Source organism: Intrasporangium mesophilum (genome assembly GCF_054783095.1).
Genome location: NZ_BAAGRF010000002.1, coordinates 1 through 113,880, shown reverse-complemented (window position 1 = coordinate 113,880; position 113,880 = coordinate 1). Strand labels below are relative to the sequence as shown.

At 70.6% G+C, this 113,880-nt stretch carries 99 protein-coding genes, 2 tRNA genes and 1 pseudogene (1 of these 102 only partly in view); 41 read left to right on the top strand and 61 right to left on the bottom strand.

Annotated features, from left to right (window positions below; translation table 11 throughout):
* The 4 genes from ACYVLP_RS01250 to ACYVLP_RS01235 form a co-directional block, all read left to right on the top strand.
* Positions 1-1,313, top strand: partial view of an aminotransferase class I/II-fold pyridoxal phosphate-dependent enzyme gene (locus ACYVLP_RS01250; protein WP_460625527.1) — the 3' portion only. Its footprint begins 40 nt before the window's first position; 1,313 of the gene's 1,353 nt are visible here — the last part of the coding sequence; the start codon falls outside the window, past its left edge; the stop codon is at positions 1,311-1,313.
* Complete coding sequence (locus tag ACYVLP_RS01245) at positions 1,310-1,831, top strand: DUF5709 domain-containing protein (protein WP_460625526.1); 522 nt, start codon at positions 1,310-1,312, stop codon at positions 1,829-1,831. The genes ACYVLP_RS01250 and ACYVLP_RS01245 overlap by 4 nt, the downstream gene beginning before the upstream one ends.
* A 105-nt stretch (positions 1,832-1,936) precedes the next feature.
* Positions 1,937-3,004 carry an adenosine deaminase gene (locus tag ACYVLP_RS01240; protein WP_460625525.1) on the top strand — a complete coding sequence of 356 codons (1,068 nt, stop codon included), beginning with the start codon at positions 1,937-1,939 and terminating at the stop codon, positions 3,002-3,004.
* An 86-nt stretch (positions 3,005-3,090) separates the two neighbouring features.
* Positions 3,091-3,783, top strand: coding sequence for a hypothetical protein (locus ACYVLP_RS01235; protein WP_460625524.1), 693 nt, complete (start codon positions 3,091-3,093; stop codon positions 3,781-3,783).
* Between the two features lie 59 nt (positions 3,784-3,842).
* Here the strand turns inward: ACYVLP_RS01235 and ACYVLP_RS01230 are convergent, their stop codons facing one another.
* The 6 genes from ACYVLP_RS01230 to ACYVLP_RS01205 all read right to left on the bottom strand — a co-directional run bounded on the left by ACYVLP_RS01230 (position 3,843) and on the right by ACYVLP_RS01205 (position 6,548).
* Entirely contained in the window at positions 3,843-4,916 is a 1,074-nt protein-coding gene (locus ACYVLP_RS01230) for a UDP-N-acetylmuramate dehydrogenase (protein WP_460625523.1), read from the bottom strand.
* Between the two features lie 16 nt (positions 4,917-4,932).
* Entirely contained in the window at positions 4,933-5,391 is a 459-nt protein-coding gene (locus ACYVLP_RS01225; protein ID WP_460625522.1) for a MaoC/PaaZ C-terminal domain-containing protein, read from the bottom strand.
* Positions 5,391-5,837, bottom strand: coding sequence for an FAS1-like dehydratase domain-containing protein (locus tag ACYVLP_RS01220; RefSeq protein ID WP_460625521.1), 447 nt, complete (start codon positions 5,835-5,837; stop codon positions 5,391-5,393). Before ACYVLP_RS01220 ends, ACYVLP_RS01225 begins: the two co-directional genes overlap by 1 nt.
* 175 nt (positions 5,838-6,012) lie before the next feature.
* Positions 6,013-6,183: a 50S ribosomal protein L33 gene (gene rpmG / locus ACYVLP_RS01215; RefSeq protein WP_452271913.1), complete on the bottom strand. Its 171-nt coding sequence runs from the start codon at positions 6,181-6,183 to the stop codon at positions 6,013-6,015.
* Between the two features lie 157 nt (positions 6,184-6,340).
* A tRNA-Met gene (locus ACYVLP_RS01210) sits at positions 6,341-6,417 on the bottom strand.
* 58 nt (positions 6,418-6,475) lie between these two features.
* A tRNA-Thr gene (locus ACYVLP_RS01205) sits at positions 6,476-6,548 on the bottom strand.
* A 139-nt stretch (positions 6,549-6,687) separates the two neighbouring features.
* Between ACYVLP_RS01205 and ACYVLP_RS01200 the strand changes: the two genes are divergently transcribed.
* Positions 6,688-8,130 carry an AI-2E family transporter gene (locus ACYVLP_RS01200; protein ID WP_460625520.1) on the top strand — a complete coding sequence of 481 codons (1,443 nt, stop codon included), beginning with the start codon at positions 6,688-6,690 and terminating at the stop codon, positions 8,128-8,130.
* Between the two features lie 85 nt (positions 8,131-8,215).
* Here ACYVLP_RS01200 and ACYVLP_RS01195 read toward each other — a convergent pair whose 3' ends face one another.
* On the bottom strand, positions 8,216-9,091 hold the full coding sequence (locus ACYVLP_RS01195; RefSeq protein WP_460625519.1) for a hypothetical protein: 876 nt from the start codon (positions 9,089-9,091) through the stop codon (positions 8,216-8,218).
* A gap of 59 nt (positions 9,092-9,150) precedes the next feature.
* Here ACYVLP_RS01195 and ACYVLP_RS01190 point away from each other — a divergent pair, with 59 nt between their 5' ends.
* The 3 genes from ACYVLP_RS01190 to ACYVLP_RS01180 all read left to right on the top strand — a co-directional run bounded on the left by ACYVLP_RS01190 (position 9,151) and on the right by ACYVLP_RS01180 (position 11,559).
* Positions 9,151-9,972, top strand: a complete 822-nt coding sequence (locus ACYVLP_RS01190; RefSeq protein ID WP_460625518.1) for an MBL fold metallo-hydrolase — start codon at positions 9,151-9,153, stop codon at positions 9,970-9,972.
* 106 nt (positions 9,973-10,078) lie between these two features.
* Positions 10,079-10,315, top strand: a complete 237-nt coding sequence (locus ACYVLP_RS01185; protein ID WP_460625517.1) for a hypothetical protein — start codon at positions 10,079-10,081, stop codon at positions 10,313-10,315.
* Positions 10,315-11,559 (top strand): cupin domain-containing protein, encoded by a 1,245-nt coding sequence (locus ACYVLP_RS01180; protein ID WP_460625516.1) that lies wholly within the window; start codon positions 10,315-10,317, stop codon positions 11,557-11,559. The genes ACYVLP_RS01185 and ACYVLP_RS01180 overlap by 1 nt, the downstream gene beginning before the upstream one ends.
* 5 nt (positions 11,560-11,564) lie before the next feature.
* Here the strand turns inward: ACYVLP_RS01180 and ACYVLP_RS01175 are convergent, their stop codons facing one another.
* Positions 11,565-12,338, bottom strand: a complete 774-nt coding sequence (locus ACYVLP_RS01175; protein ID WP_460625515.1) for a helical backbone metal receptor — start codon at positions 12,336-12,338, stop codon at positions 11,565-11,567.
* 56 nt (positions 12,339-12,394) lie between these two features.
* Positions 12,395-15,637 carry a fused isobutyryl-CoA mutase/GTPase IcmF gene (icmF, locus tag ACYVLP_RS01170; protein ID WP_460625514.1) on the bottom strand — a complete coding sequence of 1,081 codons (3,243 nt, stop codon included), beginning with the start codon at positions 15,635-15,637 and terminating at the stop codon, positions 12,395-12,397.
* 61 nt (positions 15,638-15,698) lie between these two features.
* Between icmF and ACYVLP_RS01165 the strand changes: the two genes are divergently transcribed.
* Positions 15,699-16,211, top strand: coding sequence for a MarR family winged helix-turn-helix transcriptional regulator (locus ACYVLP_RS01165; protein WP_460625513.1), 513 nt, complete (start codon positions 15,699-15,701; stop codon positions 16,209-16,211).
* A 199-nt stretch (positions 16,212-16,410) separates the two neighbouring features.
* Here ACYVLP_RS01165 and ACYVLP_RS01160 read toward each other — a convergent pair whose 3' ends face one another.
* On the bottom strand, positions 16,411-17,649 hold the full coding sequence (locus ACYVLP_RS01160) for a D-arabinono-1,4-lactone oxidase (protein WP_460625512.1): 1,239 nt from the start codon (positions 17,647-17,649) through the stop codon (positions 16,411-16,413).
* A 38-nt stretch (positions 17,650-17,687) separates the two neighbouring features.
* Positions 17,688-18,803 carry a LacI family DNA-binding transcriptional regulator gene (locus tag ACYVLP_RS01155; RefSeq protein WP_460625511.1) on the bottom strand — a complete coding sequence of 372 codons (1,116 nt, stop codon included), beginning with the start codon at positions 18,801-18,803 and terminating at the stop codon, positions 17,688-17,690.
* A 195-nt stretch (positions 18,804-18,998) separates the two neighbouring features.
* Here ACYVLP_RS01155 and ACYVLP_RS01150 point away from each other — a divergent pair, with 195 nt between their 5' ends.
* Positions 18,999-20,036, top strand: a complete 1,038-nt coding sequence (locus ACYVLP_RS01150) for an aldose epimerase family protein (RefSeq protein WP_460625510.1) — start codon at positions 18,999-19,001, stop codon at positions 20,034-20,036.
* A gap of 128 nt (positions 20,037-20,164) precedes the next feature.
* On the opposite strand, the gene ACYVLP_RS01145 is transcribed toward ACYVLP_RS01150, so the two are convergent.
* Together ACYVLP_RS01145 and ACYVLP_RS01140 are read right to left on the bottom strand one after the other, a co-directional pair.
* Complete coding sequence (locus tag ACYVLP_RS01145) at positions 20,165-20,491, bottom strand: hypothetical protein (protein ID WP_452271901.1); 327 nt, start codon at positions 20,489-20,491, stop codon at positions 20,165-20,167.
* Positions 20,492-20,576: 85 nt separating this feature from the next.
* The gene (locus ACYVLP_RS01140) at positions 20,577-21,020 is read right to left on the bottom strand and encodes a MarR family winged helix-turn-helix transcriptional regulator (RefSeq protein ID WP_460625549.1); all 444 of its coding nucleotides are present in this window, start codon (positions 21,018-21,020) and stop codon (positions 20,577-20,579) included.
* A 223-nt stretch (positions 21,021-21,243) separates the two neighbouring features.
* On the opposite strand from ACYVLP_RS01140, the gene ACYVLP_RS01135 reads away from it, so the two are divergent.
* From ACYVLP_RS01135 to ACYVLP_RS01120, 4 genes are all read left to right on the top strand, one after another.
* On the top strand, positions 21,244-21,453 hold the full coding sequence (locus ACYVLP_RS01135) for a hypothetical protein (protein WP_460625509.1): 210 nt from the start codon (positions 21,244-21,246) through the stop codon (positions 21,451-21,453).
* Positions 21,454-21,637: 184 nt separating this feature from the next.
* A complete protein-coding gene (locus ACYVLP_RS01130; protein ID WP_452271899.1) occupies positions 21,638-22,228 on the top strand; it encodes a TetR/AcrR family transcriptional regulator in 591 nt (196 codons plus the stop codon).
* Positions 22,229-22,336: 108 nt separating this feature from the next.
* A complete protein-coding gene (locus ACYVLP_RS01125; protein ID WP_460625508.1) occupies positions 22,337-23,287 on the top strand; it encodes a D-2-hydroxyacid dehydrogenase family protein in 951 nt (316 codons plus the stop codon).
* A gap of 131 nt (positions 23,288-23,418) precedes the next feature.
* Positions 23,419-24,009, top strand: coding sequence for a dienelactone hydrolase family protein (locus ACYVLP_RS01120; protein ID WP_460625507.1), 591 nt, complete (start codon positions 23,419-23,421; stop codon positions 24,007-24,009).
* On the opposite strand, the gene ACYVLP_RS01115 is transcribed toward ACYVLP_RS01120, so the two are convergent.
* From ACYVLP_RS01115 to ACYVLP_RS01105, 3 genes are all read right to left on the bottom strand, one after another.
* On the bottom strand, positions 24,010-24,132 hold the full coding sequence (locus tag ACYVLP_RS01115; protein WP_460625506.1) for a hypothetical protein: 123 nt from the start codon (positions 24,130-24,132) through the stop codon (positions 24,010-24,012).
* A gap of 254 nt (positions 24,133-24,386) precedes the next feature.
* Positions 24,387-26,627 carry a maltose alpha-D-glucosyltransferase gene (gene treS / locus ACYVLP_RS01110; protein ID WP_460625548.1) on the bottom strand — a complete coding sequence of 747 codons (2,241 nt, stop codon included), beginning with the start codon at positions 26,625-26,627 and terminating at the stop codon, positions 24,387-24,389.
* Positions 26,628-26,809: 182 nt separating this feature from the next.
* Entirely contained in the window at positions 26,810-29,416 is a 2,607-nt protein-coding gene (locus ACYVLP_RS01105) for an alkaline phosphatase family protein (RefSeq protein ID WP_460625505.1), read from the bottom strand.
* Positions 29,417-29,799: 383 nt separating this feature from the next.
* Between ACYVLP_RS01105 and ACYVLP_RS01100 the strand changes: the two genes are divergently transcribed.
* The 4 genes from ACYVLP_RS01100 (at position 29,800) to ACYVLP_RS01085 (ending at position 34,882) form a co-directional block, all read left to right on the top strand.
* Complete coding sequence (locus ACYVLP_RS01100) at positions 29,800-31,482, top strand: alpha-amylase family protein (RefSeq protein WP_460625504.1); 1,683 nt, start codon at positions 29,800-29,802, stop codon at positions 31,480-31,482.
* 214 nt (positions 31,483-31,696) lie between these two features.
* Positions 31,697-32,002 (top strand): Sec-independent protein translocase subunit TatA, encoded by a 306-nt coding sequence (gene tatA, locus ACYVLP_RS01095; protein ID WP_460625503.1) that lies wholly within the window; start codon positions 31,697-31,699, stop codon positions 32,000-32,002.
* Between the two features lie 29 nt (positions 32,003-32,031).
* The gene (gene tatC / locus ACYVLP_RS01090) at positions 32,032-32,835 is read left to right on the top strand and encodes a twin-arginine translocase subunit TatC (RefSeq protein ID WP_460625502.1); all 804 of its coding nucleotides are present in this window, start codon (positions 32,032-32,034) and stop codon (positions 32,833-32,835) included.
* 172 nt (positions 32,836-33,007) lie between these two features.
* A complete protein-coding gene (locus ACYVLP_RS01085) occupies positions 33,008-34,882 on the top strand; it encodes a DUF222 domain-containing protein (RefSeq protein ID WP_460625501.1) in 1,875 nt (624 codons plus the stop codon).
* Between the two features lie 155 nt (positions 34,883-35,037).
* Here the strand turns inward: ACYVLP_RS01085 and ACYVLP_RS01080 are convergent, their stop codons facing one another.
* Entirely contained in the window at positions 35,038-35,421 is a 384-nt protein-coding gene (locus ACYVLP_RS01080; RefSeq protein WP_460625500.1) for an SHOCT domain-containing protein, read from the bottom strand.
* 184 nt (positions 35,422-35,605) lie between these two features.
* Between ACYVLP_RS01080 and ACYVLP_RS01075 the strand changes: the two genes are divergently transcribed.
* Together ACYVLP_RS01075 and ACYVLP_RS01070 are read left to right on the top strand one after the other, a co-directional pair.
* On the top strand, positions 35,606-36,154 hold the full coding sequence (locus tag ACYVLP_RS01075; protein ID WP_460625499.1) for a copper chaperone PCu(A)C: 549 nt from the start codon (positions 35,606-35,608) through the stop codon (positions 36,152-36,154).
* 123 nt (positions 36,155-36,277) lie between these two features.
* The gene (locus tag ACYVLP_RS01070; RefSeq protein ID WP_460625498.1) at positions 36,278-36,781 is read left to right on the top strand and encodes a hypothetical protein; all 504 of its coding nucleotides are present in this window, start codon (positions 36,278-36,280) and stop codon (positions 36,779-36,781) included.
* Positions 36,782-36,845: 64 nt separating this feature from the next.
* Here the strand turns inward: ACYVLP_RS01070 and ACYVLP_RS01065 are convergent, their stop codons facing one another.
* The 3 genes from ACYVLP_RS01065 to ACYVLP_RS01055 form a co-directional block, all read right to left on the bottom strand.
* Positions 36,846-38,531 (bottom strand): AbgT family transporter, encoded by a 1,686-nt coding sequence (locus ACYVLP_RS01065; RefSeq protein ID WP_460625497.1) that lies wholly within the window; start codon positions 38,529-38,531, stop codon positions 36,846-36,848.
* Entirely contained in the window at positions 38,528-40,192 is a 1,665-nt protein-coding gene (locus ACYVLP_RS01060; RefSeq protein ID WP_460625496.1) for a leucyl aminopeptidase family protein, read from the bottom strand. Before ACYVLP_RS01060 ends, ACYVLP_RS01065 begins: the two co-directional genes overlap by 4 nt.
* 298 nt (positions 40,193-40,490) lie before the next feature.
* Positions 40,491-41,165 carry a TetR/AcrR family transcriptional regulator gene (locus ACYVLP_RS01055; RefSeq protein WP_460625495.1) on the bottom strand — a complete coding sequence of 225 codons (675 nt, stop codon included), beginning with the start codon at positions 41,163-41,165 and terminating at the stop codon, positions 40,491-40,493.
* A gap of 208 nt (positions 41,166-41,373) precedes the next feature.
* Between ACYVLP_RS01055 and ACYVLP_RS01050 the strand changes: the two genes are divergently transcribed.
* Genes ACYVLP_RS01050 through ACYVLP_RS01040 form a run of 3 tightly spaced genes read left to right on the top strand, consistent with a single transcriptional unit; the run spans position 41,374 to position 44,921 of the window.
* Positions 41,374-42,165: an SDR family NAD(P)-dependent oxidoreductase gene (locus ACYVLP_RS01050; RefSeq protein WP_460625494.1), complete on the top strand. Its 792-nt coding sequence runs from the start codon at positions 41,374-41,376 to the stop codon at positions 42,163-42,165.
* A gap of 5 nt (positions 42,166-42,170) precedes the next feature.
* On the top strand, positions 42,171-43,298 hold the full coding sequence (locus tag ACYVLP_RS01045) for a DUF5938 domain-containing protein (protein ID WP_460625493.1): 1,128 nt from the start codon (positions 42,171-42,173) through the stop codon (positions 43,296-43,298).
* A 3-nt stretch (positions 43,299-43,301) separates the two neighbouring features.
* Positions 43,302-44,921 carry an acyl-CoA synthetase gene (locus tag ACYVLP_RS01040; protein ID WP_460625492.1) on the top strand — a complete coding sequence of 540 codons (1,620 nt, stop codon included), beginning with the start codon at positions 43,302-43,304 and terminating at the stop codon, positions 44,919-44,921.
* A gap of 147 nt (positions 44,922-45,068) precedes the next feature.
* On the opposite strand, the gene ACYVLP_RS01035 is transcribed toward ACYVLP_RS01040, so the two are convergent.
* On the bottom strand, positions 45,069-46,559 hold the full coding sequence (locus tag ACYVLP_RS01035) for a hypothetical protein (protein ID WP_460625491.1): 1,491 nt from the start codon (positions 46,557-46,559) through the stop codon (positions 45,069-45,071).
* A 391-nt stretch (positions 46,560-46,950) separates the two neighbouring features.
* Between ACYVLP_RS01035 and ACYVLP_RS01030 the strand changes: the two genes are divergently transcribed.
* Positions 46,951-47,364, top strand: a complete 414-nt coding sequence (locus ACYVLP_RS01030; RefSeq protein ID WP_460625490.1) for a helix-turn-helix domain-containing protein — start codon at positions 46,951-46,953, stop codon at positions 47,362-47,364.
* Between the two features lie 77 nt (positions 47,365-47,441).
* Here the strand turns inward: ACYVLP_RS01030 and ACYVLP_RS01025 are convergent, their stop codons facing one another.
* Together ACYVLP_RS01025 and ACYVLP_RS01020 are read right to left on the bottom strand one after the other, a co-directional pair.
* Positions 47,442-47,915, bottom strand: a complete 474-nt coding sequence (locus ACYVLP_RS01025) for a hypothetical protein (RefSeq protein ID WP_460625489.1) — start codon at positions 47,913-47,915, stop codon at positions 47,442-47,444.
* 171 nt (positions 47,916-48,086) lie between these two features.
* Positions 48,087-48,821: a helix-turn-helix transcriptional regulator gene (locus ACYVLP_RS01020; protein WP_460625488.1), complete on the bottom strand. Its 735-nt coding sequence runs from the start codon at positions 48,819-48,821 to the stop codon at positions 48,087-48,089.
* An 87-nt stretch (positions 48,822-48,908) separates the two neighbouring features.
* Between ACYVLP_RS01020 and folE the strand changes: the two genes are divergently transcribed.
* Complete coding sequence (folE, locus tag ACYVLP_RS01015; protein ID WP_460625487.1) at positions 48,909-49,652, top strand: GTP cyclohydrolase I FolE; 744 nt, start codon at positions 48,909-48,911, stop codon at positions 49,650-49,652.
* A gap of 318 nt (positions 49,653-49,970) precedes the next feature.
* Here folE and ACYVLP_RS01010 read toward each other — a convergent pair whose 3' ends face one another.
* The 4 genes from ACYVLP_RS01010 to ACYVLP_RS00995 all read right to left on the bottom strand — a co-directional run bounded on the left by ACYVLP_RS01010 (position 49,971) and on the right by ACYVLP_RS00995 (position 54,835).
* The gene (locus ACYVLP_RS01010) at positions 49,971-51,038 is read right to left on the bottom strand and encodes an ABC transporter ATP-binding protein (RefSeq protein WP_460625486.1); all 1,068 of its coding nucleotides are present in this window, start codon (positions 51,036-51,038) and stop codon (positions 49,971-49,973) included.
* The gene (locus ACYVLP_RS01005; RefSeq protein WP_460625485.1) at positions 51,035-52,645 is read right to left on the bottom strand and encodes an ABC transporter permease; all 1,611 of its coding nucleotides are present in this window, start codon (positions 52,643-52,645) and stop codon (positions 51,035-51,037) included. Before ACYVLP_RS01005 ends, ACYVLP_RS01010 begins: the two co-directional genes overlap by 4 nt.
* Complete coding sequence (locus ACYVLP_RS01000; RefSeq protein WP_460625484.1) at positions 52,646-53,680, bottom strand: extracellular solute-binding protein; 1,035 nt, start codon at positions 53,678-53,680, stop codon at positions 52,646-52,648.
* Positions 53,681-53,812: 132 nt separating this feature from the next.
* Positions 53,813-54,835, bottom strand: coding sequence for a sigma-70 family RNA polymerase sigma factor (locus tag ACYVLP_RS00995; protein WP_460625483.1), 1,023 nt, complete (start codon positions 54,833-54,835; stop codon positions 53,813-53,815).
* Between the two features lie 147 nt (positions 54,836-54,982).
* On the opposite strand from ACYVLP_RS00995, the gene ACYVLP_RS00990 reads away from it, so the two are divergent.
* The 8 genes from ACYVLP_RS00990 to ACYVLP_RS00955 all read left to right on the top strand — a co-directional run bounded on the left by ACYVLP_RS00990 (position 54,983) and on the right by ACYVLP_RS00955 (position 64,676).
* The gene (locus ACYVLP_RS00990) at positions 54,983-55,771 is read left to right on the top strand and encodes an SDR family NAD(P)-dependent oxidoreductase (protein ID WP_460625482.1); all 789 of its coding nucleotides are present in this window, start codon (positions 54,983-54,985) and stop codon (positions 55,769-55,771) included.
* Between the two features lie 101 nt (positions 55,772-55,872).
* Positions 55,873-57,771 (top strand): potassium transporter Kup, encoded by a 1,899-nt coding sequence (locus ACYVLP_RS00985; RefSeq protein WP_460625481.1) that lies wholly within the window; start codon positions 55,873-55,875, stop codon positions 57,769-57,771.
* Positions 57,772-57,873: 102 nt separating this feature from the next.
* On the top strand, positions 57,874-59,130 hold the full coding sequence (locus tag ACYVLP_RS00980) for an ROK family transcriptional regulator (protein WP_460625480.1): 1,257 nt from the start codon (positions 57,874-57,876) through the stop codon (positions 59,128-59,130).
* 69 nt (positions 59,131-59,199) lie between these two features.
* On the top strand, positions 59,200-60,543 hold the full coding sequence (locus ACYVLP_RS00975; RefSeq protein ID WP_460625479.1) for an ABC transporter substrate-binding protein: 1,344 nt from the start codon (positions 59,200-59,202) through the stop codon (positions 60,541-60,543).
* An 8-nt stretch (positions 60,544-60,551) separates the two neighbouring features.
* Positions 60,552-61,562 (top strand): carbohydrate ABC transporter permease, encoded by a 1,011-nt coding sequence (locus tag ACYVLP_RS00970; RefSeq protein WP_460625478.1) that lies wholly within the window; start codon positions 60,552-60,554, stop codon positions 61,560-61,562.
* Positions 61,562-62,401 carry a carbohydrate ABC transporter permease gene (locus ACYVLP_RS00965; protein ID WP_460625477.1) on the top strand — a complete coding sequence of 280 codons (840 nt, stop codon included), beginning with the start codon at positions 61,562-61,564 and terminating at the stop codon, positions 62,399-62,401. Before ACYVLP_RS00970 ends, ACYVLP_RS00965 begins: the two co-directional genes overlap by 1 nt.
* Positions 62,398-63,672 carry a 6-phospho-beta-glucosidase gene (locus ACYVLP_RS00960; protein ID WP_460625476.1) on the top strand — a complete coding sequence of 425 codons (1,275 nt, stop codon included), beginning with the start codon at positions 62,398-62,400 and terminating at the stop codon, positions 63,670-63,672. Before ACYVLP_RS00965 ends, ACYVLP_RS00960 begins: the two co-directional genes overlap by 4 nt.
* Complete coding sequence (locus tag ACYVLP_RS00955) at positions 63,672-64,676, top strand: N-acetylglucosamine kinase (protein WP_460625547.1); 1,005 nt, start codon at positions 63,672-63,674, stop codon at positions 64,674-64,676. The genes ACYVLP_RS00960 and ACYVLP_RS00955 overlap by 1 nt, the downstream gene beginning before the upstream one ends.
* Positions 64,677-64,680: 4 nt before the next feature.
* On the opposite strand, the gene ACYVLP_RS00950 is transcribed toward ACYVLP_RS00955, so the two are convergent.
* The 15 genes from ACYVLP_RS00950 to ACYVLP_RS00880 all read right to left on the bottom strand — a co-directional run bounded on the left by ACYVLP_RS00950 (position 64,681) and on the right by ACYVLP_RS00880 (position 81,624).
* Positions 64,681-65,577 (bottom strand): Dyp-type peroxidase, encoded by an 897-nt coding sequence (locus ACYVLP_RS00950; protein ID WP_460625475.1) that lies wholly within the window; start codon positions 65,575-65,577, stop codon positions 64,681-64,683.
* Between the two features lie 4 nt (positions 65,578-65,581).
* Complete coding sequence (locus ACYVLP_RS00945) at positions 65,582-66,124, bottom strand: DUF6328 family protein (RefSeq protein WP_460625474.1); 543 nt, start codon at positions 66,122-66,124, stop codon at positions 65,582-65,584.
* 21 nt (positions 66,125-66,145) lie between these two features.
* Entirely contained in the window at positions 66,146-67,951 is a 1,806-nt protein-coding gene (glsA, locus tag ACYVLP_RS00940) for a glutaminase A (RefSeq protein ID WP_460625473.1), read from the bottom strand.
* 233 nt (positions 67,952-68,184) lie between these two features.
* Positions 68,185-68,760 (bottom strand): polysaccharide deacetylase family protein, encoded by a 576-nt coding sequence (locus ACYVLP_RS00935; protein ID WP_460625472.1) that lies wholly within the window; start codon positions 68,758-68,760, stop codon positions 68,185-68,187.
* 45 nt (positions 68,761-68,805) lie between these two features.
* Positions 68,806-69,414 (bottom strand): LutC/YkgG family protein, encoded by a 609-nt coding sequence (locus ACYVLP_RS00930; protein WP_460625471.1) that lies wholly within the window; start codon positions 69,412-69,414, stop codon positions 68,806-68,808.
* Positions 69,411-70,925: a lactate utilization protein B gene (locus tag ACYVLP_RS00925; RefSeq protein WP_460625470.1), complete on the bottom strand. Its 1,515-nt coding sequence runs from the start codon at positions 70,923-70,925 to the stop codon at positions 69,411-69,413. Before ACYVLP_RS00925 ends, ACYVLP_RS00930 begins: the two co-directional genes overlap by 4 nt.
* Positions 70,922-71,722 (bottom strand): (Fe-S)-binding protein, encoded by an 801-nt coding sequence (locus ACYVLP_RS00920; RefSeq protein WP_460625469.1) that lies wholly within the window; start codon positions 71,720-71,722, stop codon positions 70,922-70,924. The genes ACYVLP_RS00925 and ACYVLP_RS00920 overlap by 4 nt, the downstream gene beginning before the upstream one ends.
* Positions 71,723-71,753: 31 nt before the next feature.
* On the bottom strand, positions 71,754-73,184 hold the full coding sequence (locus tag ACYVLP_RS00915; protein ID WP_460625468.1) for a rhamnulokinase: 1,431 nt from the start codon (positions 73,182-73,184) through the stop codon (positions 71,754-71,756).
* 13 nt (positions 73,185-73,197) lie between these two features.
* Complete coding sequence (locus ACYVLP_RS00910; protein WP_460625467.1) at positions 73,198-75,237, bottom strand: bifunctional aldolase/short-chain dehydrogenase; 2,040 nt, start codon at positions 75,235-75,237, stop codon at positions 73,198-73,200.
* A 4-nt stretch (positions 75,238-75,241) separates the two neighbouring features.
* On the bottom strand, positions 75,242-76,405 hold the full coding sequence (rhaI, locus tag ACYVLP_RS00905) for an L-rhamnose isomerase (RefSeq protein WP_460625466.1): 1,164 nt from the start codon (positions 76,403-76,405) through the stop codon (positions 75,242-75,244).
* Between the two features lie 9 nt (positions 76,406-76,414).
* Positions 76,415-76,798 carry an L-rhamnose mutarotase gene (locus ACYVLP_RS00900; protein ID WP_460625465.1) on the bottom strand — a complete coding sequence of 128 codons (384 nt, stop codon included), beginning with the start codon at positions 76,796-76,798 and terminating at the stop codon, positions 76,415-76,417.
* Positions 76,799-76,888: 90 nt separating this feature from the next.
* Positions 76,889-77,932 (bottom strand): rhamnose ABC transporter substrate-binding protein, encoded by a 1,044-nt coding sequence (gene rhaS, locus ACYVLP_RS00895; RefSeq protein WP_460625464.1) that lies wholly within the window; start codon positions 77,930-77,932, stop codon positions 76,889-76,891.
* 16 nt (positions 77,933-77,948) lie between these two features.
* Positions 77,949-78,995, bottom strand: a complete 1,047-nt coding sequence (locus tag ACYVLP_RS00890; protein ID WP_460625463.1) for an ABC transporter permease — start codon at positions 78,993-78,995, stop codon at positions 77,949-77,951.
* Positions 78,992-80,107, bottom strand: a complete 1,116-nt coding sequence (locus ACYVLP_RS00885; RefSeq protein WP_460625462.1) for an ABC transporter permease — start codon at positions 80,105-80,107, stop codon at positions 78,992-78,994. Before ACYVLP_RS00885 ends, ACYVLP_RS00890 begins: the two co-directional genes overlap by 4 nt.
* On the bottom strand, positions 80,104-81,624 hold the full coding sequence (locus ACYVLP_RS00880) for a sugar ABC transporter ATP-binding protein (RefSeq protein ID WP_460625461.1): 1,521 nt from the start codon (positions 81,622-81,624) through the stop codon (positions 80,104-80,106). The genes ACYVLP_RS00885 and ACYVLP_RS00880 overlap by 4 nt, the downstream gene beginning before the upstream one ends.
* Positions 81,625-81,799: 175 nt before the next feature.
* Here ACYVLP_RS00880 and ACYVLP_RS00875 point away from each other — a divergent pair, with 175 nt between their 5' ends.
* Complete coding sequence (locus ACYVLP_RS00875; RefSeq protein WP_460625460.1) at positions 81,800-82,807, top strand: LacI family DNA-binding transcriptional regulator; 1,008 nt, start codon at positions 81,800-81,802, stop codon at positions 82,805-82,807.
* Between the two features lie 194 nt (positions 82,808-83,001).
* Here the strand turns inward: ACYVLP_RS00875 and ACYVLP_RS00870 are convergent, their stop codons facing one another.
* The 3 genes from ACYVLP_RS00870 to ACYVLP_RS00860 form a co-directional block, all read right to left on the bottom strand.
* Positions 83,002-86,814 carry a glycoside hydrolase family 78 protein gene (locus ACYVLP_RS00870; protein ID WP_460625459.1) on the bottom strand — a complete coding sequence of 1,271 codons (3,813 nt, stop codon included), beginning with the start codon at positions 86,812-86,814 and terminating at the stop codon, positions 83,002-83,004.
* Between the two features lie 320 nt (positions 86,815-87,134).
* Positions 87,135-87,464 (bottom strand): branched-chain amino acid transporter permease, encoded by a 330-nt coding sequence (locus ACYVLP_RS00865; protein ID WP_460625458.1) that lies wholly within the window; start codon positions 87,462-87,464, stop codon positions 87,135-87,137.
* Positions 87,457-88,242 (bottom strand): AzlC family ABC transporter permease, encoded by a 786-nt coding sequence (locus ACYVLP_RS00860; RefSeq protein ID WP_460625457.1) that lies wholly within the window; start codon positions 88,240-88,242, stop codon positions 87,457-87,459. Before ACYVLP_RS00860 ends, ACYVLP_RS00865 begins: the two co-directional genes overlap by 8 nt.
* Here ACYVLP_RS00860 and ACYVLP_RS00855 point away from each other — a divergent pair.
* Positions 88,241-88,597, top strand: coding sequence for an Lrp/AsnC family transcriptional regulator (locus ACYVLP_RS00855; RefSeq protein WP_460625456.1), 357 nt, complete (start codon positions 88,241-88,243; stop codon positions 88,595-88,597). The two genes, ACYVLP_RS00860 and ACYVLP_RS00855, sit on opposite strands and share 2 nt — an antisense overlap.
* 38 nt (positions 88,598-88,635) lie before the next feature.
* On the opposite strand, the gene ACYVLP_RS00850 is transcribed toward ACYVLP_RS00855, so the two are convergent.
* Positions 88,636-89,625, bottom strand: coding sequence for an alpha/beta hydrolase (locus tag ACYVLP_RS00850; RefSeq protein ID WP_460625455.1), 990 nt, complete (start codon positions 89,623-89,625; stop codon positions 88,636-88,638).
* Positions 89,626-89,893: 268 nt separating this feature from the next.
* Between ACYVLP_RS00850 and ACYVLP_RS00845 the strand changes: the two genes are divergently transcribed.
* Together ACYVLP_RS00845 and ACYVLP_RS00840 are read left to right on the top strand one after the other, a co-directional pair.
* Positions 89,894-90,814: a dioxygenase family protein gene (locus tag ACYVLP_RS00845; RefSeq protein WP_460625454.1), complete on the top strand. Its 921-nt coding sequence runs from the start codon at positions 89,894-89,896 to the stop codon at positions 90,812-90,814.
* A 221-nt stretch (positions 90,815-91,035) separates the two neighbouring features.
* Positions 91,036-92,178: an IPT/TIG domain-containing protein gene (locus tag ACYVLP_RS00840; RefSeq protein ID WP_460625453.1), complete on the top strand. Its 1,143-nt coding sequence runs from the start codon at positions 91,036-91,038 to the stop codon at positions 92,176-92,178.
* Positions 92,179-92,277: 99 nt separating this feature from the next.
* Here ACYVLP_RS00840 and ACYVLP_RS00835 read toward each other — a convergent pair whose 3' ends face one another.
* Positions 92,278-93,189: a hypothetical protein gene (locus ACYVLP_RS00835; protein ID WP_460625452.1), complete on the bottom strand. Its 912-nt coding sequence runs from the start codon at positions 93,187-93,189 to the stop codon at positions 92,278-92,280.
* A gap of 292 nt (positions 93,190-93,481) precedes the next feature.
* Between ACYVLP_RS00835 and ACYVLP_RS00830 the strand changes: the two genes are divergently transcribed.
* The gene (locus ACYVLP_RS00830) at positions 93,482-94,111 is read left to right on the top strand and encodes a PASTA domain-containing protein (RefSeq protein WP_460625451.1); all 630 of its coding nucleotides are present in this window, start codon (positions 93,482-93,484) and stop codon (positions 94,109-94,111) included.
* A 21-nt stretch (positions 94,112-94,132) separates the two neighbouring features.
* Here ACYVLP_RS00830 and ACYVLP_RS00825 read toward each other — a convergent pair whose 3' ends face one another.
* Positions 94,133-95,686 (bottom strand): PAS domain S-box protein, encoded by a 1,554-nt coding sequence (locus ACYVLP_RS00825; protein ID WP_460625450.1) that lies wholly within the window; start codon positions 95,684-95,686, stop codon positions 94,133-94,135.
* Between the two features lie 65 nt (positions 95,687-95,751).
* On the opposite strand from ACYVLP_RS00825, the gene ACYVLP_RS00820 reads away from it, so the two are divergent.
* A complete protein-coding gene (locus ACYVLP_RS00820; protein WP_460625449.1) occupies positions 95,752-96,408 on the top strand; it encodes a response regulator transcription factor in 657 nt (218 codons plus the stop codon).
* Between the two features lie 178 nt (positions 96,409-96,586).
* Entirely contained in the window at positions 96,587-97,012 is a 426-nt protein-coding gene (locus tag ACYVLP_RS00815; RefSeq protein WP_460625448.1) for a globin domain-containing protein, read from the top strand.
* 124 nt (positions 97,013-97,136) lie between these two features.
* Here ACYVLP_RS00815 and ACYVLP_RS00810 read toward each other — a convergent pair whose 3' ends face one another.
* The 12 genes from ACYVLP_RS00810 to ACYVLP_RS00755 all read right to left on the bottom strand — a co-directional run bounded on the left by ACYVLP_RS00810 (position 97,137) and on the right by ACYVLP_RS00755 (position 112,118).
* Complete coding sequence (locus tag ACYVLP_RS00810; protein ID WP_460625447.1) at positions 97,137-97,517, bottom strand: DUF2255 family protein; 381 nt, start codon at positions 97,515-97,517, stop codon at positions 97,137-97,139.
* A gap of 54 nt (positions 97,518-97,571) precedes the next feature.
* Positions 97,572-98,786 carry a S1C family serine protease gene (locus ACYVLP_RS00805; RefSeq protein WP_460625446.1) on the bottom strand — a complete coding sequence of 405 codons (1,215 nt, stop codon included), beginning with the start codon at positions 98,784-98,786 and terminating at the stop codon, positions 97,572-97,574.
* Between the two features lie 180 nt (positions 98,787-98,966).
* Positions 98,967-100,379 (bottom strand): aspartate aminotransferase family protein, encoded by a 1,413-nt coding sequence (locus ACYVLP_RS00800; protein ID WP_460625445.1) that lies wholly within the window; start codon positions 100,377-100,379, stop codon positions 98,967-98,969.
* A 252-nt stretch (positions 100,380-100,631) separates the two neighbouring features.
* Positions 100,632-102,182: a flotillin family protein gene (locus ACYVLP_RS00795; RefSeq protein WP_460625444.1), complete on the bottom strand. Its 1,551-nt coding sequence runs from the start codon at positions 102,180-102,182 to the stop codon at positions 100,632-100,634.
* A gap of 49 nt (positions 102,183-102,231) precedes the next feature.
* Positions 102,232-102,735, bottom strand: a complete 504-nt coding sequence (locus ACYVLP_RS00790; protein ID WP_460625443.1) for an NfeD family protein — start codon at positions 102,733-102,735, stop codon at positions 102,232-102,234.
* Between the two features lie 147 nt (positions 102,736-102,882).
* Positions 102,883-103,833: an ABC transporter ATP-binding protein gene (locus ACYVLP_RS00785; protein ID WP_460625442.1), complete on the bottom strand. Its 951-nt coding sequence runs from the start codon at positions 103,831-103,833 to the stop codon at positions 102,883-102,885.
* Entirely contained in the window at positions 103,830-107,216 is a 3,387-nt protein-coding gene (locus ACYVLP_RS00780; RefSeq protein WP_460625441.1) for an FtsX-like permease family protein, read from the bottom strand. Before ACYVLP_RS00780 ends, ACYVLP_RS00785 begins: the two co-directional genes overlap by 4 nt.
* Positions 107,204-107,956 (bottom strand): ABC transporter ATP-binding protein, encoded by a 753-nt coding sequence (locus tag ACYVLP_RS00775; RefSeq protein ID WP_460625440.1) that lies wholly within the window; start codon positions 107,954-107,956, stop codon positions 107,204-107,206. The genes ACYVLP_RS00780 and ACYVLP_RS00775 overlap by 13 nt, the downstream gene beginning before the upstream one ends.
* A 202-nt stretch (positions 107,957-108,158) precedes the next feature.
* Complete coding sequence (locus ACYVLP_RS00770; RefSeq protein ID WP_460625439.1) at positions 108,159-109,040, bottom strand: ABC transporter permease subunit; 882 nt, start codon at positions 109,038-109,040, stop codon at positions 108,159-108,161.
* Positions 109,037-109,951 (bottom strand): ABC transporter ATP-binding protein, encoded by a 915-nt coding sequence (locus ACYVLP_RS00765; protein WP_460625438.1) that lies wholly within the window; start codon positions 109,949-109,951, stop codon positions 109,037-109,039. Before ACYVLP_RS00765 ends, ACYVLP_RS00770 begins: the two co-directional genes overlap by 4 nt.
* On the bottom strand, positions 109,948-110,343 hold the full coding sequence (locus tag ACYVLP_RS00760) for a GntR family transcriptional regulator (protein WP_452271281.1): 396 nt from the start codon (positions 110,341-110,343) through the stop codon (positions 109,948-109,950). Before ACYVLP_RS00760 ends, ACYVLP_RS00765 begins: the two co-directional genes overlap by 4 nt.
* Positions 110,344-110,528: 185 nt before the next feature.
* Positions 110,529-112,118, bottom strand: a complete 1,590-nt coding sequence (locus ACYVLP_RS00755) for a DEAD/DEAH box helicase (RefSeq protein WP_460625437.1) — start codon at positions 112,116-112,118, stop codon at positions 110,529-110,531.
* A 396-nt stretch (positions 112,119-112,514) separates the two neighbouring features.
* On the opposite strand from ACYVLP_RS00755, the gene ACYVLP_RS00750 reads away from it, so the two are divergent.
* The gene (locus tag ACYVLP_RS00750; RefSeq protein WP_460625436.1) at positions 112,515-113,762 is read left to right on the top strand and encodes a low temperature requirement protein A; all 1,248 of its coding nucleotides are present in this window, start codon (positions 112,515-112,517) and stop codon (positions 113,760-113,762) included.
* A 31-nt stretch (positions 113,763-113,793) separates the two neighbouring features.
* On the opposite strand, the pseudogene ACYVLP_RS00745 reads toward ACYVLP_RS00750, so the two are convergent.
* Positions 113,794-113,880 (bottom strand): annotated as a pseudogene (locus ACYVLP_RS00745) (carbohydrate ABC transporter permease); the annotation flags it as partial.

Genomic DNA, 113,880 nt, shown 5'->3' with positions numbered 1-113,880 from the left:
ACGACCTGGCCGGCTTCCTCGCCGAGCAGCAGGAGGCCTACGCGGCCCTCAAGGGCCGCGGCCTGAAGCTGGACCTCACGCGGGGCAAGCCGTCGGCGCAGCAGCTGGACCTCTCGGACGACCTGCTGCGGCTGCCGACGACGACCAGGGACCGTGCGGGCGTCGACGTGCGCAACTACGGCGGCCTCGAGGGCCTGGCCGAGCTGCGCGAGATCTTCGCCGAGCTGCTCTGGGTGGAGCCCTCGCAGGTGGTCGTCGGGGGCAACTCGAGCCTGACGATGATGCACACGACGATCGTGGACTTCCTGCTCCATGGCGGGGTCGACTCACCCCGGCCGTGGGCGCAGGAGGAGAAGGTCACCTTCATCTGCCCGGTCCCGGGCTACGACCGGCACTTCTCTATGCTCGCGGCGCTCGGCATCGAGATGGTCACCGTGGACATGCACGACGACGGCCCCGACATGGCCGCGGTCGAGGCGCTCGCCAAGGACGACCCGAGCGTCAAGGGCATCTGGATCGTGCCGACCTACGCCAACCCCACCGGCGCGGTCGTCTCCCGGGAGATCGCCGCCCGGCTGGCCGCGATGCCCGCGGCCGCGCCCGACTTCACGATCTTCTGGGACAACGCCTACGCCTTCCACCATCTGACCGAGGAAGAGGCCAAGAGCGCCGACATCCTGACGCTCGCCACGGCCTCCGGCCATCCGAACCGCCCGATCATGTTCGCCTCGACCTCGAAGATCACCTTCGCGGGCGCCGGCGTCGCCGTCCTCGCGGCGAGCGAGGCCAACGTGGCGTGGTATCTCAAGCACCTCTCGATGGCCTCCATCGGCCCGGACAAGGTCAACCACCTGCGACACGTCGAGTTCTTCGGCAGCGCCCAGGGCGTGCGCGAGCACATGCGGCGACACCGCGAGATCATCGCGCCGAAGTTCGCGGCGGTCGACGAGGCCCTGACGACCGGGCTCGACGGCCTGGGGATCGCCGAGTGGAGCCACCCGAGCGGTGGGTACTTCGTGAACCTCGACGTCCTCGACGGGACCGCATCGCGCGTCGTGCAGCTCGCCAAGGAGGCGGGCATCGCCCTCACTCCTGCCGGCGCGTCCTTCCCGCACGGCCAGGACCCGCGCGACCACAACATCCGCCTCGCGCCGACCTTCCCGGTGCTCGACGAGGTCCGCACCGCGATGGCCGGGGTGGCCACCTGCGTGTCGCTCGCGGCGGCGGAGAAGCTGTCCGCCGACCGGGCGAGCGGGGTACGCCCCATTTCTCAGACGACCGATGCCCCCGCGCCGGAAGGAGCCACCCGATGAGCGACCTCGATCCCAACGAGAACATCGACGACGACCTCACCAGCTACAGCGTCGACGACGAGGACCAGCTGCAGCCCGAGGACACCCTCGAGGACGGCGACCTCGAGGACGTGCTCGACCGGGGCTACTCCCCCGCCGACTCCCCGCGCGGGTCCCGCTCGTTCGGCACGACGGCATACGAGCAGTCGCTCGGCGAGACGATCGACCAGCGGATCGAGCAGGAGGAGGCCGACCCCGACTCCGCGTACGGCCGGCCCGACAACGAGAGCGGCCTCGACGACGAGCGGATCGGCGGCGACGACCCCGACTCCATCGACGCCGAGGACGACTGGCTCGGCGACAACGAGGTCGGTGACCTTCGCGCCGGGCGTCTGGTGGCCGACGACGAGGGCGCCCACGACGACGACGAGAAGCAGGCATGGGCCAGCGACGTCGGCGTCGACGGCGCCGGCGCGTCCGCTGAGGAGGCGGCGATGCACCTCGTCGACGAGATCCGGGACGAGCCCGACGAGGACTGACCGGTCGAGCGACAGGACGTCGCGCGATCTCGTGGGGTCCGGCCGCCATGGTGGCCGTGGAGCGTCCTGCCACCCGACCCCGGCCGGCCTGTCACACTGGCCCGCATGACGCGCGAGGTGCGGGACCTGCCCAAGGCCCACCTGCACCTGCACTTCACCGGCTCGATGCGGATCGGCACGGTCCGCGACCTCGCCCGGCAGCACGGCATACGGCTGCCGGAGGCCCTCGTCAGCGCGTGGCCGCCACGGCTTGCGCGCGCCACCGACGAGCGCGGGTGGTTCCGCTTCCAGCGGCTCTACGACGCGGCGCGATCGTGTGTGCGCGGTGAGGCCGACATGCGGCGGATCGTGCGCGAGGCCGCCGAGGACGATGCCGAGGAGGGCTCGCACTGGCTCGAGCTGCAGGTGGACCCGACCTCCTATGCGCCGTTCGTCGGCGGCATCACCCCCGCGCTCGAGATCGTGCTGGACGAGGCGCGGACGGTGTCCCGTGCAGGGCCCGTCGGGGTGGGCGTCATCGTCGCCGCCAGCCGGATGCGGCATCCGCTCGAGGCCCGCACCCTGGCCCGCCTGGCCGCTCGGTATGCCGGTGACGACGCGGGCGACGTCGTGGGCTTCGGGCTGTCCAACGACGAGCGACGCGGTCTCGTGGCCGACTTCGCACCCGCGTTCGCGATCGCCAGGCGGGCGGGGCTGCTGCTCGTGCCGCACGGCGGCGAGCTGCTCGGCGCGCAGTCGGTGATGGAGACCCTCGAGCACCTCGACCCCGACCGGATCGGCCACGGGGTCCGCTCCGTGGAGGATCCGCAGGTGCTCGACGCGGTCGCCGAGGCCGGGGTCACGCTCGAGGTGTGCCCCGGAAGCAACGTCGCCCTGGGCGTCTACACGGACCCGGACGACGTGCCGTTGCGGCGCATCCTCGAGGCCGGGATCCCCGTCGCGCTGGGCGCGGACGACCCGCTGCTGTTCGGCTCGCGGCTGGCCGAGCAGTATGCCGCCGCCCGTGACCTCGGGCTCGACGACGCCGGCCTCGCCCGGCTCGCGCGGATGTCGCTGGAGAGCAGCCGGGCCCCGGTGCGCGTGCGCAAGGCGGCCCTCGACGAGGTGGACCGCTGGCTGGCTGCGCCGGCTGTGAGTCACGCCACACCGCATAACCCCCGTAAGGGGTCATAACCGGCAGCCGCCAGGGTCCATGGTCACGCTCGCCCGCCGAGGCGAGTTTGCTCGACGTCGGCCCGCCCGGTCATGCTGTCCGGGACATGAAGACTTCGACGACCGCCCCTCCACGCCCTCGCACCACCCTCCGGCTCCGTCTGCGCCACCTCACCGCGGTCGCCGTGGTTGCCCCCGCCATCGCCCTGGCAGCGTGCAGCGGCGAGCCGGCCGTGACCGCCGACCCCACCGCCCCCGCGGGCGCAACGACGCCGGCGGCGACCGCGACGACGTCCACGGACGCAGCGACGACGAGCGACGTGCCGACCACCGCCGCGTCCACGACGCTGGCGCCGGTGAAGTACTCCAGCACGACGATCAACGCGGTCATCAAGGACCCGGTGCTCGGCCACACGATCACGGCTCTCAAGCTGGTCCGTGGGCTGCCCTTCCCGGCCAACCAGCCCGTCGGGGCCGAGGCCTTCGAGATCGTCGGCGTCAAGGTGCAGCTGCAGGCGGGGTCACGCTACTCCGCGGACATCGAGCCGGCGATGCTGTCCCTCATCGCCGCCGACCCGCAGCAGAACATCCAGCCGACGGCCGAGTTCGGCAAGGCGTTCAAGGCTGCGCCGCTCGCGGCCGCCAAGCGGGACAGCTCCTCGAAGGGCTGGATCTACTTCAAGGTCAACCGTGGCACCACCACGGCCCTGCGCCTGGCGTTCAACCGCCCGTCCTACCAGGTCAGCACGACCGACAAGAACATCCCGTCCAAGACCTTCTCGGTCGTCCTGTCGAAGTAAGGCGCGCGCTCGGGCTCGCGCGCCAGCGCACAGAGCGTCTCAGAGCGTCCCAGAGCGCCTCAGAGCGTCTCGCCGACGAGCACCGGCTCGTTGACGAGCGCGACCCCGAACGTGTCGCGCACGCCGTCGCGCACCTGCCGGGCCAGGGCCAGCACGTCCGAGGCCGTGGCGCCGCCGCGGTTGGTCACCGCGAGCGTGTGCTTGGTCGACAGAGCCGCCGGGGCCGGAAGCCCGAAGCCCTTGGCGAAACCGGCGTGGTCGATGAGCCAGGCCGCGCTCGTCTTGACCCGGCCGTCGGCATCGGGAAAGCGCGGCGGCATCGGCCCGTCATAGCCGAACCGGTCGCCGACCCGCTCGACGAGGTCGTCGAACTGCTGTCGGCTCAGGATCGGGTTGGTGAAGAACGAGCCACACGACCACGTGTCATGGTCGTCGGGGTCGAGCACCATGCCCCGCTGGCGCCGCTGCTCGAGAACGGCCGCCCTGGCGTCCTCGATGGGCACCCGGGTGCCGAGCTCCACGTCGAGCGCACCGGCGACGGCGGCATACGCGAGCGGGCGGCTGAGGTCGGCGATCTCGAACTGGAAGAGCACGTCGAGCACGACGTACCGGTCGGACGCCTTGAACCGCGAGTGTCGATAGGTGAACTGGCAGTCGTCGTTCATGAAGGTGCGCACGGCCTGCTGCTGCCGGTCCCACGTGCGCACCTGCGCGACCGTCTGAGACACCTCCTGGCCGTAGGCGCCGACGTTCTGGATCGGCGTCGCTCCCGCGAGCCCCGGTATGCCGCTCAGCGCCTCGATCCCGGCCCACCGCTCCGCGACGGCGCGGGCCACGACGTCGTCCCACACCTCGCCGGCCGCGACGCGGACCATGGCGCCCCCGCAGTAGTCGGCCGACTCGGGCGTGATGCCCGACGTCGCCACCCGCACCACGGTGCCGTCGAAGCCGTCGTCGGACACGACGAGGTTGGACCCGCCCGAGATGACGAGCAGCGGCTCGTCCGCGTCGTCGACCTCGCGGACGGCGTCGACCAGCTCGTCGGGGGTCGTCACCGTGACCAGCCGCGCCGCGGGGCCGCCCACCCGCATGGTCGTCAACGTCGACAGCGCGACGCCGTGCTCCTCCTTCACGACTGCCGCACCCCGGTCAGTCGAGCTGAGCGACCGCGAGCGCCCGGCCGAGGACCTTCTCGCCGTTGCACGTCGCCGTCAGCTCGACCGTGGCGCGACGGGTCTCCGCGTCCACGGCCTTGACGACCCCGGAGACCTCGACGTCGGCACCGGTGTCGTACGGCACGACGACCATGTTCGTGAAGCGCACGCCGTACTCCACGATCCGGCCGGCGTCACCGACCCAGTCCGAGACCAGCGTGACTGCCGAGCCCATCGTCAGCATGCCGTGGGCGATGACGTCGGGGAGGCCGACCTGCTTGGCGAACCGCTCGTCCCAGTGGATCCGGTTGCGGTCCAAGGACGCCCCGGCATACTCGACCAGGCGGGCGCGGTCGAGGTGCACCGTGATCGCAGGGAGCGCGTCACCGACGCTCACGGTGTCGGCGGAGCGCACGGGGGCCAAGGTGGTCTCGCTCGCGGGCTGGGTGCTCATCACTCGGCTCCTCGGATGACGATCGTGGACGTCGCGGTGCAGACGGGCTCGCCCGCCTCGGTGGTCAGCTCCGACCGGGTCGTCACCATCGCGTGGCCGCCGGCCTCGCGGACCGTGTCGACGTGCAGCGTTCCGAGGATCGCGTCGCCGGCCGTGAGCGGCCGGTGGTGGCGGAACCGCTGCTCGCCGTGCACCACGCGAGAGAAGTCGATGCCCGCCTCGGGGTCGCGGATCAGCTGGGAGTCGCACTTCTGCGCGATGAGCACCGCGAACGTCGGCGGCGCGATGACGTCGGCGTAGCCACGGGCACGCGCGGCCTCGGCATCGACGTGAACGGGGTCGGACGAGCCGACCGCCTCAGCGAACTCGCGGATCTTGGCCGCACTCACGCGGTAGGTCTCGGTCGGGGGGTAGACCCGCCCCTGGAAGTCAGCGTTCACCGGCATACGGGGCAGCCTATCGACCGGGCGCCATGCTCACGTCGAGTGGCCGCGTCGTCCCACACAGCCCAGGCCAGCCTCAGCTCACGAAGGTGACCAGGGGGACGACGCGGCCACTCGACGAACGAAACCGCTCCCCCGGCCGGTGGCCGAGGGAGCGGTGAAGAGCGAAACGCTGGGGTCAGCGGGTCTCGCGGTGCTCCGTGTGCTTGCCGCACTTCGGGCAGAACTTGTTCATCGAGAGACGGTCGGGGTTGTTCCGACGGTTCTTCTTGGTGATGTAGTTGCGGTCCTTGCAGTCCACGCACGCCATCGTGATCTTGGGACGGACGTCAGTGCTCTTGCTGGCCACGGCAACCTGCTCTTTCGGGAACGTGCTACTTGAAACGATGTTGGGTCAGTGAGCGCACGGCATCTCACAGCGACGCGCACACGCAACACACAAGGTTACGCGACGCCGGGCTGATCGAGAAATCGTCTCGAGGCCACGACGTCGCGCCGACCGGACGTGGTAGCGGGAGCGGGGCTCGATCCCGCGACCTCACGATTATGAGTCGTGCGCTCTAACCAGCTGAGCTACCCCGCCATGGGCTGCCGGCCCCCAGCCCGTCGCGAAGCGACCGGGCCGAAGATCGACCGACCAGAGCCCCAATAGGGAATCGAACCCTAGACCTTTTCCTTACCATGGAAACGCTCTGCCGACTGAGCTATTGGGGCACGGCCAGCATCCGAGAACCGCCGCTGGCGACGGGTCCTGCTGACCTGTTGTGCGACGGTGAGACTACACGGTCGGACGCGCAGATACGAAATCGAGCAGATCCTCTGCAGGAGGCCCCCGGACTGAGAGGATCGGGCCATGAGCGGTCCCCTGGATGGCCGTCCGCAGCCGGCCACGAACGGCACGGACGGCGCGGCCGAGCCCTCCGCCGAGCCCACCGCCGAGCCCAGCGCCGAGCCCACCGCCGAGCCCGCCGCCGAGCCCAGCGCCGGGACGCCTACGGTCGCCGCCGAGGCCTCGGCCGGGCCGGCGGCCGGAGCGCAGGCGTTGGACGTCGAGGTGCGCTTCAACCGCGACAGCATCTGGCGCGCCGGCTGGCTCCTCGTCGCCATCGCTGCGTGCGCCGCCTTCATCAAGTTCGTCATCGACGACGGCGGATCGGTGATCTTCACGCTCCTCATGGCGCTGATCGCCTCGATCGCCATGGAGCCTGCGGTCGCCAAGCTCTCGAACCGGATGCGGCGCGGCGTCGCGACGATGGTCGTGATGCTCGGCGTGCTCGTGTTCTGCGTCGTCTTCCTGCTCGCCTTCGGCAACCTGCTGGCCGACCAGCTCGGGACCTTCGTCACGTCGATCCCGTCGCTCATCCAGACCGCGACGACCTGGGCCAACGAGACCTTCGGGGTCGACCTGAGCTACCAGAACCTCGTGGCCCAGTTCACGGACGGCAGCAGCGGCCTGAGCACCCTGGCGGCCGACCTCGCAGGCGGGCTCATCGGCGTCATCGGCGCAGTGCTCGGCGCGTTCTTCTCCTCGATCACCTTCTTCTTCTTCACCTTCTACTTCTCGGCCGACAGCCCGAGGCTGCGCCGCTGGATCGCCCGGCTGTTCCCGCCCCGCCAGCAGGAGATCTTCGACGTGGCGTCGGGGCTCGCCGTCAAGAAGACCGGCGGGTACGTGTCGGCACGGCTCGTCCTCGCGGCGATCTGCGGCAGCCTCTCGAGCCTGTTCATGCTCATCATCGGAATGGACTACTGGCTGGCCCTCGGCATCTGGACCGGCCTGGTCGCGCAGTTCGTGCCCACCATCGGCACGTACATCGCCATCGCGCTGCCGGTCTTCGTCGGCCTCGTCGGCCCCGAGCCGTGGCAGGGGCTGGCCCTGCTCGCCTTCGCCCTCGTCTACCAGCAGATCGAGAACGTCACGATCGAGCCGAAGATCTCGGCGGACGCCGTCGACGTGCACCCCGCGGTGTCCTTCGCCGCGGTGATGTTCGGCGCCGCACTCTTCGGCGTCGCGGGCGCGTTCGTGGCGGTGCCGATCGCCGCGCTCGTCCTCGCCCTGTTCGAGATCTACTCGCGCAAGTACGAGCTGCTGCCCGAGCTCGCCGTGAAGCAGCCGGGCGAGCGCGAGCACCAGCACGAGGGGCGTGACGCCCGGATCATCGCCCGCCTGCAGGGGGCCGGGACCGTGGCCGAGCCGCGAGCGGAGCCGGTCGCGGAACCCGTCGCGGAACCGGTCGCAGAGCCGGTCGCCGAGCCGAACCCCGCAACACACCCGGAAACCGCAGGCTCGGGATAGTTGCAACCGTACGGAGTTCGCGGTTTCCGGGTGTGTTGCAGCGCTTCGGAGGTCGGCGAGCGGGGACGCGGCGGTATGCCGTGGGTCAGTCCGAGTCGTCGTGGTCGTCGAGCGCCTGCTGGGCGGCGCTCTCCTCACGCTCCCGCGTGTCCCGTATGCCGGTCGCCTCGTCGAGCTCGGCCGTGACCTTGGCGAGCCGTTCCTGTGCCGTGGCCAGGCGCCGCTCGAGGTCCGCGATGCCTTCGGTGACCTCCTCGTGACGGGCCGTCAGCACCGCCACCTGACGGTCGGCCGTGCGCATCGCGGTGCGTGCGGACTCCAGGGTCGCCTGGAGCTTGGCCCGCTCCGCGGTGCGGCGGGCGCGACGGCGCTCCTCGAGGTCGACCGGGTCGCCCCCACCCCCCGGCAGCACCGACAGCGCCGGCCGACCCTCGGAGTCGGGCTCACCGAGGTCGTCGATGGCCACGACGTCCCCGATCTCGACGGAGCCGAACCCGGAGTAGCTGAGGGCGCGCACCAGCGACCCGGTGAGGACTGAGGTCTCTGCGTCCTCGTCGGCGATGAGGGCCGTCAGCGTCTCCCGGACCTCCAGCGCGACCGACGCGCCGACGGACTGGCCCTGCTCTTGCGACGCCACGGCGATCTGGTCGGCCAGGGCATCGACCCGCTTGGCCCGCTCGCGGCCCAGGACGCGCAGCTGCTCGGCATCGAGCGTGCGCTGGGCCTCTCGCAACAGCTCGGCGAAGGCGCGGAACTCGGCCAGGTCCTCGGGGTGGTCGCGGACGAAGTGGTTGACCGCCCACGCGGCCACGGTCGGCTTGCGCAGGGCGCCGATCGCCTTGGCCAGGTCGGCGTCGCCGGCGGCCTTCGCCTGCCCGGCCAGCTCGGAACGCAGCGGGGTGAACCGGGCCGGCGGAACAGCATACAGCTGCTCGACGGCGGCGCGCAGGTGCAGGATCACTCGTGCATCCTCCCGCAAACCTGGTGGTGTCGTGGGGCCCGACGGGGCAGGGTGGTGACGTGATCTGGATCTGTGCGACGTGTGCCGGAGAGACCGCCGACCTGCCCGAGCCGCCCGGCGCCTGCGCCGTGTGCGAGGACGAGCGCCAGTGGGTGCCCGCCGACGGCCAGCAGTGGACGACCCTGGAGAAGCTGCGCGCGGACGGCACGCGCATCGTGATGAGCGAGGTCGAGCCGGAGCTGTGGGGACTGCGCGCCGAGCCTCAGGTCGGCATCGGCCAGCAGACCATGGTCGTGCAGACGCCCGAGGGCACGCTGCTGTTCGACTGCATCGGGTACATCGACGACGAGGCGGTCGAGCAGGTCCGCTCCCTGGGGCCGACCCTCGCCGTCGCCGCGAGCCATCCCCACATGTACGGCGTCCAGACCGAATGGGCGAAGGCGCTCGGCGACGTGCCCGTGCTCATCGCCGAGCGGGACCGCGAGTGGGTGCGCCGCGCCGACCCCCTCGTCGAGCTGTATGACGAGAGGCGCGAGGTCGCCCCGGGCCTGACGCTGCACCGCGTGGGTGGACACTTCCGCGGCCAGGCCGTCGTCGAGTGGGCGACCGGCAACGACGGCCTGGGTGTGCTGCTCGCCGCCGACGCGGTCTTCCCCAACCCCGACCGCAGGACGGTCAGCTTCCTGCGCAGCTACCCGAACCGGCTCCCCTTGTCCGGCAACGTCGTTCAGCGGATCGCGACCCAGCTGGAGGGTCTGCACTTCGACCGGCTCTATAACAACTTCGGTGCCCTCGTCCCGGTCGACGCCAAGCGGGTCCTGCGCGACTCCGCTGACCGCCACGCCGCCTGGACGCGCGGCGACTACGACCACCTGACCTGACCGGTAGGTGCCCGCAGGGCGAGGAGTGCGTGGCGGGCGAGATGGGGGTAGGAAGAGGGTGGCGGCGCCGTCCCGGTGCCGTGTCACGGACAGGCCAGGAGGAACGATGAGCGAGACCCCGATGGACCCCATGAGTGACGACGCCGAAGGCCCTGCTGACGGCGGCGCGGACACCGGAGCCCACGACGGCGGCGCTGACGGCGGAGCCGGCGAAGGACCCGCTGACGGCGGCGCGGACACCGGAGCCCACGACGGCGGCGCTGACGGCGGAGCCGGTGAAGGACCCGCTGACGGCGGCGCGGACACGGGGTCCCACGACGGCGGCGCTGACGGCGGAGCCTGATGACCGCTGGCACGACGAGCCGGGCGTCCACGGCGGAGCGTGGACGCCCGGCGCTCTCACGCCTCGTGCCGCTGTCGCCGGAGCGGTTCGCCGCGGAGCACTGGGGCCGGGCGCCGCTCGTCACGATGGCTGCAGACCTGCCCAAGCCCATCGATGACCTCTTCAGCGAGAGCGCCGTCGACGAGCTGGTCAGCCGGCGCGGTCTACGAGCGCCGTTCCTGCGCGTCGCGCAGGACGGCCGGACCCTCGGGGACCGCGAGTTCACGCAGTCCGGCGGGGTGGGGGCGGCGATCGGCGACCAGGTCAGCGACGACAAGCTGCTCAGGCTCTTCGCGGGCGGGGCGACGATCGTGCTGCAGGGCCTGCACCGCACGTGGGCTCCGCTCATCGACTTCACCCAGACCCTCGCGGCCGAGCTGGGTCACCCGGTGCAGGCCAACGCCTATGTGACGCCGAGCCAGAACACGGGGTTCAGCGACCACTACGACGTCCATGACGTCTTCGTCCTGCAGGTCGCCGGCGAGAAGAGGTGGCGCCTGCGCCCGCCGGTGCGCGAGGCGCCCTTGCGCGACGACCCGTGGACCGGCCACCGGGACCTGGTCGAGGCCGCCGCCGCGCGGGCCCCGGCCCAGGAGCTCACCCTCCGGGCGGGCGACGTGCTCTACCTCCCCCGTGGCTGGCTGCACTCGGCCACGGCCCTCGGGGTCGTCAGTACCCACCTGACGCTGGGCGTCCACGTGTGGACTCGGCGACACGTCGCCGACGAGCTCCTCGCCTTGGCCCAGGCCCGGATCAGCGAGGACCAGCGGATCCGGGCCTCGCTGCCACCGCGGGCTGACCTCACGACGGTCGACGCCCTTGGCGCGGACATCGAGGCGGTCCGCGAGGCCCTCGCGCAGGCCGTCCGGTCGGTGCCCGCGAACGACATCGCTCGCGCCCTCGACCGGCGCGCCCGCTCGACCCAGCGCGCCGCCCCGATCGGGCCGCTCCAGCAGGTGGCGGCGGCGCACGGCCTCGCACCCGCGACGGTCGTCCAGCTGCGACCGCACGTCGCCGCCCGCCTCGTGCCGGCCGCCGACGGGTCGGCGTCGCTCGAGAGCCGTGCCGGTGCGACGCCGATCGGTGCGGCGGAGGTCGGCGCCGTCGTGGCGCTGCTCGACGGCGGGTTGATGCGCGCCGACATGGTCGGGCTCGACCTCGCGCGCCGGCTCATCCTCGCCGGCCTGGTCGTCCTCGCCGACTGAGCCTCCTATCCGAGACCGACCGCGGCGTCCACAGCCGCGGTCAGGGCGGCCTTGGCGCCGACGAGAGAGGGGCCGTACCAGGTGAGGAGCCGTCCGCTGACCAGGGCGGTGCGGGTGCGGCCGAACGCCTCCGGGCCGTCGTCGGCCGTGAAGACGTAGGGCTCGTCCGGCAGCAGCACGACGTCGACGTCGTCGCGGTCCAGGTCTGCAAGCGCGACGTGCGGGTACCGCTCAGGGTGGTCGGCGAAGAGGTTCCGCCAGCCGAGCCGCGCTACGACGTCCCCGGTGAACGTGTCGCGCCCGACGACCATCCAGGGGTCGCGCCAGATCGCCACGGCCACATCTGCCGTCGGTGCCGGGACCGGACCCTCCCATTCGCGCCGCGCGACGGAGAGCCAGTCCGGAGCAGGCACGTCCATCGCCTCGGTGAAGAGCCGCTCCAGGGAGTCGAGCGCCCCCGGCACCGTCTCGATGTCGGTCACCCACACGGGTATGCCGTCCGCCCGGAGACGACGCACGTCGAGCTCGCGGTTCTCCTCCTTGTTCGCGATGACAAGGTCTGGCTGCAGGGCCGCGACCGCCGCACGGTCTGGGTTCTTGGTGCCCCGAACCCGTTGCACCGCAAGGTCTTTCGGGTAGGTGCACCAGTCCGTGGCGCCGACCAGGACGTCAGGAACGGTGGCCGCCAGAGCCTCGGTGATCGACGGCACCAGCGACACGACGCGCCGTGGCGCGGCACCCAGCGGGACGGCATACGACAGGTCGTCGACGAGCGTCATCGCACCCGGCTCCGGACCCCCCGACGACACGCGAGCGGCATACTCGCCTCTCTCCGTCAGACGTTGCGGCGGTACTGGCCGCCGACCTCGAAGAACGCCTCGGTCACCTGCTGGAGCGAGCAGACCCGGGCCGCCCGCATGAGCACGTCGAAGACGTTGCCACCCTCGATGGCGACCTTCCGCAGCTCCTCCAGAGCGGCCTTGGCCTCCACCTCGTGGTCAGCGCGGAAGGCACGAACCCGCGAGAGCTGGCTCTGCTTCTCCTCCTCCGTGCCGCGCGCGAGCACCACCGTGCGGGGCACGTCACCCTCGTGCGGGTTGCGGAACGTGTTGACGCCGACGATCGGCAGGCTGCCGTCGTGCTTGCGGTGCTCGTACAGCATCGACTCGTCCTGGATCCGGCCCCGCTGGTACCCGGTCTCCATGGCACCGAGGACGCCGCCGCGCTCGGTGATCTTGTCGAACTCCTTGAGCACCGCGGCCTCGACGAGGTCGGTGAGCTCGTCGATGATGAACGCGCCCTGGAGCGGGTTCTCGTTCATCGCCAGGCCCCACTCGCGGTTGATGATGAGCTGGATCGCGAGGGCGCGACGCACCGACTCCTCCGACGGCGTCGTGACGGCCTCGTCGAAGGCGTTCGTGTGCAGCGAGTTGGCGTTGTCGTAGATCGCGATGAGCGCCTGAAGCGTGGTGCGGATGTCGTTGAAGTCCATCTCCTGCGCGTGCAGCGAGCGACCCGAGGTCTGGACGTGGTACTTCAGCTTCTGCGACCGGTCGTTCGCGCCGTACTTCTCCTTCATCGCCACAGCCCAGATGCGCCGGGCGACACGGCCCAGCACCGAGTACTCCGGGTCCATGCCGTTGCTGAAGAAGAAGGACAGGTTCGGGGCGAAGTCATCGACCTTCATGCCGCGCGCGAGGTAGCTCTCGACGTAGGTGAAGCCGTTGGCGAGGGTGAACGCGAGCTGGCTGATCGGGTTCGCCCCGGCTTCGGCGATGTGGTAGCCGCTGATGCTGACCGAGTAGAAGTTGCGGACCTTGTGCTCGATGAACCACTGCTGGATGTCCGCCATCATCTTCAGGCTGAACTCGGTGCTGAAGATGCAGGTGTTCTGGCCCTGGTCCTCCTTGAGGATGTCGGCCTGGACCGTGCCACGGACGTTCCCGAGGGCGTATGCCGTGAGCTCTGCACGCTCGCCCTCGCCGGGCTCCCGTCCCTCCCGGGCCACGAAGGCGTCGACCTGCTGGTCGATCGCGGTGTTGAGGAAGAAGGCGAGGATCGTGGGCGCCGGGCCGTTGATCGTCATCGACACCGACGTCGTCGGCGACACGAGGTCGAAGCCGTCGTACAGGGCCTTCATGTCGTCGAGCGTGGCGATCGAGACGCCCGAGGTGCCGACCTTGCCGTAGACGTCAGGTCGTGGGTCGGGGTCGCGGCCGTAGAGCGTCACCGAGTCGAAGGCGGTGGACAGCCGGGTCGCGGGCTGGTCCTTGGACAGCAGCTTGAACCGGCGGTTGGTGCGGAATGGGTCACCCTCGCCGGCGAACATGCGGGCCGGGTCCTCGCCCTCGCGCTTGAAGGGGAACACGCCGGCGGTGTAGGGGAAGTAGCCGGGGAGACTCTCGCGGCGCAGGAACGAGACGAGCTCGCCGTGGTCGGTGTAGCGCGGAAGTGCGACGCGCGGAATCTTGTTGCCCGACAGGGACTCTCGGGTCAGGTGGTTGACGATCTGCTTGTCCCGGATCGTCACGATCTGCTCGTCGCCGGAGTAGGACTCGACGATGGTCGGCCACTCGGCGACAAGGTCGCCGACCTCCTTCGGGAGGGACTCGCGCGCGTCGTCCAAGAGCGCGTCGACCCCGGAGGCGTCGGAGCCGGCACCGGAGAGCTCGTCACGCACGGACTCGAGCCGCTGCACCCGGCTGGCCTGGGCGGCATACTCCCGCGTCTTGCCGTGGTAGCCGCGGACGGTCTCGCTGATCTCGGCGAGGTAGCGCACGCGCGACGAGGGCACGACGGTCGCGATCTTGGTCGACTGCTTCGTCGCGACTGCGGGAAGCACGCCGTCCTCGACCTGCATCCCCTTCTCGGACAGCAGCTTTCGCAGCTCCTGGTAGAGGGCGGTGACGCCGTCGTCGTTGAAGGTCGCGGCGCTGGTCCCGAAGACGGGCATATCGCCCGGGCCCTTGCCGAAGGCCTCGCGGTTGCGGACCATCTGGCGTCCGACGTCACGGAGTGCGTCCTCCGCCCCCCGCCGCTCGAACTTGTTGATCGCGACCACGTCGGCCTGGTCGAGCATGTCGATCTTCTCGAGCTGGCTGCTCGCACCGAACTCGGGGGTCATGACGTAGAGCGAGACGTCGGCGTACTCGACGATGGCGGCGTCGCCCTGGCCGATGCCCGGTGTCTCGAGGATGACGAGGTCGAAGCCGGCGGCCTTGACGATGGCCAGCACGTCCTCGAGGTTGGCCGGCACCTGGCTGTGGCCTCGAGTGGCGAGGCTGCGGAAGAAGACGCGGTCGCCGTCGAGCGAGCTCATGCGGATGCGGTCGCCGAGCAGCGCGCCGCCGCCGCGGCTGCGCGTCGGATCGACGGCGAGGACCGCGACCCGCAGCTTGTCCTGCTGGTCGAGGCGCAGCCGACGGATCAGCTCGTCGGTGAGGCTCGACTTGCCCGAGCCACCGGTGCCGGTGATGCCGAGGACGGGCACCTGGCGACGGGCCGCCGCCTCGCGGATGCCGGCGAGGGTCGCGTCGTCGAGGTCGGCCTCCTGGGCGCCGGTGATCGCCCGCGCCACAGCAGCACGCTCGCCCGCGAGCACGGCCTCGAGGCCGGCAGGGCGCACGTCCCACGGGTCGAAGTCGCACGCCTCGACGACGGTGTTGATCATGCCGGCAAGACCGAGGCGCTGGCCGTCCTCCGGGCTGAAGATCGTCACGCCGGAGTCGCGCAACCGGGAGATCTCCTCGGGGACGATGACGCCACCGCCGCCGCCGACGACCTGGATGTGGCCGGCGCCGTTCTCCTTGAGCAGCTGGACGAGGTACTCGAAGTACTCGACGTGGCCGCCCTGGTACGAGCTGACGGCGACGCCCTGGACGTCCTCCTCGATCGCCGCGTCGACGACCTCCTGGACGGAACGGTTGTGGCCGAGGTGGATCACCTCGGCGCCCTGGGTCTGCATGATGCGCCGCATGATGTTGATCGACGCGTCATGGCCGTCGAACAGGCTCGAGGCGGTGACGATGCGGACGTGGTGCTCCGGGTGGTGGAGGGCGGGCTTCGCTGCGTCGGGCATGCCGAAATACTAGGACTTCCTAATAATGGACGTCAACGCGTCGCCGCTCTAGGATGTGCGCATGGCAACGGGCGAGCACGCAGGGCTGGGGTTCGACCCGATCACTCAGGCCCGCCAGCAGTGGGTCGAGCAAGGCTGGGCGGAGGCCGCCGACGGCATGGCCGCGATCACCTCCCTCATGCGCGCACACCAGATCGTCCTGGCCCGCGTGGAGGCGACGCTGCGCCCGCTCGGCGTCACGTTCGCCCGCTACGAGGTGCTCATGCTGCTGTGGTTCAGCAAGCGTGGCTCCCTGCCGATGAAGATCATCGGCAGCCGCCTGCAAGTCCACCCGACGAGCGTGACGAATGCCGTCGACCGCCTCGAGGACGCCGGCCTGGTCACGCGCAGCACCCACCCGGACGACCGGCGTGCGGTGCTCGTCGCCCTGACGCCCGCCGGGCGGGAGCTCGCCGAGCGCGCCACGAAGGCGCTCAACGCCGAGGTCTTCGAACAGCCCGACCTGTCGGGCCGAGACGTGCGCTCACTCGTCGACGTGCTGACGCGGCTGCGCCGCACCGCCGGCGACTTCTGAGCCCCCGCTCTCTCCCCGTCGAGCTAGCGCGTCGTCACAGGCGTCCCACGGATCCGCACCCACGGATCCGTGTGGCCCGTGGGACGAAGCGCTCGCTCGACCCGGGGCGGGGTGGTATACCGCGGCGCACGCTCCGTGGGGCCCGTGGGACGGAGCGCCCACTCGACCAGAGCGGTGGGTGCAGGTGGGGCTGGGCGGGTCAGCCGAGGACGCGGTCGAGGAAGGTGTTGCCGAAGGTGCGCTCCGGGTCGACGCGGTCGCGCAGCGCCCGGAAGTCCGCGAACCTCGGATAGAGCGGGGCGAGCTCTGCCGCCCCGGCCACGAAGCACTTGCCCCAGTGCGGTCGCGCTCCGAGCGGCAGGAGGGCCTCCTCCATCGCCGGCAGGACGGCATACAGGGCCGGTTCGTCCTGAAGCCACGTGAAATGGATGCCGACGACGTCGCGCCCGTAGGCGCTGCTCAGCCACTGGTCGTCGGCCGCGACGGTGCGCAGCTCGCAGGTCTGGAGCAGCGGGGCCATCCGCTCCCGGAGGCCGCGCAGGGCGTCGACCGCCTCGAGCGCGCGGCCACGGGGCACGAGGTACTCGCTCTGCAGCTCCTCGCCCCGGCTCGGCGTGAACTCCATCCGGAAGTGCGGCAGCCGGTCGAGCCAGCGCCCCACCACGCCACCCTGCTGCGTCACCGACTCGGCCGGCCCACCTTCGAGCATGTGCAGCGTCGAGGTCGCCGGTGGCGCACCGAAGAAGTCGGCCGGCGCCTCGCTCCCCCGCGACTTGCGCCAGACCTGGTAGATCCCGTCGTCCTCGAACCGGGTGAAGAGGCTGACGCTGTAGGCGTCCGAGACGACCGCGTCGAAGCTGTCGGCCAGGGTCGCCCACGGCAGCCCGGTGTAGAGGTCCTGCCGGACGGCATACGTCGGCTCGATGTCGAGGGTCAGCGCGGTGACGACACCGAGCGCACCGAGCGCGACGACGCTGCCGTCGAAGTCCGCGTCTGCGCGGGCGAGCGTGCGCAGCTCGCCGTCCGGACCGACGATGTCGAGCGCGGCGACGGCCGTTGCGAGAGAGCCGTTCCCGACGCCGGAACCGTGCGTGGCCGTAGCCACCGCGCCCGCCACGGAGATGTGCGGGAGCGAGGCGAGGTTGCCCAGGGCCCACCCCGTCGCCTCCAGCTGGGTCGCGACCTCGCCGTATGCCGCCCGGCCCGTCACCCGGGCGGTGTGGTTCCGCTCGTCGACGTCCACCGCGGTCGGGAGGCCGGCGAGGGAGACGAGGACGCCGGAGGTGTCGGTGATGTCCGTGAACGAGTGGCGCGAGCCCAGGGCCCGGACCTTGGGCTCGCGGGCGACGAGCTCCTGGAGCTCCTCCACGGATCGGGGTCGCTCGACCGTCGCCTGGTAGGTGTGGTTCCCGGCCCAGTTCTTCTCCACGGTCTGCATGGGCCCAGTCTGCCGAAGTGTCGTCGCGGGCGGGCCGGTCAGGCGGTCGCGCTCGTGCTGCGGCCCGGCGGCGAGGTGCTCGCCCGCACGACGAGCTCGGGGTCGATGAGGCTCGGGACCTGGTCGGTCTCGCCCGCGATGGCGGCGGTCAGCATGTCGATCGCCGCGCGACCGATCTCGGAGAAGTTCTGGCGGACGGTCGTCAGCGGTGGGATGAGGTATGCCGCTTCGGGCACGTCGTCGAAGCCGACGACGCTCACGTCCCCCGGCACCGAGCGGCCTGCCTCGTGCAGCGCGCGGAGCACGCCGACCGCCATCTGGTCGTTCGCGGAGAAGACAGCGGTCACTCCGGTCGACTCGGCCAGGCGCAGCCCTGCCTCGTAGCCGCTCTGGGATCGCCAGTCCCCCGCGACCGGCTCCATCGGGTGCAACCCGGCCCCGACCAGCTCGGCCCGCCAGCCCTCGGCACGGGCCCGGGCCTCGGCCCAGTCGAGCGGCCCGGTCACGTGGGCGATCTCGGTGTGCCCGAGCTCGAGCAGGTGCCGCGTGGCCAACCGCGCGCCGGCCACGTTGTCGACGCCGACGGTGCGCCGGGCCCGGGTGAGGTCACCCTCGACGATGACGAACGGAATCCTGCCGCCGCGCGAGCGAGCCCCTTCGAGCGCCTCGTCGTGACCGGCGATGACCACGATCCCCTCTACCGCCAGCCGGTCGAGGTGGTCCACCGCGGCATCGAAACCCTCGCGCGTCATCTCTGCAAGCGACACCGAGCTGGCGAAGAAGCCGGCCTCACGGGCTGCCCCGTTGACGGTTGCGTGGATGCTCGTCGGACCGAACAGGGTCGTGGACGTGGTGATGATCCCGATCGTTCCCGACCGCCCCCGGACCAGCGTGCGGGCCGCGGTGTTCGGCCGGTAGCCGAGCTGCTCGATGGCCTGGAGCACCCGCTCACGCGTCTCGGGCCGGATGCTCGCGGCACCGTTGATGACGCGCGACACGGTCTGGTGCGAGACGCCGGCCAACCGCGCGACGTCCTGCATCACGGGTGGGCGGGACGTTACGGACACGGTGTCGGTCACGTGGTCCCCCGGACCGGGCGCGGACCCACGATGAGCGGAAGCAGCGGCGGCCGGATCGCGATCTTTGTCGACCATGAACTCAGCGTGCCCTGGAAGGAGATCGGTGTCTGGACGACGCCCAGAACAGCCATTCCAGCCGCGAGCCGGGCGCACAGCGGCCTGCCGGGGGGAGGGGCGCCTCGCGGTCAGACTCGCGTCCACGGACAGAACTGCACCGGCTGGCGGCCGACCTGCATGCTGTGCCCACCGACACTGCGAGGAGCACCATCAATGGACCGTCCGCCCACCACTCCGGATGCCCTCGAGGCTGCCCCCGACGCCGCGGGCGGAGTGGTCCTCGAGGCCGACGGCCTCCTGCTCGAAGTGGTCCCCGCGGGAGCGTCGGTGCGCCGGCTCGTCGTCACCGGCCCTGACGGCGACCGGACGAATGTCGTCCTCGGACATGCGGACCCGACGACGTATGCCGTCGACGGCGGGTATCTCGGCGCCACGATCGGCCGCTTCGGCAACCGTCTGTCTCGAGGTCGTTTCGAGCTCGACGGCACCATCCGCGAGGTGGTGACCAACGAGGGACCGAACACGTTGCACGGCGGGCTGGTCGGCTTCGACAAGCACGAGTGGAGCGTGGCGCGCGTCGAACCCGATCTGGTCGAGCTCACTCTGCACAGTCCGGACGGCGACCAGGGTTTCCCCGGCGCCGTCGACGTGACGGTCACCTACTCGGTCGCACCCGGTGCGGTGCGCATCGACTACCACGCGACGACGGACCGGGCCACGGTCGTCAACCTGACGAACCACGCCTACTTCAACCTCGAAGGCGAGGGCAGCGGCCCGGTCGACGACCACGTGCTCGCTGTCGAAGCCGACGCGTTCACCCCCACCGACGCCGAGCTGATCCCGACCGGTGAGATCCGTGACGTCGCGGGGACGGCCTTCGACTGGCGCTCGCCCCGGCCGATCGGACCGGGTCTGCTCGCCGCGGACGCGCAGCTCGCCTTCGGTCAGGGCCTCGACCACAACTTCGTCGTGCGTGGCGCCGGCCTGCGCCGGGTCGCCACCCTGCGCGCGCCGGGCGGGCTCACCCTCACGGTGGCCAGCGACCAGCCCGGCGTGCAGGTCTACACGGGCGCCCACTTCGACGGCACTGTCGTCGGGACCTCCGGGACGGCATACGGCCCGCGGGCGGGGATCGCCCTGGAGACACAGGGTTTCCCGGACGCACCCAACCACCCGGGCTTCCCGAGCACTGTGCTGCGGGCGGGCGAGGTCCTCAGGTCGACGACGACGTGGACGTTCTCCTTCGGCTGACCGGATGGAGTGACGGGTCCGACTGACGCGTGCGGAGAGCGCAACTGATGGCGCGTGCGGAGAGCGCAACGGATGGCGCGTCCGATGACGCGCTGGAGCAACGCGTGGCGTGCGGTAGCGGCTGTGCGTCAGTGACGCCGGCGGTGCCGGTCGCTGTCGTGCAGGTCCGGGTGCACGTCCTCGGGAAGGTCTTCCATCATCGCGCCCTCACCGGGCATGGCGACTCCCCAGCCTTCGGGGGTGATGGTGTCGATGGGTGGGTTGCCGACGAGGTGCGACCGCTCGGCGCCCTCAGGGTGGTCCTCGCGCTTGTGGACCGTGTCGTCCTGGTGGCTGTTCAGCGAGTCGCTGTCGTCCCCGCCTCGCCTGGAGCGGCGCGGCTCGACCATGATGAAGCCGATCACGAGGATGACGATGACTGCGAACAGGACGATGAGTCCGACTTGATCACCCATGGCACCTCCCGGGGCTGGACCGTCATTCTCGACGGTACGCCGGTTGCGGGCCGGGCGGTGCGAAGCGCGCGATGAATGCCGCGCGCTACGACGTCGCCGCGATGACCCGGCTCAGGGCGTGGTGCAGCGCCTCGAGCTCCTCGATCCTCATGCCGAGGCGCTCGATGATCTGGGGCGGCACGCCAAGTGCCTTCTCCCGCAGGCGGATTCCCTTGTCGGTCAGGGTGATCGCGAGCGCCCTGTCGTCTCGGGGATGCCGCTCCCGGGTGACCAGTCCGGCAGACTCGAGCCGCTTGAGCAGCGGCGACAGAGTGGCGGGCTCGAGGCGCAGGAGCAAGCCGATCTCGCGCACGGTCCGGGGCGAACGCTCCCAGAGGGCGAGCATGACGAGGTACTGCGGATGGGTGAGACCGAGTGGCTCCAGGACCGGCCGGTAGAGACCGATGACATTGCGAGCGGCCACGGCGAGGGCGAAGCAGACCTGCTGGTCGAGACGGAGCAGGTCGTCCGGCGCGAGCGTGAGGCCCAGGCCGTCGGTCAGGTCGCCGGTGGCGGTGGAGACGGCGTTGGTGCTGGCGTTGGCGATGTCGCTGCTGACGTGGGCGACGTCGGTGGCATCGCGGCGGGCGGTGACATCGGAGGTCATGGCGGGCTCACTCTCGGCGGGTCGTGTGGCCGTGCGCTGGTGCAGTCGTGCACACGTTGATGTGTACACTAACAGTTAGTCCACTAACTATCTGGGAGCTGTCATCGTGTCGCGATCGTCCAACGAGGGTCTGTCCATCCCCTACCGCATCGGCTACCAGCTGCGCATGCTCGGCCTGAGCCTCTTCGGCCCGGCTCAGCTCAGCGAGCAGAACGACCCGAAGACGAGGCTGTTCAAGGAGCGCGAGGCCAAGGTCGCGGCGGCACGTGCCCGGCGCGAGGCGCGCGAAGGCACCGCCGGCTCCACCTCGAGGTGACGCGCCACCGCGTGCTGCAGTGCGACCCGGCCCCAGCCGAGGGGTCATTTCGGCACGCTCGACCTCGGTCGAGTGGTCACTTCGACGCGCAATGTCCCCTATGGAACACGCCGCTCAACCGGCCGGCTCAGGCGGTCGACCGATAGGGAGCCGGGTCCGGCCCGGCACGCCTAGGATCACCGCAATGTCCCACGAGCCGATGCTGGTCGACCTGAGCCGGCGCCCCGAGCGCCGCGATGCCGCACGCAACCGCGAGCTGCTCCTCGAGGCCGCGCAGCGGCTCGTCGAGTCCTGCGGCGTCGACGGGGTCACCATGGACGCGGTCGCCGCCGAGGCTGGGGTCGGAAAGGGCACGGTCTTTCGGCGGTTCGGCAGCCGTGCCGGGCTGATGACCGCACTGCTCGACCACAGCGAGGCGCGCTGGCAGGGCCAGGTCATCTCCGGCCCGGCGCCACTCGGCCCCGGCGCGCCGCCGCTGGACCGCCTGCTCGCGTTCGGCGAGTCGCGCCTCGACCGCAACCTGCTCAATGCGGACCTCATGGTCGCCGCGGTCGGCCGGTACGGGCGGTCCCTGCCAGCGGTGGCGTTCTGGACCGCGCACGTGCGGCTCCTGCTGGGCCAGCTCGGGGTCACGGGCGACCTGCCGATGCTCGCCGTGTCGCTGCTCGCGCCGCTCGAGGTCACCATCCTGCGCCAGCACCAGGCGGCCGGCGCCGACCGCGAACGCATTCTCGCTGCGTGGGTCGACCTCGCGCATCGGGTCGTTCGACCCTGACGCGGCGGCCGCACTGTCGCGGTTGGGGTATCCGGTCGCCCGATGCGCCGCCCGATTCCGCGACCAGATACCTCGAACGGGAGGAGCGTCCGGTCCTAGGCTCGGGGAGTGCCGACCGTGACGATCCTGGACGACTACCAGCGCGTGGCCCTCTCCAGCGCGGACTGGTCTGCTGTGCTCGCCAGCCACGACATCGCCGTGATCGACCATCACCTGGCGACCGACGACGACGTTGCGCGCGCCCTCGCGGCGTCAGAGGTCGTCGTCGCGATGCGGGAGCGAACTCCCTTGCAGGCCAGTCTGATCGAGCGCCTCCCCGGGCTGCGGCTCATCGTGACGACCGGCATGCGCAACGCGGCGATCGATGTCGACGCCGCCCGGGACCACGGCATCACGGTGTGCGGCACGCAGGGCAGCGCGAGCTCGGTGCCCGAGCTGACGATCGGCATGATGATCGCGCTCATGCGCGGCTTCGTCGTCGAGGACGCCGCCATGCGGTCCGGCGGCTGGCAGCACACGATCGGCCCCGGGCTCGCCGGTAACACTCTCGGGGTGATCGGGCTGGGCCGCCTCGGCGGGCCCGTGGCCACTCTGGCCCAGGCGTTCGGCATGAAGGTCGTCGCGTGGTCGCCGAACCTCACACCGGAGCGAGCCGAGCCGTATGCCGTCACGGCGGTCAGCAAGGAGCACCTCCTCAGCGAGTCCGACGTCATCACCATCCACATGCCGCTGTCCGAGCGGAGCCGCGGGCTGCTGGGAGCGGGCGACCTTGCGCTCATGAAGCACACGGCATACCTCGTGAACACCTCTCGAGGCCCGATCGTCGACGAGGACGCGCTCGTCGACGCGCTCCGAGAGGGACGGATCGCCGGGGCCGCACTCGATGTCTACGACGTCGAGCCGCTGCCTGCCGACCACCCGCTCCGGTCGCTGCCGAACACGCTGCTCCTGCCGCACATCGGCTACGTCACGACGGAGAACTACCGCCAGTGGTTCGCCCAGGTCGTCGAGGACATCGTCGCCTGGCGCGACGGTGCACCGGTGCGCGTGCTCGGCTGACGCCCACCGCCTCGGCGACGCCGGCGAAGCACCCGAGGATCCGGACGCGCAGTGTCCGGATTGCGGCCTACAGTCGAGCCGAGCGCCGACGACGACAGGCCGGCGCGCACCGTCACACGACAGGAGCACCCATGGCAGACGTCCTTCTTCTCCACCACGTCCAAGGCCTCACCGACGGGGTCCTGGCCTTCGCGGACGAGCTGAGGTCCAACGGCCACACCGTGCACACGCCCGACCTCTTCGACGGCACGAAGGCCGCGACGATCGAGGAGGGCATCGCCTTCGCGCAGTCCATCCCGGACGACGTCGTCGACCAACGGCTCGGCGCGGTCCTGTCCGAGCTGCCGGTGGACCTCGTCTACGCCGGGTTCTCATGGGGAGGCGCGCACGCACAACAGCTCGCCCAGACGCGGGAGGGGGCGCGTGGCGCGCTGCTCTACGAGTCGTGCCTGCCGGTCACGGGTGAGTGGGCCGTCGGGCCGTGGCCTGTCGGCGTGCCGGTGCAGATCCACGGGATGGACCGCGACCCGTTCTTCGGGCTCGAAGGGGACATCGACTCCGCGCGAGACCTGGTCGCCAGCGTCGGGCCAGAGGTGGGCCAGTTGTTCGTCTACCCCGGCGACCAGCACCTGTTCACCGACCGGTCGCTGCCTTCGTACGACGCCGATGCGGCCGCTCTCGTGGTCAAGCGGTCCCTGGAGCTGCTCGACCGGGTGTCGTGATCAGCGGTCGAGGTTCTCGCGCAGCATGAGGAACCAGTGCCGCGAGAAGCACCGCACCTTCACGTGCTCCACCGAGCCGGACGTGCTCTGGGCGACATCGGCCCACTCCACCCACGCGGGCATGCCGCACTCGGGGCAGTAGACCCAGTCCGTCGCCGGCTGGAGGCCTGAGCCAGCCGGCGCCGGCGCCGGGGTCCGCGCCGCTGCACCAGTCGTTGCACCACTATTTGCGCCGGTCGGTGCGCTCGTCCGTCGCTGCTCCGTGCACGCGGCCGTCTCGACGTGCGGTTCTCGCCACATGGTGCCTCCCCTGTCCCCCATCGCCGTCCGCGGTCGGGACACCAGACAGAGAGGCCCGGCGGCGGACTGATACGGCCTCAGGCGGAGCAGAGCATGAGGAACAGCCCGCCATGGCCCGGCACCTCGACCTCGACGGCTCGCAGGTCGTCGACGACTCCCGCCTTCGTGTCGGTGAGCAGGTCGGTCGCGACGGCGCCGGGCTCGAAGTGGCCGCTCGACACGCGGGCCGTGACCGCGTCCGCCGTGAAGTTGAGGACCGTCGCCTGGACGTCGCAGCCCTTCACGCCCTCGTGCACCATGACGAGGATGCCGGGGTGGGACGGCTGCGGCACGTCGACCTGCGTGGCCGTGGCGATCCCCGAGCGCTCTCGCACGTCGAGCATCCGCCCGAGCCTGCGGGCGAACGACGTGTCGTCGGCGAGCTGGGACTTCAGCGAGCCGTACAGCGACCGGCCACGCGGCATACCCGACGAGGAGTGCTGCGTCTCCGGCTGGTGGTCGAGCAGGTCGTAGGCGCCGCGGTGGACCCAGCGGGTGTCGCCGGTCGCGAGGAGGTGACCGATCAGCTCGCGGTCGAGCGTGAGCATGCCGGTCAGATCCCACCCGGAGAGCGCGAAGACCCCCGGCTGGAGGGCGTTGAACATCGCGAGAAGCAGGTGCGCGTCCTTGATCGACTCGACGTCGTCGTCGGTGAGCGACTCGAGATCGCTGTGTCCGAGGGCGGCGGCGATGATCGTGGCCGTCGTCGACGCGATGCCGTTGGTGGTGAAGATCGCGTTGTACGGCCCTGCCTCGCCGGTGAGCTTGCTGATCAGCTCGCCGCGCACGTGCTCGGCAAGCGCTCCCCCGGTCACCTCGACGCCGTGGTACTCGAACAGGTCGTCGCGGTGGACCATCTCGAAGTGGACCAGCTCGTAGGTCAGCTCGTCGTGGTTCTGGAGCGCGTGGACGAGGCTCGTCGGCGAGACGCCCGACTGGAGCGAGATGTTGAGGGTGAGCCGCAGGAAGTCGGTCGTCCCGGTAGCGAGGGCGTGGTGGTAGGCCGGCCGGTTGACGAAGTCGTACGACAGGTCGGCGCCCGCCTCCGAGGTCACGCGGATGTCGTCGACGCTGAGGTTGAGCTCCTGGAAGGTGAAGCCTCCGACCTTGCGCACCATGCTTCCGATGAGCTGGTTCGCGGCCTCCGACAGGGGGTGCCCCTCGGACCAGGCAGGCAGCCCGTCGGCGCTCTTCTCGACGCCGAGGAAGCCGTTCGCGTCGAGCCGGAGGCCACCGGAGCCGAGGTCGCCCAGAGAGTGCAGCGCGTCACCGATGACGAGGCGCATGCCGGCGAAGGTCGGGTCCAGCCAGTTGATCGAGGGCTGGCCCTCCTTGAAGTAGTGCAAGTAGACCCAGCGGCGCTTGACCCCGTCGACGCCCACGACCTCGTCGGTCGCGCTCCAGTTGGTCTCCTTGATGCCAGGCGCGTGGAAGATGACCCGCTGGAGCTTGCCGATGATGTAGCCCGCACTCGCGAGCGCGTCCTCGGCGGCGACGTCGAGGTTGGCCGAGTCGCGCCCCGTCTTCACCTCCGGAAGCAGGTGCCAGTCCTCGGGCCGGATCTCGACCATGTGGTAGACGCCGGGGTAGTCGTCGACGTTCAGCTCGGCCAGCCGGAAGTCGGGGCCCTTGCCGGTGTGGCCCGGCACGATGTCGTCGATGATCGTGCCGTCGTGCTCCGCGGCGATCTCGCACATCCGGCGGTACTCGTCCTCCGTGCCGAACGCCGAGTCGATCTGGGTGCTGATGCGGTCGAAGTGACCGTCGACGCTCGGCGTCGGGTCCCAGCCGAGCACGCCGCCGGCGCGCTTGACGGGGCCCGTGTGGACCGCGCGGATCCCGATGTCCGCGAACGCGTTCCACAGGTCCGGGTCAGCGAGCGTGCCCAGGAACGACTGGCCGGGCTTCGTGATCATCGAGATGGGATATGCCGTGAACCACACGGGTGCCGCCGTGACCGCTGAGACGGCGTCGGGCCGGGCGAACGGGTTCTGCCACATGCTGCCCTGCCCCATGAACTGCGCGGCGATCACCTTGGCGTCCTGCAGCATCGACTCCTTGCGCAGCCAGGCAACGTAGGCCGCGTTGGTCCCGACCGGGTCACCCGTGCGCTCGTCGGTGGCTGGCGCGCCCTGGTGGCGCAGCCTGGCACGAGGGCGCAGCGACCTGGGCCGAGCGGCATAGAACTGCTCGGAATAGGTGATCTCGCTGGGCTGGTGCTCGGTCGGCTGCTCCGCGGGGACCTCCTGGTCCGCCGTTGCGGTCTCGCTCGACGTCATGACGGGGGCTGCTGCATCGATCGACTCCACCGGACCATCCAAGCAGTGCAGGCCAGTGGCGCGTCAACGCCTTCCACAGGATCCACTCCGCGTGTCCAACCTTTCCACAGCACGTCCCCAGCATGCGGCCCCCGTGCGCCCAGCATGCGCGGCGGTCAACGCTCGCCCGGCGGAGGCAGCCGTCATGAGCTGGCGACCTCCTCGTGCATGGTGGGGTCCTCGAGCGAGGGGTCAGCGGGCGCGGCGAGGTGGGCGCGGTGGCCGAGGCGCTCGAGCCAACGGACCAGCTGGCGGTGCACCTGGTCCGCGCCGTGGAGTCGGCCGTCGTCGGCGAGGAGGTCGTCGTCGACGGGCCAGTCGGCAGGATGCACGAGTAATGGACGCGTCTGCCAGCCACCGAGGCCGCCGTGGCAGCCGACGAGCTCCTCGAAGGCCGCGACCTCGTCGAGCACCGGGTCGTAGAACGAGTTGACGTAGATGTCCGGGGCGTCCTCGAAGCGGGCCGCCCGGTCGAAGTCGGCCCGGGCGTTCGGGCCGAACCCGGCCAGCGGGTCGCTCCCCTCGACGCTGCCCGTAGCGAGGTCGATGCTGCCGTCGCGGCCGATGGCGACCGGACCGGCCGGTCCCATGACGACGACGAACCCGATGCCGGGATGCGCCGCGAGGGTCGCCAGCAGGCCCGGGTGGCGATCCTCGATCTCATCGACCTGGAGGCGCTGGGGCTCGCGGGCGAACCAGATGCCGCCGAGGTTGCCCGAGCCCACGACCACGAGGTCCGGCCGCTCGGCCGACGCCTCTTCCGGGCCCGACTGCGGCACAGCGGGTTTCGCTGGCGGCGCGGCGTCCACCTCGGGCTCGGCCGGGCCGAGGGGGTTCTCCGGGTCGCGCGACCCCAGCGCGCGCTTGGTCAGCCGCCCGGTGACGCTGGCCTGCGCCGACAGCTGGCCCAGAAGGACGTTGACCGGGCCGTACGCCTCCACCTCGTCGGTGGCCGCCGCGACCTGCGTGCCGCCCCCGAGATGCTCGCGGACCAGCTCCTCCAGGGACTTGCCGTAGCGCTGCCGGAACGTCGAGCCCTGGCTCTGGCCGTGGTCCGAGACGAGCACGAAGTGGTACGTCCGTGGAGTGGCCCCCGAGGTCGCGACGGTCTCCAGCGCGCGCAGCACCTCGTCCAGGCCGTAGAGGGAGGCCAGCGACTCGGGGCGTGAGACGCCGGCGTGGTGGGCGATCTCGTCATAGTCGACGAAGTCGACGTAGATCGACTTCGCGCCGCTCATCATCGCCTCGACCACGAGGGCGACGTTGAGGTCACGCAGCAGCACGTTCGTCACCGCCCGCAGGGCCACGTACGATCCCTCGCGGTGGATCCTCGGCTGCACGTCACGCAGCACCTGCCGCCGGCGCTGGAAGACCTCCTTGACCATCTCGCCGACGCTCATCACGACGCCGCGGACGAGGCCGGCCGGGTGCGTGAAGAACGCGGCATACGACGCCGAGGGGCCCAGGCCCGTGGACTTCTGCTTGAGCCCACTCATGGTCAGCAGCGACGTCTGCGCGTCGCCGGAGAAGAGGTTGGAGATGCTGACGCCGTCGTCGGCCAGCAGGCCATGGCCGTCGGACAGGCGCGCCTCGATGACAGTCGCGTCCTCGGGCCGGTTGGCCACGAGCAGCCGCCCGAGGTCCCGGTCGAACCACCTGAACGCGGGTATGCCCTCGTTCGTGCCGTGCAGCAGGCCCGCCTGGCTCACCGGCGTGGTCGACGGCACCCGTGCCACCCACTCGGACCACGTGTGGCTGCCCGAGCGCACCCAACGGCTGATGGTCGGCAGGTTGCCGGCGCGGATCTCGTTCTGCAGCAACGGGGCCGGCACGCCGTCGAGCTGGACGAACACGACACCGGGCATCGGGTCGTCGGCGTCGTCGGCCGTGAGCTGCGTGCCGCGGCTCATCCGCACCGCGTGCACCGCGAGATAGTCCTGGCTGTTGATCGCGAAGAGCCACGTCATCGCCGCCATGACCGCGCCGTAGGTCCATGACGCGAGCAGCGCGGACCCCACACCGCTCACCTCCACACCCGGGGTCACGTAGAACGCCAGGCCCAGCACGATCGCGTTGGCGAACAGTGCCAGGAAGATGGCACCGGCCCAGCCGAAGTAGCCGGCGATCCGCACGAAGACCGGACGGAGCAGCCAGCCGGCGAGAGCGACCGCGACGACGGCGATGGCGAGCCCCAGGCCACTCGTGGCCGACACACCGGGCGTGAGCACCACCGTGAGACCGAGCACCGTCACGCGGATGACGAAGTCGAGGATTCCGGCCCCGACCCGGCTCCGCTCACCCGGCTCCGACCGGCCCAGAGCCTGGCCCATCGCGTGCTCGTCGCGCCGCTCGAAGAACGCCGTCGCGGCAGGGCTCCACAGCAGGTAGAGGATGACCGCAGCGATCACCAGGGCGACGACGCCTTCGCCGGCCCCGCCGTCGAACTCGCCCACGAGCACCCACGCGTACGCGACCCGGGCGGCGAGGACCGCGGTGACCACCAGGCGGGCCCAGTTCGCCCCACGAGCCAGGTACAGCGCCAGCACGACCTGAGCCACGGTCAGCGCGATGAACGTCCAGCCGACGACCGGCAGGGAGGTGTCCTCCTCAACGGTCGCGCCGAGACCGATGATCCGACCGCCGAAGGAGCCGACGGCATACAGCACGTCGGCGACTGCCGCGAGGACGACGAGCGCTACGACGATCGTGACGCTGAGGGGCCGCTTCCGAGCCTCGGTGGGTGCTGACATGCACCCATCCTCGGGCTTGAGGCATGCGCCGCGGTGCCGAATCACAGACGTCACCCCGCACGGGGCCGTCCCCCTCGCGAAAGGGCCGCCCGGCCTGCCCGAAGGAGGACCCGGGAATGGTGAAGAGCCCCATCTGCGTCCGGGCCCGTAGTCGGTCCGGACATCGCGCAGGTGGAGCCCTTCGATGGTGGAGTCTAGGAGACAAAGGCCGCCGCCGCGCGCTGAAATCGCCCAGCGTGGTGCCTGGCCGGGCGCGGCGAGGCCCGCCCACCACACGAGGGGGTATGCCGTCACGACCTTCTCGAGCGGCATACCCGCGACGGCGCCGACGGGTACGGACACCCCGACCGGGCTGCGCCGAACGACCGGAAGGGACCTCGCCGATGAGGATGAGCGATACAGCTGATCTGTGGTGGAAGAACGCCGTCATCTACTGCGCCGACGTCGAGACGTTCTACGACGCGGACGGCGACGGCGTCGGCGACCTGCTCGGCATGACCGACCGCATCGAGTACCTCGCCGACCTCGGCATCACCTGTCTGTGGCTGATGCCCTTCTATCCGACGTCACGCATGGACGACGGCTACGACATCACCGACTTCTTCGGCGTGGACCCCACCCTCGGGTCCCTGGGCGACTTCGTCGAGCTGGTGCGAACGGCCCGAGCGCACGGCATCCGGGTGATCGTGGACTTCGTCATGAACCACACGTCCGACCAGCACCCCTGGTTCCAGTCGGCCCGACGCAGCCGCGACGACCCGTTCCGCGACTATTACGTCTGGAGCCGGACCAAGCCGCGGTCGCGGCGCTCGGACGTGGTGTTCCCCGACCAGGAGGACAGCATCTGGCAGCGTGACGAGATCACCGGCGACTACTACCTGCACCATTTCTACAAGCACCAACCAGACCTCAATGTCGCGAACCCTGCTGTCCAGCAAGAGATCTCGCGGACGCTGGGCTTCTGGCTCGCACTCGGCGTGTCGGGCTTCAGGGTGGACGCCGTCCCGTTCCTCTTCGCGCGTGACGGGGTCCCTGGAGTCGAGGAGGACACGTTCGACCCGGACCGCTATCTCGGCGACGTGCGCAACTTCGTGACCCGCCGCGCCGGCGACGCGGTCCTGCTCGGCGAGGTCAACCTGCCCTATCCGGACCAGGTTGGCTTCTTCGGAGGCCCCGACGGAGACGGCCTCAACATGCAGTTCGACTTCAACGGCATGCAACGGCTCTACCTGTCCCTCGCTCGGGGAGACGCCGGCCCGATCGCACAGGCGCTCAGCGACCGGCCGGCTCTCGACGTGACGAGCCAGTGGGCCAACTTCGTGCGCAACCACGACGAGCTCACGCTCGACAAGCTCTCCACCGCCGAACGGCGCGAGGTCTTCGCGGCGTTCGGCCCCGACGAGGACATGCAGCTCTACGGTCGCGGTCTGCGCCGCCGTCTCCCACCGATGCTGGGCGGGGACGAGCGGCGCATGCGGCTCGTCTACTCGCTGATGTTCTCCCTGCCGGGCACGCCGGTCCTCTTCTACGGGGAGGAGATCGGGATGGGTGAGAATCTCGACATCCCAGGGCGCCTCGCGGTGCGCACCCCGATGCAGTGGACCTCCGGCCCGGGCGGCGGCTTCACCGCCGGGACGCCCGAACGGCTCATCCGGCCCCTGCCGGACGGCCTCTTCTCACCCGACCGGGTCAATGTCACCGACCAGAGGCACGACCACAGGTCGTTCTGGTGGTTCGTCCGGGGCCTCATGCGCCGGTACCGTCAGCTGCGCGAGATCGGGTGGTCGACCGCGACGGTGCTCAAGCACGACATCCCCTCCGTGCTCGCGCACCGATGCGACACCGACGGCTGGACGATGGTCGCGCTGCACAACTTCTCCCCCGACGGGACGATCGTCCGCCTACGCCTCGATGAGACGCCGCCGGGCACGCGCCTCGTCGACCTGCTCCCCCACGAGGGCTCAGAGGCCGTCGTCGGCGAGTCGGGCGCGGTCGAGCTGGAGGTGCAGGGCTACGAGTACCGCTGGCTGCTCCCCCTCGCCCCCGGCGCGGCTCCGCCCGTGTGACGGGACGCCTCGTTCAGGCTGGGGGTCGCGACGAATCGGGCTGGGTCGGCACGAATCGGGCGGGGTCGGGACGAAGTCTGGTGCGGTCGCGGCCGTGACCGCACGACCGGCAGGAAACACATCTGGCTTTGAGGAACCGCACGTACACTGCCGCCGCAGTCACAGCCACGTCAGCTCGGCCCGGCATACGGGCCGCGCGTCCAAGGAGTCACCTATGCTGCGCAACCTCAGCCCCGCGCACATCATGATCATCGCCATCGCCCTCGTCGTCCTCTTCGGGTGGAAGCGACTTCCGGACATGGCGCGCAGCCTGGGCCGCTCTGCCCGAGTCTTCAAGTCCGAGGTCGACGAGATGCGGAACGACGGCCGCAGCACGACAGCAGCTGCCCCCACGACCCCCGACGCCGAGTCGATGGACCAGGCGCAGCGAGACGCCGAGGCGAAGCTCGCCGAGGCCGAGGCCAGGCTGGCCCAGGCCCGCTCCGACGCGGAGCGGCTCCGAGGTGACTCGCGCCTCTGAGCCTGCCGGACCGCCGCTTATGACATCCCATGCTGCTGCTTCGCAGGCGCAACCCCGAAGGCCGGATGTCGCTGGCCGACCATCTCCGGGAGCTGCGCAACCGGACGATCATCGCGGTCTGTGCTGTGGTCGCGGGCGCGGTGGTCGGATGGGTGAACTACGGGCGAATCTTCGCGCGGCTGACCCAGCCCCTGCACGACCTCGCTGAGCGTCACCAGGGCGTCGTCAACGTCAACTTCACCGGGATGACGGACCCGTTCAGCACGCAGCTCAACATCTCCCTGTTCGTCGGCATCGTCATCGCGTCCCCTGTCTGGCTCTCCCAGATCTGGGGCTTCATCGTTCCCGGCCTGACCAGCAAGGAGAAGCGGATCGCGCGGCTGTTCGTTGCGACCGCCGTCCCGCTCTTCGTGGCCGGATGCGCGCTCGCCTACCTGTTCATCCCGCGGGCCGTCGACGTCCTGCTCGGCTTCACCCCGCCGGGTGCCTACAACCTTCAGAAGGCGACCGACTACTTCGACTTCGTGCTACGGTTCATGCTCGCCTTCGGATGCGCCTTCCTGTTCCCGGTCTTCCTCGTGGCGCTCGATCTCGCGCATGTCATATCTGGGCGCACGATGCTCAAAGGCTGGCGGCCGACCGTGATGCTCATCTTCGTCTTCTGCGCAGTCATGACGCCCACGCCCGACCCGTGGTCGATGTTGCTGCTCGCCATGCCGATGATCGCCCTCTACTTCGGCGCGATCGGCGTCGCCATCGCGCTCGACCGGCGGCGCGTGGTCGCGCGGCCCGACTGGCTCGCCGTCGAGGACGACCAAGCCTCGCCCTTGTAGCGGGACTTCCCGGGCCGTAACCAGGGGCGATGCCGTGGGCCATGACCCAGCCCACCACGTCGGCGGGTCTGCGGCGGGCAGGCCGTGATGCACGGCGTCCGGCTCAGCGTTGCGACCTGAGCCCTGTGGATGGCGGGATTGGGCTGTCGGTGGTCGAACGTATGTTCTACTCATGACGACGACGACCCGTGAGCCGGTGGCCGGTGTGGAGGCTGGTCTGGGCCTGGCGCTGGACCCGGTGGCGGTGTTGGCGTCGCTGGCTTGCTCGGAGCCGGATCCGGGGGCCGAGCTGGAGGGGTTCCGGGGGTTGCCGGGGCTGGCGGCGCGGTTGGCGCGGATCGCGGCCGAGCTGCGGCTGGTGACCCGCTCGTTCCCGACGTGGTGCATGCCCGAGGCCGGGGTGGGTGATGCCATCGAGCAGGCGCAGGCGGTGCGGGAGCTGGCGCACAGCCTGTGCGCGGTGCTGGCCGGTGAGGTGACCTCGCGGGGGCTGGGGGCTCGGGAGGGTCTGTCGCGCAATGACTGGGTGGCGGCGCGGGCGCCGGTGCTGGAGGGGGCCGGGGCGGGCGAGCTGACCGCGGTCGGGGCGATCATGACCGAGCCGCGGTGGCGGGTGCTGGCGGGCAAGGTGCGCTGCGGGGCGGCCACGGTCGCGCAGGCGGCGGTGCTGGTGCGGTTCCACGACGAGGTGGCCGGGGTCGCCGACCGGGAGCAGCTGGACGCGGTGGTCGATGCGATGGTGGAGCAGGTCGAGGTGTTGGGGGTGCGTCAGCTGCGTCGGCTGGTGCGTCAGGCGCGGGTGTCGTTGCGCCCGCCGGAGCAGGTCCAGGATGAGGAGGCGCGGCTGCGTGCCGGGCGGGCGTTGTCTCGAGTGGGCCGCTCGGCGGGTCTGATCGAGTACCGGCTGCGGCTGGACCCGGAGGGCGCCGCGGTGCTCGACGCGGCGATCGACCCGCTGGCCCGGCCCCGGCCGGACCTGGACTGGGACGCTTTCCCGGCCCCGTACCGGCACCCGGTCTGCGGACACCTGACCCGCCCGCCACACACCGCCGGCTCGGCCGGCACGGACGACACCGACGGCACGGACGACACGGACGACACGGACGACACGGACGACACGGCCGACACGGACGGCACGGACGGCACCGACGGCACGGCCGGCCCGGGCGGCACGCACGCCGCGACCCGCCCGCCACGCACGGCCGGCACGGCCGCCGCGGACGGCACGGACGGCACGGACGGCACGGCCGACATGGCCGACACGGACGACACGGACGACACGGACGACACGGACGACACGGCCGACACGGCTGGCGCGGCCGACATGGACCAGGCGGGCGCGGCCGGTGATGCGGCGCGNGCGGACGCGTTGCTGGAGCTGGTCGCTCGGGCGGTCGCGGCCCCGCAGGGGGTCACCCGCACGCCGCGGACCAGGCTGGTGGTGACGATGTCGCTGCAGGCGCTGCTCGGGCAGGTCCGCGGCGCCGGGCTGGCCGACAACGACGAGGTCCTGTCCGCGGCCGCGGTCCGGCGCCTGGCGTGTGAGGCCGAGATCATCCCGGTCGTGCTCGGCACGCCCTCACGGGTGCTGGACCTGGGCCGCACGCAGCGGTTCTTCACCCCCGCGCAGCGCCTGGCGCTGGCGGTGCGGGACCGGGGCTGTTCCTACCCGGGGTGCACGGTCCCGCCGCAGTGGTGCGAGGCGCACCACGTCCAGCCCTGGTCCACCGGCGGGCCCACCGACCTGGGCAACGGGGCGCTGCTGTGCGGGCGGCACCACACCCGGGTGCACGAGCTGGGCCTGGACGCCGAGGTCACCCCCTGGGAAGTCACCTGGCACCGACCCCCACCACCAGCACCGCAATCACCACCGCCGCAACCGGCACCGGCGCAAACGGCGCACCCGGCACCGGCAGCACGGGATCGCCCGCCGCCCGCCGCCACCGCAATCGCGACAGGGACCCGGACCGACTCCGGCACCAGGGTCAGTGCCACGGTCAGTGCCACGGTCGGTGCCAGCGGCCGGGTTGGTCGCGAACCACCCTGACCCACCTGACTGATCGGTGGGCTCAGTGGTGGTCTGCATCCCTGCACGTCGGGCTGCACGTCGGGCTGCACGGCCATCAGCGCACGACAAAGGCGGCCGGCCCGCCCGTGAGCACGGGACGGGCCGGCCGCCTCAGCACCGGAAGGCGGCTCGCGTCAGGCGAGCGCCTTGGCCTTGAGCTGGTCGTACTCGGCCTGCGAGATCGCACCCGAGTCCAGCAGCGACTTCGCCGCCGCGATCTGGTCAGCGGGCGTCTTTGACTCCTGGGCGACCGACTTGATGTACGACTCGGTCGACTGGCGGGCAGCCTCGTAGTCCTTCATCTGCCGCTCCGCCATGCCGCGGCCGCGGACGATGAGGTAGATCAGCGCAACGAGGAACGGGAAGATGATCAAGCCGATGACCCACAGGGCCTTGACCCAGCCGTTCACGTCCTTGTCGCGGAAGAGGTCCGTCAGGATCTGGAACAGGACCATCAGGTACATCACGAAGACGAAGGTCCAGACCAGCAGCCAGAACCAATCCCAGAAACTATTCATAGGTGCTCCCGTGGTAGTGAGGGGAAACGCGGCAACGCGAGAGGTCGAGCACGCTGATTCTCGTACAAACTCACCTCCGCGCGACCGCTTTTCGCGTATGCCGTCAGCATGTGTCGTGCGCCCGCCCGCCACATCACCCACGATGGGCGACACGGCTGCTCGCGACCGGTCCTACCGTCGATCCATGACGACTCGCCGTGCCTTCGCCGTCGCATTCCTCGCGCCGCTGCTCGGGGTGGGGATCGCTGCGTGTGAGCGACCGAGCCCTGCGACCGTCCAGCAGTCCCGGATCACGAACCCGATCCGGGAGAACAGCATCAACGCCCAGGTCGGGAACATCCGCCTGCTCGGCACCCGGATCGACACTGCCGCGGAGCGAAAGTCCATCGCGGGCTCGAATGTCGGCCTCTTCACGACGATCGCCAACGACGGCGACACCCCTGACAAGCTCGTCAGTGTCTCGAGCGTCTACGCAACCAGCGTGGTGCAGCGGCAGGGCACGAGCGGGCCGGAGCAACCCGTTGCGGTCGACATCCCCGGAGAGATCGCCGTGTCGCTGCAGTATGCCGGCGGCCTGCACCTCGAGATGGTCGAGCTGAGGATCACCGCACAGGCCGGACGGCTGCTGCCGGTGACGTTCACCTTCGAGAAGGCCGGGTCGGTCACCGTCAACGTGTTCATCGACGGCTTCGGCCTGCCCACTGTCTCGCCGCCGTCCCCGACCACCTCCTGAGCTGCCGACGACGCCACCCCGGCGCCATCGGGACGCGGCACCACCTGACGCGCCACACGGCATACCCAGCGGCAAGACGGGCCGCCCACCCAGCGGCATACCCGACGAACGAAAGGACCGGCCATGGCTGCGATCGCCATCGGATCACTCACCACAGGGCAGGCCGACCTCGTCCGCGAGACCGAGCCAGACCGGATGGCCCCGCTGTCGGAGGACGACCTGCTCGACCTGCACGCCCGCATCCGGCGCGCGCGTAACAAGCACGTCGGGCTCTATCGGCGCCAGGGGGCCGCGCTGGTGGCGGCCAAGGGCGCGCGGGGGTTCGCCCGGCCGGCCAACCGCACCAACGCCGAGCGCGCCGAGGTGTTCGAGCTCGCCCTGGCACGAGTCAGCGCGCGGATCGGCGTCGTCGCCAAGGCGGCGGCGAGCGACCTCAAGCAGGAGCGGCTCGCCGCGGCGGCAGCTGCCAAGGCGGGCACGGGGCCGGACACCGCGCCGGCCGCGGCCACCAAGGCGTCGGTGCCCTCGACGCGACGGCGGGCCACGAAAACCACCGGCGGGACGAAGCGCGACGCGTCGTCGCAGGCCGCCGGGGCTCGGCGCCAGGCCAAGCGCGACAGCCGCTGACTCCGGGCCCGACCGGGCGCCGGCTCACTCGATCCCCCGAGCTCGGGTGAGCCGGCTGTCCGTGTCAGCCCAGATGGACGGGGGCATCTGGGCCCCAAGGGATTCCGAGCACATACCAGAGGACGTAGAAGAGCAGCCAGGTCACGAGGACGATTCCGGTGTACGGGATCATCATCGACACCACCGTGCCCATGCCTGCCTTGCGGCGGTAGCGCTGGCAGACGAGAACGATGAACGGCAGGTACACCATGAGCGGTGTGATGACGTTCATCGGGCCGTCGCCGACGCGGTATGCCGCGATGACCGTCTGGGGGGCGATGCCGAGCTGGTAGAAGAGCGGGATGAAGATCGGCGCGAGGATCGCCCATTTCGGGATGACGCCGGGCATGATCAGGTCGATCACCGCGACGAGGATCACGAACCCGATGAGCAGCGGCAACGCCCCGACGTTGGCCCGCTCCAGGAGGTCGGCCAGCCAGGTCGCGGCGAGCCGGCTCATGTTGGAGTAGTTGAAGTACGCGATGAACTGGGCGATGAGGAGCATGAGGAAGATCAGCCCGCCCAGGCCGCTGAACGTCTTGACGATCGCGTTGATGACGTTCGTGCTGCCGAGCATGGTCTTCGCGCCGCGCCCGTAGCCAAGGCCCGCGGCGAGGAAAAGGATCGAGATGATGAACAGCAGGCTGCTCATGAACGGAGACGTCCCGAAGATCTCGCCGGTGTCCGGGTTGCGAAGCGGCGCGTCCGGCAGGACGGTCAGCAGGGCGATGACGAGCGCGGCACCGAGCAGCCAGTAGAGCGACATCCGCAGCCCGCGGGACTCGAGGCTCATCTCCTCGTCGCTCGGGACGTGCTCGACCTGGGCGTCGTCGGGTGCCTCGCCCGGGTCCCACTTGCCCAGGCGCGGCTCGATCAGGCGCTCGGTGATCCACGTGATGACGACGGCGCAGAAGATCGTCGACCCGATCGAGAAGAACAGGTTGTGCGTGACGTTGAGGCTCACGTGGGGCGCCACGAGCCCGAGGGTCTCGTTGGTGACCTCGGTGATGATGCCGTCGGCCGGAGTGATGAGGATGTTGACGAAGAAGGCAGCGCTGACGCCGGCATACGCCGCGGCGATGCCGGCGAGCGGATGCCGCCCGAGCGAGACGAACGCCGCCGCGCCGAGCGGGATGAGGACGAGATAGCCGGCGTCGGAGGCGACGCTCGACAGGCCACCGAGCAGCACGATGATGAACGTGATGAGGCCCGCCGGAGCCACCTTGACCATCTTGCGGATCATGGCGCCCATGAGCCCGGCCTCTTCGGCGACGCCGACACCGATCATCGCGACGAGGATGACGGCGACGACGCCGAAGTCGTTGAAGTTCTGCACGGCTGTCGTGAAGATGAACCGGATGCCGTCGCCCGTGAGCAGGCTGTTGGCGGTGATGGTCTCGCGCTGAAGCTCGTAGTCCGGGATCGGCCCGACGGGCGGGTGCGGGTAGCCCGGGTTGACCGTGCCGCCCTCGTAGTCGGGCACCGCCGGCAGGCTGCCCGGCTGGGCGACGTCGGCCGTCACGCTCGCCCCGGTCAGGTACAGGATGTGCGAGAGCACGATCACGCCGACGATGAGCCCGAGGAAGATCAGTGCCGGATGCGGGACCCGGTTGCCGAGCCGCTCGATCGCGTCGAGGAAGCGCTGTGCCCCGCCCGGCTTCTCTTCAGTCTCCTGGCTGCCGTTCGACGGCGACCCGGCGACGGTGCTCATGGCTGCGGCTCCGGGGCCGCCGCGCCAGGCTCGTCACCGGCACCGGCCTCGTCACCGGCACCGGCCTCGTCACCGGCACCGGCCTCGTCATCGGCACGGGGATCGTCACCGGCACCGGCCTCGTCATCGGCGTCCACCTCATCCGCGCTCTCCAGCGGCGGAGGCGGCATGAAGCCGAGCGCGAGCGCGATGAGCAGCCGGGTGCCGAACCCGGTGGCGCCCTTGTTGCGCCAGGCGCGTGGGGCCGGCAGCTGCGCCGTCCCCGCGATGTCGAGGTGCGCCCACGGCCGGTCGCCGACGAACTCGGCGAGGAACAGCGCGGCCGTGATCTGACCGGCGTTGGGTCCGCCCATGTTGGTGAAGTCGGCTACCACCGAGTCGAGCTGGGACCGGTAGGGCCGATGCAGCGGGAACTCCCAGACCGGCTCGTCGGTCACGGCGCCCGCCCGCCTGACCTGCTCGACGATCTCGACGCTGTTGCCCATGACGCCCGCCATGTCGACGCCGAGCGCGCGCAGGCACGCGCCGGTCAGCGTCGAGATGTCGACGATCGCGTCGACGCCCTGCTCGACCGCGAGCGCCAGAGCGTCGGCCATGACGAGGCGGCCCTCGGCGTCGGTGTTGAGCACCTCGACGGTCTTGCCGTTGCGCATGGTGAGGACGTCCCCGAGCTTCATCGCCGAGCCGGAGGGCATGTTGTCGGTGCACATGAGATAGCCCGTCACCTCAGTGGTGCAGCCGAGGGCCTTGAGCGCGGTCATCGAGGCCAGCACGGTGGCCGCGCCCGTCATGTCGTTCTTCATCTGGGCGTGGGACTCGTCGCTCGGTTTGAGGCTGATGCCGCCGGAGTCGTACATGATGCCCTTGCCGACGAGCGCGAGGTGCCCGGTCGGAGCGTCCGGCACGTAGCGGAGCCGGACCATGCGCGGCTCCTCGACGCTGCCGAGGTTGACCCCGAGCAGGCCACCGCAGCCCATCTCGATGAGCTGCTGTATGTCGAATACCTCGACCTCGAGACCGGACTGCGGCCCGACCTCCTGGGCGACCTCGGCCATTCTCGTCGCAGTGAGGATCGCGGCGGGGCAGTTTGCGAGGTCGCGGCCCAGGCTGGCCGCCGCGGCCAGGACGCGGCCCCGCTCGAGGCCCTCCTGCACCTGCTGCGCGAGCTCGGCCGGAGCGACGATGACGAGCGAGTCGAGTGTCGACTCGTCAGCGCCCTTGCCGATGAGGAAGCGCCAGCGCGCAAGCACGACACCTTCGGTCATGGCCTCTGCGAACTCCGCTGGGCTCAGGGCGGTTCCGGTCGCGGGAAGGCTCACGGCGAGGCGCTTCTGGTGCGGCACGGCGCGAGCGAACTCGCCTGCGAGGTCGCGCACCATCGCCGTGTCGACCTTCTCGCCGGCGCCGATCCCGACCGCGACGAACACGTGCCCGTCCGACGACGGCACGACAAGGGTCTGACCCCGCTTGCCGTCGAACCCCGCGGCGCGCAACGCTGCACCGCTGAGGCCGAGCTCCGCGGGCGGCTCACCGCCCTTCGCGAGCGGGATGGCCACCGCCCCGGCGTGCTCGGCCGGCGGCAGCTGGGCCGCAGTCGAGATCGAGGCGGTGCCGCGGGCGGACGGGATCGGGTCGATGGCGCGTGCCGCTGGAGTGCTCACGGGAGCCCCCCTCCTTCCAAGAGTGACGCTCACGAGCATGCCGACCTCTCCGAGCACGGCGACTCACCCAGGCGGGGTGAGCGCACCGGTTCGAGCTCGTGAGCCCTGAACGACCTCAAACCTCGGACGCTGGGCGCAGACCGTCACTCATCCAGCGCACCGCCTGACGCAGCTCAGGCTCCGGGTCGAGGAACCCGGTTCGAGGAACCCGGTTCGAGGTATCCGAGTCGAGGTATGGAGTCGCGGCATGGCACGACGAAATACCTCGAACCCGGAATACCTCGAACCAGGAAATACCTCAGGCGGCCATCATGCGCTCGAGGACGAAGACGGCGTCGCGGCGCAGGCGATGCGGGGCTGTGGTGTCACCGGCCAGATGCCGGTGGAGGGCATTCTCGAAAACCCCGTCGAACACGGCATACGACCCGGCGGGCGTCATCGCGACCTCGCTGCCGGCGAGCTCGGCGTGACGTGACACGACCCGCCAGATCATCTCCTCGAGCTGGCGGTCCAGGTCGATGACCGTCGAGAGCAGGCCCTCCTCGAACATCGCCTGGACGCGCAGGTCGTACCAGAGCCGGTGCATCGCGGTGTCCTCGAGCATGGTTCCGACGAGAGCGTCGGCGAAGGCCTGCGCGAGAGCCGGCGCGTCGCGCGACTCGGCGACGATCTCGTCGTAGCGCGTGACGCAGTGCTCCTTGTAGCGGCGCACGCAGAAGGTGATCAGCTCGATCTTGTCGCGGAAGTAGTAGTGCAGGACGCCGTGGGAGAAGTCGGTCTTCTGCGCGATCTCCCGCAGGCTGGTCCGGGCGAAGCCGAGCTCGCCCAGCGTGGCCAGGGTGGCGTCGGCGAGCTCGGCCCGGCGCGCCTCGAACTTGTCGACCCGGGCCCTCTCGAAGCGGTCGGCCGCGGGCACGACGACCTGGCTGGCTGGCGTCATGTCGGGCTCACCGCCTTCGTCTCGGGTGCTCACGTCGGCCCGCTCGTCCGGCATATCTCGGTCGGCGGGGTGCCTTGCACTCTATCCGGGGTTGTGTCTTGACGAGTGTCATAGAGAGTTTGGTCAAGTGTCAAGGAAACTCTTGACAAGTGTCCAGGACCGGGAGGAGCCTGCTGCCAACCGCGACCCGACGGGGGTTCGCGGCCCAAGCCTCAAACCAGTGCCGGCAAAGGAGCCCGCCATGACCTCGATCGACCTCACCGGACGAGTGGCCCTCGTCACCGGAGCCGCCCAAGGGCTCGGGGAGGGCATGGCATCGGCCCTCGCCGCGGCCGGGGCGCGCGTCATGCTCGCCGACGTCCAGGACTCCGGCGAGCAGGTCGCGAAGGAGCTCGGCGAGGAGCACGGGTTCGTCAAGCTCGATGTCACGGCCGAGGACGACTGGGAGCGGGCGGTCACCGAGACGGTCGAGAAGCTCGGCGGCCTCGACGTCCTGGTCAACAACGCCGGCATCGAGATCACCAGCCTCATCTCCGAGGTTGACCCGGCCGACATCCGGCGCATGCTGGACGTCAACATCCTCGGCACGACCCTCGGCATCAAGCACGGCCTGCGCGCGATGCGGCCGGGCGGCGCGGGCGGCAAGGGCGGAGCCATCGTCAACGTCGCGTCGGTCGCCGCGACGATCGCCTTCCCCGGCATCGCGGTCTACTCGGCGACGAAGTCGGCCGTCGACCGCCTCACCCGGGTCGCCGCGATGGAGTCGGGCAAGCTCGGGTACGGCGTCCGCGTCAACTGCATCTACCCCGGGCTCGTTCCCACCGCAATGGGCGCCGGCCTGGCCAACGACTGCGCCGAGCTCGGGCTCTTCCCCTCGCCCGAGGCGGCCGTCGAGGCGGTCGTCGGGCTGACCCCGGCCGGACGTCTCGGCCAGGTCGACGACATGGCCGATGCCGTGGTGTTCCTCGCCTCCGACGCGGCGAAGTTCATCACCGGCGTCGGGCTCCCCGTCGACGGCGGCATGGGGATGTGATGACGATGACCGACAAGCCCGTCATCGTCTACGGCGCCTCCGGCTACACCGGCCGTCTCATCTGCGAGTACCTCCGCGAGTTCAACGTCCCGTTCGTCGCGGCCGGCCGGGACAAGGACAAGCTCAACGAGGCGATGGCGCAGAACGTCGCCGGCATCGAGACGGCGAACTTCGAGATCCAGACCGTCGAGCACTCGGTCGAGGCGCTGACCGAGCTGTTCCGCGGCGCTTCGGTTGTCTGCAACACGGTCGGCCCGTTCGCACGGTTCGGGCCTGAGGTCGTCGAGGCCAGCCTCGCGGCCGGCGTGCACTACCTCGACACCACCGGCGAGCAGGACTGGCTGATCCGGTGCGACGAGAAGTACGGCGCCGACTTCGCCGCAGCCGGACTGCTGCTCGCCCCGGGCGTTGCGCAGATGTACACCACCGGCGAGATCGCCGCGCAGCTGTGCCTCGAGACACCTGGCCTCGACACGCTCGACATCGCTGTGTTCTGGAGCGGATCCCCGACGATCGCCTCGACGCAGTCCATCCTCGTCAACGCCGCGATGTCCAAGGCGTACTACCTGGAGCAGAACGCCTACCAGGAGTGGGACCCCGACGCCGGCCTCTACCAGCTGGCCATCCCTGGCCAGCACGAGCTCGCCCTCGCGCTCCCGTGGGGTGGCACCTCGCACCCGGTGTGGTTCCGCCGCGACCCGCGCGTGGCGAACGTCCGCGTCCTCGGCGGTGTCCTCAACAAGCCGCTGATGCTCGGCGTCCCACAGATCGTCGCCGCGGCGCTCGAGGCCACCAAGGACCTCGACCCGGACGCGAAGTACGCCGCCCTCAAGGCGACCGCGGAGCAGGTCATGAACCAGATGCCGCCCCGCGAGAACCCTCGCCTCAACAAGTCCCTCGACTCGGTTCACGCCTCGGGCCCGCTCGGCCGCGCGCACTGCGTCATCCACGGCAACCAGAACTACAAGCAGACCGGCGCCCTCCAGGCGTATGCCGCATACTCCCTTCTCCAGCAGCCGCCCCACCGCGCCGGCTTCGCCTCCGCCTGCCAGGCCTTCGGGCACCGCGAGCTGCTCGGTGTGCTCCGCTCGTTCGGGCTCGTCATGGAGCCGGTCCTCACCATCGAGCGCTGAGCCGTGCGGATCGTCGACTACCTCGACAAGGGTGCCTCGCTCGGCGCCGATGCGCCGTGCCTGACCACCGACGGGCAGTCGATGACGTATGCCGCCGTGCAGGCCCTGTCGTTCCGCGTGGCCGCTGCGCTCGCCGGGCGTGGGGTGCGGCCCGGCGACAAGGTGGCGATCCTGTCCGCGAACGACCCCGTCGCGTTCTCGTGCGTCTTCGGGATCAGCCGCGCGGGCGCCGTGTGGTGCCCGATCAACCCGCGCAACGAGGCGATGGAGAACCGCGAGCTGCTCGACCTGTCGGACTGCTCGGTGCTCGTCTTCCAGAAGTCTTTCGCAGGTCTCGTCGCGCGCATCCGCGACGAGCTGCCGAAGGTGCACACCTGGGTGTGCCTCGACGGCGACGTCTCCACCGACGTCGCCGGCGCGGTCACCTGGACAGAGTTCCTGGCCGGCGGGGGTGGTGCTCTCACCCCGATCCCCCCGGCTCCCGCTGGCCAGGACGAGACGCGCGGCGGGGCAGGTCCGGTCATCGTGGAGGGACCGGACCTCCCCGCCGTTGCGGATCTGGCGATGATCGTCGGGACCGGCGGGACAACCGGCCGGCCCAAGGGCGTCATGCTCACGGGCACCAACCTCGAGACGATGACGGCGCTGACGCTGATGGGCTACCCGTTCGTGGGACGACCGGTGTACCTCGCGCTGGCGCCGCTGACCCACGCGGCCGGGGTGCTGTGCTTCCCGATCCTGTGCCACGGTGGCGAGATCGTCATCATGCGCGCGCCGGACGTCGGCGGCTTCCTGCGCCTGGTCGAGCAGCACCGGGTGACGCACACGTTCCTGCCCCCGACCCTCATCTACATGGCGCTGGGCCACGAGGCGCTCGACACGACGGACCTTTCGTCGCTCCAGTGCTTCTGGTACGGCGCGGCGCCGATGTCGGTGAGCCGGCTCGAGGAGGCTCTACGCCGGATCGGCCCGGTCATGGCCCAGCTCTTCGGCCAGACCGAGGCGCCGATGATGGTCTCGATGATGCCGCCCAAGGACCACTTCCGGGCGGACGGCTCGATCGCGGTCGAGCGCCTGTCGTCCGCAGGCCGTCCGGGACCACTCGTCACGGTTGCCGTGATGGACCCGTTCGGCGGGCTGGTGGCGGCTGGCGAGCGCGGTGAGATCGTCGTGCGCTCCTCGCTCGTCATGCCTGGCTACTACAAGAACCCGGACGCGACGGCCGAGGCGTCCCGGTTCGGATGGCACCACACCGGTGACATCGGCTTCCTCGACGACGAAGGCTTCCTGCACATCGTCGACCGGGCCAAGGACATGATCATCACGGGCGGCTTCAACGTGTACTCCACCGAGGTCGAGCAGGCTCTGATGCAGCACCCCGACGTCCAGGAGTGCGCCGTGGTCGGGCTGCCCGACGACAAGTGGGGCGAGCGCGTCGAGGCCGTCGTCCAGGTGCTGCCGGGCCGCTCGGTGCAGGAGCCGGAGCTAATCGCGTTCGTCAAGGACCGGATCGGCTCGGTCAAGGCACCCAAGGCGGTCCACGTGTGGTCCGACCTGCCTCGCTCCAAGGTGGGCAAGGTCCTGAAGACCGAGATCAAGTCCACCCTCAGCAGCACCCTCTGACGCCCGGTCCTGACGCCCGGTCCTGACGCCCGGCCCTGACGGCCCGGCCCTGACGCCCGGCCCTGACGCCCGCCCTGGCGGTCGCCGTGCCGCCGGCATGGCCGTCCCCGGGTCGAGTCTTGTCGGGTCCCGCTGCGTCGAGAACGCTCAGATCCAGGCTGGATGCGGTGGGATCACCACGGCACGGACCGAGCCGAGGTCGACCACCCACCGGTGTGCCTCGTCCGGTGACTCGCTGGGAGCCGTGACGCCCGGTCGGGGGGCGACGCGTGCGATCTGGCTGCACTCGGCCGGCTTGCACCATCGCGGCACATGCCCGCCGAGCTGTTGCCGCAGCATCATCTGCATCGTGCCCGCCATGATCCCGCCGGCGTTGGACGCCTTCTCCTTGGGCGACTGGTACAGGATCACCTGGGGGACGGTGCCGTCGGAACGCGGCTGGGTCGCAAGGGCGACAACGGCGTCATACTGCCTCCGCGTCTGGAGGTGGCCGCCGAGGTCGGCGCGCCAGATGGCGACCCCGGTGACCGCGAGCGCGGCAAGGCCGACGATGCCGGCGATCCGTGACCTCCGAGACCCGATGAGGAGCAGGGCCGTCGGCAGCAGGACGGCGAGCCAGGCCCAGAGCTCGCCCCGGGTGTCGGTGACAACGCCGGTGACGAGGGTCTGGGCGACGTCGAGGCTGATGACGACGGCGATTCCAAAGAGCACTCGAACGAGGCGAGGCCGCACGGCCTCGTCCAGCCAGCCGAGGACGACGGTGGCGACGCCGACCACCACCGCCGGCCACACCCCGCTGACGAGGCGGATGAACTCGTGCGCATAGCGGGTGACGTTGACCCTCAGGGCCGACAGGCTGCGCAACGGGTTCGGTCGCCGCCACGCGGCGATCTCGATGCCGAAGTGCCCGAAGACGATCCCGTTCAGAAGGTCGATCACGAGGACGCCGAGGGCGAAACCGACGAGATAGCCGACCGCGAGCAGGATCAGGTCGCGCCAGCGTCGTACCCCCAGCTGCACGACCGCGGCGAGGAAAAGGACTACCCCGACAGGCGGGTAGGTCAGCATCGCCGCGACGGTGCCGACGACCAGCCAGAGCCCCAGCCGAACCCGGGTCCCGGCCAGGAGCGGGAGCGTCCAGACCCCGACGGCCGCGACGATCACGGAGGGCGTGAGCGTGCCTGGCCAGTAGAACAGCTGCACCCACAGCGCGGACACGAAGATCGTGAACCCGAGCAGCGCGTCGACCGCCCAGTGCAGCCGCGGCATGGCCAGGCGCAGGATCCGCCAGAACCCGACGACGAAACCGAGGTATGCCGCGACGTACGTCAACGACGCCGAGAGCGGAGTGCTGTGCTGGCCGATGACCTTCCACCACAGGGTGTTGAGCCACCGCCCCTCGTGCAGGTCCTTGGACAGGACACTGCCGGCGCCCGGGGTGTGCGACGGGAGCAGATATGGCCAGTCGTCGCGCCGGATGAACGGTGCGACCGCCTGCTCCCAGACGCCGGTGACGATCAGGGCGATGACGAGCACTGCGACGACGACGACCCAGCGCGGCGGGCCCGTGCGTGGCAGGCCACCACCCCGCAGCCGAACGTGCCACGGGGATGTCTGGACGAGGCTCTCGGCCGTCAAGCGAGCGGTCTCCATCTGGGTCGACGATCGGACCATCCGACGCTACGCGCCGAAGCCGGACATTCGTCCTGCCACGGGTGTTTGCCCAGCGACTTCGGATGGAACTCGCGGCCACGGCGCTGCAGACCGCAACACACCGAGCAGTCGGCAGGTCCGACGGAAATATCCGTCACACCTGGCCGGTGCTCGGTGTGTTGCACGGAAGGCTCGCGCCGTGCCGACCCCGCGCCATGACCGGCCCGCTCGTGCGTCTACGAGGTAGTGGCCCTTGGGTGTCCGACCCCGCTGGGCCACCCAAGCGTCTCCCCCGACCCGCAGGTGCGCTCACGAAGGACCCCCGTATGCCGCTGATCGTCGAGACCCCGCCCGGCGCGGGTGCCCGGGTCTGCGCATGACGCGGCGGCCCGGGCGCGGCTCGAGGCGACCGACGCCGGAGGTTCGCGGCCCTGACCCCCAGGCGCGGCAGCGGCAGCCCGACCAACGGCATACCGACACCCAGGCGCGGCACCGCGAGCCCGACCAACGGCATACCGAACCCGGGGTGCCGTCGACGGAAGCGAAAGCGCCGCACCCGCGACCCGAGGTGCCACCTCCGGAGGGGGCGCGGCATACGCCGGCCGACGCGCACGCGTCCCGAGACCGGCTGCTGACCCCGCAGGAGGCTGCGGACCTCATCCACGTGAGCCGCTCGACGCTGCTCCGGTGGGCGCGCGAGGGCAGGCTTGCGTCGGTCACGATCCCGAGCGGCCGCCGCAGGTTCCGGCTTGGCGACCTGCCCGGGTTCGGCGACAACCACGTGCCGTGACCAGGGTCGGTCGGCCCTGTGAGGTCACCTCGCCCGATGCGGTGGTCCTGAGGCAGGTGCCGGTGCCAGCTGGTAGATCACACAGGTCGCGGGACAGTGGCAGCCGCCTCTACCGCCATCGGCTCGGCGCCCTCGCGCCGCGCGCTGCCCGCGACGCGCACCTCGCCGTCCGCGCCCTCGCCGAGCGCGACGACGCACGCCTCGCCGGGCAGCAGCCGGTGCGAGGGAGTGTCGAGGACTACGGGCTCGCCCGACCTCGGCGCGTGCGTGACGACCAGGTCGGTGACCTCGCTGCCGCCGTCGTTGCGGATCCAGACCCTGGGGGCGGGGCTGTTGAACCCGGGCACCACGGTCACGACGATGGCGCTCTCGGCCGGCCGGTCACCGCCCGCGGCGCCGTCTGCTGCGTCTCCGGCGGCGACTTCGGGAGTGTCTCCCGTGGGGACTTCAGGGCCGAGCTCAGTGGCGCCCTGGGCTGTGGCGCGGGCAACCTCCCGGTCGAGCCCGGCGGCGTTCCTGCCCCGGGACGAGATGTGCCAAAGGCGCGTCATGACCGCACCGCCCCGGTCGCAGCCGACCGGCGCTCGGCGTCATTCACGTTCATCGCACACCTCCGAGTCGTGACCTTGCTTGCTTCCCCTGTTAGACGTGCGGGGCGCCAGTTCATGACGACCTGACGAGCGTGGTTTCGTCCGTTCCGCTCGCCTCGACAAGACAGCCACCTAGCCAGGGATGTCTCCGCCCCTGGCCCGCAGCTCGACACAGCACTCGCCACGGCGCGGGACGAGCTCGGCGCTGACCCGCGTCGCCTCGAGCCCGGAGAGCACACCCGAGACGAACGCATGGTTGATGCCGCAGACGAACTCGGGCGCCCGGCTCGCCAGCGGGTGGAAGGGGCAGTTGCGCAGCCGGATACACGCCGGCTCCTCCCGCTCCGGCTCGAACCCCTCGCTCGCAAGGATCCGCTCGGCCATGGTCAGGGCGCGCTCCGCGCCGATCCGGCCGGGCCGGGTCCGCGCACGTTCCTGCGCGCCGAGGTCGTGGCCACGTTCACCGGCCACCCGGGAGGCAGCGTCGCGGGCGTCCTGCGTGTCGTCCTCGGCGAGCACTGCCTCGAGCAGGATCTCGGCGAGCAGGCCGTGACGTCGCTCCGGGATGCTGACCCGGATGTCGGCGTCGGTGGCCTCGTAGACCTTGGGCGCTCGCCCGACCCGGCGGCGGCCCTCGGCGGGGGCGAAGTCGGCGCGCAGCAGGCCGATGTCGACCAGCTTGTCGAGGTGGAAGGCAGCGAGCTTGCGGGAGATGCCGACGACGGCCGCGGCCTCGTCGCGAGTCACCGGGCGGCGTGCGGTCCGGATGAACTCGTACATGCCGCGGCGGTGATCGTCGTCCAGGGCTGCGACCGCGCTGATCGTCGGTTCGATCGCCACGAGGTCCACGATATCGCCAGCGAGCATGGCCTCAAAGCTGCCGCTGTCGGTAGTCGAGCCTAGGCTTGACCGGAGCGGGTGATTATGACCAAGATTGTTTGGTTAAATTCGAGCGTGGATGTCACAGAGTCCCGGATTTCCGGCCGGGACCCAGAGGTCGTGGAGGTCGTGATGACGATGAGCACGAACGCAAGCAGCAGGACGCGCGGAGGCGGGTCTGCCACTGCGTCGGCGATGGCGCCGGCACCCGCAGCGCCGACGCCCGCCAGGGCGCCGGCCCTTCGTGTGGTCCACGATGCCGAGGGGGTGGATGTCCCGGCTGCCACCGCGGCGGCCGCCGACTTCCTCACCGCGCTCGGGGTGCCTCTCGACTCCGAGAGTCTGCGGGAGACCCCGGCCCGGATGGCGCGGGCGTACGCAGAGCTGTTCTCTCCGCGTCCGTTCGACCTGACGACCTTCCCGAACGACGAGGGGTACGACGAGCTCGTCATGGCGCGAGACATCCCGCTGCGTTCGGTGTGCGAGCACCACCTGCTGCCCTTCGTCGGGGTCGCGCACGTCGGATACCTTCCGGGCGAGCGCATCCTCGGGCTCTCCAAGCTCGCTCGCATCGTGGAGCACTTCGCCTCACGGCCACAGGTGCAGGAGCGGCTGACCAAGCAGGTCGCCGACTGGCTCGAACAACAGCTTCTCCCGCAGGGCGTCGGAGTCGTCATCGAGGCCGAGCACACGTGCATGACCCTGCGCGGCGTCCAGGCGCGCGGCTCCAACACGGTGACATCAACGATGCTGGGCGTCCTTCGCGACGACCCGCGCTCGCGGCAGGAGTTCTTCGCCCTGACCGGCATGGGCGCCTGACCGCGCCGGTTCAGCACGCGGCCCCGGGGACCCCCACTCCGTCAAGTGAGCGCCCCCGAGGCTCCCCCCACCCCGTCGAGTGAGCGCCTCGTCACGTGCGTCACACGGCTCCGCACACGCCTTCCGAATGTGGCTGGTGTGACTCAGCGCTCACTCGACCTGATGGGTCGGCAAGCCCTCTGCCGGGGACGGACACGCACGCGCGCCCGGCCCGGCTCAGCGGCAGCGCGGGCTCAGCGGCAGCGCGGGCTCAGCGGCAGCGCGGGCTCAGCGGCAGCGCGGGCGCAGCGGCAGCGCGGGCTCAGCGGCAAGGCGGGCTCAGCCGACCGGCGCGGCGACCGGGAGGACGTGCGGCTCGCCGTCGACCGTGACGGACACCCTCGTGCCGACACCCGGGACCGTCCCGCCGAACGTTCGCGCCCACAGCGTCATCGGCGCCACCGCGCCGGTCTCGATGCGCAGCTCGACGAGCGCGTCGTGGCCATAGAAGGAGGCCTTGGTGACCTCGCCGACACAGGCGCCACCCATCGACGACGGGTCTGCGAGCCGGAGCTGCTCCGGTCGGACCATCACCTCGCAGGCGCCGGAGAAGCCGTCCAGGCCGGCTGCCGGCAGTGCGCCGAGAGCACACCGCACCACGCCGTCCCGCACCTGTCCGGGCAGGAAGCAGGCCTCGCCGAGCGACGCCGCCGAGCGCCGGTCCGTCGGCGCCCGGTAGACATCGGCCGGCGCGCCGACCTGGGTGAACCGGCCCTCGTGCATGATCGCGACCTGGTCGGCGAAGGACAGTGCCTCGGCCTGGTCGTGCGTGACGAGCACGACGGTGGCCCGCTCGTGCGCCAGGGCGGCGGCGACCGCCTCGCGCGTGGCGACGCGCAGCTCGGGGTCGAGCGCCGAGAACGGCTCGTCGAGCAGCACGATCCGGGGGCGGCGGGCGAGTGCACGCGCGAGCGCGACCCGCTGCTGCTGCCCGCCGGAGAGCTGGTCGGGCCGGCGGGCGCCGAGGTCGCCGGAGAGCCCGACGAGCTCGAGAAGCTCGCCGATGCGCTCGCGGGCTCGACGCTCCCGGCGCGGCAGGCCGTACGTGATGTTGGCGGCGACATCGAGGTGCGGGAAGAGGTTGCCCTCCTGCGCGACGTAGCCGAGGCCGCGCTTCTCCGGCGCCACCCAGACGCCGGGCGCGGCGACGGGGTCGTCGCCGAGGCGGACCTCGCCGCCGTCGGGAGCAAGGAAGCCGGCAACGACCCGAAGGAGGGTCGTCTTGCCACAGCCGGAGGGCCCGAGGACGGCGGTCGTGGTCCCCGCGGGCACCTCGAGGTCGATCCCGTGCAGGACCCGGTTGCCATGGTGCGACGCGGTGACCCCGCGCAGGTGCAGCGTCTTCACGTCAGTGGTTCCTCGTTCTTGCTGTGGAGCAACAGGTAGGTGAGGGGCGCCGACAGCAGCACGAGCGCGGCGGCATACGGTGCCGCGGCCGCGTAGTCGAGCGTCGCGCTCGCGTCCCAGAAGGCGGTGGCGAGCGTCTCGGTGCCGGTGGGCGCGAGCAGCAGCGTGGCGGTCAGCTCGGTCGTCACCGCGATGAACACGAGCGCGAACCCGGCCAGCGTGCCGCGCAGCGTGAGCGGCAGCTGGACACGCAGGAACGCCCGGATCGGACGGTCGCCGAGCGCGCGGGCGGCATCAGCCAGCTCCGGCGGGGTCTGCGCGACCGCCGCTCGGGTCGACACCATGGCGCGCGGGATGAAGAGGATGACGTATGCCGTCACGAGCACGGCCGTGGTCTGGTACAGCGGGCGTGCGAACCCGATGGTCAGCGTGATCAGCGCGAGCGCGACCACCACACCCGGCAGGGACGCCGCGACGTAGGTGACGCGCTCGACGAGCACGGCGAACCACGAGCGGCTGCGGGCCAGCAGCCACGCGGCGGGGAACGTCGCGACCGTCGTGACGAGCGCCGCGAGCAGGGCGAGGCGGACCGTGCCCCAGAGCGTCGGCAGCAGGTTGGTCGGCTCCATGGCCTGGTCCGCCTTGAGCAGCCAGCGGCCGATGCTCCAGGCGGGCACGCCGAGGGCCAGGACCGTGAGGCCACCGACGCCCAGGAGCGCGAGCGGCGTCGCGCGGCCGAGGCGCGCCGGGGTGGGCCGCCGGCCCGCGCCTGCGCCGACCCGGGCGTGCCGTGTGCGTCCTCGGGCCAGGAACTCGAGGGTGAGCAGGGTGACGGCGAGGCCGATGAGCATCACCGCCAGGACACTGCCCGAGCGGTTGTCGAAGGCCACCTCGAACTGGTCGAGGATCGCCGTCGTGAAGGTCGGGAAGCGGAGCATCTCCAGCGCGCCGTACTCCGCGAGCAGGTGCAGGCCGACGAGGAGCATGCCGCCGAGCAGGGCGGGGCGCACCTGCGCGAGGCTCACCCGCGCGAAGGTGCGCCACGGCCCGAGGCCAAGGGCCCGGGCGGCCTCCTCGAGCCCCTGGTCGAGGGAGCGCAGCACCGCCGCGACGGGAAGGAAGACGAACGGGAAGTACGACAGCGACGTCACGAGGACCGCGCCCGTGAGCCCTTCGAGACCCGGCACCAGATCGGCCCACACGAAGCTGTTGACGAACGCCGGCACGGCCAAGGGCGCGACGAGCGCGATCCTCCAGAAGCCGGCCCAAGGCAGGGTGGTCCGTTCGACGAGCCAGGCCGCGCCGACCCCGAGCACCGTGGTGACGACGACGGTGAGCACGACGAGCGAGACGGTGTTGCCGAGCAGCTCGGCCACGCGTGGGCGCCAGATGAGCGCGAGGGCCTGCGACGGGCCGGACTCGAGCGCCTTGAGCACCACGACGACGACCGGCATCGCGGTCAGCAGGGCGACCGCGAGCGCCGCGAGCCTCAGCGCGAGGGGCGTCGAGCGGCGCCGCCGCGGACGGTCCGCGTATGCCGTCGCCACCGGGGCCGGCTGTGGCTCCGATGTCGGGGCGGGGCGGGTGCCCGACGGCGCGATGGTCACCTAGAGGATCCCTGAGTCCGTCATGAGCTCGATGACCTTGGGCCCGTTGAGGGTGAACGGGTCGATCTTTGGCGCCTGGAGCGAGTCCAGCGGCGGCAGGGCCGGGTCGGACGCGACCCCCGTGCCCACGGCATACTCCATCGCATCGCTGGAGGCGAGCAGCTGCTGGCCGTCCTTGCCGGTCACGAAGGCGAGGAACTTCTGGGCGTCGGCCGCGTGCTTGCTCGACTTGAGGACGCCGCCCCCTGAGAGGCTGACGAAGGCGCCGGGGTCCTCGTTCTTGAAGTAGTGCAGCTTGGTGTTGCCGCTGCTCTCCTTGTCGAGGGCCTGGTCGCGGTACCAGTAGTAGTGGTAGATGACGGCCATCGGCGACTGGCCGGCGTTGACGGCCTTCATCGCCGCGATGTTGTTCTGGTAGATCTTCGCGCCCGACTTGAGGGCGTCGAGCCAGGCCGTCGTCTCCTGCTCGCCCTTGGTCGCGAGCACGGCCGAGACGATGGCCTGGAAGTCCGCGCCACCGGCGGCGGCACCCCACTTGCCGGCATACTCCGGCTTGGCGAGGTCCATGAGCGACTTCGGCAGCTGGGCCTCGGAGATCTTGCTCGGGTTGTAGACGAGCACGGTCGATCGGGCGGCGATGCCGGCCCACGCGTGCGATGACGGGACGTACTGCTCCCCCACCTGCGCGATCGTGGCCGGGTCGACCGGGGCGAGCAGGCCGGCGTTCTGCACGGTCGTCATCGCCGGGGAGTTCTCAGTGAGGACCACGTCGGCGGGCGAGCCGGCGCCCTCCTGCACCAGCTGGGCGCCCATCGAGGAGTCATTGCCGTAGCGGATCTGCACCTGGACGCCGGTCTTGTCCTGGAACGCCTTGGCCCAGTCCTCGGTGAGGTTCTTGTGTTGCGCGCTGTAGATCGTCAGCTTGGACGCGTCGAGGTCGCCGGTGGCCTCGAGGCTACTGCCGCACCCGGCGAGCGCGAGGCCGGCGGCGGCTACCGCGGCCACGGCGGCAAGGACGGAGGGGCGGCGCGGCACGGGGTACTCCTGCGGCTCGAGGTCGGCGACACCTCTGGCCGAGGTGCATTAGGTATGCCTTACCTTAGGCAGCCCGCGGCCCAACGCGAAATCGCGTTCCGACATGCGCAACGGTCCGTGCGCGCGAGGCCCTCACTCGGGCAGCGACCGGGGCAGGCCGAACCATGGCAGCACACTGTTCTCGAACCTCGTCATCGCACAGATCCGGTCGCCCGACCCGGTGAGGACGAGCATTCCCGTCCCGTGACGCATTCCGTCCGGGGTGCGCAGGTACATCCCGAACGCCGGCTGGCCGTTCGCCCGTGTCGGCACGAGGTCGAACCTCCGTCCCGGGCGCAGGATCGCGGCGACGAAGCGCCGGACGGCCTCGCGACCGGTGTACTCCAGCGGGATGGGCGGCATCGACACGTGCACGTCCTCACTGAGCAGAGCGACCAGCGCGTCGAGGTCGGCGGACTCGAAGGCGCGCACGAACCGCTCCACGAGCGCCCGCTCCGCCGGCGAGTCAGGGGCGGGCGGCGGCTCTCGGTCGTCCGGGGACGGCATACGTCGCTGCAGCGTGGCTCGCGCCCGCTTCAGGGCGCTGGTGACCGACTCGACGGTCGTGTCGAGCATGGCAGCCACCTCGTCGGCGTGGTAGCCGAGCACCTCACGGAGGACGAGCACCGCCCGCTGCCGGGCGGGAAGCACCTGCAGTGCTGTCACGAAGGCGAGCGAGATGGCCTCGGCCTGCTCGTACCGCGCCTCCGGGCCGGCCATGCCCTGCTCGAGCGCGACCCCCTCGAGCAGGGTGTCGGGATACGGCTCGAGCCAGAGGATCTCACCGAGCCCCGTGGGCTCAGGTGGTTCGACATCGGGAATGTTCCACTCCTTCGGGGGTCGCCGACCGGCCGACCGTCGCGCGTTGAGGCAGCGGTTGGTGGCGATCCGGTAGAGCCAGGTGCGGACGGAGGACCGGCCCTCGAACGCGGGCAGACCGCGCCACGCGGCGAGCATGGCGTCCTGGAGGGCGTCTTCGGCGTCCTGGAGCGAGCCGAGCATGCGGTAGCAGTGCACCAGCAGCTCCCGGCGGTGCGGCTCGGTCAGCTCCTGGAAGGCTCCCGCGTCGCCTGACTGCGCCCTGGCGATGAGGTCGGTCGTCGTCCCCACGCTCACCTCACGTCCCTTCGTCGAACCGGTCGTCCACCCAGTATCGACACCGCGCGGGCCCCGAACTGGGCGGTCCCGTGGCGCCCAGTTCGCCCGTGCGTGGCTGTCTGCACTGACGACGAGCACCAACCCAACACGTTCTAGGAGGACGACATGCTGCTCGAGAACAAGACTGCCGTGGTGTATGCCGCGACAGGTGCCATCGGCGGTGCCGTGGCCCGGGCCTTCGCCCGTGAGGGCGCGCAGGTGTTCCTGACCGGGCGCGACCTGGCCCGGGTCGACGCTCTGGCCAAGGAGATCCGCGACACGGGAGGCCTCGCCGAGACGGCGCACGTCGATGCGCTCGACCCGGAGGCCGTCGAGCGGCACCTGGACACCGTGGTCGAGCGCGCGGGAGGGCTCGACATCTCGTTCAACGCGATCGGCCCGGGGCCTGCCCCCGAAAGGACGGCGTTCGTCGACCTGACCGTCGAGGAGTACCTGCGGCCGATCACCTTCTACACGCGCGCCAACTTCATCACCGCGACGGCCGCCGCCCGGCGCATGAGTGCCCGTGGCTCCGGAGTGGTCGTGACGCTGACGGCTCTGCCCGGCCGGCTGCCGGTCGCCCGGATCGGTGCGTCGGCGTCGGGCTGGGCGGCGGTGGAGGCCTTCACGCGATCGCTCGCCCTCGAGGTGGGGCCGTCCGGCGTTCGGGTGGTCTGCCTTCGGTCGAACGCGATCCCCGAGACCCCGGTCATCGAGGCGAACTTCGCGACGGCCGGACCGGCGGCGGGCATGACTCCCGCCGAGTTCCGGGGGCGCCTCGAGCAGGGCACGCTGCTGCGCCGCCTGCCGACCCTCGCGGAGCTGGCCGACACCGCGGCATTCGTCGCCTCCGACGGGGCGGGCGCCATGACCGGCACGGTGGTCAACCTCAGCGCCGGCGCCTACACGGACTGACCACGGCTCTGGGCGCCGGCGTCGTCCTCGCGGGGTGGGACGGGGCGCTCACTCGACCACGAGAGAGCCCCGTCCCAGGGGCGCCTGCAAGGATTGCCGTCGTGAGCGACAGTCATGGCAGGACCGCCGCGGGCTGGGCCCCGCTGGCCCTCGGCGCACTGGGCGTCGTCTTCGGCGACATCGGCACCAGCCCCCTCTATGCCCTGCAGACCGTCTTCTCCATCGACCACAACATGGTCGCGACGACGCCGGGTGACGTGTACGGCGTCATCTCGCTGGTGTTCTGGTCGATCACCCTGGTCGTGTCGGTGAAGTACGTCGTGTTCATCCTGCGGGCCGACAACGACGGCGAGGGCGGCGTCATGGCGCTCGCGGCGCTGGCCCGCACCGCGGTCCGCCCGGGCGGCAAGCGGTTCGGGCTGGTCATGCTGCTCGGCGTCCTCGGCGCATCGCTCTTCTACGGCGACAGCGTCATCACGCCCGCGATCTCTGTGATGTCCGCGATCGAGGGCCTGTCGGTCTCGACGCCGTCGCTGGCGCACCTGGCCGTGCCGGTCGGTGCCGCGATCATCACGCTGCTGTTCGCCGGGCAGCGCTTCGGCACGCAGCTGGTCGGCAAGTTCTTCGGGCCGGTCATGGCTGTGTGGTTCGTCGTGCTGGCGGTCCTGGGTGGCGCCGAGGTCGTGCGCGACCCGGCGATCCTCGGAGGGCTGTCGCCGCACTATGCCGTGCTGTTCGTCGGCGAGCACCCGGTCATCGCGTTCGTCGCGATGGGTGCGGTCGTCCTGTCGATCACCGGCGCCGAGGCGCTGTATGCCGACATGGGCCACTTCGGAAGGGCTCCGATCCGGCGCGCCTGGTTCATCGTCGTGTTCCCCGCGCTCACCCTGAACTACCTCGGCCAGGGCGCCCTCATCCTCAAGGACCCCAAGGCCGCCGAGAGCCCCTTCTTCCACCTGGCGCCCGACGCGCTCGGCTTCCCGCTCGTGATCCTGTCCACCATCGCGACCGTCATCGCGTCCCAGGCCGTGATCTCGGGGGCGTACTCGGTCTCGCGCCAGGCCGAGCGCCTGGGCTACCTGCCCCGGCTCACGGTGCGGCATACCTCCACCGAGGAACGCGGACAGATCTACGTCCCGGCCGTCAACTGGACGCTCTATGTCGGTGTCATGGTGCTGCTCGTCGTGTTCCGGTCGTCCGAACGGCTCGCCACCGCCTACGGGCTGGCGGTGACGGGGACGTTCCTCATCACGACGACGCTGTTCCTCATCTACGCACAGTCGGCGTGGCACTGGAACCGCGGTCGCCTGCTGCTGCTCGGCGTGCCGCTCGCAGCGCTCGAGCTGACCTACTTCGCCGCGAATCTCACCAAGGTGTTCACCGGGGGCTGGCTGCCTCTGCTCATCGCGGTCATCGTCGCCACCATCATGCTCACCTGGCAGCGGGGCCGCGTGCTCGTGACCGAGCGTCGGGCTGCGATGGAGGGCTCGCTCGATGCGTTCGTCGACTGGCTGCACGGCGACCCCGTCGGCAAGGTGCCGGGCACCGCCGTCTTCCTCCACCCGGACAAGCAGTCGACGCCGCTCGCGCTGCGCGAGAACGCGACGTTCAACCACGTCATCCACGAGACGGTGCTCGTCGTGAGCACGACGTCGGAGAACGTGCCGTTCGTCGCCGACGACGAACGGGTCGTGCTCGACCATCTCGGCGACCCGTACGACGCGATCACCCACCTCACCCTGCGGTACGGCTTCCAGGAGGACCAGGACATCCCGCGCGCGCTGGCGGTGGCGCGCGACCTCGAGATCTTCGCCGTCGACCCCGACACGGCGTACTACTTCCTGTCGCGGATCACCTTGCAGCGCGGGCCTGGTCGCGAGATGCCCGCCTGGCGTAAGCGGCTCTTCCTCGGCCTCGCGCACAACGCCGCATCGCCGACGGAGTACTTCAGGCTGCCCGAGGGACGCACGGTCGCCATGGGCGCGACCGTCATCATCTAGCCCTCCACCACATCCACCTCGTCCAGGTCTCTTGACCGGACGTCGGCGCCGCGCTATTTTCCCCAATAGTTAAGGTCTCTTACTATTGGTGGAAGGCCGGCAATGACGCCAGCTGACGGACAACCGGACGGGCGACCGGACGGACGACCCGCGCACGGGGCGCCGGCGACGTCGCGCACGATCCGCGCGCTCAACGACCACGCCGCGCTCACCCTCCTGGCTGCTGAGGGCCAGCAGTCCCGCAGCGAGATCGCAAGACGCACCGGGATCTCGAAACCAACTGCTTCACAGGTGCTTTCACGCCTCGAGGCCGCCCAGCTCGTCGAGGCGACCGGGCAGGAGCACGGCCGCCGGGGCCGCAGCCCGGTGATGTACCGCATCAACCCCGCGGCGGGTCACGCCGCGGGCCTCGACGTCACCGCCGCCCGCGTCAGTGCAGCGATCGTCGACCTGAGCGGCTCCGTCGTCGCCCGCCACGAGCTGCCGACGGGCCGGCGCACCAAGGGCGCGGTCCTGTCCGTCATGGATGCGCTGACAAGTGCGGCCTCCTCGATGGGCCTGACCATCGCCGACCTCGACGCCGTCGTCATCGGCACCCCCGGCTCGTTCGACCCGGCGACCGGGCGCCTCAGCTACGCCAAGCACCTCACCGGCTGGCACTCCCCCGGGCTCCTCGACGAGCTCTCGGAGGCCGTCGGCTCACCCGTCCACGTCGAGAACGACGTGAACCTCGCCGCCCTCGCCGAACGGCATACCGGCGTGGCGGTCGACTGCTCCGACTTCTTCCTCTTCTGGGTCGGCGACGGCCTCGGCGGAGCCCTCATGGTCGACGACCGCCTCTACCGTGGGGCGACCGGTGGTGCCGGCGAGGTCGGCTTCATGCAGGGCACCGGGGCGGCGCTGGTGCGCCGGGTCCGGCGGGAGAACAGCGGCGGCTTCCAGACGTATGCCGGCCCGGAGCAGACCGTGCCCCTCGCCCGCACCTACGGGCTCCGGGGGCGCACCGCATCCGACGTGGTCGCACGAGCCGCCGGCCTTGTCACACAAGACGGCTCGCGTTCCACGACGACCTCGGACACCGAACGCGCGTCCGCGTTCCTCACCGATCTGTCTGTGAGGTATGCCGCCGGGCTCGCATCCATCATCGCCATCGTCGACCCGGCGATGGTCGTCCTCGGGGGCTCGGTCATGCAGGCCGGCGGCGAGCCGCTGCGCTCGCGAGTGGCCGCGCAGCTGGCCGAGCTCGCCATGGCCCGCCCGACCGTCGTCGTCAGCACGGTCGCCGACAACCCCGTCCTCACCGGCGCCCTCGGCGCCGCCCTCGAACGAGCGCGCGAGGCCGTCTTCGCCGCCGGTTGACCCACCCACCGCCACCACCCGCGCGGAGCCGGCCGGACCGGCCACGCGAGCCAACGAGGAGTCACGATCATGCGCAGAACCACATCGGGCCGCATCCTCACCGTCGTCGTGATGGCGAGCGCGGCCGCAGCCACGGCGGCGTGCACGGGATCGACGCCGTCCACGACCCCGACCGCCGCCGTCTCCGCACCGGACGAGAAGGTGACCATCACCTTCTGGCACGGCTGGAGCCAGGACAGCGAGAAGAAGGCGATCGCCGACAACATCGCCGCCTTCAACAAGCTGCACCCGAACATCACCGTCAAGACCGTCCCCAACGTGCCGGACGACAAGATCCTGCAAGGCATCCGGGGTGGCAACGGGCCGGACGTGGTCTCGTCCTTCACCACCGACAACGTCGGGCTCTTCTGCAACGGCGCCATGATCGACCTCGACCCCCTGCTCAAGGCCTCGGGCGTCGACAAGGCCACCACGTTCCTGGCGCCGATGGTCGACTACACGCAGTACAAGGGCAAGCAGTGCACGCTGCCGCTGCTCGGCGACGCGTACGGGCTCTACTACAACAAGGACATGTTCGCCGCCGCCGGCATCAGCCAGCCGCCGAAGACGTGGTCCGAGTTCGTCGCGGACTCGGTCAAGCTCACCAAGCCCTCCGCCAACGGCTACGACCAGCTCGGCTTCATGCCCAACTTCCACGGCTACGAGACCGCCTTCGCACACTGGGCGTCGCAGTGGAGCCCGCAGTACCTCACGCCGGACGGCAAGTCCAACCTGGCAGCCGACCCCAAGTTCACCGACTTCTTCAGCAAGCAGCGGGACCTCGTCGTCCAGCTCGGCGGCTACCCGAAGCTCGAGAAGTACCGGAGCACCTTCGGTGACGAGTTCTCGGCGGAGAATGCCTTCGAGGCCAAGAAGGTCGCGATGCAGCTCGACGGCGAGTGGCGCACGGTCAACCTCAAGGACGACGGCGTGACGTTCAGCTGGGGCACGGCGCCGTTCCCGGTCCCCGACGACCAGGCCGACCAGTACGGCAAGGGCTACACCGCCGGGACCGTCATCGGCATACCGACGACCTCCCAGCACCAGGCGGCCGCGTGGCAGCTGGTCAAGTTCCTCACGACCGACACCGACGCGCTCGTCACCTTCGCCAACACGATCCACAACGTGCCCTCGACGCATGCGGCGTTCGACTCGCCGAAGCTCGACAAGGACCCGGCCTTCGCCACGTTCCTCGACATCGCCAAGCACCCGGACACGAACACCACGCCCGCGAGCCCCAACGGCGGCCAGTACCAGCAGATCATCCAGGACTTCTCGTACAAGACGGAGGCCGGCCTCGTCGCGGACATCACCGCCGGCCTCAAGGACGTCGACGCCAAGATAGACCGGGCCAACCAGCAGGCAGGCGGCTGACCCACCCGATGACGAGCCCAACCGTCCAGCGCCACCCGGCCGCGCGGCACCGTACGGACCGCGCGGAGCCGACCGACACCGGCCGACCCTCACGGGGCGGTTCCCTGCGGCGCCGCGAAACGCGCGCTGCCGCATTGCTGCTCGCCCCGTGGGCTATCGGCTTCGGGCTGTTCTTCGTCTATCCGCTGATCTCGACGGGGTGGTTCTCCCTCACCCACTACGACCAGATCAACCCGCCGACCTGGGTCGGGCTGCGCAACTGGGAGTACGTCTTCCAGCTCGACGACTTCTGGATGTCGCTGCGCAACACCCTGTGGCTGGTCATCGTCATGGTCACGCTCCGAGTCCTCAGCGGCCTCGGGCTCGGCGTGCTCGTGACGAAGATCCGCCGCGGCGCGGGTCCGCTGCGCACGGTGCTCTACCTGCCCTACCTGGCGCCGCCGGTCGCCGCGACCATCGCCTTCGCGTTCCTGCTCAACCCGGGCACGGGGCCGGTCAACCAGGTCCTGGCCCGCCTCGGGCTGCCTACCCCGGACTGGTTCAACGACCCGGCGTGGTCCAAGCCCGCTCTGACGCTGCTGGCCCTCTGGGGTGTCGGCGACCTCATGGTCATCTTCATGGCTGCTCTGCTCGACGTGCCGACGGAGCAGTACGAGGCGGCACAGCTCGACGGGTGCGGCCGGTGGCAGTCCTTCCGGTACGTCACCATCCCGCACCTGCGTCCCGTCATCATCTTCTCCGCGATCACCGGCGTCATCGCCACGTTGCAGTACTACACGCAGGCGGTCGTGGTGGCGCAGGTCGCGAGTGGCCGGGCGGACCAGCCGGGCGCGCCGTTCGACGCCGGCTACCCACAGGGGTCGACCCTCACGCTGCCGCAGCTGGTCTACTCGCTCGGCTTCCAGCACTTCGACACGGGTTCGGCCTGCGTGGTGTCCCTCGTCCTGTTCGGGCTCGCCATGGCTGTGACCAGCCTGCTGCTGCGCCGGGGATCGGGCTTCGTCGGAGAGGACGACTGATGCGCACCAGGACGCCGAGCCGCTTCCTCGAGTGGGTGGCCGTGCACTCGCTGGGCCTCGGCCTGGGGATCCTGTTCCTGCTTCCCTTCGTCTTCGTGCTGCTGACCTCGGTGATGTCGGACCGACAGGCGCTCACCTCCGAGCTGTGGCCGCGCGAGTGGCACTGGGACAACTACCTCGACGTGTTCCAGACGCCGGGTTTCCTTGTCTGGTGGCGTAACTCGCTGATGTATGCCGTGCTGGGCACGATCCTGACCGTGATCTCCAGCGTGCCCATCGCCTACGCGCTGGCAAAGCTGCGCTTCCGCGGCCGGAACCTCGTCTTCGTCCTCGTCGTGTCGGCGATGATGCTGCCCCCGCAGGTGGTCATCGTGCCGATGTACCTCGTGTGGGCCAAGCAGTTCCATCTCACCGGCACGCTGTGGCCGATCATCATCCCGCTCGCCTTCGGCGATGCATACTCGATCTTCCTGCTGCGCCAGTTCATGCTCACGCTGCCACGTGACTACCTCGACGCGGCCCGGGTCGACGGGTGCGGCGAGCTGCGCACCCTGGCGCTCGTCGTGGTGCCGATGATCCGGCCGGCGATCGCCGCCGTGGCGCTGTTCCAGTTCTTCTACTGCTGGAACGACTACTTCGGCCCACAGATCTATGCCAGCGAGAACCCCGACGCCTGGACCCTGTCCTACGGCCTGCAGACCTTCAAGGGAGCCCATCACGTGAACTGGAACCTGACCATGGCGGCCACCCTGCTCGTCATGGCACCCGTGGTCCTCATCTTCCTGTTCGCCCAGCGAGCCTTCATCCAGGGCGTCACCCTCTCGGGGGTGAAGGGATGAAGATCGCGGTCGTCGGTGGCGGATCCACCTACACCCCGGAGCTCGTCGACGGGCTCGCCCGCCTTCGTGAACAGCTCCCGGTCGACGAGCTCGCGCTGATGGACCCCGACGCGACCCGGCTGGAGGCGGTGGGCGGTGTCTCGCGCAGGATCCTCACGGCATACGGACACCCCGCGGCGCTCACGACGACGACCGATCTCGTCGCGGCGGTCGACGGCGCGGACGCCGTGCTGCTGCAGCTGCGCGTCGGCGGCCAGGCGGCCCGCGAGCGGGACGAGACGTGGCCGCTCGACTGCGGGTGCGTGGGCCAGGAGACGACCGGGGCCGGCGGCCTGGCCAAGGCCATGCGCACCGTGCCGGTGGTGCTTGCCATCGCGGACCTGGTCCGCTCGCGCAACCCGGACGCATGGATCGTGGACTTCACCAACCCCGTCGGCATCGTCACGAGAGCCCTTCTGCAGCAAGGACATCGGGCCATCGGGTTGTGCAACGTGGCGATCGGGCTGCAGCGACACATCGCCTCGCTGACGGGTGCGACCCCGGCGGAGGTCGTGCTCGACCATGTGGGCCTGAACCACCTCACGTGGGTGCGCGGTGTCCGTGTGGGCGGCGCTGGCGAGGACGTCCTGCCGCGGATCATCGAGGACCACGCGGCCGACCTGGCCGAGCACCTCGAGCTGCCCGAGCGTCTGCTGCGCGACACGGGGCTGTTGCCGTCGTACTACCTGCGCTACTACTACGCGCATGACGAGGTCGTCGAGGAGCAGCGGCACAGCCCGAGCCGGGCGCGGGTCGTCGCCGACCTGGAGGCGACCCTGCTCGACCTGTACCGGGACCCGGCGGTCACGACCAAGCCGGCGCTGCTCGAGCAGCGGGGAGGTGCGTACTACTCGGAGGCCGCCGTCGACCTCCTCGGCGCGCTGCTCGGGACGGGTGCCACGGCGACTCCGGGCCGGCAGGTCGTCAACGTCCGCAACGGCAGCACCCTGCCGCTGCTGCCGGAGGATGCCGTCATCGAGGTGCCGGCCATCGTGACGGCGCGCGGGGCCGAGCCGGTGCCGCAGGCACCATTGCCGCCGCTCGTCGCCGGTCTCGTCGCACACGTGCACGCCTACGAGCGGCTCGCGCTCGACGCGGCCCTCCATGGGGGCCGTGCGCGAGTCGTCGAGGCCCTGCTCGCGCACCCGCTCGTGGGGCAGCTCTCCGTCGCCGACTGCCTCGCCGACCGCCTCATCGCCAACAACCGCGCGCATCTGCCCTGGGCGACGTGATGGACCTCGTGCTCGCTATCGACGGCGGCAACTCCAAGACCGACCTGCTGCTCGTCGACGCGTCGTCCGGTGCAGTGCTGGGCACCGAGCGGGGGCCCGGCTTCCAGCCGCACGTGGTGGGCGCCGACGATGCTCTGTCGTCCCTTGACCCCGTGGTGCGACGGCTGCTCGGATCCACGGGTCGCGACCTCGCCGGCCTGCTCGTGGCCGCGCTCGCGAACGCCGACCTGCCGAGCCATGTCGAGGCGTTCACCCAGGCCATCGAGCGCCGCGGCTGGGCCGGCCGCAGTGTCGTCGTCAACGACACGCTCGCCGCGCTCCATGCCGGAAGCCCCTCTGGCACAGGCGTCGTCGTCATCTGTGGTGCCGGGATCAACGCCGCTGGCGTCGCCGGCGACGGGCACGAGGTCCGTTTCCCCGCGATGGGACCGTTCACGGGCGACTGGGGCGGCGGGATGGGGCTGGCCCAGGAGGCGCTCTGGTATGCCGTCCGTGCCGAGGACGGTCGGGGCGAACCCACGCGTCTGGCCGGGATGATCGCCACGCACTTTGGAATGCCCGACGCGACGTCTGTCGGAATCGCCCTGAGTGAGAATGTGATTCGAGAGGAGCGGCTGCACGAGCTGGTGCCTGGGCTGATCCGGGCGGCGACCGAGGGCGACGGGGTGGCGCTGCGGGTCGTGCAGCGGCAGGCCGACGAGATCTGCGCCCTCGCGCGGGTCTGCCTGGAGGGGCTCGACCCCGCGCCGGACTCCGCGACCACGGTGGTCCTCGCCGGCGGGGTCCTGGCCGCCCGCGAACCGGTGTTGCTCGATCCCGTGACGCGCGGGCTGGCGGCCCTGGAGCGGCCCACCCGGCCCGTGGTGCTGCTGGCGCCGCCGGTCCTCGGCGCGGCGGTCATCGGGCTTCGTGAGCATGCGGCAGGGGCCAACGGGGGCCGACCGGCCAGCGAGCTCGCCGAGGAGCGGCTTCGTGCCGGGTTCGCGCCGGTCGCGAGCCCCTGAGCGCTCACTCGAGTGCGGGACCGAACGCGGTGAGGGCCTCGGTGGACGGGATCACGTAGTAGGCACCGGTGAGTGGGCGCGTGTACAGCGTCAGCGCGTCGCGCGTCCCCGTGACGCCGGCCATGCTCTCGAGCATCGCGACCAGGGGGCGCTGCTCGCGACAGAAGCCGACGAACATCGTCCCGTGCAGAGCCGATGACCCGTAGGCGACGTTGCGCCGCAGGATGTGCCCGAACTCGTCCTGGTCCGTGCGCGCTGCGTGCGACGACGGCGGTCGCGGGTCGAGCTCGATGCTGTCCGGCTTGGTGCGCCCGATGACGCGCTCCTGCTCGGCAACGGGCAGCGAGGTCCACAGGGCGCTGTCGTGCTCCCACCGCTGCAGCAGCAGGATCGACGAGCCGGCACCTGGCTCGCCGTCGGGGACGACGGCGACGGGCGCCGCTCCGAAGACGGGCGGGTTCTCGGTGCCGTCGATGAACCCGGTCAGGTCGAAGTGGCCGTGGTAGGACCACCCGATGGTCTCCTCGGCGAGGGTGGCCACCGGTGCAAGCATCGAGCGGGCAGCCACCGTCGCGTCGTACACCGAGTCCTGGCCTGCCCCGGCAATCCACAGCACGATGTCGTGCTGGGTCGCCGGCATCGTGAAGCCGTCCGGGCCGACGATGGCGTCCGTGAAGCCGGTCGCCTCGGGAGCGGTGTCGTCCGGTGCGATCGACGCCCACAGCTCGGGTCGGAGCCCGGCGACGACGTCGACGCCGCGCAGTGTCGTGAACGCCGCGCACACCTCGGCCAGCGTGACGACCAGCGTGTGCGCGTCGGTGTCGGTGGCGGCGTCGAGCTCGATGTAGGCGTGCGATGCGGTTCCGAGGGCGAAGATTCCGGGCTGAGGGGTTCCCATCATGGAGTCATGATGGCCGATGCGCTCGGAACGGGACGACCAACCACAGCACAACGTAGAAGACGAAGGCCACGAGCGAGGCCACGACCCCGGCCGTCCTGCCGAGGGCGAGGTCGAAGATGAGGAAGACCACGCCACAGGTCGTCAGGGCCGCGAGCACCAGCCCGGCTCGGGCGACGCGGTTGGCCGTCTCGACCAGCCAGGGACGCTGCCCGCGCCGGAAGAGGATGCGGTGGTAGGCGATCGGTGACATCGTCGCCGCAGTCGCGGCGACGGCTCCGCACAGGACGAGCAGGTATGCCGTCCGCTGCACGCTGTCGAGCGTGGCGAACTTGTCGCTGAAGGGAACCGCGAGCAGGAAGCCGGTCAGGACCTGCACACCGGTCTGGGTCGACCGGAGCTCCTGGACGAGCTCGGTCCAGTTGCGGTTGATCTGCTCGGCCGGGATCGGCTCGTCGCGTTCGTAGCGTTCATCCGGTTCATCGGAGCCACCGGCCCCGCGGCGATCGTCGGGCCCGTCGGTGGGTGGTTGCGGCTCCGAGGTCTCCACAGGAGTGAACCTACTCGCGCCTCAGCGCGTCAGGGCGGCATTCTCGGCGAGGACCCAGCGGTACTCAGCCGCAACGGCTTCCGCGACGGCGCGGAAGAGGGCAGCCGCCAGCCGCGGATGCTCCTGCTGGAGCCCGTCGAGCGCCTCGTCGCTGAGCGCCACGACTGAGACGTCGGTCTCGGCGACGAACCGTGTGGACGCGGTCGAGACGCCAAGCGCCGAGAGCGCACCGACCGCGGAACCCGCAGAGCGCGAGGTGACGCGGCTGTCGAGGTCGTAGGCCGTGACGGCGCCCGGGCCGGAGTGGTGCTCGATCGCGACCTGCCCCTTGGTGATGAACTCGATCGGGTACGCCACCGACCCGTCGCCGGTGAGGTCGTCACCGGGCGCGAAGTCCAGCTGTGCGCCGACGCGCAGCAGCTCGGCCACATCATCGTCCGTCAGCGCGCGGCAGAGGTCGTTGTCCCCCAGGGGAACTCCTGCCTCGGGCCCGGGCAACCCCGCCTCAGCGACGAGAATGTCCTCGCACGACTCGACGGCCTCGGTGACCGTGGTGAACGACCGGTCGATGGGGACGTCCAGGAGCTCCCGCGGCCCGGCGACGAGGACCGTCACGCCTGCGGTCGCCAGGCGCGTGGCCATCGCGTCGAGCAGCTGAGCCGCGACCGGGTCGACCTGGTCGACGCGGGCCGTGTCGAGGATGAGCCAGCGCGGCGTCTCCACGGCAACCTGCCGTGAGACGTCCTCGGCTTCCGCGAATGTGAGATCGCCCTGCAGCTCGTAGACGACCATCGCCTCGGCATGCTCTGCGATGACCGCGCGTTCGGTGCTGTGGCGACCACGACGGGAGCGGACCTGGCTGCCCGAGAGGCGGCGACGCACCGAGGGCGCGACGGGCGGGCGGGGGCGCATGAGGTGGAGTGCGAAGTGTCGTGCCAGCTCCTCGCAGGCGGCGACGCCTCGGACGCTGTTGCCCCGCGCGTCGAGCCGAGGGCTGTAGGTCCCGATGCCGAACGCACCGGGCAGGACGACCGCGATCCCACCGCCGACCCCGCTCTTGGCCGGCATGCCGGTGTGGAACATCCACTCGCCCGAGAAGTCGTACATGCCGCAGGTCACCATCACCGACAGCACGTTGGTGACGACGTCGGGGCTGACGACGAGCTCGCCGGTCAGCGGGTTCCGGCCGCCCGACGCGAGGGTGCCCGCCATGACGGCCAGGTCGTGAGCGGTCACGAGGACGGAGCACTGCCGGAAGTACACCTCGAGGGTGCGCTCGACGTCGGCCTCGAAGGAGCCCATCCCCCGCATGAGGAAGGCGATCGCCCGGTTGCGGTCGCCCGTCGCGATCTCGGAGGCGAGGACCCGCTCGTCGACCCCGAGCGGCCGCCCGGCGAAGGCCGAAAGACCATCGACGACACGCTGCGACTGTGCTGAGACGTCTTCTCCCGCAACGAGACTCGTCGTGAGGATGGCTCCCGCATTGACCATCGGGTTGAGCGGACGCCCGGTGCCCTCCTCGAGCGTCACGGCGTTGAACGGGTCGCCGGTCGGCTCGACCCCGACGTGAGCCAGGAACGTGTCGAGGCCGCGGTCCTGGATCGCGAGCGCCATGACGAAGGGCTTCGACACGGACTGGATGGTGAACGGCCGCTCGGCGTCGCCGGCCTCGTAGAGCGCGCCGTCCAGAGTCGACAGGGCGAGGCCGAAGGCGTCGGGGTCGGCCTGGGCGAGCTCTGGGATGTACGTCGCGACAGCGCCCCCGTCGAGGTCGAGCGCTTCGCGGTGGATGTGGTCGAGGATGTCCTGGACCGGGCTGTCGACCACCGGCACCTCCCCCGGGAAGCGGATACGCCACGGCATACGGCGTGAGGGCTGACCGTGACCCTGGAAGGGATGCTATCGGAGGCCCCGGCCCGCACCTGGTCGAGTGAGCGCGCGGCCTCACTGGTCACTCCCGTCCCGAGCAACACCCACCCGGCGGTGGGGCTGGTCAGGTGGGGCGCTCACTCGACGTGAGGACGTGGCGAGCGAGCGGGCGCGGGGACTCTGCCGAGCGCCTAGCGATCAGCGAGGTCAGGGACGGTGACGAAGGCGAAGCCACGTTCGCGCAGGCCGTCGATGATGCCCGGGACTGCGTCGACCGTCGTCTCCTGCGTGTCGTGCATGAGAACCACCGCCCCGTCTCGCGCGCCCTCGAGGGCGGTCCGGGTCGTCGTCCGGGCGTCCTGGCCCTTCCAGTCCTCGGTATCGAGGTCCCAGAGCACCTGGGCGAGGCCCCGGTCGGCCAGCAGCCCGGCGACGGTCGGGTTCGTCGCGCCGAAGGGCGGTCGTGCCAGAGTCGGCCGGCTGCCGGTCGCCGCGGCAATCGCGTCGGACGTGCGGTCGATCTCGTCGGCGAGCTCCCCCGGGCCGAGCGCCGTCAGGTCGGGATGCGTGAAGCTGTGGTTGCCGATCACGTGCCCGGCGGCGACCTGTGCGCGCGCGAGGTCGGGGCGCGCCGCGACCTCGCGCCCGACCAGGAAGAAGGTCACGCGGACCTCGCGGGCCGCGAGCACGTCAAGCAGCCGCGCCGTATGCCGCCCGGGCCCGTCGTCGAACGTGAGGGCAACCCTGGGGCGCGTCCGGTCGCTCACCGGTCGGTCATCGGTCGGTCAGGTCCCGTGGTGCGCCCGCAGGGCTCAGTCGACGACGATGACATGGAGGTGGCGCGGGCCGTGCACGCCCTCGACGCGGTTGAGCTCGATGTCGCTCGTCGCGCTCGGCCCGCTGATCCAGGTCTGGGGCCGAACGGGGTCGAGCACCGCGACCGCCTCAGGCACGTCGGCGACCACCTGCTCGGCCCGCACGACACACACGTGCCGGTCCGGGACCAGCGACAGCGCACGCCGGCCCTGCCCCGGTCCGTGGTCGAGGACGATGGTGCCGGTCTCCGCGACCGCCACGGCCGCGGTGGTCACGACAGCGTCGATCCGGTCGAGCTCGCTCGCAGAGAGGTCGGTGTCGGCGACCTGACCCGGCACCGTCCACGGGAACCCCTCGGGCACGACGACGTATGCCGTGTCGCCCAGAGCCGTGGCCAGGGTGGCCTCCACGTCGGAGGAGGGGCAGCGGGTCACCTCGGCGCGATAGTCCTCCACCCGCTCCACGAAGAGCCCGACGATGTCGGCGACCCCGGACCCTCCGGGCACCGCCCCCGGTGCCGGTGGTGCAGCCGGCGCCCCGGCGACCGCGGACCGGACCGCCGCGAGCACCGCCTCACGGGCCGACTGTCCTTCGGGGCTGCTCATCGGCCCTGCCTCTCGTCGTCTCGGCCACCGGAGGTGCGCACCCACCAGGCCCGGAACGACTCTTTGGCCGGAGCGGGCAGGTCGCGAGTGGCCGTCCACCGCCGTCCCGGTCCGGGGAGCCGCGTGACGACGCCGGAGCCGCGGGCGTTCGTGGTCTTGCGCGAGGTGACGAGCGTCGAGCCCAACCCGGACAGCCGCTCCAGCGGGCGCAGCCGGTTGGAGCTCGCGAGGACCCAGGCCGCGCCCTTCATCGCCAACGCCTCGGCCTTCGGAAGCCGACGGCGATGAGAGGAGCGGCCGGGACGGTGGGCGTCGACGACCTGCGCGCGAAGGTCGACGAGCACGGACGGGATGTCGATGCGGACCGGGCAGGCCTCGAAGCAGGCGCCGCAGAGGGTGGAGGCGTAGGGGAGCGAGTCGACCTGCTCGTCCGAGCCGACACCGCGCAGCAGCGGGTTGAGGATCGCGCCGATCGGCCCGGGGTAGACGGAGCCGTAGGCGTGGCCGCCGGTCCGCTCGTAGACCGGACACACGTTGAGGCACGCCGAGCAGCGGATGCAGCGCAGCGCCTGCCGGCCCAGCTCGTCGGCGAGCGCGCGGGTCCGCCCGTTGTCCAGGAGCACGACGTGGACCTCCTGCGGGCCGTCGCCTGGAGTGACACCGGACCAGGTGCTCGTGTAGGGGTTCATCCGCTCGCCCGTCGACGACCTGGGCAGCAGCCGCAGGAAGACGTCGAGGTCGCTCCACGTCGGCACGAGCTTCTCGATGCCGACGACCGAGACGAGCACCTCGGGAAGGGTCAGGCACATCCGCCCGTTGCCCTCGGACTCGACGACGACGAGAGTGCCGGAGTCCACGACGGCGAAGTTCGCCCCGGAGACGGCCATCCTGGCGCTGAGGAACTTCTCCCGCAGATGCAGCCGGGCAGCCTCCGCGAGGCGCGCAGGGTCGTCGGTCAGGTCCGCGGGGGCAGGACGTCCGACCGCGCCCATCTCCCGCTGGAAGATCTCGCGGATCTCCTTGCGGTTGCGGTGGATCGCCGGGACGAGAATGTGGGACGGAAGGTCGTGGCCGAGCTGCACGATGAGCTCGGCGAGGTCGGTCTCCCAGGCCGCGATGCCTTCGGCCTCCAGCGCCTCGTTGAGCCCGATCTCCTGGGTGGCCATCGACTTGACCTTGACGACCTCGCGGACCTCGTGCTGCCTGGCCACCGAGGCGACGATCGCGCAGGCCTCGGCCGCGTCCCGCGCCCAGTGCACGACCGCGCCCCTGCTCGTCAGCGACTCCTCGAGCCGCACCAGGTGCTCGTCGAGGTTGCGCAGCGTCCGGTCCTTGATCGCGGCGGCGGCGAGCCGGAGGTCCTCCCACTCCTCCACCTCGGCGACGACTGCGGCGCGCTTGCGGCGGATCGTCCCGGTCGCCATGGCCAGGTTGTCACGAAGCTGCTTGTCTCCCAGGGCCGCTCGGGCCGCCTCCGGGAAGGCGGGCATCCCCACGAACGTGGCCGTCATGCGGTCACCCCGTCCGTCGCGCCGCCCGCCGCGCCGTCCGTCGCACCGTCCGTCGCGCCATCCGCCGCGCCATCGTCCATCGCCAGCACCTCGGCCAGGTGCATCACCCGTACCGGCGATCCCTGGCGCGACAGCAGGCCGCCGATGTGCATCAGGCACGACGAGTCGCTCGCCACGAGGATCGCGGCCCCGGACTCCTCCACGTGCCGCGTCTTGTCGCGGCCCATGGCCACGGAGACGTCGGCGTTCTTCACAGCGAAGGTGCCGCCGAAACCGCAGCACGACTCGGCATCAGGGAGCTCAACCAGCTCGAGGCCACGGACCGCACGGAGCAGCCGCGTCGGCCGGTCGCCGACGCCCAGCATGCGCAGGCTGTGGCACGTCGGGTGGTAGGTGATCCGCCCCGGAAAGGTTGCGCCGACATCGGTGACCCCGAGCACGTCGACGAGGAACTCGCTCAGCTCGAGAACCCGAGGCGCCGATCGGGCCACGGCCGCCTGCAAGCCGGCGTCGCCGGACCGGCGGGCGACGATCGCGTGCTGATGGCGAGCCGACCCCGCGCACGAGCCTGACGGGGTCACGACGTAGTCATAGCCCTCGAAGGCCGACACGAACGCGCGCACGACGGGGACAGCCTCGTCGAGATAGCCGGTGTTGACCATCGGCTGGCCGCAGCAGGTCTGGGCCTGCGGGAACTCGGCATCCACGCCGAGTCGGCGCAGCAGCCGGAACACCGCCTTGCCGACATCGGGGAAGAGGGCGTCGTTGATGCAGGTGACCAGGACAGCGACCTTCACGCGAACTCTCCTTGCGGCCCGGTGGGCATCATCATCGAGGCTGGTGCCGGCGCAGCTGGTGCGTGCGGGCGACGAGCTCGCGCAGGGCACCGAGGTCGGGACCGACGACACCGGCCGCGCGTGCCTGCACCAGGACGTTGCCCAGCGCGGTCGCCTCGACCGGACCCGCCACCACCGTACAGCCGGAACGGTCGGCGAGCGCCTGGCACAGCAGTGCGTTCTGCGAGCCCCCACCGACGACATGGATCGTGTCTACACGTCGCCCGGTCAGCCCCGCGGCCGTGTCCACGGCTCGCGCGTAGGCCTCGGCGAGGCTCTCCAGGATGGTCCGCACCACGGCCGGGCGCGACGTAGGCGCGGGGACGTCGTGGTCGATGCACCACTTCGCGATCCGCTCCCCCATGTCGCCCGGCGGCAGGAACCGCGGGTCCTGCACGTCGACCACAGGCACCGAGGAGGCAGCGACGCTCGCGGCCGCTGCCAGCAGCCCGGTGAGGTCGTTCCCGCCCGCGGGCAGCCCGTCCTCGCGGTCCCACGCCCGCAGGGTCTCGCTGAGGATCCACGTGCCCATGACATTCGTGAGGAAACGGGTCCGCCCGTCGACCCCTCCTTCGTTGGTGAAGTTGGCCGCACGCGCCGCGTCGGTGATGACCGGCCGGTCCGTCTCCACGCCGACCAGACCCCAGGTCCCCAGCGAGAGGTATGCCGACCCGTCGCCTTCCAGGGGGACGCCGACGACCGCGGAGGCCGTGTCGTGCGACCCCACGGCGACCACGGTGACTCCAGGCAGACCCGTCTCGCCCGCCACGCCGTCGGTGAGGACGCCGATCGTCGTCCCGGGGTCGACGACGTCGGGCAGCAGCCGTCCCGGCAGGCCGACCCGGTCCGCAAGCTCGCGGTCCCAGGCTCCGGTCCATGGGTCGAGCAGGCCGGTCGTCGACGCGTTGGTGCGCTCCGCCGCCATCCGGCCGGTGAGCCACCATGCGACCAGGTCCGGGACGAGCAGCATGCGGTCGGCGAGGGCGACCCAAGGGTCGGCGGCGAGCTGGTAGACCGTGTTGAACGGCAGGAACTGCAGGCCGTTTCGGGCGTAGAGCTCCTCCGGCCCGACCCGGGCGTGCACCGCGGACGGGCCCGCGTCGCCGCGCTGTTCGTCGCGATAGTGGAACGGCAGCCCGAGCAGACGGTCACCGCGGACGAGCCCGTAGTCGACGGCCCATGAGTCGATCCCGATACTCGCCAGGCCGCCCGAGCCGACCGCCTCGAGACCGGCGGCCCGCAGACCACCCAGCGCGCCGGCATACAGCGAGGGGAGGTTCCAGTGGAGGCCGGACGGCAGCCGCAGCGGGCCGTTGGCGAAGCGCGCCGTCTCCCGCAGCTCGAGACGGTCCGGGCCGACCTCGGCGAGGACGACCCGGCCGCTCGTGGCGCCGAGGTCGATCGCTGCGACACGCGCCGCCATCGACGTCACGTCGTCACCGGAGGAACGCTGCGGCGACGCCGGAGTCGACGGGGATGTGCAGGCCGGTGGTCTGTGACAGGTCGGGTCCGACGAGCGCGAAGACGGCCGCCGCGCAGTGCTCCGGCAGGACCTCCTTCTTGAGCAGAGTGCGCTGCGCATAGAAGGCGCCGAGGTCCTTCTCGTCGACCCCGTAGACGGCGGCGCGGTTGGCGCCCCAGCCGCTGGAGAAGATGCCGGAGCCCTGGACGACGCCGTCGGGGTTGATGCCGTTGACCTTGATGCCGTGCTGGCCGAGCTCGGCCGCGAGCAGCCTCACCTGGTGGGCCTGGTCGGCCTTGACGGCGCTGTAGGCGATGTTGTTCGGGCCGGCGAAGATCGAGTTCTTGCTCGAGATGTAGACGATGTCTCCGCCGAGCCCCTGGTCGATGAGCACCTTGGCCGCCGCGCGGGAGACGAGGAACGAGCCCTTGGCCATGACGTTGTGCTGCAGGTCCCAGTCGGCGACCGTCGTGTCGAGCAGCGATCTGGACAGCGACAGCCCGGCGTTGTTGACGACGAGGTCGAGGCCACCGAAGGCCAGGACCGCCGCGTCGACAGCGGCCTGCACAGCCGACTCGTCCGAGACGTCCGCCTGCACGCCGACCGCGATGTCGCTGTTGCCGATCTCGGCCGCGGCAGCCTGTGCCCGGTCCAGGTCGAGGTCGGCAACCACGACGCAGGCCCCCTCTGCCGCAAGGCGGTTCGCGATCGCCTTGCCGATGCCGGAGGCGGCACCCGTGACCAGCGCGATGCGGGTCGCCAGCGGCTTCGGCTTGGGCATCCGCTGCAGCTTGGCCTCCTCGAGCGCCCAGTACTCGATGCGGAACTTCTCCGACTCGTCGATCGGGGCGTAGGTCGACAGGCCCTCCGCGCCGCGCATCACGTTGATCGCGTTGACGTAGAACTCGCCCGCGACCCGCGCGGTCTGCTTGTCCTTGCCGAAGGAGAACATGCCCACGCCCGGCACGAGCACGATGAGCGGGTCCGCGCCGCGGATCGCCGGGCTGTCCGCCGTGGCGTGACGGTCGTAGTAGCCGCGGTAGTCCTCGCGGTAGGGCTCGTGCAGCTCCTTGAGCCGGGCGACCATCTCCTCCGCCGTCGCCGTCGCCGGCAGGTCGAGGACCAGCGGCTTGACCTTGGTGCGCAGGAAGTGGTCCGGGCAGGACGTACCCAGCGCCGCGAGCCGCGGGTGCTCTGCGTGGGCCAGGAAGTCGAGCACGACGTCGGAGTCGGTGTAGTGGCCCACCATCGGCCGGTCGGTGCTCGCGATCCCGCGGATCGTCGGCGCGATCGCCGCCGCCTTCGCGTGCCGCTCGCTCTCCGGCAGGGCGGCATACCCGGGCAGCTCCGGGCCGAACGGCTCCGGCCGGCTGTGGTCGTCGATGTATGCCGCCGCGGTCTGGATGATCCACAGCGAGCTCTGCTCGCACTCCTCGCTGGTCGCGCCCCACGCGGTCACCCCGTGACCGCCGAGGATGCAGCCGACGGCCTGCGGGTTGTCCGCCTTGATGGCGGCGATGTCGAGACCGAGCTGGAAGCCCGGACGGCGCCACGGCACCCACACGACTCGGTCACCGAAGATCCGCTTGGTCAGCTCCTCGCCGTCGGCGGCTGTGGCGATCGCGATCCCCGAGTCGGGGTGGAGGTGGTCGACGTGCGCTGCGTCCACGAGCCCGTGCATCGCCGTGTCGATGGACGGGGCCGCGCCACCCTTGCCGTGCAGGCAGTAGTCGAACGCGGCGACCATCTCGTCCTCGCGCTCCACCCCTGGGTAGACGTCCACCAGGGCGCGCATCCGGTCGAGCCGCAGGACCGCGAGGCCCTCCGGCTTCAGGGTGCCCAGGTCGCCGCCCGAGCCCTTGACCCAGACCAGCTCGACGTCCCGGCCGGTCACCGGGTCGGTCTCGACGCCCTTGGCGGACGTGTTGCCGCCCGCATAGTTCGTGTTCTTCGGGTCGCTGCCCAGTCGGTTCGACCGCGAGATGAGCTCTGCGACAACGCTGTTCGGGGACATGCTCTCAGTTCCATCCTGCCTGCGCGCCGCCGACGCGGTCACGCTCGATCTGCTCTTGGTATCCGCTCGCCAGGTAGGCGCGCATCGGGTCGGCCGGCAGGCCGCGGCCCTCACGCCACTGCGCCAGCGCGGGCCGCACGTCTGTGTAGAAGGCATCCATGAAGATCTCGTTCGCGAGCAGCACGTCTCCCGACTCCCGCGCCGCGTCGAGCGCGACGGTGTCGAGCAGCAGCGCCCGCGCCACCATCTCCTGGACGTTGAGGACCGAGCGGATCTGTCCCGGCACCTTGTTCTCGATGTTGTGGCACTGGTCGAGCATCAGCGCCACGTCCGAGCCTGCGCCGAAACCGCCCCCACGGACCACCTCGACGAGGATCCTGTACAGCTGGAAGGGGTCGGCCGCCCCGACCATGAGGTCGTCGTCGGCATAGAACCGGCTGTTGAAGTCGAACGAGCCGAGCCGGCCGAGCCGCAGCAGCTGGGAGACGATGAACTCGATGTTCGTGCCCGGCGCGTGGTGGCCCGTGTCGAGGCAGACCATCGCGCGCTCGCCGAGCGCGACCACGTGGGCGTACGACGTGCCCCAGTCCGGGACGTCCGTGTGGTAGAACGCCGGCTCGAAGAACTTGTACTCCAGCACCAGCCGCTGGTCTTCAGACAGACGCGAGTAGATCTCCGCGAGCCCTTCCGCGAGCCAGTCCTGCCGCTGGCGCATGTCGCCCTGGCCCGGGTAGTTCGTGCCGTCGGCGAGCCAGATCTTCAGGTCACGAGAGCCGGTCTCGTTCATGATCTCGATGCACTCGACGTTGTGCTCCACCGCCCGCCGGCGGACCGCGGGGTCGGCGTTGGTCAGGCTGCCGAGCTTGTACTCGTCGTCCTGGAACGTGTTGCTGTTGACCGTCCCGAGCTGGACGCCGTGCTCGGCCGCGAAGAGGCCGAGCTTGCGGTAGTCGTCGACCTTGTCCCACGGGATGTGGATGGCCACCGTCGGGGCCAGGCCGGTGAACCGGTGCACGGCGGCGGCGTCTGCGATCTTCTCCTCGACGTTGCGGGGCGTGCCCGGTGAGCCGAAGACCTTGAACCGCGTGCCGGAGTTGCCGTAGGCCCAGGAGGGCACCTCGATGGCGAGCTCTCCGAGCCGGTCGGAGATCGATTCGAATGTCGTCATGTCGTCACTTCACATCTGGTCGTGGATGGTTGGCTGGTCGAGCTGGTCGAGCCGGTCGAGCCGGTCGAGCTGGTCTTCGAGGTGGAAGATCTCCTCGAGCTGGACGAAGCCCTGGTCCGGCGTCGTGTCGTCGAGGTCCACGAAGAACTCGGCCATCTCGGCCTGCCATCGGGCGTTGACATCGGTCTCTGCCATCCCGGCGCGGGCGGCCTCCAGCGACGGCGTCTCGACGTAGCCGATGAGCAGGCCGTCGGGGCGCAGGAACAGGGAGTAGTTGTGCCAGCCGGTCCGGTGCAGCGCCTCGAGCATCTCGGGCCACACGGCACGGTGCCGGGCCTGGTACTCGTCGAGGCGGTCGGGGCGGACCTGGAGCTGGAAGCAGACGCGGTGCATGAAGGGTTCTCGGGTCGGGCAGCAGCCGGGGCCACGCGGGCGCGTGTGGGGATGCCATGTCATGGCCCCGGCTGGTGCGTCAGGTGTCGGTCAGAAGTTGAACTTGTCGATGTTGCCGGAGTTGAACCCGGTCGGGTCACCGAGCAGGACCTCGCCGTTGGCGCCGACCTTGTAGTCACCGAGACGGCCGGCCTTGAAGGAGTCGCCTTCCTTGCCGGTGATCGTGCCGGCGACGAGCGCGGCCGCCGCCTGCCCGGCCAGGTAGCCCAGGTCGGTCGGGTTCCACAGGTAGAACTCCTTGACCGTGCCGTTCTTGACGTACTCGCGCATCTGGTTCGGCGTGCCCAGCCCGGTCAGCGCGACCTTGCCCTTCTTGTCCGAGGTCGACAGGTAGCGCGCCGCGGCCGCGATGCCGACCGTGGTCGGGCTGATGATGCCCTTGAGGTTCGGGTGGGTCTGCAGCAGCGCCGCGGTCTTGTCGAACGAGGTCTGGTCGTCGTCGTTGCCGTAGACGGTGTCGACCAGCTTGATGTTGGGGTGCTTGGTCAGCTCCTTCTTCATCAGGTCGATCCAGGTGTTCTGGTTGGTCGCGTTGGCGGACGCGGACAGGATCGCGATCTCACCGGAGTCGCCGATCTCCTTGGCGATGCCGTCCACCTGGGCCTTGGCGATGCCGTCGGGCGAGGCCTGGTTGACGTACAGGTCGCGGTACTGCGGGTCGGTGTCCGAGTCGAACGTGACGACCTTGGTGCCGGCCTGCTTCGCCTGGGTCAGCGCGTCGCCGATCGCCTTGGGGTCGTTGGCCGAGATGACGATCGCGCTGACGTGCTGCTGGGCAGCCGTGTTGATGTACTGCACCTGCGCGTCGGGGCTCGCGGTCTGCGGGCCGACCTGGGAGTAGGTGCCACCGAGAGACTCGATCGCCTCCTTGCCGCCCGCGTCGCTGGCGTCGAAGTAGGGGTTGCCGAGGTTCTTCGGGATGAAGACGACGTTCAGGGCCTTGCCGCCGCCCGTGCTGCCGGACGTGCCGGCCGAGCTGGCGGGCGTCTCTGCCTTGCCGCAGGCCGTCAGGGCCAGAGCCATCGACAGGGCGGCGGCGCCGAGCACGGCGCTGCGGCGTGTAACGGTGTGCATCTTCAGCGATGTCCTTTCACTGTGAACCGACGCGTTGCAGCGTCTGTCGAGGGCCTTTTGCCCGGTTGCGCCTGGCCGCGACGTCGGAGACCCACGCCAGGACGGTTGTGGAGATGACGGACAGCACGAGAAGCAGTCCGATGATGATGTTGATGACGTTGACCGTGACCCCCTGCAGGCGAAGGGCGCTCGAGATGACCCCGATGAGCAGCACGCCGGCGACGACGCCGGGGAGCTTGCCGCGGCCACCGAAGATCGACACTCCGCCGAGGAGGACCGCGGCGATGACCTGCAGCTCGAGGCCGGTCGCGTTGTCGCCCCGGGCACTTCCGAACCGCAGGGTGAAGTAGATCCCGGCGAGGGCGGACACCACGCCGGTGAGACAGAAGAGGAGGAACTTCGTCCGCTTGACGTTGACACCTGCGAACACGGCGGCCTCGCTGCTGAGGCCGGTGTCGTAGATGCCCCGCCCGAATGGGGTGAAGTGGAGCAGCAGTGCGAAGACGATGAGCAGCACCAGGAAGACGAGCATCACGCTGGGTATGCCGCTGCCGCCGAGCACCTGTGATGCGCGCTTGGTCCAGTCCTGCGCGAAGCCGGTGACGGCGCTGGTGCCGAGCAGCCCGACCGCGATGCCGCGGTAGAGCGCGAGGGTGCCGATCGTGACCGCCAGCGACGGCAGGCCGACGTAGGCGACGAGGAAGCCGTTGAACGCACCGCAGACCAGCCCCACGAGCAGCGCGATGACGAACGAGGCCACGATCCCGACGCCGTTCTCGTGCAGCAGTCCGAGGGTCGCGCTCGAGAGCCCGACGACGCTGGCGACGGACAGGTCGATCTCGCCGGTGATGATCACCAGCGTCATCGGCAGGGCGATGAGCAGGATGGTCGTCGTGTCGAGCAGCAGGTACGTCAGCGTCAGTGTGTCGCCGAAGTAGGGGATGTTGCTGTACCCCCACATGTAGACGACCACGACCAGGGCGACCATCGCGGCCTCCCGGCTCAGCAGGAGCCGCCGCCACAGCGGCCGGGAGTATGCCGCATACGTCTTGGTGGTGCTCATGACTCGTCCCTCGCTTCGATGAGTTTGCGCGCCTGGCGGACGGACAGGACGCGGTCGAGGATGATCGCGGCGATGATCAGGGCTCCGACGAGCGCCTGCTGCCAGAAGTCGGAGATCCCGACCATGGGCAGGGCCCGGTTGATGGTCACGAGCAGGACGGCACCGAGGGCGGCGCCCCAGACCGTGCCGGAGCCGCCGAAGATGGCCACACCGCCGATGACGGCTGCGGCGACGGCCTGCAGCTCGATGCCGGTGCCGGCGTCGGAGGAGACCGTGCCGTACCGCGCCGCGTAGATGACGCCGGCCAGGCCCGCGAGGGCGCCGCTGAGGATGAAGGCGCCGATGACGCGCCGCCGGACGGGCAGACCGTAGAGGACGGCCGCGTCGGGGTCGGACCCGACGGCATACAGCTCACGACCGGAACGCGCGGTCTGCAGGTAGTAGCCGACGACGACGACGATCACCGCGGCGACGATGAACAGCACCGGGATCGTCAGGAGCTGCTGCGTGCCCAGGTTGAGGAAGCTCGCGGGCATCTGAGAGGCGGAGACCAGGCTCGACCCGGCCCACGTGAGCAGGATGCCCCGGAAGATGTACAACGTGCCGAGGGTGATGACGAGAGCGGGCACCTTGCCGAACCCGACGAGCAGGCCGTTGACCAGGCCCAGCACTCCACCGGCCACGACCGCGGCGACGAACACGGCGATCACCGGAAGGTCCGGATGGTCGATGAACAGCGTGCCGGTCATGTATGCCGTCAGGCCGAGGACGCTGCCCACCGACAGGTCGACGTTGCGCGTGATGATCACGACGGTCTGGCCGACGGCCAGCACCATGAGCATCGCCGGCGTCAGCAGCAGGTCGCGCCAGCCACTGGGGCTGAAGAGGAACGTCGGGTTCTTGATCGTGGCCGCGGCGATCACGATCAACAGCACGATGAAGATCGAGAGCTCACGAGAGCGCAGGACCGTCTTGACGAGCCGCTCGCGGCCGGACATCGCGCTGGGCTCGACGAGCAGGGCGACGTCCTCGCTCGGGTGCGCGGCGGTCTCGGTGTCGGGGGCCGAGGTCTGCGACGCCTGGTTGTGCGGGGTCTGGGTCTCGGGGGTCATGATGCGGCCTCCTGGCTCAGCGTGGCGGTGGCGGCGTGCATGACCCGCTCGGGCGTCGCCTCGTCCCGCGACAGCTCCGCGGTGAGCCGGCCCTCGCACACGACGAGGACCCGGTCTGCCATGCCGAGGACCTCCGGAAGCTCCGAGCTGATCATGAGGATCGCCATGCCCTGGCCGGCCAGCTCCGAGAGGAGCCGGTGGACCTCGGCCTTGGTGCCGACGTCGATGCCCCGGGTCGGCTCGTCGATGATGAGCAGGTCAGGCTTGGAGGCGAGCCACTTGGCGATGACCACCTTCTGCTGGTTGCCGCCGCTCATGGTGTTGGCCGCCATGTCCAGGGCGTTGGTCTTGACCTCGAGCCGGGCGGCCCAGGGCGCGCTCGCCTTGTTCTCCCGGGCGCGGGTGATGAGGCCTGCGGTGGTCAGGTTCTTGCGGATGACCGAGGCGACGTTGTCGGCGACCGAAGCCTCGGTGACCAGTCCCTGCTTGCGACGGTCCTCGGGGATGAAGGCCATCCCGGACCTGATCGCGGCCGTCGGGCTTGCCGCGGGGACCTTGGCGCCCAACATCCGGACGCTCCCCGAGTCGTAGCGGTCGACGCCGAACACTGCCCGCGCGATCTCGCTGCGCCCCGCGCCGACCAGGCCCGCGAGCCCGACGATCTCGCCGCGGCGGACCGTGAACGACACGTCATGAAACGTTCCGGTGGAGTTGAGGCCCTCGACCTCGAGGACCACGTCGCCGACCTCGGTCTCGACCTTCGGGAACAGGTCGTCGACCTCGCGTCCGACCATGAGGTTGACGATCTCGCCGACCGAGGTCCCGGCGATGGCCCGGGTGTCGATGTACGAGCCGTCACGCATCACCGTGACCGTGTCGCAGAGCGAGAAGACCTCGTCGAACCGGTGCGAGATGAAGACGATGGCCCGGCCCTCGTCGCGCAGCTGGCGGGCGACCGTGAAGAGTCGCTCGACCTCGACTCCGGAGAGCGCGGCGGTCGGTTCGTCCATGACGAGGACCTTGGCGTCGAGCGAGATCGCCTTGGCGATCTCGATGATCTGCTGGTCCGCGATCGACAGGCCGAGCGCCAGGCGACGCGGGTCGATGTGGACGCCGAGTCCCTTGAACAGCCGCTCCGCCTCGGCGTACATCGCCGGCTTGTCGATCCGGCGGCCGCGGCCGAGGATCTGACGGCCCATGAAGATGTTCTCCGTGACCGACAGGTCGGGGAACAGGGTCGGCTCCTGGTAGATCACCGCGACGCCGGCTGCCTTGGACTCGGCGGTCGACCCGAAGTCGACCGGCTCGCCGTCCAGCAGGAACGTGCCGCCGTCGCGCCGGTGCACACCGGCCACGATCTTCACCAGGGTCGACTTGCCGGCGCCGTTCTCACCGACCAGCGCGTGGATCGAGCCGGCGCGGGCCTCGATGCTGCCCGACCTCAGAGCGACGACGGGGCCGAACGACTTCGACACGTCCCGCAGTTCGAGAATCGCGGATGGCCGCGGTTCGTTCATAGTGCACCTTGCCTCGTTGAAAGGTTTCAACCACGGAGAACGTACCGTGGCTCTCCCCTACCGTCAAGAGGTTGCGCCTCTTTCCTTGAAAAGCCCCGTATGAGCACGAATCCGTGACCAGTTCGATATACAGTGGTCGCGGTCCACGCCCTCTTGAAAAGTTTTAGGAATCCGCATGTCGGTCAGCGTGAAGGACGTCGCCCTGGCAGCAGGCGTGTCCCTGGGCACCGTCTCGAACGTGCTCAACCGGCCCGAGCGCGTCAGCGCCAAGACCCGGCAGCGCGTCGAGCGCGCCATGGCCGAGCTCAACTTCGTCCGCAACGAGAGCGCCCGCCTGCTGCGGGCCGGGCGCAGCAGCACTCTGGCCTACGTCGTCCTCGACGTCACGAACCCCTTCTTCACCGATGTCGCGCGCGGCATCGAGGACGCCGCCTCCGAGGCAGACCTCGTGCTCTACACGTGCAACAGCGACAACAGCCTGGACCGCGAGCGCGTCTACCTCAGCCGCCTCGAGGAGCAGCGGGTGGCCGGCGTGCTCGTGACACCGGTGAACCCCGAGGACACCACCCTGGTGCAGGTGTCGCAGCGGGGCACACCCGTCGTCGTCGTCGACCGGCGCCGTGAGGACCGGTCGCTGTGCAGCGTCGCGGTCGACGACATCCTCGGCGGGCGGCTCGCCGTCGAGCACCTCGTCGACCGCGGCCACCAGCGCATCGCCTTCGTCGGTGGGCCCAACACCATCGGCCAGGTGCGCGACCGGCGTGCCGGCGCGGCCGCCGCGGTCCACGACGCCGGACTGCCTGCGGACCACCTGGTGTCGGTCCACACGGACGCCCTGACTGTCGCCGCAGGCCGACTCGCCGGTGCGCGCATCGCCGGCCTCCCCCGTTCTCGCCGCCCCAGCGCCGCCTTCTGCGCCAACGACCTCGTGGCGCTCGGGCTGCTCCAGCAGTGCGTCGCCCTCGGGATGGACGTCCCCGGCGACCTCGCGATCGTCGGCTACGACGACATCGAGTTCGCCGGCGCGGCCGCGGTGCCGCTGACGTCGGTCCGGCAGCCGCGCCACCTGCTGGGCCAGCGGGCCGCCGAGCTCCTGCTCGAGGAGACGAGCGACCCCGACCACCGACACCAGCAGGTCGAGTTCATCCCCGAGATCGTCGCTCGCGCCTCGACGCTGGGCTGAGCGCGTCGCTGCGTGGCCCGTTCGCGGGTTGATGGCCGCCGGGGCCGGTATGCCGGCAGGATCGTGCACCAACCCGCGAAGCCTGGGAGCACGCTCAGCTGCGGGTCACCAGGGCGTCTGATGGTGCTCACGGGACAGGCCGGTGGGGCCCGCGGCGGCTGTGCCGCGGGCCCCACCGGTTGACTGCCGTGCCGTCAGGACACTGGTTTGAAGGTCGTCGCACCTGAGCCGACGGTGAAGACCGCCCGCCCGTCCTTGACTCCTTCAAACGTGGCGTTGCCGTCGCCCGTGGCCACGTAGCCGTTGGCGCCGGGGTCCGGCAGTGACACCGTTGCCCGGACGTTGACGGGGATGTTGACACTCAGGTCGACACCACCGCTCTGCGCCCTGGTCCAGTCCACTGCGACCTCGCCACGCTGTGTCCACTGGGACCCCTTCGCGTGGTCGAGACCCTTGTCAGGCGGGGCGATGGAGACCGTCGATGCGCCCGGGGCCGTGACGTCGATCCCGAGGAGGTACTTCAGCATCGATGTGATCCCGCGCGATCCCCAACCGTGAGACATGCTGTTCGACCCACTGATGGTCCAGTCCTCCCAGGCGAAGGTGCCGCCGGAGGCGATCGTCTGGCCGGGACCGAACCGGTCGGTTCGGGTCATCATGTCCACGATCGCATCGGGGCGGTTCGCCATGCCGAGGGCCTCCATCGTGACTCCCCAGTCCATCGGCGCGGTTCGGAGCCCCTGCGCGGCCATGTACTCCGCAAGGGCTGCCCAGCTCCCCTTCGGCGCCACGCCCTCGAAGATCGAGAACGCCTGGGCCTGCTGGGACGGCGTCGCGACGAACGCGCCGCTGGCGTGGGCACCCTTGAGCGGCGATGCCAGGGTGATCTGTGCGGAGACTGGGTCGATCGCGGCGATCCGCAGCACCTCGCGGTCGTTACCGGTGCCGATGACGAGCGTCGGCCCGGCGTTCGCCTCGCTGCCCTCTGCCGCGGTGAACCCCGTCACATCGTTCACCGAGATCGTGCTGTCGCCTGCAGCGGCGGCCCCGGCGAGCGTCGTGGAGGCGGGGAACAGCTGGTTCGTCGTCGCCGCCCCGACAGTCACGTTGTTGGCGTGCCCCTTGGCGACCGCCGGCGTGATGTCGATGCCGGTGCCGGACGCGCCGGCCGTCCCGATCGCGGTCACGGTGGCCACCTCCTTGAGTGCCCCGTTGGCGAAGTCGATCGCGATGGTGTCGCCGACCTGGAACGGGGAGACACTCGCCACCTTGAGGTTGGTCGAACCCGCTGCGACGGCACCGGTGAGCGTCGTCGTGGCGGTCCTCAGCCCGTCGGAGTACAGCGCATCGCCGTCGACCCGCTGCACGGCGTTGATCTGGGCGGTCAGCTTGTCGGCGAAGCCGGTGTACTTGTCGGCGTTGGCGTCGTCACCGAGTGCGGACGCGACGCGCGCTGCCGTCCGGTAGACCCCGACGGCCTCAGCGGCGTGGATCGTGCGCGCACCGTTGTTGGTGAACACGTAGCCCAGCCGGGACGGCCAGTCGATGATGCCGTTCTGGTACGAGCCCGTGCCGCCAGGCAGCAGCCAGGTCAGCCCGGCGGCGGCGCCTGTGGCGGGTTCCGCGTTGTGCACGTAGTCCACGTCCGCCTGCAGCGACGGGTAGGCAGACTCCAGGGTGGTCCGGTCGCCGGTCTGGAGGTAGTAGCCCCAGATCATGTCTGGGTACAGCGCGGTGTAGTCAGGGATGTCGCGCATGTTGTCCCCGTTCGGGTACACCGCGTTCAGCCGTCCGGTGCTCAGCACGCCGTATCCGGGGTACGAACAGGGCGCCGCCGAGCAGTAGCCCGACGAGGTCGACTTCCACACATGCGACCCGGAGGCGATGAACTCCCGGATCGTCCGCTGGGTCGCGTTCCGCTCCCCGAGCGAGGCCATCGTCGCCAGGTTGACGTCCACGCCGTCGCCGAGGAACTGGCCCTTCTCACGAGTCGGCGTGTCGACGAGGGTCTCCTGCGACGCGTACAGCCCGGAGCGCTGCAGCATGGTGAACACCTCGTCGAGCATCTTGTTGCCCGTCTCGAAGGTCGCTGCGTGGCCTTCCGGCACCCACGTGTGCTGGATCACCGCGGCGATGTCGTCAGCGGTCAGAGTCTCGCCGGCACCGGGAGCGTTGAGCTGCAGGTAGCGCCAGCCCCAGTACGTGAATGCCTGAGCGGTCTGCTCGCCGGCCTTCTGGGTGTAGAACCAGGTCATCGTGCTGCCCTGGTTGTCGACGCTGGCCGTGCTCGCCCGAGTGCCGGCCACATAGCTGTTCGCGGCGTGGGCGTTGTCCAGCGCCCGGTCGAGGGTGATGCCGGTTCCGTTGGCGCCAGTCGTCCCGACGCTCGTGATGGTGCGGCGCTCGGGCTGCCCGACGGGATGGCCTGGACCGGGGCCGTCGACGGTGATGGAGTCCCCGGCGACGAAGCTGGTCACAGAGTTGACCTTGATGGTCGTCGCGCCCGCATCCACGGGGGCGGCGAGCAGTGTGTTGACCGGCAGGTACGCAGTCTGGACCGTGAGCGCCCGCCCGTCCGCACCCGCGGTGAAGTGCAGCTGCGGCACCGCCGAGATGACCTTGCCGAAGTCGGCGACGACGGTCCCGTCCGCGAGCGTCGTCACCGACACCGGGTGGACGGTCTCGTAGTCGAGGTCGGACACGTGTCCCACCAGGTGGGTGAAGCGATCCTGGGTCGGCGATGCCGGGCGGGGGTGCGGCCCGATGATCGTCGCAGCCTGCCAGGAGGTGTCGTCGAAGCCGACAGTGTCCCAGCCGGGGATCTCGAGCCGGGCGTCGTATCGCTCGATGCGGTCGCCGGAGTCGCTGGTGCGGTAGGTCAGGGTGCTGTTGGTGTAGGCGGTGTCCTTGGTGACCTTCCAGGTGCCGTCCGACACGAAGGCATCGCGGGTGCCATCGGCGTGGTCGACCACGACGCGGACCAGCACGCCCGAGGGACCGTTGGACGACACATCCGCCACGCCGGCGGCATGCGCGAAGCCGAGTGGCTTGTCGAGGGTCACTCCGGTGCCGGCGGCGCCCGCCGTCCCGACGGCGGTGATGGTCCGGGTCTCGAGGCTGGCGGCGGTGTCGATGTTGACGACGTCCCCGACCACGAGACCGGAGACACTCGCCGGGTGGATGACGGTGTCACCGGCGGGGGTGGCGACCGCAAGGGTCGAGCTGTTCGTCACCGGGCCGTTGGCTCGGCCCTGGCAGGTGCAGGTGTGGTAGTAGGAGAGCATGCCGACCGCGAGCTGGTTCGCCGCGCCGCCCGTGGCCGCCTGGGCGGCACGCGCCTGCTTGGTGATGTCGTGGACGTCGTACTGTGCTTCGCCCGGGTAGTCGAACGAGTCACCGCGGGCGATCGCCTCACCGTTGACGTGCAGCTCGTACTCGCCCATCCCCGACGTGTAGGCCCTCGCGCGCACGACCGGACTGGAGGGGTCGCTCAGCGTGAACTGCTTGCGCAGCAGTGAGAAGTCTATGGCGGAGTCGTTGCCGGTGGTGAGTCTCCGGATCCAGGTGGCGTTCCACTCGTTGTCGGGGATCCCGGTGTCGAAGTAGGCCTTGGCCGACCACGCCGAGGCAGCCCCATCGCGGTCCCAGGTGCGGACCTTCCAGCTGTAGCTCGTCCCGCCGTCGAGCGCTGGCCCACCGTACGGGACGTACGACTGGTCGGACGACGCGACCTTCCCGCTGTCCCAGACCTGAGAGTCATCGCTTTCCCGGATGACCCGCAGCTCGTATGCCGTCTGCACCTCGTTTCCGTTGCCGTCCTGCGGGAGCCACCCGAACTGGGGTGCGCCCTCGACTGTCAACGGGTGGGTCCGGTCGCCGACGGTCATGCCGATCGGCTTGTCCGGTTTCGTCTTTGAGTTGGCTTCCACGGGTGGGGCGACCGACAGGGTCGCCAGCGCGACCACCGCCAGCGACACCCCGATTCGCCATCGCCGACCTGCGCTCATCTGCTCCTCCTCGAGTACCAGCGCATACCAGAGGCAGCCCGCGGCGAGGCCTTCCAAACAGCGAGTGCAGCGAACTCCCTTTGGAACGATTCAATTTTGCGCCGCCAAGTTAACACGCTGACCCATAGGTCATCAATGGACGTGTCCGGATTCGGACAGGAGTCATGCGGTCGGCAGGCACCACTTGGGCCTCACGAGCACAGGTGACGGGGTTGAAACGCTGCAACCCGAACGCTCGTAGCGCCGTGGTCGGCCCCAGACGGACGAGGCCGCCCCTAGCCTGCCCAGGCCACGCCGCCCGGCCCGCTCTGACGCGCTCGTCAGAGGTGCGCGAGGTTGGCGAGCAGAAGACATGTGACGGTCCCGGCGACGATGCTCAGGACGGCGTTGCGCCGCCACAGGTGGACGACGACGGTCGCGACGACCGCGGCGACGCGGCTGAGGTCGTGCCCCGGTCGGGTCAGGTCGATCGACAGGAGGCAATAGAGCGCGAGGACCGTGACCGCCCCGAGCGGCATCCAGCGGCCGAGGTCGGCCAGCAGGACCGAGTCGCGGAGGACCCTCTTCATCGCGAACGGGGCTGCCCGGAGTGTCACGGTGATCGCGACTGCAACCGCGAGCGCAGTTGCGACATAAGCGGGTTCACTCATCGGAACTCCCATCCGCGGGCGAGCGCGGACGTCGCCCCGCCCGGACGAGGTGATGGCGCGCTGCCAGCGCCACCGTGAACATCGCCATCGCGGTGAGCAGCATCGAGCCGGGTGCAAGGAGGTGTGCGGCGACCCCCGCGACGGCACCGAGGACGAGCGTCACCGGGTCGGGCCGGTCGCGGTAGGCATCGAGCGCGAGCACGATGAACAGCGCCGTGAGGATGAAGTCGAGCCCGCGCAGGTCGTTCAGGAAGGTCGCACCGAGAAGTGCACCCGCGAAAGCTCCGGTCGCCCACGACAGATGCAGGCCGGCCTGGGTCAGCACGAGTCGCCGGCCACTGAGCCGCTCCGGGTCGGTGCTGGTGGCGATCGCATATGCCTCGTCGCAGAGGGCGAACACGCTGTACGCCTTGCCGACGCGGCTGTGGACCCGGTCGGCCGGGAACGACAGCCCGTAGAACAGGTGCCGGGAGTTGACCAGGAACGTCGTCGTCGCGATGGCGGCGACAGGCGCCGCCGCAGCGAGCATCCCGACGAGCAGGAACTCCACCGACCCCGCGAACAGCGTCGCCGAGATCACCGGCGCCAGCCACCACGGCAGGCCGTGGCTGACGACGAGGACCCCGAAGCCGATGCCGAGAGCGAACAGGCCGGCCCAGATGACGCCACTCGACCGGGCGGCATACCCGAACGCGGCGCACAAGCTCTCCCGGCCGAGCACGGTGGTCCCGGGAGGAGGCAGCGGCAAGACCACCGGCGGCGCCATGCTCTCTGACATGACCCCGGCACCGTGCCTGCGACGGGTCCGCCGGCTCGAGGCCGACGGGGTGATCGCCGGCTACGTCGCGGTGCTCGACCCCGAGAGCGTCGGGCGCGGCTTCGAGGTGATGCTGCACGCCGAGATCACCGCCAAGGACCTCGCGACGGTCGAGGCGTTCGAGCAGCGCGTCGCCGACATGCCTGAGGTCACCGAGCTGCGCCGGATGTTCGGCCTGCCCGACTACTTCATCCGCGTGCAGGTGCCCGACGCCGCTGCGTACGAGCGCTGGCTCATCACCCGGCTCCTCGGCGACCCGGCGATCGCGCGGGTCGACTCGCGCATCACGATGAAGATCATCAAGAAGACGCGCTGACTGTTGCAGACATCAGATGACACTGCCCCCGTATGCCGTCACCACAGTCGGGCGCGTAGCTCGGTGGCGAGCTCGTGGCGGGCCTGGTTCCCGATGAGGGTCGCACCTGGGAACCGGTAGAAGCCGTGTGGGACACCCAGGTAGGTCGTCGCCCGCACGGGGACTCCGGCGGCGGCCAGCCGGACGGCATACTCCACCCCGTCGTCGCGCAGCGAGTCCAGCTCCGCGGTCTGCACGAGAGCGGGCGGAAGGCCGCCGAGGTCGTGGGCCAGCAGGGGCGACAGACGGGGGTCCTCGAGGTCGACGCCCGGCTCGACATAGCTGCTCAGTGCCTGCTCGATGTACGCGTGGGACAGCAGCGGCCGGCTCGGCTCTCGATGGGCCGGCATGCTGCGGGTGGCATCCGTGGCGGGACAGAGCAGGGCCTGCACGGCGATCCGAGGCCCGCCCTGGTCCCGCGCCTGGAGGCAGGTCGCGGCCGCGAGGTTGCCGCCGGCGCTCGCGCCGACGACCGCGAGCCGCTCGCCGTCGCCGCCCCAGCGTCCCGCATTCGCCGCCACCCACCGAACAGCGTCGAACGCGTCGTCGTGCGCGACGGGGAACCGGTGCTCGGGAGCGAGGCGGTAGTCGACATTGACGACGACGGCCGGGAGTGCGCGGGACAGGTACGAGCAGAGGGGGTCGTCCTGGCGCGGCGTCCCGGAGATGAATCCGCCGCCGTGGAAGTGCACGACAACAGGGAGCGAGCCCTCGGTGCGGCCCGGCGCTCGGCCCGCGGCTCGGCCAGTTCGGCTGCGGGGACGGCTGACGCGCAACGGGACTCGCGCACCGTCGCGGGCACGGAAGTCGGTGTCGAACCGCTCCACGTCCGCGTGCACCGGCCCGGTGACCCAGGAGAACGGAGCAAAGGTCGGAGGGACGCTCACACGCGAGCGTCGCAGCGATGCGGCGTCTCGGACGTCGAGCCTCGTCGTCCCGCTCCGCTCGAGCGCGGCGACGAACAGCCGGGTCCGAAGCGGCATGCCCATGCCAGCGATTGTGGACTCGGTTCGACGGTCGTGAGGGCGGATCGCACGAACGTCACGCCCCGTCGCGCGGCGCCGGCCGAGCCTGGGCATACCAGCGTGGAGGCATGCCGTGGCAGTCCGGGTGGGGCGAGCGGGTGGGTGGTGGCTGTGGTGGCTGTGGTGGCAGTGGTGGCATCGGCGCGGGTTTGGGCGCCGGTCCGGAGCGTGACGTGAGACCTTGGGACACGTACCACACGTGCTCGCGCGACGCAGCGCGGAAGGAGCCGGCATGAGCGACACGGCACCGGCGTCGGACCCCGGCCGGACGGCATACGTCTCCGCGCAGCAACGGGCCCGCGAGGAGGCGCTGGTCGAGCGGGTCGTCGCATCGTTCGCCGACACGGCCGACCCGCGGCTCCGGGAGGTCATGCAGGCGGTGGTGCGGCACGTGCACGCGCTCGTGCGCGAGGTCCGGCTCACGGAGCGCGAGTGGGACCAGGCGATCTCGTTCCTCACCGACGTGGGCCACCTGACGGACGACCGGCGCCAGGAGTTCGTCCTGCTGTCAGACGTGCTCGGGGTGTCGATGCAGACGATCGCTGTCAACAACGAGGCCTACGAGAACGCGACCGAGGCGACAGTCTTCGGCCCGTTCTTCACGGAGTCCGCGCCGCGCATCGAGGCGGGCGGCGACATCGCGGCCGGGGCGCCGGGCGAGCCGTGCTGGGTCGAGGGCACGGTCACGGACACGCAGGGTGAGCCTGTCGCGGGTGCGCGCATCGACGTGTGGGAGGCCGACGCGGACGGCTTCTACGACGTGCAGTATGCGGACGACCGCACGGCTGCCCGCGGATACCTGCTCACGGGAGACGACGGCGAGTACCGCTTCTGGGCCGTCACGCCGACGCCCTACCCGATCCCCGACGACGGGCCTGTCGGACGGCTGCTCGAGGCCGCGTCGCGGACTCCGATGCGTGCACCCCACCTGCACTTCATGGTCCGCGCCGACGGGCTGCGCACCCTCGTCACCCACATCTTCGTCAGCGGCGACGAGCACCTGGCCACCGACAGTGTCTTCGGGGTCAAGGACTCGCTCGTCGTGGACTTCTTCCGGCAGCCGCCTGGCACGCCGACGCCGGACGGTCGTGACGTCGACGGCACCTGGTCGCGCACCCGCTTCGACATCGTCCTTGCTCCGGGCACCGACTGACGATCCGGCCGTCTTGGAGGATTCCGCGCTTTTGCCTGACTGAGCGAAGAATGCCCGGATGCGCGGATGTCGCGGCTTTCTCGAATTCGGTGAGACCGAATGGGAGCCGGAGGATACTCGTGCCCAGAGGTTCGTTCGCGCAAACCACATGGATGGCGCCTGACGTCACGACATTCAGCCCTGGTGCACCAGCAGCGACGCCATCCGGGAAAGGGGCGACCATGAGCGCGATCCAGGCGACTCAGGAACCGCAAGAGACACGTCCAGGACCTGGCTCCAAGCCTGTTTCTGCCACCGGCGTGGTGATCGTCGCGAGCCTGATGGCGCTGACCGCGGCGTTCGCACTGTACGCCCTGTGGAGCTTCTGGCCCGCTCCGCTCGCACCGAGTCTCGCGGCTCCGCCACCGGCGAAGTTCACCTATTTCCGGTGGGAGGTCACGCTCACCCGTGACCAGCAGTATTTCGTCATCGTCGCCGTTGCCGGCGTCATCGGCTCCATGCTCTACGGGCTGCGTTCACTGGCGAAATACGTCGGCGAGCGCAAGTTCGTCAAGAGCTGGATCCCGTCCTATCTGCTGCTCCCGTTCATCGGGGCGGTCATCGCCACGATCGTCTACCTCGCCCTGCGGGCGGGACTCCTGCCTGGCGCGAACAGTGCCAGCCAGCCGGACGCCTTCGGCATCACGGCCATCGCCGCGATGGTCGGGTGGTTCTCCGCACAGGCCGCGGAGAAGATGAAGGAGGTCTTCCAAACCCTGTTCACCAAGCCGGACCCGGGCAGCGACTCCATCACCACCACCCCCGCCACCACGATGACGGACTTCACCCCGAAGGAGGGCCCACCGGGCACCCCGGTCAGCATCACGGGCACCAGCCTGACGTCGGTGAAGCGCGTGCTCTTCACCGCGGATGCAGAGGCAAGAATCCTGAGCCAGAACGACACCACGCTGGACGTCGAGGTGCCGGGGGACGCCCAGGACGGGTTGATCACCCTCGACACCGGCACGAGCCAGGTCACCAGCACCGACACCTTCACGGTCAGCCCGCCACCCTCGGACGGGTCGGACTCGGACGACGACACCGGCACTGTCGTGGTCGTTAACGCGCAGCCGGGCCAGCCCGGGGCCGGCGGCCCGATGAGCCCTCAGCCGGCAGGCGGGGGTCCGGCGAGCGGGGGTCCGGCGGACGGGGGTCCGGCGGGCATCTCGCCCGACGGCCTTGGACTGGTCGGGACGACGGACGAGCTGGCGGCCGTCGGCGACCTGGGCTCCGCCGGGCGCGTCGGCAGCACAGAGGAACTGGAGGCCGTGGGCTCCGCGGAACTAGAGCCCGTAGGTTCTGCTACTGACGCCGGGGAGCCCTGAGCACCCGGTCCTCACGCTGGGCCGGGTGTTGGCTGGCCCAGGGCTGTCGACCGGCCCACGGCCGTTGGATGGCGGCGGCCCCTCCGATGCAGCCTCAGCTCACGCGGCGCCGAGCTGCGCCTTGACCTTGTCGACGAGCTTGTCCGCATTCGCCGGGGTCAGCCCGACATCCAGCCCGGCCTGGCGCACGATGGGCCCAAGGACCCCGGCCAGGGACGTGGCGAGCATCTTGTCGGTGACGACTTTGTTGTCGATGTCCGTGAGCAGCTTGGTGACGTTGTTCAGCGCGATCTGGTTCTGCGCCGTTCGCCAGTTCGCCATGACCTGGTATGACAGAGCCTTGTACGCCTTCGGGAGATCGTGGTCCGCCGGGTTGGGATCGTGGTTGGTCAGCGGCACCTGCCAGACGGCGCTGGGAACCCCTTTGAGCTCCTCGCGGATCACTTGTCTCAGTTCGTCGATCGAAGCCATGATGTCCTCCTCAAGCTGAGTCTGCTGTGCAGTGAGTAGTGCCGGTCCCGCGCCGCCCAGCTGTTTCTGCGCCCAGATGATTCCCTCTTGCCAGGTGCGTCGGGGTGTCGGGCTGGGAGAGGGGTCCCGGCTGCTCGGGTTGAGCCCGTTCTTGCCTCTACGCTGGGCCTCGAGCTGGTACGCCACGGGCTGGTTGTGCGGGCAGCCGTTGAGCACGCCGTGCAGGTGCTGGTTGCTGGCGAAGACACCGGTATCGCGGCGCCAGGCCGCGGGCGCGCCCATCTGGCGAAAGATCTGGACCCACGCGTCACTGCGCTGGTGCAGGTCGAATGCGCCGCCGCGACGATGGGTTCCTTTGGACGCCGGAGCGTCGCCGGTCAGCTGGATGATGTCCAGGTTGTGCTTGATGAGCCCGCGGCTCAGTCCAAGCTGCTCCGCGACCGGGAGCCACTTCGCCATACAGGTGCAGGCCGTGAAGGTGCCAGATGGATGGACGAATCGGACGAAGCCTTTGTCCGAGGGCTTGGCCAGGCGCATCATGGCGATTCCCTCCCTGGAGTGAGTCGGTCCGTGTTGGGTCGTTTAGTCGTATATGTGGGACCCGTCGTCGACCTCGGCGACCGATGACGACCCACAGTGTGCGTATGCCGCCAAACGTCACCTATTAGTTTCCCAGCCCCGCCACGCGGCGTCCCGGGTTTGGCAACACTGCGGCAGGACGGGGGCGCCGACGTATCTGGCCGTCTCGATATGCCGTCGGTATGGGTGAGGCGGCCGGCTCACCTGCCGGACGAGGCGCCTCGGCTTCACACACAGCGCGAGGAGACTTCCCATGTTTGTACCCATCACCGCGACTCCGAGTCCCAGTCCAAGTCCCAGTCCCACCACGACTGTCGCCGTCGTCGCAGCCGGCGACCCCTCGACGGTCTCGGCTGGGACCATCGGAGGCGCCACCCTCGGGACGCTGGTCCTGTGGCTCGCCTTGGCCCTGGTGGTCACCGGCGTCCTGGTCTTCCTGATCCGGTTGGTGTTCTCGAAGGGAAAGGACGGCGAGTCGTCGGAGGACAAGTCGGTCGTTCGCGGCTGGCTCGCAATCCTGCTGGTCTCGGGCCTGCTGCTGTTCTGCGCGGTCTCGTTCTTCGTCACGGACGCGGCTCCGCGTAACCTGCTGATCGGCGGCATCGTCGCATCGGCCGGCACGGTGACCGCGTTCTACTTCGCGTCGAAGTCCAACGAGCAGACGCAGAAGAACTTCCTGGACGCCGCCTTCGGCCCCACCGCCGTGGACTTTCCTGGGCTCGAGGACATGACCATCGCACAGGCCCAACGCGTTCTCAACAATCTCAAGCTCAACTCGGTGCTGAACCCATCGACTGCCCAGCCGGGCGACCGCGTGCGCACCACAGTCCCGACGGCCGGGACCAAGGTCAAGGCCGGGGACGTCGTCACGCTGAGCACCTGAGGTTGCGGAACCGTCTGAGATCTAGGTCGGCTCAGTAGCCTCCACGCCGAGGGGGATGCGTGCAAGAAGGCGCGTCCCACCTCTCGGCGGGGACTCGAGGGACAGCTTTCCGCCGAGCGCCTCGACCCGGTCCGCGAGACCTCGCAGACCGCTGCCTTCCACGTCCGCACCGCCGCCCCCGTCGTCGAGCACCTCGACGACGAGCGTGCGGTCGGCGGTCCGGACCCGGACCGTGACCCGCGAGGCGCCGGCGTGCTTCTGGGCGTTGGTGAGGCCTTCGGCCACGACGTAGTACGCCGCCGCCTCGACCTGTCCCGGGAGCCAGGGCCGGACGTCGCAGTGGAGATCGACGGGCATGGTGGCGCGCAGGGCGAGCGCCTCGAGGGCGGTGGCGAGCCCGCGCTCGGACAGCACGGACGGGTGCAGCCCCTGGGCCAGCTCGCGGATCTCCTCGAGTCCCGCGGACAGCTCGTCGATCGCGCTGTCGATGAGGTCGGAGCGCGGCTGCGGGGACTCCCGCAGCCGGCCGAGGTTGAGCAGCACGGCCGTGATCCGCTGCTGCGCGCCGTCGTGGAGGTTGCGCTGGATCCTCGCGCGCTCGGTGTCCGCGACCTCGACGAGCCGGGCCCGAGACGCCCGTAGCTCAGCCTCCGCGCGCTTGCGGTCGGTGATGTCCCGGAGGTAACCGGTGAAGGTCGGCGACCCCGGCAAGGGGATCCGCGTGATCGTCAGCTCGACCGGGAACTCGGTCCCGTTCCTGTGCATGCCCGTCAGCTCGAGCCGCCGGTCGAGGATCACAGGCTGCTCGGTCTCGAGGAACCGTGCCAGACCCGAGCGGTGCGCGGCACGCAGCGCCGGCGGCACGATCGTGTCGGCCATCTCGCGGCCGAGGACCTCGTCGGCGCGGTAGCCGAAGGTGGTCTCCGCAGCGTGGTTCCAGCCCACGATCCGGCCCCGGTCGTCCATCGTCACCACGGCGTCGAGCGCAGCCTCGAGCATCGCCCGCAGCCGCGACTCGCTGGCGCGCACGGCCTCCTCGGCCTGCCGCCGGGTGACGTACTGCCCGACCTGGCTGCCGATCTCGCGCATCGTCGCCAGCAGGCGCTCGTCCGGCTGCCGCAGGTCCCGAGTGAAGAACTCCATCATCCCCACCACGCCCCGGGGTGACAGGAGCGGGAACCCGAACGCGGCGTGCAGACCAGCGCGCCGCGCGATCGCTGCCCGAGGGAAGTTCGCGTCCTCCGGAGCGTCGACGAGCCACACCGGCTCCCCCGACGCAACGACCTGGCCCGGGAGCCCTTCGCCTACCGCCAGCAGGATCCGCTCGCTCAGCGCCTCGAACTCCGGCGCACCCGAGCCCGAGTGCCAGGTCCGGACGCACCGCAGCAGGCCGTCTCCGGGGCCGGCCTCCCACACGGCGCCCAGCTCCCAGCCGAGCGAGCCGCCGATGGCGCGAAGCACAGCGGCATACACCTCGACAGGCCGGTCGGTTTCAGCGAGGATGCGGGCGACGGCATGCTCGACCTGCTGAATGTTGCCGTCGTCGACGACACCGCCGAGGCGACCAGTGCCCACAGACCAACTTGTACGCCCCATGGGACGCCGCCGCCAGTGAGCTGGCGATCCCGGATCGAGGATTCGTGACCAGCAGTCCCCTGCGCATCGTCGTCGCCGACGACAGCGCACTGCTGCGCGAGGGCATCGCCTCGCTGCTGGAGGACGCCGGGCACCAGGTCGTGGGGCGGTCCGGCAGCGCCGACGACCTGCTCGTCAAGGTTCGCTCGCTTGCTCCCGACGTCGCCGTCGTGGACGTCCGTATGCCGCCCGGGTACGCCGACGACGGCCTCCGCGCGGCGGCCGAGATCCGGCGCTCGCACCCGGGCGTGGCCGTCCTCGTCCTGTCCCAGCATCTCGAGCCCGCCTACATGCTCGAGCTGGTCGGAGACGACGCCTCTGGAGTCGGCTACCTGCTCAAGGACCGAGTGCGAGACGTCGCCGAGTTCATCGACTCGGTCGAGCGCGTCGCGGCCGGGGGCACCGCCTTCGACCCGGAGGTCGTCAAGAGCTTCGTCGGAGGCCGGCGCCGATCCGCACTGGACGAGCTCACCGACCGCGAGCGTGCCGTGCTCTCGCTCGTCGCGGAGGGCCGGTCGAACCGGGCGATCGCCAAGCAGCTCTTCCTCAGCCCCCGGGCGGTGGAGCGGCACGTGCAGGCCGTCTTCCAGAAGCTCGGGCTGCCCGACAGCGAGGACGACAACCGCCGGGTGCTCGCCGTCCTCGCCCTGCTCGGCCGCTAGCTCGGCCCGTAGTTGGACCGTTGGCTCGGCCGTTGGCTCGACTGTCGACGACGCTGTTGGCGGAGAACCGCCAGATCGTCGACGCGAGAGCGACATTCACCGGGCGGGCCAGAACCTCCCGGCGCGCTGTCGTCGTGCGGACACTCGAACAGGTCGCCATCCTCACGACAGGAAGATCATGGACCTCGACATCGACTCGCTCGAAACCAGCTTCGACCTCATCGCGCCTCGCGGCGACGAGCTCATGGACGCGTTCTACTCGCGCCTGTTCACGGTGGCCCCGGGTGTGCGGCCGCTGTTCGCCGGGACGGACCTGTTGCGGCAGAAGGGCATGCTCCTCGCGGCGCTCGTGCTGCTGCGCCGGTCACTGCGTGACCTCGACTCCGTCGTGCCCAAGCTGCGTGACCTCGGAGCCCGGCACGTCCGGTACGGCGCACTCCCCGAGCACTACCCCGTGGTCGGCGAGGTACTCCTCGCCGCCATGGCGCAGGTAGCGGGCGACGCGTGGACCGAGCAGTACGAGCGGGCGTGGGCGGCGGCATACGGGGTCGTTGCCGCCGTCATGATCGACGGCGCCAACAGCGTCGACGAGTCCGCCGCGTAGCGACGGGGCACCCGGCGGGAGGGGACGGTCGGGGCACAGGTCGCGCGCGCTGTCGTCAGGACAGCACGTGGGACGGCGTGTGCCCCGACCCTGACCCCCGGTGGTGCCTGAGCTTCGGCGACCCTCAGTCGCGCGGCGCCACCCGGAGGGTCACCTCAGCGGCCTTCGGCCCCACGACCGTGCCGACGATCTGCGGGCCGTAGCGGTCGTACTTCGCGTGGTATGCCGCATCGATCCTGTCGTGGACGTCCGCGGCAGGTGCCTCGAACGTCACGTCGCGTTCGACACCGCCGGCACGAACGCGACCCTTGCCGCTGCGGCGGGCGCGGCGGAACCACGGGTTGTCGCTGCCATACGCCGACCGGATGTACAGGTCGTCGCCGACCCTGACGCCCCAGATGGTGACGTAGCGGCGCAGCGAGCCGTCGGCCCGTACCGAGGTGACGTGCAGCTCGGTCGCGCCGCCGATCCGGTCAAGCTCCGACGGGTTCCACGCGGTGCTCATGGCTTGTCTCCGTCCTGGCTGGGCTGGGCATTCGCCCCTTGGTTGGTCTGCGCCTCAACGTGGTTCGCCGAGAACGATCTTGGCATCGACGTTCTGCCCCTGACGCAGGAGCACGACCGCGACGCTGTCACCGACGTTGCGCTTCAGGGTCTTCAGGACCAGCTGCTCCAGCGAGCGAGCGGACTGCCCATCGATGCCGACGATGACGTCGCCGACCTTGACCCCCGCCTTGTCCGCAGGGCCGCCGGGGTCGACGCTCGTGACGAAGAGCCCCGGTGGCGCATCACCGGCCTCGGCGACGAGCGCCTGAGCGGTGAGCCCCAGGTCCGGGTGCAGCGCCCGGCCGGTGCTGATGAGCTGGTCGGCGATGGGGTTCGCCAGGTCGATCGGGATCGCGAACCCGACTCCGACGCTGCCGCCTCCGCCGACTCCCTCGGCGTTCGGCACGGTGGAGATCGCGGTGTTGACCCCGATCAGCTCACCCGCGCAGTCCACGAGCGGACCACCGCTGTTGCCGGGGTTGATCGACGCATCCGTCTGGATCGCGTCGATGAGGTGCGCCGTGCCGGAGGCGAGCGGGACCGTGATCTGGCGGCCGAGCGCGCTGACGATGCCGGCGGTCACGGTGCTCTGCAGCCCGAGTGGCGCACCGAGCGCGACGACCGGCTGGCCCGCCCGGAGCGACCCCGACGTGCCGATCGTGATGAGCGGCCGGTCCGCGGCGCCGTCCGATGCCTTGATGACCGCGAGGTCGGTCGCGGGGTCGCTGCCGACGACGGTCGCGTCGGTGCGCTCGCCGTCGGAGTACTGGACCTTCAGAGCGCCTCCCGAGAGGACCGGAGCGATGACGTGGTAGTTGGTCAGCACGTACCCGCCCGGTCGGATCAGCTGCCCGGTGCCGTTGCCCGAGCCGGACTCGCCGGACGTCAGCACTGTCACCACCGACGGCAGCGTTCGCTGCGCGAGATCGACACTGCGACAGGCACGGTCGTCACCAGGAGCCAGCCGGGCCATCGTCAGGGCACCGACGGCGCCGCCGACGATCCCGGCGACGAGCAGCGCACCGACGAGGGTGCCAGTCGACCATGCGCGCCTGCCCTGCTCAGGGCTGGCCTGCTCAGGGCTGCCCCGTTCGGGGCTGCCCTGTTCAGGGCTGCCCGGTTCAGTCGTGCCTGGTTCTGGTGTGGCTGTGCCTATTGGCTCTGGCGGCTGGTCTGACGCCTGGTCTGACGCCTGGTCTGGCGGCTGGTCTGACGCCTGGTCTGACACGGTGGCTCCTTCACGCGGCCGGCCTGTGACTGCCGGAACGACCGGAACGGGTCATGGCCACAGTCGAGCCATGACCCATCCACGGTGCCACGAGTCGTCGGATCTGGTGAGCCAGTCGGCGGAGCAATGCTCCCGACATCGCCGACGACGACGAGCTGAGCGCCGTCGGCGGCACGTTCCTCAGGCGCGCAGCGCCGTCGCGAGGTCGCGGAACTCCTCGATGAGGATCGCCATGTCCGCATCGGTGTGCGCGAGCGAGACGAGCCACTGCTCGTCGAGTCCGGGCGGCGTGAGCACGCCACGGTTGACGCCCCACAGCCAGGACAGCTCGGCCAGGCCGAAGTCGGTGGCCTTGTAGTCGCGATAGTTGCGCACCGGGGTCGCAGACCACGTCACGCAGCCCTTGACGCCCATCCCGACGGTGTGTGCGGGCAGCTCGTGCGCCCGGATGATCTCGTCCATCGCGTCCATCGCGCGGTTGTTCATCGCCTCGGCGACGTCGAGAGCCTCGACCGTGCAGATCTCGTCGACAGCGCGCGCTGCAGCCATCACCAGCGGGTTGCCGTTGTAGGTGCCGAAGTGCGCCATCCTCCCGTCGACGACGACCTCCATGACCTCTCGCTTGCCGCCGAACGCCGCGAGCGGCAGCCCGCCGCCGATCGACTTGGCAAGGGTGATGAGGTCGGGCTGCACGCCGAGTCGCTGGGCCGCGCCGGCATACCCTGCGGTGAGGCCCGTCTTGACCTCGTCGAAGACGAGGACGACGCCGTACTGGTCGCACAGCGAGCGGACGCCGGCAAGGTACCCCTCGTCGGGCACGACGATGGACAGGTTCTCGATGACGGGCTCGACGACGAGCGCGGCCACGTCGGAGCCGTGCTCAGCGAGGACACGCTCGAGCTGCCCGAGGTCGTTGTAGGCGATGACGTGCACCGTGCCCGCCTCGACGTCGAACGGCACCTCGGGCACCGGCGCGTCGGCCGGGCCGATGTCGGCGAGGTCGGGCTTGACCGACACCTGGAGGCCGTCGTAGCCGCCGTGGTAGCCGCCTTCGATCTTGATGATCGCCTTGCGCCGCGTGAACGCCCGGGCGCACCGGATCGCGTACATCAGCGACTCGGTGCCGGAGTTGGTGAAGCGCAGCAGGTCGAGGCCGAACCGCGCCTGGAAGCGCTCGGCCATCTCGGTCGCCTGCGGCGACGGCGTGACGAAGAGGGTGCCGGTGTGGTTGAGCGCCTCGCTGACGTACTCGACGACGCGTGGGTTGAGGTGGCCCACGAGCATGGCGCCGAAGCCCATCGACAGGTCGAGCAGGCGGGTGCCGTCGACGTCCGTGAGCCACGCGCCACGGGCGGACGCGATCGAGATCGGGTACGGCTCCCAGTGCTGGAACGAGCTGGTCACCCCGAGCGGCAGCGACCTGCTCGCCCGGGCGTTGTGCTCGCCGGAGGCCTGTGACCAGGACGTGAACCGCTCCCACTCGGCCGCGAGCAGCCGCTCGACGCGCCCCGGGTCGATGGGCCGCGAGTCCACCGGCAGGTTGCGCCGGGTCGCCGGGTCATGGGCGGGAAGTGCCTGCGTCGTCTCGGTCATGTCATGCCTCCTCACGTGCCACCGTGGTCGGTGGAAGCGATGCCTCAGGCTACCGATTCAGTGGTCTGGCTCGCAACTCACCACCGATCACACCTGTGCGATGGCATGCGACCTTCGGAACTCGTAGGTGGTGGCCAGCGGAGCGGCGGACCCCGGCGTTGAGAGTGCTCGGTTGGGCAAGCGGAAGGTCTGCCGGTTTCCGGGGTGATCACCACCAGGACCGGCAGACCTTCACGCAAGACTCGCCGACGGTCAGTTGTTCGGAGCGGCCTCTCGCCGGGCGCCGTCGATGACGGCGGCGGGCGCGGGGCCGGCAGACGCGAGGGCGCCGCCGGCAAACCGCTGGACCAGCGACTCGAGGTCGACTCCGGTCGCGTTCTTCAGCATCTCCATGGTCTGCACGAGGTTCTCGGTGACCTGCTTCGGGATCGCCCCGGCGCCGTCCGTGGAGATGACGGTCAGCTTGTCGATCGCGGCCATCGGGGCCGCGACCTCGCGGGCCACGTTGGGCAGGATCTCGACGAGCATCTGCAGCACAGCGGCCTGGTTGTAGTTGTTGAACGCCGCGGCACGCTTGTCCATCGCCTCGGCCTCGGCGTGCCCGGTCGCGAGGATCGAAGCCGCCCGCGCGTCACCCTCGGCACGAACGGCATCGGCCTCGGCGACACGACGCGCCTTCTCCGCCTCACCGCGCTTGGCACCCTCGACCGCCTCGGCCTCGGCGAGCGCGGTGCGGCGGGCCTTCTCGGCCTCACCGGTCAGGCGCGCCTTCTCCGCGTCGGCCTGGGCCTCGGCGATCGAGGCCGCCTTGCGCGCATCCGCCGCGGCGATCGCGGCGGTGCGCGCGGCTTCGGCCTCCTGCTCGGTCCGGTACCGGGCTGCGTCGGCCGGCTTGCGGACCTCGGTGTCGAGCTGCCGTTCCTTCAGGGCCGCCTGACGGACGGCGACCTTCTCCTGCTCGGCGAGGATCGCCTGGTCCCGGTCTGCCTGGGCGAGTGGGCCCGCGGACGAGGCTTGCGCAGCGGCGGCGTCGATCTCGGCCTTGATCTCGGACTGCTTCAGGGCCAGCTGCCGGTTCGCGACAGCGATCTCCTGCTCGGCGGCGAGCCGGGCCTGCTCCGCAGCCTGGCGCGCATTCGCCTCGGCGATCGCGGCCGTCTGACCGATCCGGGCCGCCTCCGGGCGCCCGAGGTCGGACAGATAGGTCCCGTCGTCGGTGATGTCCTGGATCTGGAAGGTGTCCAGCACCAGGCCCTGGCCGGTCAGCGACGTCTCAGACTCGTCGGCGACCCGCTGCGCAAAGGCAGCCCGGTCCCGGATGATCTGCTCGACGGTGAGCGAGCCGACGATCGACCGGAGCGAGCCGGCGAGCGTTTCCTGGGTGAACGTCTCGATCTCCTGCTGCTGGCGCAGGAAGCGCTGCGCGGCTGCGCGGATCGAGTCCTCGTTGCCGCCGACCTTGACGATGGCGACGCCGTCGAGGTTGAGCTTGACGCCCTGCCCCGAGACCGCGCCACGGATCTGCACCATGATGCGGCGGCTCGAGAGGTCGAGGACATGGAGGCGCTGGACGAACGGCACGACGAAGACACCGCCACCCATGACGACCTTCTGGCCGGACAGGTCGGTCGAGACGGCTCCGGTCTCTGCGTTGCGGACGGCCCGGCCTCCCCGGCCGGTGACGATGAAGGCCTCGTGCGGCCCAGCCACCTTGTACCGCTGGGCGATGACCGCACCGAGCAGGATGACGGCCAGGACGAGGCCGAGGACGGACAGCAGGGTTACGGGCAGGTCGAACGGCATCGTTCGGTGGCCTTTCGGTGAGTGGGTGTGAGTGCGAGACGTCCGTCGGTCAGTAGCGGTCGTCGGACCGGGCCACCTGGACGGAGGTCGGCGATAGGACGGCGGTGACCCGCACGGGCGTTCCCGCCTCGATGGGTTCGGGCGACCGGGCATGCAGGCGCGTCAGGTGACCGGCGACGACGACGCTGACCTTGCCGAACCCGGTGTCAGGGATCTCGTCGACGACGGTCCCGGTGACGCCGACCAGCGAGGTCGTCCGGACGGTCGCCTCGTCGCCGCCCCTCATCAGGCCGGTCGTCGCCTTGCCCGCAGCCCAGCCGACGAGCAGGCCGGCGGCCAGGCCTGCGAGGGACGACACGGCTGCGTTGTCTGTGCCCTGCGCAACGAGAGCCCCGACGAACCCGAACGCGGCGAGGAATCCGGCGATGGCCGCCCCGGACAGGATGTCGCTGCCGAACGAGTCGAGCAGCCCGTGCAGGAACTCGCCCGCGATCAGCGAGACGACGAGCAGCAGCAGACCCAGCACGCCGATGCCGATGAAGACGGCGACCATGGAACCCCCTCGGATGTTGGCGCGATCGTAGCGATCCTCAGACCCTGATCGGCCTCCTGGCGTTCCCGCATTCTCGGGCGTCCGGAGTCACCAGGGCAGGTCCGCACGTATTGACGGCAAGCGCAGGTGACCGACGGCGCCGCCCGGTCAGGCCAGGTGGGCCTCCGAGGTCCCGTCGCCGACGTCGCCGTCGCCGTCGCCTGCAGTGCCCTCGTCCGGCGACTCGAGCAGCCATGACGTCCCGTCGTGGCGCAGGCGCACGAGCGCACCTGGGGGGAAGTCGTCGAGCGCGGCACCCGACAAGGGCACGGACCCGTCGGCCGACACGACGGCATACTCCTCGCCCAGCCGGCCTTCCGAGCCGACGCGCCCGTCGCGGATCGTCACGGTGCGCGGCAGCCGGGCGGCGACCTCGGGGTCGTGGGTCACGACGATGACCGTCGAGCCGAGGCGCGAGCTGATGTCGTGCAGCGCGTCGAGGACGCGGTCGCGTGACTCGTGGTCGAGCTGGCTCGTTGGCTCGTCGCCGAGGAGCAGCCCTGGGAAACAAGCGATCCCGACGCCGATCGCGGTCAGCTGGAGCTGGCCGGGGGTGAGCGTGTCGAGCTCCCGGTCGGCGATGGGCTCGATGCCGAGCAGCGCCAGAACCTCGCGGACCTCGGGCACGTCGCGGCCGATCCGGCGCGCCCGCCGCTGTGCGAAGGCGACGTTCTGACGCGGCGTGAGGTACGGCAGCAGGTTGCGTCCGGCGCCCTGGAGCACCAAGCCGACGTCACCGGCACGGAACTCGTCGAGCTGCGACGGGCCCATCCCCTTGATGTCGTGATGGCCGATGAGCACGCGTCCCGCGCTCGGCTCGAGCAGCCCGCCGAACACCGTGAGCAGTGTCGACTTGCCGGCGCCGCTCGGGCCGAGGAGGCCGACGACCTCCCCCGAGCGCACCTGTAGGTCGATGCCCGACAGGGCCGCCACATCGTGGCCCTCCGACCGGTAGATGACGACGAGGCCTCGGGTCGTGACGTCGAGCCCGCGGCGCTCCCGCGACGGGAAGGCCGGCGCCGCAAGGGTTTTCGCGGAGGCGCGCGCCGACACGGTCATGACTGGTCCCTCACTCGCGAGACGACGGCTCGTCGCGCGAGCCAGAGGCCGAGGACGGTGCCGACGGCACCGAGCCACACGAACGTCAAAGCAGCCACTGCGACCATCGGACCGGTCGCGGGATCCAGGTCGCGCACGAACGTGTCCGACGGGGTCGTGAAGAAGGGGACGAGGCCGAGCGACAGCTGGGCCCCGACGTAGCCGCACACGGCGCCCACGACGACCGCCGACCCGATGACGACGACCTGCTCGGCCACGACGACGCGACGGATCCGTCGCTCGGGCACGCCGGCGAGCCGGAGGGTCGCGAGGTCTTTGGACCGGGTGCGCCACGACGTCACCGTCAGCAGCAGCAGGACGAGAGCGCTGAGCACCAGCGCGAGGATGCCGATGACGAGTGCGAGCCGCAGCGACCACGCCGAGGCGGAGCGGTCGAACGTCGCGACGACCTCGGCCCGCTCGGTCGTGCCGCGCACCGCGATGCCGGCGCCGTCGAGTGCCCGCTTCACTGTTCCGAGCCTGTTCGGGTCTGAGATCCAGACCTCGAGCTCGCCTGTGGCGTAAAGGCGCTGGGTCCGCTGGGCGAGCGCGTCGTAGCTGACGAGAGTGACGTTCGTGCGGCCACCGGGGGCGACTCGAGCCCGCCCGAGCTCGGTGACATTGACGTTGTCGCCGAGGAAGCCGAGCGCCGACGTTGCCGTTGGCGTCTTGCCCTCCGTCGCGGGCACGACGATGGCCGGCACCGGGGGCGGGCTCGCCGTCACCGAGACGATCCCGCCGGTGGAGCCGAACGACAGCACCGCCGAGCCGGGGCGGCTCCGGTCGGGCGTGAGCTCCCCGAAGCCAGGCCGGTCCCAGGCAAGCTGAGCCCGGCCGTATGCCGTCCCAGAGCCCATCCAGGTCAGACCCCCGAGAGCGAGTGGCGCGGACGCAGACCCGCGTATGCCGTCCAGCCGGACGTGGCCGAGGATGAGGCGCGTCTCGTCCGGGGTGCGGTCGAGCGAGATGCCGGTGAGGGTGCACGCGTTGGGATCACACGGGACCGCGGCCTTCAGCCGCACTGGCCCGTTGGGCTTGAACGGGATCGCCCCGACCACGACGACGCTCGCCTCGCCGCGCGCGTCGGTGAGCTCTGCGCGCAGCAGCAGCACGTTGCGTGCGCGCGGCCCAGGGGCGCCGCCCGAGCCGCTCGGGTCAGAGCCGGTCGGCGGTGGACCCGGAGCAACCTTGTCGATGACGACGTCGGAGACCGTCACGCTGATGGTGCGGCCGACGATCTCGGTGGAGGCACCTGCCCTGGTCGACAGGCGGCTCCAGTCGACCGAGTCGGCGTCAGCGCGGTCGGCTCTCCCGGGCCCGGCGGCCGTGGCGCCGTCCGAGCCGGCGCTGGCGCCGTCCGAGCCGGCGGCGCCGTCCGCCGCGGCTGTGCCGGGCGCGCCAGCCGTGCCGGCCCCGCCAGCCGTGTCGGCCGCGCCAGCCGTGTCGGCCGCGCCAGCCGTGTCGGCCGCGCCGCCAGAAGGAGGGTTCGCGATCCGGCCCATGGCCTCCGGGACGACCGCCATCGTGCCCAGCGACGACGGGTTGCTGGCGCTCAGCTGGGCGACTGGCGCGAAGAACGAGGATGCCGGGTCGAGAGTGCGAAGCAGCTGGCGAAGCGCAACCGGGTCCTTGGAGTCGGTGCGCAGCACGACCTGGGCACCGGTCTCGAGCGATGCCCGCTGCTCGCGGTTGCGCTCGGCGACGAGGAACGCGTCGGTCGCGAAGACGAGCAGCGCGGTCGCGACGGTGACGATGGCCACGAGGCGGCGGACGGCGGGACGTCTCGCCAGCTGGACGCCGGTGAGCCCAGAAGTGACCCGGCCGCGGCGCAGCGCGGCTCGGCCCACCGCGGCGGCGACGGGGACGATGACGAGAGCGAGCAGCAGGCCGACGGCGAGGGCGAGGAGCACGGGCGTCGCCATCGCGAGCGGACCCGAGACGTTGCCGCTGACGATCGTGACGACCCCCGCGGCGGCCACCGTGATGACGACGGCGTCGAGCATGCCGACGGCGAGGAGGCGTTGGCGCGGTGGGACGCTGCGCAGCAGGGATGGGATCGGTTCTCGCAGAGCGGATCTCGTCGCGAGGAGGGCCGCACCAAGGCCACCTGCGAGCGCGGCCAGCGCGGCGGCATACGCCCACACCGGCACGTCGAGTGGCACCCCTGCAGGGAGCCAGAACTGGGCGGCCACGAGGTCGACGACCATCGCGATGCCGAAGCCGACGGGCACGCCAAGGGCGACGAGCGTGCCGAGCTCGGCGACGACGAGCCGGCGCGCGCCGGTGACGCCCTCGCCGCGAAGCCGGGCGAGGGCGATCTCAGGACGGCGCTGTTCGACAGCGGCGGCGCAGGCGAGCCCGAGGACGACCACCGCGAGCAGTGCGAGCTGCCCGAGCAGGAGCGGCACGAGGAGCGACGCCTGCTGCTGACCGAGCACGACGGTCTCCCCGATCCGGTCGAGACCGGTGGTGAGCGTCGTCGGCGAGGCGTCGTCTCCGAAGTTCTGGGTCGCCTTCTCGATGGCCGCCACCAGACCGGGGAGCTCGTCGACACCGACGTCGGCACGACGCAGCGCGTGAGTCACGGTCAGTGTCGTGCTCTCGGGGTGCGCGTCGAAGAACGCAGGCGCGACGATCGGGGTGTCGACCTGGGCTGCGGTCGACAGCCCGCGGCTGACCACCGTGCCGGCGCGACCCGTGAGCGTGACGTTCCACCAGTACGCCTCGTCGGCGACTGGGTCGTAGGTGCCGACGAGGCGAGCCGTGGACGGCTGCTTGCGTGGCCCGGTCTGTCCGCCCGCGGCGGCGTCGAACCCGACCTTGTCGCCCACCCGCCAGCCCTCGAAGGCGGCCTCAGCGCTGGAGACGATGAGCTCACCGGCCGCGGTCGGGCACCGGCCGGAGGTGAGGACGAGGCGGGTGCACCCCGCGAGCGGTGCATAGGCCGTCGTCACGACTCCCTGGCGACCGCGCTTGTCCGACATGGTCAGCATGACCTGTCCCGACACCATCGCCGTCGCCGGCTCGAGCACCGCCGCGAGCGTGGGCGGGATGATCTTCTCGACAGTCGCGGGCGTCGGCACCTGTCGTCCGCCGTACGGGGTCGACTGGGTGACCACCACGCCCGTCTGAAGGACGCTGGCGCGGTCGAGGGCGTCCCGGGCGAGTCCGTGCTGGAGCGAGCGTGCGTAGAGCGGCCCGAGGACCGCGCTCGCCGTGACGAGGGCCGAGAGGAGGACCAGCGACACGGCCTGCGCGCGGCGGTGGTTGATCGTGGCCCACACCGTCGCGAACGGGCCGAGGCCCCCGGGCCTGCTCCTGCCGGAGCCCTTCACCTGGACCACGCGATCCGTCCTTCGTCGAGGTGGATCCCGTGGGAGCCGGTGGCTGCGGCCTCCGGGTCGTGGGTGGCCATGACGACGGTCGTGCCTGCGGCGGCCGTGTCGTGGAGCAGTGCCAGGACGCGCTCGCGGTTGGCGTGGTCGAGCTCGGAGGTGGGCTCGTCGGCGAGCAGCACCCGCGGTCGACCCGCGAGGGCGCGCGCGACGGCGACCCGCTGCTGCTGCCCTCCGGACAGCTCTTCGACGAGGTGGTTGCCCGACTCCTCGAGCCCGACCGCGGCCAGCGCCGCCCGGACCCGCTCGTGGGCCTCGATCGCCGGGACACCGGCCTCGAGCAGCGGGACGAGGCAGTTCTCGGTCGCGGTGAGCACCGACGCGAGTCCGTTGCCCTGCGGGATGAGCCCGACTCCGAGGCGGACGGTGACATCCCGGTCGCCGCTCGGGGCTACGTCTGCGTCGCCGACGCGAACGGTGCCGCTGACCTTCGCCGTCGCCGCGAGGGCGCCTGCCAGCGACCAGAGCAGGGTGGACTTGCCCGCACCCGACGGGCCTGTGACAGCGAGCAGCTCGGCGGGCGGCGCCGTGACCGACACCCCCTCGAGTGCGACGACGCGTCCGAACGACACCGTCAGGCCTTCGGCGCGCACCTCGACGCGAGTCGTGACATCCTCGGTGACGTCGCTGCGGCCTCGTCGCCGGCCCCGCCGGTATGCCGTCTCGCTGGGCCCTGCCTGCCGTCCCACCCGCGCGTCCCCCTCGTCGCCCGTCGTCCACCCGCCGTTGCCAGTCGTTGCCCGTCGTTGTCACGGTGCCGGGGCAGTATCACCCGCCGCGGCGCGCTTCGGAGCGGCAGGGGGCCGCGCTCGGTGCTGATCGTGACCCTTTCGCAACGCGCCGGCGGGCGTCGGACAGCGGATGTCGCTCCGTCGCCGTGTCAGCGCGTGCTCAGTCGCGGCGGCGAAGGACGGCTGCGCCGACGAGGACCAGCAGGACTGCGACGGTCATGCAGATGCCGAACTCGAGGAGCTGGAAGGTCCAGAAGCGATCCGCGGGCTGGTAGATCAGGACCGTCGGGTATCCGGAGCCAGGCTTGGGGATCTTGGTCTCCATGACCCAGTCGCCGGCGGCACCGGACGGCAGGACTGCAGGGGGGCGATCGGTGTACGCCACCGTCAGCGGCGTCATGAAGCGCCCGCGCAGGACGTTCTCGACGACGAGCCGGACTGCGAGCCAGGCGGCGAGGGTGACGGCGAGTGCGGGCAGCGTGCGCCGGAGCAGCCCTCCCGCCGTCACGCCGATCGCGAACGCGAGAAGCGCATACCCGAGAGGGACGATGCCGAGGATGTCGAACCCGTTCGGGGCGAAGCGTCCGTCGAGCTCGTCCGATGGACCGCGCCAGTACGCGATGGCCGTGGTCAGTGCCGTCTGCGCGGCAGCGACGACGGCGGCCGCCACGAGCACGCGGCTGGCGAACCAGCGGCCGCGGGTGACCGACTGCGTACGAGCGAGCCGGATGGTCCCCGTCTCGTGCTCGCGGGCAAGCAGGGGCGCTCCGACGAAGACACCGATCACCCCCGACAGGAGCGCGACGTAGGAGACGACCGGCTGACCGCCCGTGAGCGAGTTCAGCGTTCGGTAGAACGTCAGCGCCTGGTCCGGGCAGGTCTGCCGAGAGCCCCCGTGTGCCAGGCAGGCGAGCAGACCACTCGAGTCGATGACCTCGCGCAGGTGGAGTCCGGTGAGCACGAGATATGCCGTCAGCACCGTCACGAAGACTGCCGAGCCGATCGCGGCCGGACGGGTGAGCCGCCAGCTGACCCAGGTCATCGGACACCTCGCAGCACGGCTCCATCGGCGGCATACGTCCCGGCATCGGGGTCACGCAGGTAGGTAAGGACCAGCTCCTCGAGCCCGATCGGGCGGCTGTCCCACCTGGGGTCGGCGACCGGTTCGGACCCGAGCTCGACAACGAGTGTGGTCTGTCGCTCGTGCGTAGCGCTGGCGAGCACTTGGCGCAGGCCCGCGGGGGGTGTGGAAGCGGAGGTCCCGAGCAGGACGCGGTGGCGGTCGAGCAGCGTGTCGATCGGGCCCTGCACCTGCACGCGGCCCTGCGCCAGAACGACGAGATGGTCGCAAGCACGTCCGAGCTCCGAGACGACGTGCGAGGAGAGGATGACGGTCGTGCCGCGGTCGACTGCGTCGGCAAGGACGGCCGACATGAACTCGTGCCGCGCCAGCGGGTCGAGGCTGGCGACCGGCTCGTCGAGGACGAGCAGGCGAGGTCGTCTCGCGAGCGCCAGCGTCAGCGCGACCTGCGCCTGCTGGCCGCCCGAGAGCTCGTTCGCCTTGTGGCGCAACGGAATCCCGAGAGCGGACAGGTACTGACGTGCAAAGGGATCGTCCCAGGACGGGTTCATGCATCGCCCGAGGCGGAGCAGGTCGGCGACACTGAGGCCCCGGTAGAGAGGGTGGTCCTGGGCCAGGTAGGCCACCGAGGCCAGCGCGGCGACCGACGAGGCGGGTTGGTGCCCGAAGACGCTGACGCTGCCAGCGGTCGGGCGCAGCAGCCCGACGGCCAGCTGCAGCAGCGTCGTCTTGCCCGCGCCGTTGGGCCCGACCAGCGCGGTGATCGTTCCTGGCTCGACCGCGAGGCTGCATGCGCGCAGCGCCCAGGTGTTCCCGTATGCCTTGCCCAGGCCGGTGGTCTCGAGGGCCGGACGGGTCTCTGCGGTGCTCATGCGATGCCCTCGTCTGCAGAGATCTCGTGCAGCGTGGCAGAGAAGAGGGAGCGGATGTCCTGGTCGTCGAGGCCCTGGCTGCGCGCAGACCCGATCCAGGCGGCCAACCGGCGCTGAAGTGCCGGGTACCCAGCCGCCGTCGACGGTGCGACATCGTCCCGGATGAAGGTGCCGAGGCCTGGTCTGCCCTCGGTGAGGCCGAGCACCTCGAGCTGCTTGTACGACTTCAGGACGGTGTTCGGGTTGATCGCCAGCTCCTGGACCACCTCCCTGACCAGTGGCAGCTGGTCGCCGGGTCGCAGCGCCCCCGATCGCAGCGCATGCTCCACCTGCTGGACGAGCTGGAGGTACGTGGGCACTCCGGATACGGGATCCAGTCGGAAGGTGATCATGAGACCCTCCCATTTATCTATGTCAGTAGATAAATACTGAAGCACAGGGGTCCGGTCGTCAACACCTCAAGCGCAACGGGTCACCGACGTCGGCGAGGGTCACCGAGGTCGCAGTGCTACGCCGTCGGTGACCCAGGCCGACTCAGCTCAGCGCGAGCGCCGTCGGTGACCCAGTCGGACGCGGGTCAGCGGGAGCGGCGGGACCCGACGCGCGAGCCGGCGGAGAACGCCGCGGCGCTGCCGCCGCTGCTCGTGGAGTAGACCGTCGACGAGCCACCACGTCGGTCGGAGCCGGACCCGCGGCGGCGCCCAGCCTGCGCGCCGCCGGACTCGGCTCCGTCGCGCTGGCCCGTGCGCCCCCGGCCCGAGCGCTGACCGTCGCCTCGGGCCGCAGCCGGGCCGCGGTCGGTGTCGCCACCGTTGCCGCCACGGCCACGCCCGCCACGACGGCCGCGACCGCCCTGGGCAGCGCTTCGGCCACCCTGCGCACGGCCCTCACCACGGGCCTCACCACGACCCTGCCCACGGCCCTGACCACGCCCACTGCCGCCGGAAGCGCCACTGGCCCCGGACTGAGCGGGCTCGCGAACGAGCGCCCCGGCATACGACCGCTCGCCCGGAGCGAGCTCGACCAGCAGCGGGTGACCCACCGCGACGCGAGTGGTCGTCGGCTTGATGCCGGCCTTTCGGGTCAGGTCGCGCACGTCGCGCACCTGGTCGTCGAGCATCATCGTGACGACGGTGCCGTCGTTGCCGGCCCGGGCCGTGCGGCCCGAACGGTGGAGGTACGCCTTGTGCTCGACGGGCGGGTCGGCGTGGATCACGAGCGCGACGTCGTCGACATGTATGCCGCGGGCCGCGATGTCGGTCGCGACAAGTGTCTGCGCGCGGCCGGAGTGGAAGTCGTCCATGTTCCGCGTCCGGGCGCCCTGGCTGAGGTTGCCGTGCAGCTCGACGGCCGGGACGCCGGAGGCATTGAGCTGCCGGGCAAGCTTCTTGGCGCGGTGCTTGGTCCGCGTGAAGACCACCTTGCGGCCCGGGGCCGCAGTCAGGTCGACGATGACGGGCAGGTGCGACCCGTTGTCGACGTGGAGCACGTGATGGCTCATGGTCGAGACCGGTGACTGCGCCGAATCCGCCTGGTGTGTCACGGGATTGGTGAGGAATCGCTTGACGAGGACGTCGATGGCGCCGTCGAGGGTCGCCGAGAAGAGCAGCCGCTGGCTGTCCCGCGGGGTCTTCTCCAGAATCCGGCGGACGCCGGGGAGGAAGCCGAGGTCGGCCATGTGGTCGGCCTCGTCGAGGACCGTGATCTCGATGTTGTCGAGGAAGACGTGGCCCTGCTGCATGAGGTCCTCGAGGCGGCCGGGGCACGCGACGACGACATCGACGCCTGCGCGCAGGCCCTGGACCTGCGGGTTCTGGCCGACGCCGCCGAAGACGGTCTGAGACGTGAGGCCGAGGGGCTTGGCCAGCGGGGCCAGCGCGGTGTCGATCTGGGTTGCGAGCTCGCGGGTCGGGGCGAGGATCAGCGCGCGAGGGCGTCGAGCCTGACGGCGGCCGCCCGACTGCGAGAGCCGGGTCAGCAGGGGCAGGAGGAACGCGTACGTCTTGCCGGAGCCGGTGCGGCCGCGGCCGAGCACGTCGCGCCCGGCGATCGAGTCGGGCAGCGTGGCGGCCTGGATCGGGGTCGGGACGGTGATGCCGAGGTCGTCGAGGACCGTGACGAGTCGGGTGGGCACGCCGAGGTCGGCGAAGGTCGTGTCAGTGGACACAGGTAGGTACTCCAAAAAGCAGTGGATGGGTCGTTCTGCCCGGCGCGACAGGCCTCATCGGTGAGGGTCGCGGCGCAAGAGCGAATCGACGGGCCGGCGACAGTCCGCCAGGCCAAGAAGAATTGACCCGAGGCAGAACTGGGCGGGCCACTGCGGGAGAGTCTACCGGGTCCAGTGCTGAACCGACGAACCGGTGCCGTCGAGAGGACCCATGAAGCCCTCGACGGCACCGGCATGTGGGGAAGGACCGGCGGCAGCGGCCGAAGGGCGGCGGCGAAGTCTCAGCGGCCGTCGCGGCGCGACCGTACGCTGAGGCGAGCGGGCGAGGCGTCGGCAGACTACGCGCGGCGGACGTGCCAGGCACCCCGTCCATCGGAGCCGAGACGAGGAGTCCGTATGCCGGCACGACAGGCGAGCGTCCGCCTCTCCTTCGAGTCCGCCGGGGCTTTCCGGCGGCACTTCTGGAAGCCCCCGAGAGCCCACGGCGACGTCATCGAGGAGCGAGAGGTCAGCTTCCTCGAGCTGTTCTACGACCTCGTCTACGTCGTCGTGGTCTCGCAAGCGGCCCACCACCTCGCTGGCCACGTCTCATGGGCCGCCCTGGGCCAGTTCGCCGTCGTGTTCGGGCTGATCTGGCTCGCCTGGATCAACGGCGCGGTCTACCACGACCTCCATGGACGCGCGGAGGGGCGGACCCGAACCTACGTGTTCCTGCAGATGGGCCTGATCGCGCTCCTCGCTGTCTACACCGGCGAGGCGACGGGCGCCGACGGGACCGCTTTCGCCCTCGTCTACTGCGCGTTCCTGCTGCTGCTCGGCTGGCTGTGGTACTCCGTTCGCCGCCAGGACGACCCGTCGTTCCGCCCGACGACGACGCCGTACATCGTCGGGGTCTTCGGTTCCGCCACAGCCGTCGGGGCCAGCGCCTGGCTGCCGGACGGCGCACGCCTCGCGGTGTGGACACTCGTGGTCGTGGGCTGGCTTGCCGGCATCGTCGTCCTGGACTGGCGCACCGGCGCGACCCGCGACACCAGCGCGAACGCGAGCCCATCCATGGTCGAGCGGTTCGACCTGTTCACCATCATCGTGCTGGGCGAGGTCGTCGTGGGTGTCGTGAACGGCATCGTCGGGGCCGGCCGCACGCCCATCGCCGTCGCGACCGGCATCCTGGGCCTGGGGATCGGGTTCGCCTACTGGTGGAGCTACTTCGACTTCGTGGGGGCGCGCCGCGTGAGCTCGCGGCGCGGCTCCCTGTCGCGGTGGCTCGTGGGTCATCTCCCGGTGACGATGACGATCGCCGCCACGGGCGCCGTCATGGTGAGCATGGTCGGGCATGCATCGCAGGGCCACGCTCCCGATCCGGCGCCGATGGTCCTGTCGTTGTCGGTGGCGGTCGGCGTCCTCGCACTCATCGTCATCGCGACGTCCCTCGCTGACTGGCGGACCCTCGCCCCGGTCTACCGCCCGGTGTCGGTGGCGCTCACCGTGGCCGCGGCGGCCGCGGTTCTGCTCGGCTGGCTCGCCCCGGCGCCGTGGCTGCAGATCCTGCTGCTGACGCTGGTGCTCGGCGCGGTCTGGCTCTTCGGCATGCTGACCTGGTTCGCCTACACCCAGGCGCGCGCGGCTTCGCCGGGCGGGCAATAACTTTGGCGCCTCGCTTCGCTGCGGCGCCAAGTTACTTGACGGAGCCGGACATGAGGCCGCCGATGAAGTAGCGGCCGAGGATGATGTAGACGGCCAGGGTGGGTAGGGAGGCGAGCAG

Bases quoted from the DNA above. Each gene is read 5' to 3' on its own strand.
- ACYVLP_RS01245 (WP_460625526.1), top strand. From the start codon at position 1,310: ATGAGCGACCTCGATCCCAACGAGAACATCGACGACGACCTCACCAGC.
- ACYVLP_RS01240 (WP_460625525.1), top strand. From the start codon at position 1,937: ATGACGCGCGAGGTGCGGGACCTGCCCAAGGCCCACCTGCACCTGCAC.
- ACYVLP_RS01235 (WP_460625524.1), top strand. From the start codon at position 3,091: ATGAAGACTTCGACGACCGCCCCTCCACGCCCTCGCACCACCCTCCGG.
- ACYVLP_RS01225 (WP_460625522.1), bottom strand. From the start codon at position 5,391: ATGAGCACCCAGCCCGCGAGCGAGACCACCTTGGCCCCCGTGCGCTCC.
- ACYVLP_RS01220 (WP_460625521.1), bottom strand. From the start codon at position 5,837: ATGCCGGTGAACGCTGACTTCCAGGGGCGGGTCTACCCCCCGACCGAG.
- ACYVLP_RS01200 (WP_460625520.1), top strand. From the start codon at position 6,688: ATGAGCGGTCCCCTGGATGGCCGTCCGCAGCCGGCCACGAACGGCACG.
- ACYVLP_RS01185 (WP_460625517.1), top strand. From the start codon at position 10,079: ATGAGCGAGACCCCGATGGACCCCATGAGTGACGACGCCGAAGGCCCT.
- ACYVLP_RS01180 (WP_460625516.1), top strand. From the start codon at position 10,315: ATGACCGCTGGCACGACGAGCCGGGCGTCCACGGCGGAGCGTGGACGC.
- ACYVLP_RS01175 (WP_460625515.1), bottom strand. From the start codon at position 12,338: ATGACGCTCGTCGACGACCTGTCGTATGCCGTCCCGCTGGGTGCCGCG.
- icmF (WP_460625514.1), bottom strand. From the start codon at position 15,637: ATGCCCGACGCAGCGAAGCCCGCCCTCCACCACCCGGAGCACCACGTC.
- ACYVLP_RS01165 (WP_460625513.1), top strand. From the start codon at position 15,699: ATGGCAACGGGCGAGCACGCAGGGCTGGGGTTCGACCCGATCACTCAG.
- ACYVLP_RS01160 (WP_460625512.1), bottom strand. From the start codon at position 17,649: ATGCAGACCGTGGAGAAGAACTGGGCCGGGAACCACACCTACCAGGCG.
- ACYVLP_RS01155 (WP_460625511.1), bottom strand. From the start codon at position 18,803: ATGGTCGACAAAGATCGCGATCCGGCCGCCGCTGCTTCCGCTCATCGT.
- ACYVLP_RS01150 (WP_460625510.1), top strand. From the start codon at position 18,999: ATGGACCGTCCGCCCACCACTCCGGATGCCCTCGAGGCTGCCCCCGAC.
- ACYVLP_RS01145 (WP_452271901.1), bottom strand. From the start codon at position 20,491: ATGGGTGATCAAGTCGGACTCATCGTCCTGTTCGCAGTCATCGTCATC.
- ACYVLP_RS01130 (WP_452271899.1), top strand. From the start codon at position 21,638: ATGTCCCACGAGCCGATGCTGGTCGACCTGAGCCGGCGCCCCGAGCGC.
- ACYVLP_RS01120 (WP_460625507.1), top strand. From the start codon at position 23,419: ATGGCAGACGTCCTTCTTCTCCACCACGTCCAAGGCCTCACCGACGGG.
- ACYVLP_RS01115 (WP_460625506.1), bottom strand. From the start codon at position 24,132: ATGCCCGCGTGGGTGGAGTGGGCCGATGTCGCCCAGAGCACGTCCGGC.
- treS (WP_460625548.1), bottom strand. From the start codon at position 26,627: ATGACGTCGAGCGAGACCGCAACGGCGGACCAGGAGGTCCCCGCGGAG.
- ACYVLP_RS01105 (WP_460625505.1), bottom strand. From the start codon at position 29,416: ATGTCAGCACCCACCGAGGCTCGGAAGCGGCCCCTCAGCGTCACGATC.
- ACYVLP_RS01100 (WP_460625504.1), top strand. From the start codon at position 29,800: ATGAGGATGAGCGATACAGCTGATCTGTGGTGGAAGAACGCCGTCATC.
- tatA (WP_460625503.1), top strand. From the start codon at position 31,697: ATGCTGCGCAACCTCAGCCCCGCGCACATCATGATCATCGCCATCGCC.
- tatC (WP_460625502.1), top strand. From the start codon at position 32,032: ATGCTGCTGCTTCGCAGGCGCAACCCCGAAGGCCGGATGTCGCTGGCC.
- ACYVLP_RS01080 (WP_460625500.1), bottom strand. From the start codon at position 35,421: ATGAATAGTTTCTGGGATTGGTTCTGGCTGCTGGTCTGGACCTTCGTC.
- ACYVLP_RS01075 (WP_460625499.1), top strand. From the start codon at position 35,606: ATGACGACTCGCCGTGCCTTCGCCGTCGCATTCCTCGCGCCGCTGCTC.
- ACYVLP_RS01070 (WP_460625498.1), top strand. From the start codon at position 36,278: ATGGCTGCGATCGCCATCGGATCACTCACCACAGGGCAGGCCGACCTC.
- ACYVLP_RS01065 (WP_460625497.1), bottom strand. From the start codon at position 38,531: ATGAGCACCGTCGCCGGGTCGCCGTCGAACGGCAGCCAGGAGACTGAA.
- ACYVLP_RS01050 (WP_460625494.1), top strand. From the start codon at position 41,374: ATGACCTCGATCGACCTCACCGGACGAGTGGCCCTCGTCACCGGAGCC.
- ACYVLP_RS01045 (WP_460625493.1), top strand. From the start codon at position 42,171: ATGACCGACAAGCCCGTCATCGTCTACGGCGCCTCCGGCTACACCGGC.
- ACYVLP_RS01030 (WP_460625490.1), top strand. From the start codon at position 46,951: ATGACGCGGCGGCCCGGGCGCGGCTCGAGGCGACCGACGCCGGAGGTT.
- ACYVLP_RS01025 (WP_460625489.1), bottom strand. From the start codon at position 47,915: ATGACGCGCCTTTGGCACATCTCGTCCCGGGGCAGGAACGCCGCCGGG.
- ACYVLP_RS01020 (WP_460625488.1), bottom strand. From the start codon at position 48,821: ATGCTCGCTGGCGATATCGTGGACCTCGTGGCGATCGAACCGACGATC.
- ACYVLP_RS00990 (WP_460625482.1), top strand. From the start codon at position 54,983: ATGCTGCTCGAGAACAAGACTGCCGTGGTGTATGCCGCGACAGGTGCC.
- ACYVLP_RS00980 (WP_460625480.1), top strand. From the start codon at position 57,874: ATGACGCCAGCTGACGGACAACCGGACGGGCGACCGGACGGACGACCC.
- ACYVLP_RS00975 (WP_460625479.1), top strand. From the start codon at position 59,200: ATGCGCAGAACCACATCGGGCCGCATCCTCACCGTCGTCGTGATGGCG.
- ACYVLP_RS00970 (WP_460625478.1), top strand. From the start codon at position 60,552: ATGACGAGCCCAACCGTCCAGCGCCACCCGGCCGCGCGGCACCGTACG.
- ACYVLP_RS00965 (WP_460625477.1), top strand. From the start codon at position 61,562: ATGCGCACCAGGACGCCGAGCCGCTTCCTCGAGTGGGTGGCCGTGCAC.
- ACYVLP_RS00960 (WP_460625476.1), top strand. From the start codon at position 62,398: ATGAAGATCGCGGTCGTCGGTGGCGGATCCACCTACACCCCGGAGCTC.
- ACYVLP_RS00955 (WP_460625547.1), top strand. From the start codon at position 63,672: ATGGACCTCGTGCTCGCTATCGACGGCGGCAACTCCAAGACCGACCTG.
- ACYVLP_RS00950 (WP_460625475.1), bottom strand. From the start codon at position 65,577: ATGATGGGAACCCCTCAGCCCGGAATCTTCGCCCTCGGAACCGCATCG.
- ACYVLP_RS00930 (WP_460625471.1), bottom strand. From the start codon at position 69,414: ATGAGCAGCCCCGAAGGACAGTCGGCCCGTGAGGCGGTGCTCGCGGCG.
- ACYVLP_RS00925 (WP_460625470.1), bottom strand. From the start codon at position 70,925: ATGACGGCCACGTTCGTGGGGATGCCCGCCTTCCCGGAGGCGGCCCGA.
- ACYVLP_RS00915 (WP_460625468.1), bottom strand. From the start codon at position 73,184: ATGGCGGCGCGTGTCGCAGCGATCGACCTCGGCGCCACGAGCGGCCGG.
- ACYVLP_RS00910 (WP_460625467.1), bottom strand. From the start codon at position 75,237: ATGTCCCCGAACAGCGTTGTCGCAGAGCTCATCTCGCGGTCGAACCGA.
- rhaI (WP_460625466.1), bottom strand. From the start codon at position 76,405: ATGACGACATTCGAATCGATCTCCGACCGGCTCGGAGAGCTCGCCATC.
- ACYVLP_RS00900 (WP_460625465.1), bottom strand. From the start codon at position 76,798: ATGCACCGCGTCTGCTTCCAGCTCCAGGTCCGCCCCGACCGCCTCGAC.
- rhaS (WP_460625464.1), bottom strand. From the start codon at position 77,932: ATGCACACCGTTACACGCCGCAGCGCCGTGCTCGGCGCCGCCGCCCTG.
- ACYVLP_RS00890 (WP_460625463.1), bottom strand. From the start codon at position 78,995: ATGAGCACCACCAAGACGTATGCGGCATACTCCCGGCCGCTGTGGCGG.
- ACYVLP_RS00885 (WP_460625462.1), bottom strand. From the start codon at position 80,107: ATGACCCCCGAGACCCAGACCCCGCACAACCAGGCGTCGCAGACCTCG.
- ACYVLP_RS00880 (WP_460625461.1), bottom strand. From the start codon at position 81,624: ATGAACGAACCGCGGCCATCCGCGATTCTCGAACTGCGGGACGTGTCG.
- ACYVLP_RS00875 (WP_460625460.1), top strand. From the start codon at position 81,800: ATGTCGGTCAGCGTGAAGGACGTCGCCCTGGCAGCAGGCGTGTCCCTG.
- ACYVLP_RS00870 (WP_460625459.1), bottom strand. From the start codon at position 86,814: ATGAGCGCAGGTCGGCGATGGCGAATCGGGGTGTCGCTGGCGGTGGTC.
- ACYVLP_RS00865 (WP_460625458.1), bottom strand. From the start codon at position 87,464: ATGAGTGAACCCGCTTATGTCGCAACTGCGCTCGCGGTTGCAGTCGCG.
- ACYVLP_RS00855 (WP_460625456.1), top strand. From the start codon at position 88,241: ATGACCCCGGCACCGTGCCTGCGACGGGTCCGCCGGCTCGAGGCCGAC.
- ACYVLP_RS00860 (WP_460625457.1), bottom strand. From the start codon at position 88,242: ATGTCAGAGAGCATGGCGCCGCCGGTGGTCTTGCCGCTGCCTCCTCCC.
- ACYVLP_RS00850 (WP_460625455.1), bottom strand. From the start codon at position 89,625: ATGGGCATGCCGCTTCGGACCCGGCTGTTCGTCGCCGCGCTCGAGCGG.
- ACYVLP_RS00845 (WP_460625454.1), top strand. From the start codon at position 89,894: ATGAGCGACACGGCACCGGCGTCGGACCCCGGCCGGACGGCATACGTC.
- ACYVLP_RS00840 (WP_460625453.1), top strand. From the start codon at position 91,036: ATGAGCGCGATCCAGGCGACTCAGGAACCGCAAGAGACACGTCCAGGA.
- ACYVLP_RS00835 (WP_460625452.1), bottom strand. From the start codon at position 93,189: ATGATGCGCCTGGCCAAGCCCTCGGACAAAGGCTTCGTCCGATTCGTC.
- ACYVLP_RS00830 (WP_460625451.1), top strand. From the start codon at position 93,482: ATGTTTGTACCCATCACCGCGACTCCGAGTCCCAGTCCAAGTCCCAGT.
- ACYVLP_RS00815 (WP_460625448.1), top strand. From the start codon at position 96,587: ATGGACCTCGACATCGACTCGCTCGAAACCAGCTTCGACCTCATCGCG.
- ACYVLP_RS00810 (WP_460625447.1), bottom strand. From the start codon at position 97,517: ATGAGCACCGCGTGGAACCCGTCGGAGCTTGACCGGATCGGCGGCGCG.
- ACYVLP_RS00800 (WP_460625445.1), bottom strand. From the start codon at position 100,379: ATGACCGAGACGACGCAGGCACTTCCCGCCCATGACCCGGCGACCCGG.
- ACYVLP_RS00795 (WP_460625444.1), bottom strand. From the start codon at position 102,182: ATGCCGTTCGACCTGCCCGTAACCCTGCTGTCCGTCCTCGGCCTCGTC.
- ACYVLP_RS00790 (WP_460625443.1), bottom strand. From the start codon at position 102,735: ATGGTCGCCGTCTTCATCGGCATCGGCGTGCTGGGTCTGCTGCTGCTC.
- ACYVLP_RS00785 (WP_460625442.1), bottom strand. From the start codon at position 103,833: ATGACCGTGTCGGCGCGCGCCTCCGCGAAAACCCTTGCGGCGCCGGCC.
- ACYVLP_RS00770 (WP_460625439.1), bottom strand. From the start codon at position 109,040: ATGACCTGGGTCAGCTGGCGGCTCACCCGTCCGGCCGCGATCGGCTCG.
- ACYVLP_RS00765 (WP_460625438.1), bottom strand. From the start codon at position 109,951: ATGAGCACCGCAGAGACCCGTCCGGCCCTCGAGACCACCGGCCTGGGC.
- ACYVLP_RS00760 (WP_452271281.1), bottom strand. From the start codon at position 110,343: ATGATCACCTTCCGACTGGATCCCGTATCCGGAGTGCCCACGTACCTC.
- ACYVLP_RS00750 (WP_460625436.1), top strand. From the start codon at position 112,515: ATGCCGGCACGACAGGCGAGCGTCCGCCTCTCCTTCGAGTCCGCCGGG.